The sequence below is a fragment of the Ohtaekwangia koreensis genome (genome assembly GCF_900167975.1).
Taxonomy (GTDB): Bacteria; Bacteroidota; Bacteroidia; order Cytophagales; family Cyclobacteriaceae; genus Ohtaekwangia; species Ohtaekwangia koreensis.
Genome location: NZ_FUZU01000001.1, coordinates 468580 through 583922, shown reverse-complemented (window position 1 = coordinate 583922; position 115343 = coordinate 468580). Strand labels below are relative to the sequence as shown.

88 protein-coding genes, 1 tRNA gene and 1 pseudogene (1 of these 90 running past the window's edge) are annotated in these 115343 nt (G+C 42.1%); 48 read left to right on the top strand and 42 right to left on the bottom strand.

Annotated elements, in window-relative coordinates; genetic code table 11:
* From B5Y40_RS02510 to B5Y40_RS02490, 5 genes are all read left to right on the top strand, one after another.
* Positions 1 to 60 carry the final stretch of a glycosyltransferase family 2 protein gene (locus B5Y40_RS02510; RefSeq protein ID WP_079685127.1) on the top strand. It extends 861 nt beyond the left edge of the window, so 60 of the gene's 921 nt are visible here — the last part of the coding sequence; its start codon lies off the left edge, out of view; the stop codon is at positions 58 to 60.
* Positions 61 to 79: 19 nt separating this feature from the next.
* Positions 80 to 937 (top strand): methionyl-tRNA formyltransferase, encoded by an 858-nt coding sequence (locus B5Y40_RS02505; RefSeq protein WP_159453584.1) that lies wholly within the window; start codon positions 80 to 82, stop codon positions 935 to 937.
* Positions 934 to 2070, top strand: a complete 1137-nt coding sequence (gene rffA, locus B5Y40_RS02500; RefSeq protein WP_079685125.1) for a dTDP-4-amino-4,6-dideoxygalactose transaminase — start codon at positions 934 to 936, stop codon at positions 2068 to 2070. The genes B5Y40_RS02505 and rffA overlap by 4 nt, the downstream gene beginning before the upstream one ends.
* A 58-nt stretch (positions 2071 to 2128) precedes the next feature.
* A complete protein-coding gene (locus tag B5Y40_RS02495) occupies positions 2129 to 3589 on the top strand; it encodes a hypothetical protein (protein WP_079685124.1) in 1461 nt (486 codons plus the stop codon).
* Between the two features lie 98 nt (positions 3590 to 3687).
* Positions 3688 to 5031 carry a voltage-gated chloride channel family protein gene (locus B5Y40_RS02490; RefSeq protein WP_079687058.1) on the top strand — a complete coding sequence of 448 codons (1344 nt, stop codon included), beginning with the start codon at positions 3688 to 3690 and terminating at the stop codon, positions 5029 to 5031.
* A 57-nt stretch (positions 5032 to 5088) separates the two neighbouring features.
* On the opposite strand, the gene B5Y40_RS02485 is transcribed toward B5Y40_RS02490, so the two are convergent.
* Positions 5089 to 5736: a DUF3575 domain-containing protein gene (locus tag B5Y40_RS02485; protein ID WP_079685123.1), complete on the bottom strand. Its 648-nt coding sequence runs from the start codon at positions 5734 to 5736 to the stop codon at positions 5089 to 5091.
* A gap of 347 nt (positions 5737 to 6083) precedes the next feature.
* Here B5Y40_RS02485 and B5Y40_RS02480 point away from each other — a divergent pair, with 347 nt between their 5' ends.
* The 10 genes from B5Y40_RS02480 to B5Y40_RS02435 all read left to right on the top strand — a co-directional run bounded on the left by B5Y40_RS02480 (position 6084) and on the right by B5Y40_RS02435 (position 17257).
* Positions 6084 to 6935: a universal stress protein gene (locus B5Y40_RS02480; RefSeq protein ID WP_079685122.1), complete on the top strand. Its 852-nt coding sequence runs from the start codon at positions 6084 to 6086 to the stop codon at positions 6933 to 6935.
* A gap of 2 nt (positions 6936 to 6937) precedes the next feature.
* Positions 6938 to 9331: a heavy metal translocating P-type ATPase gene (locus B5Y40_RS02475; RefSeq protein ID WP_079685121.1), complete on the top strand. Its 2394-nt coding sequence runs from the start codon at positions 6938 to 6940 to the stop codon at positions 9329 to 9331.
* A gap of 4 nt (positions 9332 to 9335) precedes the next feature.
* On the top strand, positions 9336 to 9539 hold the full coding sequence (gene ccoS / locus B5Y40_RS02470; RefSeq protein WP_079685120.1) for a cbb3-type cytochrome oxidase assembly protein CcoS: 204 nt from the start codon (positions 9336 to 9338) through the stop codon (positions 9537 to 9539).
* 44 nt (positions 9540 to 9583) lie between these two features.
* Positions 9584 to 10957: an oxygen-independent coproporphyrinogen III oxidase gene (hemN, locus tag B5Y40_RS02465; RefSeq protein ID WP_079685119.1), complete on the top strand. Its 1374-nt coding sequence runs from the start codon at positions 9584 to 9586 to the stop codon at positions 10955 to 10957.
* 241 nt (positions 10958 to 11198) lie between these two features.
* Positions 11199 to 13334 carry a cytochrome-c oxidase, cbb3-type subunit I gene (gene ccoN, locus B5Y40_RS02460; protein ID WP_079685118.1) on the top strand — a complete coding sequence of 712 codons (2136 nt, stop codon included), beginning with the start codon at positions 11199 to 11201 and terminating at the stop codon, positions 13332 to 13334.
* A gap of 92 nt (positions 13335 to 13426) precedes the next feature.
* A complete protein-coding gene (locus B5Y40_RS02455; RefSeq protein ID WP_079685117.1) occupies positions 13427 to 13621 on the top strand; it encodes a cytochrome C oxidase Cbb3 in 195 nt (64 codons plus the stop codon).
* Between the two features lie 4 nt (positions 13622 to 13625).
* The gene (locus tag B5Y40_RS02450; RefSeq protein ID WP_079685116.1) at positions 13626 to 14579 is read left to right on the top strand and encodes a cbb3-type cytochrome c oxidase N-terminal domain-containing protein; all 954 of its coding nucleotides are present in this window, start codon (positions 13626 to 13628) and stop codon (positions 14577 to 14579) included.
* 69 nt (positions 14580 to 14648) lie between these two features.
* On the top strand, positions 14649 to 16136 hold the full coding sequence (ccoG, locus tag B5Y40_RS02445; RefSeq protein ID WP_245840459.1) for a cytochrome c oxidase accessory protein CcoG: 1488 nt from the start codon (positions 14649 to 14651) through the stop codon (positions 16134 to 16136).
* A gap of 4 nt (positions 16137 to 16140) precedes the next feature.
* Positions 16141 to 16569 carry a FixH family protein gene (locus B5Y40_RS02440; protein ID WP_079685115.1) on the top strand — a complete coding sequence of 143 codons (429 nt, stop codon included), beginning with the start codon at positions 16141 to 16143 and terminating at the stop codon, positions 16567 to 16569.
* A gap of 1 nt (position 16570) precedes the next feature.
* A complete protein-coding gene (locus B5Y40_RS02435; protein WP_079685114.1) occupies positions 16571 to 17257 on the top strand; it encodes a sulfite exporter TauE/SafE family protein in 687 nt (228 codons plus the stop codon).
* 33 nt (positions 17258 to 17290) lie between these two features.
* On the opposite strand, the gene B5Y40_RS02430 is transcribed toward B5Y40_RS02435, so the two are convergent.
* The gene (locus tag B5Y40_RS02430; protein WP_079685113.1) at positions 17291 to 18352 is read right to left on the bottom strand and encodes a response regulator; all 1062 of its coding nucleotides are present in this window, start codon (positions 18350 to 18352) and stop codon (positions 17291 to 17293) included.
* Positions 18353 to 18370: 18 nt separating this feature from the next.
* Positions 18371 to 19621 carry a PAS domain-containing sensor histidine kinase gene (locus B5Y40_RS02425; RefSeq protein ID WP_079687056.1) on the bottom strand — a complete coding sequence of 417 codons (1251 nt, stop codon included), beginning with the start codon at positions 19619 to 19621 and terminating at the stop codon, positions 18371 to 18373.
* Between the two features lie 95 nt (positions 19622 to 19716).
* Here B5Y40_RS02425 and B5Y40_RS02420 point away from each other — a divergent pair, with 95 nt between their 5' ends.
* Positions 19717 to 20148: a universal stress protein gene (locus B5Y40_RS02420; protein ID WP_079685112.1), complete on the top strand. Its 432-nt coding sequence runs from the start codon at positions 19717 to 19719 to the stop codon at positions 20146 to 20148.
* 107 nt (positions 20149 to 20255) lie between these two features.
* Here B5Y40_RS02420 and B5Y40_RS02415 read toward each other — a convergent pair whose 3' ends face one another.
* The 7 genes from B5Y40_RS02415 to B5Y40_RS02385 form a co-directional block, all read right to left on the bottom strand.
* Entirely contained in the window at positions 20256 to 21773 is a 1518-nt protein-coding gene (locus tag B5Y40_RS02415) for a PAS domain-containing protein (RefSeq protein WP_079685111.1), read from the bottom strand.
* A gap of 246 nt (positions 21774 to 22019) precedes the next feature.
* Complete coding sequence (locus tag B5Y40_RS02410; protein WP_079685110.1) at positions 22020 to 24179, bottom strand: outer membrane protein assembly factor BamB family protein; 2160 nt, start codon at positions 24177 to 24179, stop codon at positions 22020 to 22022.
* A 163-nt stretch (positions 24180 to 24342) separates the two neighbouring features.
* Complete coding sequence (locus B5Y40_RS02405; RefSeq protein WP_079687055.1) at positions 24343 to 24996, bottom strand: DsbA family protein; 654 nt, start codon at positions 24994 to 24996, stop codon at positions 24343 to 24345.
* A 4-nt stretch (positions 24997 to 25000) separates the two neighbouring features.
* Complete coding sequence (locus B5Y40_RS02400; protein WP_079685109.1) at positions 25001 to 26002, bottom strand: manganese catalase family protein; 1002 nt, start codon at positions 26000 to 26002, stop codon at positions 25001 to 25003.
* Positions 26003 to 26086: 84 nt separating this feature from the next.
* Positions 26087 to 27259 (bottom strand): zinc-dependent alcohol dehydrogenase, encoded by a 1173-nt coding sequence (locus tag B5Y40_RS02395; RefSeq protein WP_079685108.1) that lies wholly within the window; start codon positions 27257 to 27259, stop codon positions 26087 to 26089.
* Positions 27231 to 28052: an SRPBCC family protein gene (locus B5Y40_RS02390; RefSeq protein ID WP_079685107.1), complete on the bottom strand. Its 822-nt coding sequence runs from the start codon at positions 28050 to 28052 to the stop codon at positions 27231 to 27233. The genes B5Y40_RS02395 and B5Y40_RS02390 overlap by 29 nt, the downstream gene beginning before the upstream one ends.
* A gap of 30 nt (positions 28053 to 28082) precedes the next feature.
* Positions 28083 to 28382 carry a DUF4142 domain-containing protein gene (locus B5Y40_RS02385; RefSeq protein ID WP_159453583.1) on the bottom strand — a complete coding sequence of 100 codons (300 nt, stop codon included), beginning with the start codon at positions 28380 to 28382 and terminating at the stop codon, positions 28083 to 28085.
* A gap of 639 nt (positions 28383 to 29021) precedes the next feature.
* Here B5Y40_RS02385 and B5Y40_RS02375 point away from each other — a divergent pair.
* Complete coding sequence (locus B5Y40_RS02375; protein ID WP_079685104.1) at positions 29022 to 29429, top strand: response regulator; 408 nt, start codon at positions 29022 to 29024, stop codon at positions 29427 to 29429.
* Positions 29430 to 29505: 76 nt separating this feature from the next.
* Here the strand turns inward: B5Y40_RS02375 and B5Y40_RS02370 are convergent, their stop codons facing one another.
* Positions 29506 to 29784, bottom strand: coding sequence for a hypothetical protein (locus B5Y40_RS02370; RefSeq protein WP_079685103.1), 279 nt, complete (start codon positions 29782 to 29784; stop codon positions 29506 to 29508).
* A 473-nt stretch (positions 29785 to 30257) separates the two neighbouring features.
* On the bottom strand, positions 30258 to 30545 hold the full coding sequence (locus tag B5Y40_RS02365; RefSeq protein WP_079685102.1) for a hypothetical protein: 288 nt from the start codon (positions 30543 to 30545) through the stop codon (positions 30258 to 30260).
* Between the two features lie 833 nt (positions 30546 to 31378).
* Here B5Y40_RS02365 and B5Y40_RS02360 point away from each other — a divergent pair.
* The 5 genes from B5Y40_RS02360 to B5Y40_RS02340 all read left to right on the top strand — a co-directional run bounded on the left by B5Y40_RS02360 (position 31379) and on the right by B5Y40_RS02340 (position 38859).
* Positions 31379 to 34456 (top strand): SusC/RagA family TonB-linked outer membrane protein, encoded by a 3078-nt coding sequence (locus B5Y40_RS02360; RefSeq protein WP_079685101.1) that lies wholly within the window; start codon positions 31379 to 31381, stop codon positions 34454 to 34456.
* Positions 34457 to 34479: 23 nt separating this feature from the next.
* Positions 34480 to 35880: a RagB/SusD family nutrient uptake outer membrane protein gene (locus tag B5Y40_RS02355; RefSeq protein WP_079685100.1), complete on the top strand. Its 1401-nt coding sequence runs from the start codon at positions 34480 to 34482 to the stop codon at positions 35878 to 35880.
* Between the two features lie 9 nt (positions 35881 to 35889).
* On the top strand, positions 35890 to 37071 hold the full coding sequence (locus B5Y40_RS02350; protein ID WP_079685099.1) for a glycoside hydrolase family 88 protein: 1182 nt from the start codon (positions 35890 to 35892) through the stop codon (positions 37069 to 37071).
* A gap of 330 nt (positions 37072 to 37401) precedes the next feature.
* Positions 37402 to 38250, top strand: coding sequence for a universal stress protein (locus B5Y40_RS02345; protein WP_079685098.1), 849 nt, complete (start codon positions 37402 to 37404; stop codon positions 38248 to 38250).
* 156 nt (positions 38251 to 38406) lie between these two features.
* Positions 38407 to 38859 carry an RrF2 family transcriptional regulator gene (locus tag B5Y40_RS02340; protein ID WP_079685097.1) on the top strand — a complete coding sequence of 151 codons (453 nt, stop codon included), beginning with the start codon at positions 38407 to 38409 and terminating at the stop codon, positions 38857 to 38859.
* Between the two features lie 74 nt (positions 38860 to 38933).
* On the opposite strand, the gene B5Y40_RS02335 is transcribed toward B5Y40_RS02340, so the two are convergent.
* Positions 38934 to 39383 (bottom strand): DUF2716 domain-containing protein, encoded by a 450-nt coding sequence (locus tag B5Y40_RS02335; RefSeq protein WP_079685096.1) that lies wholly within the window; start codon positions 39381 to 39383, stop codon positions 38934 to 38936.
* 396 nt (positions 39384 to 39779) lie between these two features.
* On the opposite strand from B5Y40_RS02335, the gene B5Y40_RS02330 reads away from it, so the two are divergent.
* Positions 39780 to 40208 carry an SRPBCC family protein gene (locus tag B5Y40_RS02330; RefSeq protein ID WP_079685095.1) on the top strand — a complete coding sequence of 143 codons (429 nt, stop codon included), beginning with the start codon at positions 39780 to 39782 and terminating at the stop codon, positions 40206 to 40208.
* Between the two features lie 20 nt (positions 40209 to 40228).
* Here the strand turns inward: B5Y40_RS02330 and B5Y40_RS02325 are convergent, their stop codons facing one another.
* Positions 40229 to 40648, bottom strand: coding sequence for a response regulator (locus tag B5Y40_RS02325; RefSeq protein ID WP_221408859.1), 420 nt, complete (start codon positions 40646 to 40648; stop codon positions 40229 to 40231).
* Positions 40645 to 42129 carry a sensor histidine kinase gene (locus B5Y40_RS02320; protein ID WP_079685094.1) on the bottom strand — a complete coding sequence of 495 codons (1485 nt, stop codon included), beginning with the start codon at positions 42127 to 42129 and terminating at the stop codon, positions 40645 to 40647. Before B5Y40_RS02320 ends, B5Y40_RS02325 begins: the two co-directional genes overlap by 4 nt.
* A 354-nt stretch (positions 42130 to 42483) precedes the next feature.
* Here B5Y40_RS02320 and B5Y40_RS02310 point away from each other — a divergent pair, with 354 nt between their 5' ends.
* From B5Y40_RS02310 to B5Y40_RS02265, 8 genes and pseudogenes are all read left to right on the top strand, one after another.
* Positions 42484 to 44694, top strand: a complete 2211-nt coding sequence (locus B5Y40_RS02310; protein WP_079685092.1) for a bifunctional alpha,alpha-trehalose-phosphate synthase (UDP-forming)/trehalose-phosphatase — start codon at positions 42484 to 42486, stop codon at positions 44692 to 44694.
* 232 nt (positions 44695 to 44926) lie between these two features.
* Positions 44927 to 45328 (top strand): HYC_CC_PP family protein, encoded by a 402-nt coding sequence (locus B5Y40_RS29280; protein ID WP_143785573.1) that lies wholly within the window; start codon positions 44927 to 44929, stop codon positions 45326 to 45328.
* A gap of 104 nt (positions 45329 to 45432) precedes the next feature.
* A pseudogene (locus tag B5Y40_RS29865) lies at positions 45433 to 48657 on the top strand (efflux RND transporter permease subunit).
* Positions 48641 to 50065 (top strand): TolC family protein, encoded by a 1425-nt coding sequence (locus B5Y40_RS02285; protein ID WP_159453582.1) that lies wholly within the window; start codon positions 48641 to 48643, stop codon positions 50063 to 50065. Before B5Y40_RS29865 ends, B5Y40_RS02285 begins: the two are co-directional and overlap by 17 nt.
* On the top strand, positions 50043 to 51359 hold the full coding sequence (locus B5Y40_RS02280; RefSeq protein ID WP_079685086.1) for a heavy metal-binding domain-containing protein: 1317 nt from the start codon (positions 50043 to 50045) through the stop codon (positions 51357 to 51359). The genes B5Y40_RS02285 and B5Y40_RS02280 overlap by 23 nt, the downstream gene beginning before the upstream one ends.
* A 1-nt stretch (position 51360) precedes the next feature.
* A complete protein-coding gene (locus tag B5Y40_RS02275) occupies positions 51361 to 52590 on the top strand; it encodes an efflux RND transporter periplasmic adaptor subunit (protein WP_079685085.1) in 1230 nt (409 codons plus the stop codon).
* Between the two features lie 67 nt (positions 52591 to 52657).
* A complete protein-coding gene (locus B5Y40_RS02270) occupies positions 52658 to 53284 on the top strand; it encodes a DUF3347 domain-containing protein (RefSeq protein WP_079685084.1) in 627 nt (208 codons plus the stop codon).
* 59 nt (positions 53285 to 53343) lie between these two features.
* Complete coding sequence (locus B5Y40_RS02265; RefSeq protein WP_079685083.1) at positions 53344 to 53847, top strand: DUF3347 domain-containing protein; 504 nt, start codon at positions 53344 to 53346, stop codon at positions 53845 to 53847.
* Between the two features lie 60 nt (positions 53848 to 53907).
* Here B5Y40_RS02265 and B5Y40_RS02260 read toward each other — a convergent pair whose 3' ends face one another.
* The 3 genes from B5Y40_RS02260 to B5Y40_RS02250 all read right to left on the bottom strand — a co-directional run bounded on the left by B5Y40_RS02260 (position 53908) and on the right by B5Y40_RS02250 (position 56134).
* Positions 53908 to 54348: a hypothetical protein gene (locus B5Y40_RS02260; protein WP_079685082.1), complete on the bottom strand. Its 441-nt coding sequence runs from the start codon at positions 54346 to 54348 to the stop codon at positions 53908 to 53910.
* A gap of 148 nt (positions 54349 to 54496) precedes the next feature.
* On the bottom strand, positions 54497 to 55573 hold the full coding sequence (locus B5Y40_RS02255) for a winged helix DNA-binding domain-containing protein (protein ID WP_079685081.1): 1077 nt from the start codon (positions 55571 to 55573) through the stop codon (positions 54497 to 54499).
* Positions 55574 to 55603: 30 nt separating this feature from the next.
* A complete protein-coding gene (locus tag B5Y40_RS02250; RefSeq protein ID WP_079685080.1) occupies positions 55604 to 56134 on the bottom strand; it encodes a DinB family protein in 531 nt (176 codons plus the stop codon).
* A gap of 257 nt (positions 56135 to 56391) precedes the next feature.
* On the opposite strand from B5Y40_RS02250, the gene B5Y40_RS02245 reads away from it, so the two are divergent.
* Positions 56392 to 57141: a copper homeostasis protein CutC gene (locus tag B5Y40_RS02245; RefSeq protein WP_079685079.1), complete on the top strand. Its 750-nt coding sequence runs from the start codon at positions 56392 to 56394 to the stop codon at positions 57139 to 57141.
* A 194-nt stretch (positions 57142 to 57335) separates the two neighbouring features.
* Here B5Y40_RS02245 and B5Y40_RS02240 read toward each other — a convergent pair whose 3' ends face one another.
* Complete coding sequence (locus B5Y40_RS02240) at positions 57336 to 60314, bottom strand: TonB-dependent receptor (RefSeq protein ID WP_079685078.1); 2979 nt, start codon at positions 60312 to 60314, stop codon at positions 57336 to 57338.
* A 279-nt stretch (positions 60315 to 60593) separates the two neighbouring features.
* Here B5Y40_RS02240 and B5Y40_RS02235 point away from each other — a divergent pair, with 279 nt between their 5' ends.
* From B5Y40_RS02235 to B5Y40_RS02210, 6 genes are all read left to right on the top strand, one after another.
* The gene (locus B5Y40_RS02235) at positions 60594 to 61634 is read left to right on the top strand and encodes a sensor histidine kinase (RefSeq protein WP_079685077.1); all 1041 of its coding nucleotides are present in this window, start codon (positions 60594 to 60596) and stop codon (positions 61632 to 61634) included.
* Positions 61631 to 62365 (top strand): LytR/AlgR family response regulator transcription factor, encoded by a 735-nt coding sequence (locus B5Y40_RS02230; protein ID WP_079685076.1) that lies wholly within the window; start codon positions 61631 to 61633, stop codon positions 62363 to 62365. Before B5Y40_RS02235 ends, B5Y40_RS02230 begins: the two co-directional genes overlap by 4 nt.
* A 32-nt stretch (positions 62366 to 62397) precedes the next feature.
* On the top strand, positions 62398 to 62979 hold the full coding sequence (locus B5Y40_RS02225) for a zinc-ribbon domain containing protein (protein WP_079685075.1): 582 nt from the start codon (positions 62398 to 62400) through the stop codon (positions 62977 to 62979).
* 221 nt (positions 62980 to 63200) lie between these two features.
* On the top strand, positions 63201 to 66626 hold the full coding sequence (locus tag B5Y40_RS02220; protein WP_079685074.1) for a transglutaminase family protein: 3426 nt from the start codon (positions 63201 to 63203) through the stop codon (positions 66624 to 66626).
* Between the two features lie 14 nt (positions 66627 to 66640).
* Complete coding sequence (locus B5Y40_RS02215; protein ID WP_079685073.1) at positions 66641 to 69178, top strand: circularly permuted type 2 ATP-grasp protein; 2538 nt, start codon at positions 66641 to 66643, stop codon at positions 69176 to 69178.
* A gap of 50 nt (positions 69179 to 69228) precedes the next feature.
* Positions 69229 to 70104 (top strand): transglutaminase family protein, encoded by an 876-nt coding sequence (locus tag B5Y40_RS02210; RefSeq protein WP_079685072.1) that lies wholly within the window; start codon positions 69229 to 69231, stop codon positions 70102 to 70104.
* A gap of 143 nt (positions 70105 to 70247) precedes the next feature.
* On the opposite strand, the gene recN is transcribed toward B5Y40_RS02210, so the two are convergent.
* The 8 genes from recN to B5Y40_RS02170 form a co-directional block, all read right to left on the bottom strand.
* Positions 70248 to 71900, bottom strand: coding sequence for a DNA repair protein RecN (recN, locus tag B5Y40_RS02205; protein ID WP_079685071.1), 1653 nt, complete (start codon positions 71898 to 71900; stop codon positions 70248 to 70250).
* Complete coding sequence (locus B5Y40_RS02200; protein WP_079685070.1) at positions 71900 to 72124, bottom strand: hypothetical protein; 225 nt, start codon at positions 72122 to 72124, stop codon at positions 71900 to 71902. The genes recN and B5Y40_RS02200 overlap by 1 nt, the downstream gene beginning before the upstream one ends.
* Positions 72125 to 72219: 95 nt before the next feature.
* Positions 72220 to 73119: a type IX secretion system protein PorD gene (porD, locus tag B5Y40_RS02195; protein WP_079685069.1), complete on the bottom strand. Its 900-nt coding sequence runs from the start codon at positions 73117 to 73119 to the stop codon at positions 72220 to 72222.
* On the bottom strand, positions 73112 to 74314 hold the full coding sequence (gene coaBC, locus B5Y40_RS02190) for a bifunctional phosphopantothenoylcysteine decarboxylase/phosphopantothenate--cysteine ligase CoaBC (RefSeq protein WP_079685068.1): 1203 nt from the start codon (positions 74312 to 74314) through the stop codon (positions 73112 to 73114). The genes porD and coaBC overlap by 8 nt, the downstream gene beginning before the upstream one ends.
* A gap of 81 nt (positions 74315 to 74395) precedes the next feature.
* Entirely contained in the window at positions 74396 to 74707 is a 312-nt protein-coding gene (locus tag B5Y40_RS02185; protein WP_079685067.1) for a DNA-directed RNA polymerase subunit omega, read from the bottom strand.
* 4 nt (positions 74708 to 74711) lie between these two features.
* Positions 74712 to 75524 carry an outer membrane protein assembly factor BamD gene (locus B5Y40_RS02180; RefSeq protein ID WP_079685066.1) on the bottom strand — a complete coding sequence of 271 codons (813 nt, stop codon included), beginning with the start codon at positions 75522 to 75524 and terminating at the stop codon, positions 74712 to 74714.
* Positions 75525 to 75666: 142 nt separating this feature from the next.
* Positions 75667 to 76371, bottom strand: coding sequence for a T9SS type A sorting domain-containing protein (locus B5Y40_RS02175; protein ID WP_079685065.1), 705 nt, complete (start codon positions 76369 to 76371; stop codon positions 75667 to 75669).
* 90 nt (positions 76372 to 76461) lie between these two features.
* Complete coding sequence (locus tag B5Y40_RS02170; RefSeq protein WP_079685064.1) at positions 76462 to 78102, bottom strand: OstA-like protein; 1641 nt, start codon at positions 78100 to 78102, stop codon at positions 76462 to 76464.
* A 57-nt stretch (positions 78103 to 78159) separates the two neighbouring features.
* Between B5Y40_RS02170 and tilS the strand changes: the two genes are divergently transcribed.
* Together tilS and mdh are read left to right on the top strand one after the other, a co-directional pair.
* Positions 78160 to 79485, top strand: coding sequence for a tRNA lysidine(34) synthetase TilS (gene tilS / locus B5Y40_RS02165; RefSeq protein WP_079685063.1), 1326 nt, complete (start codon positions 78160 to 78162; stop codon positions 79483 to 79485).
* Between the two features lie 167 nt (positions 79486 to 79652).
* Positions 79653 to 80582: a malate dehydrogenase gene (gene mdh, locus B5Y40_RS02160; RefSeq protein ID WP_079685062.1), complete on the top strand. Its 930-nt coding sequence runs from the start codon at positions 79653 to 79655 to the stop codon at positions 80580 to 80582.
* 83 nt (positions 80583 to 80665) lie between these two features.
* Here mdh and B5Y40_RS02155 read toward each other — a convergent pair whose 3' ends face one another.
* Positions 80666 to 83107: a YfhO family protein gene (locus tag B5Y40_RS02155; protein ID WP_079685061.1), complete on the bottom strand. Its 2442-nt coding sequence runs from the start codon at positions 83105 to 83107 to the stop codon at positions 80666 to 80668.
* 155 nt (positions 83108 to 83262) lie between these two features.
* Here B5Y40_RS02155 and B5Y40_RS02150 point away from each other — a divergent pair, with 155 nt between their 5' ends.
* The gene (locus tag B5Y40_RS02150) at positions 83263 to 83616 is read left to right on the top strand and encodes a hypothetical protein (RefSeq protein ID WP_079685060.1); all 354 of its coding nucleotides are present in this window, start codon (positions 83263 to 83265) and stop codon (positions 83614 to 83616) included.
* Here the strand turns inward: B5Y40_RS02150 and B5Y40_RS02145 are convergent.
* From B5Y40_RS02145 to moaA, 3 genes are read right to left on the bottom strand one after another with little or no spacing between them, the layout of a single operon-like run.
* Entirely contained in the window at positions 83585 to 84346 is a 762-nt protein-coding gene (locus tag B5Y40_RS02145) for a sulfite exporter TauE/SafE family protein (protein WP_079685059.1), read from the bottom strand. The genes B5Y40_RS02150 and B5Y40_RS02145 overlap by 32 nt on opposite strands.
* Before the next feature lie 5 nt (positions 84347 to 84351).
* Positions 84352 to 84867, bottom strand: a complete 516-nt coding sequence (locus tag B5Y40_RS02140; RefSeq protein ID WP_079685058.1) for a molybdopterin-binding protein — start codon at positions 84865 to 84867, stop codon at positions 84352 to 84354.
* A 45-nt stretch (positions 84868 to 84912) separates the two neighbouring features.
* The gene (gene moaA, locus B5Y40_RS02135; protein WP_394333184.1) at positions 84913 to 85899 is read right to left on the bottom strand and encodes a GTP 3',8-cyclase MoaA; all 987 of its coding nucleotides are present in this window, start codon (positions 85897 to 85899) and stop codon (positions 84913 to 84915) included.
* 170 nt (positions 85900 to 86069) lie between these two features.
* On the opposite strand from moaA, the gene B5Y40_RS02125 reads away from it, so the two are divergent.
* Positions 86070 to 86312 carry a MoaD/ThiS family protein gene (locus B5Y40_RS02125; RefSeq protein WP_079685055.1) on the top strand — a complete coding sequence of 81 codons (243 nt, stop codon included), beginning with the start codon at positions 86070 to 86072 and terminating at the stop codon, positions 86310 to 86312.
* A gap of 89 nt (positions 86313 to 86401) precedes the next feature.
* Positions 86402 to 86830, top strand: a complete 429-nt coding sequence (locus B5Y40_RS02120) for a molybdenum cofactor biosynthesis protein MoaE (protein ID WP_079687053.1) — start codon at positions 86402 to 86404, stop codon at positions 86828 to 86830.
* A gap of 706 nt (positions 86831 to 87536) precedes the next feature.
* Here the strand turns inward: B5Y40_RS02120 and mobA are convergent.
* From mobA to moaC, 3 genes are read right to left on the bottom strand one after another with little or no spacing between them, the layout of a single operon-like run.
* On the bottom strand, positions 87537 to 88115 hold the full coding sequence (gene mobA / locus B5Y40_RS02115; RefSeq protein WP_079685054.1) for a molybdenum cofactor guanylyltransferase: 579 nt from the start codon (positions 88113 to 88115) through the stop codon (positions 87537 to 87539).
* The gene (locus B5Y40_RS02110) at positions 88108 to 88899 is read right to left on the bottom strand and encodes an ion transporter (RefSeq protein WP_079685053.1); all 792 of its coding nucleotides are present in this window, start codon (positions 88897 to 88899) and stop codon (positions 88108 to 88110) included. The genes mobA and B5Y40_RS02110 overlap by 8 nt, the downstream gene beginning before the upstream one ends.
* Positions 88900 to 88902: 3 nt before the next feature.
* Positions 88903 to 89382, bottom strand: a complete 480-nt coding sequence (gene moaC, locus B5Y40_RS02105; RefSeq protein WP_079685052.1) for a cyclic pyranopterin monophosphate synthase MoaC — start codon at positions 89380 to 89382, stop codon at positions 88903 to 88905.
* 37 nt (positions 89383 to 89419) lie between these two features.
* Here moaC and B5Y40_RS02100 point away from each other — a divergent pair, with 37 nt between their 5' ends.
* From B5Y40_RS02100 to ffh, 3 genes are all read left to right on the top strand, one after another.
* On the top strand, positions 89420 to 90613 hold the full coding sequence (locus B5Y40_RS02100; RefSeq protein WP_079685051.1) for a molybdopterin molybdotransferase MoeA: 1194 nt from the start codon (positions 89420 to 89422) through the stop codon (positions 90611 to 90613).
* A 73-nt stretch (positions 90614 to 90686) separates the two neighbouring features.
* Positions 90687 to 91814: a glycerate kinase gene (locus tag B5Y40_RS02095; protein WP_079685050.1), complete on the top strand. Its 1128-nt coding sequence runs from the start codon at positions 90687 to 90689 to the stop codon at positions 91812 to 91814.
* A 180-nt stretch (positions 91815 to 91994) separates the two neighbouring features.
* The gene (gene ffh / locus B5Y40_RS02090; RefSeq protein ID WP_079685049.1) at positions 91995 to 93326 is read left to right on the top strand and encodes a signal recognition particle protein; all 1332 of its coding nucleotides are present in this window, start codon (positions 91995 to 91997) and stop codon (positions 93324 to 93326) included.
* 1219 nt (positions 93327 to 94545) lie between these two features.
* Here ffh and B5Y40_RS02080 read toward each other — a convergent pair.
* From B5Y40_RS02080 to B5Y40_RS02040, 8 genes are all read right to left on the bottom strand, one after another.
* A complete protein-coding gene (locus B5Y40_RS02080; protein WP_159453581.1) occupies positions 94546 to 97305 on the bottom strand; it encodes a T9SS type A sorting domain-containing protein in 2760 nt (919 codons plus the stop codon).
* 166 nt (positions 97306 to 97471) lie between these two features.
* On the bottom strand, positions 97472 to 99895 hold the full coding sequence (galB, locus tag B5Y40_RS02075; RefSeq protein WP_079685047.1) for a beta-galactosidase GalB: 2424 nt from the start codon (positions 99893 to 99895) through the stop codon (positions 97472 to 97474).
* A gap of 173 nt (positions 99896 to 100068) precedes the next feature.
* Positions 100069 to 100866 (bottom strand): hypothetical protein, encoded by a 798-nt coding sequence (locus B5Y40_RS02070; RefSeq protein ID WP_079685046.1) that lies wholly within the window; start codon positions 100864 to 100866, stop codon positions 100069 to 100071.
* Positions 100867 to 100894: 28 nt separating this feature from the next.
* Entirely contained in the window at positions 100895 to 102502 is a 1608-nt protein-coding gene (locus tag B5Y40_RS02065; protein WP_079685045.1) for a RagB/SusD family nutrient uptake outer membrane protein, read from the bottom strand.
* 11 nt (positions 102503 to 102513) lie between these two features.
* The gene (locus tag B5Y40_RS02060; protein WP_079685044.1) at positions 102514 to 105573 is read right to left on the bottom strand and encodes a SusC/RagA family TonB-linked outer membrane protein; all 3060 of its coding nucleotides are present in this window, start codon (positions 105571 to 105573) and stop codon (positions 102514 to 102516) included.
* A gap of 61 nt (positions 105574 to 105634) precedes the next feature.
* On the bottom strand, positions 105635 to 108469 hold the full coding sequence (locus B5Y40_RS02055) for a TIM-barrel domain-containing protein (protein ID WP_079685043.1): 2835 nt from the start codon (positions 108467 to 108469) through the stop codon (positions 105635 to 105637).
* A gap of 593 nt (positions 108470 to 109062) precedes the next feature.
* Positions 109063 to 113202, bottom strand: a complete 4140-nt coding sequence (locus B5Y40_RS02045) for a hybrid sensor histidine kinase/response regulator transcription factor (RefSeq protein ID WP_079685041.1) — start codon at positions 113200 to 113202, stop codon at positions 109063 to 109065.
* Between the two features lie 103 nt (positions 113203 to 113305).
* Positions 113306 to 114106 carry an RMD1 family protein gene (locus B5Y40_RS02040; protein WP_079685040.1) on the bottom strand — a complete coding sequence of 267 codons (801 nt, stop codon included), beginning with the start codon at positions 114104 to 114106 and terminating at the stop codon, positions 113306 to 113308.
* 237 nt (positions 114107 to 114343) lie between these two features.
* Between B5Y40_RS02040 and B5Y40_RS02035 the strand changes: the two genes are divergently transcribed.
* A complete protein-coding gene (locus tag B5Y40_RS02035) occupies positions 114344 to 115108 on the top strand; it encodes a S1/P1 nuclease (protein ID WP_079685039.1) in 765 nt (254 codons plus the stop codon).
* Between the two features lie 124 nt (positions 115109 to 115232).
* Positions 115233 to 115306 (top strand) — tRNA-Asn (locus B5Y40_RS02030).
* Positions 115307 to 115343 lie beyond the last annotated feature (37 nt).

Sequence of the window (115343 nt, the reverse complement as noted above, 5' to 3'; positions counted from 1 at the left end):
GCATTTGAAAAGGTGAAGGACAGGCCTATATTTATCGTTAAAGACACGATCAACATTTAAAATGGTTACGCTACTGCTCATGTCGTATAAGGGGTTTGCCGTATTGAAACATCTTATCGAAAAACGTCAAAGTGCTATCATTGATTCGGTCATTATAGGTGAAGACAAAGCCGTGCAGAACGATTACTCCGATGCCATCGCGAAGCTTTGCACAGACAACAATCTCAAATTTTTCAACAGAAAAGATATATATACCATTACCAGTCCATACTGCTTTGTGATTTCCTGGCGATGGATGATACAAGCAGATCATGCAGAAATAATAGTACTTCACGATTCGCTTCTTCCAAAATACAGAGGCTTTGCCCCGCTTGTGAATCAACTGATTCAGGGAGAAAAAGAAATCGGTGTTACAGCCATTCAGGCATCTGATGAATACGATAAAGGACCCATGCTGCTGCAAAAATCAGCGCCTGTGCAGTATCCATTAAAAATAAAAGAAGCAATCGAAATTGCATCTGGTTTATATATACAGATTGCCGAAGATTTTTTTCAGATGCTCCTGGACAATACGAAATTTACCTATACGGATCAAAATGAAGCGCAGGCAACCTATAGCTTATGGCGAGATGATGAAGATTACAAAATCGACTGGAGTCAGGATGCAGCAAGTATAGTCCGGTTTATTGATGCAGTCGGATATCCATACATGGGCGCATCCGCTTTTCTGGGTCACGAGAAAATCCGCATAGAAGACGCTGAAGAATATCGTGATGTAACCATTGTAAACAGAGATGCGGGAAAGATTATTTTTATGGAAGATGGTAAACCTATAGTTGTTTGCGGCTCTGGGCTTATCAAATTAAAAGAGGCGCGATACGACAATAGCCAAATCAGTATCTTTCCACTTCAGAAATTCAGGATCAGGTTCAAATGAAGATTCCCTTTAACAAACCAGCTTTCGTTGGCAACGAACTTGAATATATTCAGGAGGCTATACGAATCGGACAAATATCAGGGAACGGTTTCTTTACCAAGAAATGTCAGCAGTTCTTTGAAGAAAAATTCTCAAGAAAATGTCTCCTTACTACATCTTGTACGGATGCCCTTGAGATGTGCGCCATTCTTCTCGATATACAGCCCGGTGACGAAGTAATTATTCCTTCCTATACATTTGTTTCAACGGCGAATGCTTTTGTATTGCGCGGAGCACGAATCATATTTGCAGACAGCCAGGCAAACCATCCCAACCTGGATGCTGAATCCATTGAATGTCTTATTACGGCCCGGACACGTGCCATTGTTGTTGTACACTATGCGGGCATTGCCTGTGATATGGACAAGATCATGAGCCTCGCACAACGCTATAATTTATTTGTAGTAGAAGATGCTGCGCAAGCGATAGATAGTTATTATAAGGGAAAACATTTAGGCACTATAGGGCACCTTGCGGCATTTTCATTTCATGAAACCAAAAATATAATTTCAGGTGAAGGAGGACTACTCGTGATCAACGATGAACGCTTTCAAAAAAGAGCTGAAATTATTTGGGAAAAGGGTACAAACCGCACTGCGTTTTTTAAAGGTGAAGTAAACAAATATGGCTGGGTAGATATTGGCAGTTCTTTTTTACCGTCCGATTTGATTGCAGCTTTTTTATATGCCCAACTAGAAAAACTAGAAGTAATCCAGTCTAAGCGAAAATCTATCTGGAATATTTATAACGAAGGATTAATACCGCTGCAACGCAAAGGATATTTTGAACTACCGTTTATCCCCGATTTTGCAACAAACAATGCACATATGTTTTTTCTGGTTTGTCGTGATGGAGAAACGCGTGACAAGCTGATAGCACATCTAAAAAAATCAGATATCCTTTCGGTTTTTCATTACCAGTCACTTCATCAATCTCCATACTATAGCAATCTTCATGATGGAAGACCTTTACCCTGGAGTGACTATTTCAGCAGTCGCTTACTTCGACTGCCTTTTTATTATGAGCTATCGATGGAAACGCAAAAATGGATCATCGATCTGATCCATGCTTTCTTTATACCGGAAAAAGAATAGATATATACAAACCATATACCCACAGTATTGCGCTTAGTAGTCCATTTTAAGAATCAGTATGAACCTCAAGTTGCATCTTCCGGATATTAAAAAGTATAGACTTCATCTATTCGTCTTTATTCTGGTGATCAAGCTATTTCAAACGGGCTATTTCATTTACCTCACCAAGTGCAGCAATCCTGAAATAGAAATTGGAGATATAACCTTTGCTTCCGGTGACACCTTTTCATACACGGGAGCAATGGAGAATTACAACCAAACAGGGTCCTATTATTTTTACAATGGCAAAGAAAATGTATATGCAGGGCGCCTCCCGCATTACTCAATTCCCTATTTGTTGTTCCGGCAATTTGCAAGCCAGCCGTTGGCGTATGATTTACTGGCAATCTTCCAGCTTCTGATTGAATGCATCGCAACCTATTACCTGATCAGACTATTTTTGAATATCACCAACAGCAATATCTTTTCATATATACTTCTAGGTATTTGTCTGTTGGCATCCAACGCCACCGTTTTTTCAATCTATGCATCTCCGGAAAGCTTAAGTTGTTCATTGCTGATTTTCACTCTGTATCACTACCATAAATTCCTTAAAGAGCCAACAAACACAAATTTGTTCATAACAGGAATATTTATTGGACTCCTCGTAACATTAAAGGCATACTTCGTAATTCTTTTCATTCCAATTGGTATTCAATTCTTACAGGAAATAAAAGATATACAATGGATTACTCTGCGCAGGATTATAGCAAAAACACTTATAATTTCGACTCCGCTCATTATACTCCTTAGCCCCTGGACAATCCGAAACTATACCCTCTATAAAAGATTGATTCCGCTGCAAATTAATTCAACCGCAGGGTATAATTACACGAATGCAGAGCTGGCCTTCCGAAGGTTTGTAACAGCCTGGGGAGGCGATTTCATTCACTGGGAAAAGACCAGTGCAGGATGTTACTTCATTCCGAATCCGGAGATACCTTGCGAATTCAAGATGCCCGCATACGCATATACAAGCAAATACAGTCAGACAGATATTGACTCACTCCGCGCTAAATTTATACGCTTACAAAAACACTATACAGAACCGCTAGACAAAGAAGTGACTGCAACCTTTGATCGATTTACACGGGAGTATAAAAATGAAAAACCGTTTCAATCCCATATCATTGCACCAAACAGACTTATCTCTGAATTTCTCGTCCATAGTGGATCTTATTACCTGCCCATTCATTCTGCAAATCCTTGCTTTCATCCATTACAGCTTTCAATCAAATTAAGTCAAAGTCTCCTCTACTGGATGAGTTTAATAATCGGTATTCCCGGAATAATTCTATTATCCGCCAGAAACAAAAACTATCTTTTTGCCTTCACACCCATATCCCTGATCATACTATTTCCCATCATTTTTCACTTTACAGAAGCACGATATTTCCGAACTGTAGAACCTGTTCTATATACAGGAGCATCTTATCTTTTGCTTGAAGTTTACAAGCGCTTTTTTAAAGTGACTGCATGACCAAATGGCTACTGTATCAGTATATTTGTTACTTTAACATAGCAATGGATGTTTCCTGGAAAGGCAAATTACATTATCATATATACTTGATTAGTAGAATGCGAAAAGCAATAAATTCTGTAGAGCAGTTCCTCATCGCTAAACACTTACTTTACTGGACGGTAATCATTGTGCCGGTATCCGTAATTATTGGGTTGCTGGTGGCGTTGTTTCTCTGGCTTTTGGAGTTGGCTACTGAAACACGTTGGGCAAATATGTGGCTTATCTTTCTGCTTCCACTCGCGGGTATACTGATCACTTTCCTTTATAAAGCTCTCGGAAAAAATTCAGACGCAGGTAACAATCTTGTTATGGACGAAATTCACAAGCCCGGTGGCGGCATCCCGGCACGCATGACTCCACTGATACTTTTCACAACGGTGATCACGCATCTTTTTGGAGGATCAGCCGGACGCGAAGGAACCGCAGTACAGATGGGCGGGAGTATATCTTCTTTATTCGCAAAATCGTATAAATTAAAACAAGAAGACAGGCGCATATTACTCATGGGCGGTATGGCCGCAGGCTTTGGTGCCGTATTCGGAACACCAGTCACCGGTGCTATATTTGCGTTAGAAGTTTTAGCGATTGGCAGAATAAAATACGATGCGCTCATCCCGTGTCTGATTGCCAGTGTTGTTGCAGATGTTACTTGCTCAGCATGCGGTATATTACATACGCAGTATAGTATCAATTTTATTAGTTCAAATGAGCATCTTATACCCTTCATCCCGATAGACGTTCTACTCCTTCTAAAAGTAATTATAGCCGGGGTTTTATTTGGCTTTACAGGATTTCTGTTTGCTGAACTTACGCGCTTTATCAAAGATAAAAGCAATTTATACTTTACACGTAAATGGCTAATCCCGGTAACAGGCGCTATATTGGTGGTAGGCATCAGTTACCTGATTGGATCGTTCGATTATCTCGGACTTGGCGTTACCAATCCACACAAAGATGGCGTAAGTATAGTCTCTGCATTTTCACCGGGAGGCGCAATGTATTTCAGTTGGTTCTTTAAATTGGTACTTACGGCTATTACACTGGGCATGGGGTTTAAAGGTGGTGAAGTCACTCCTTTATTTTTTATTGGCGCGACTCTAGGCAATACGTTGGCTGTGCTTACAGGCTCACCTGTTGATTTGTTTGCAGGGCTAGGTTTCATAGCGGTATTCGCTGCTGCTACCAATACTCCACTGGCTTGCACCATGATGGGTATAGAATTATTCGGAACGGAACATACGCTATACTTTGCCATCGCGTGCTTCACCGCATATTACTTCAGCGGAAATTCAGGAATCTATGGATCACAACGTGTCGCTGTAAATAAATTCCATATCACCAACAATGAAGAATTAACGATTAAACAAACAAAGGAAAAAAGAAAGCAGCAAGATTCCTGAATCAAAACGCACATACCGAACGATATCGGAATATAGTATATAGCATGATCTATAGTTCTAAAATCTGAATCCGGCATTTACTCCGGTTACAACCTGAAACGAACGGATAGCATCCTGATTCAGGTATCCTTTTATAGACGTCTCTACATATACACCACCCAGAAAAACATCAATGGTAATTCTCTCGGCTATTACCCATTGGATGCCTCCATGTATACCACCACCAAGCTGATTGATGCGGGCACCATACCCCTGGCTATTATCGTATACTTTATAGTCAGAATATATCATAAAAAGCTCCGCATAGTATCCTGCAGGTGGCTCGCGTTTTTTTGTCAGATAGTATCGCAAGGCGGGTTGAATGGATGTACCCTTGAAATCAAACTCCTCGTAAGAGAAAACAGCATACTCTGCAGTAACAACCAAGCTTCGCGGTGCGACTCGTGCAAGCCTTTCGAACGTGACATTATAATACCCTACTAAAACCCCAAGCACATCACTCTTTATTACATTTCGTCTACGGTTCAGGAGCAGGCTATCCGCGCGCAAGCGCTCTTTATACTTATCATACCGGTCATCTCTGTCCTGGGCATAAACTGGGGTTGAATAACATCCGGCAAACAGCAGCACTGCAAAGCATGTTGTGCGCAATACTATAGCAACGGTATGCCTTTTAAAAACAGGTACAGTGAGGCGGGTAGTCATGATGCAATATAGCGGTTAATTTATACATGACTAAACCGTGAGATGAAGAGTTTAATTGACGAGACAACGGCTTCTAAAAATGGCTCCGTTTTACAGAAAAGAGGAGCCATAAACTCAATCTTTAGACATTTTTTAAAGCGATAATCCCGATATGCTACGCTAATAAGATTCCAGGAAGCAAAAAATCGGAAGTCTGACAAAAATCATGTTTTCAGGTGACCTATCTCAAAAGATAAGGCTGTTAATAAAAATACATTTGATCTATCATTCTAACAATAAGGTTCGGCATTGCTGATATACTATATACCGATCCCTGACAAATTAACGCACCCTAAAAAGATACCTATATGAAAAAGATTCTTGTTCCATGCGACTTCTCAGTGACAGCTGTTAATGCATTTCGCTTTGCGCTCGATACTGCTGCCCGATCAAAAGGCAGTGTTTACTTACTTCACGTCATAGAACTCCCGGTACTGCATGATAGTCTCATTATGCCGGTACTAAATTTCGAACAACAACTACTGACTGAACTGAAAGAGAAGGCAGAAGCAAGACTCGAAAAAGTAATCACAAAATATAATAAAGAAGGTCTGGATGTTGTCACCAAAATAGAGTTCGGAGTGCCCTCAAAGGTCATTCAAAATTATGTACGTGAGCAGTCTATCGACATCATCATTATGGGCTCGCATGGAGCGAGTGGTATAAAAGAATTTTTTATTGGGTCAAACGCAGAAAAAGTAGTTCGTCATGCAACCGTACCCGTTCTGGTTTTAAAAGACTACTTCAAAGGACCGATCACCAACATCGTATTCCCGCATACGCTGGATCTTGAAAATCAGGATGACCTCGTTACAAAAGTAAAAGCCTTACAAAGCTTCTTCAAAGCGAAGCTTCATGTAGTATGGATAAATACTCCGCTAAACTTTGCACCGGATTCATTGAATATGGATCGCCTGATCACATTCGCGAAAACGTATACTCTAAAAGACTATACACTGAACATCTATAATCATACAAACCTGGAGCAAGGGATTATCGAGTTCAGTAATACGGTAAAGGGAAATCTGATTGCCATGGGTACACATGGACGTACCGGTATAGATCATCTGATACTTGGAAGTTTAACAGAGACGGTGGTAAACCATACAAAGAAACTGGTGTGGTCATATGTAATGAACGAAGAACTTGTTGAAGCATAATAATGGTTGCCGAAGTAAACCGTGAAGTAAGTATAGACGTTACCTGTTTTCACTGTGGGCAGACATGTGAAGAAACACTATATCTTGACGAAAAAGCATTTTGCTGCTATGGATGCAAAACGGTATATGAAATTCTAAACAGCAACAATCTATGCCAGTATTATGACCTGGACAAAAATCCGGGTGTACAACTTAATAATAAAAGTGATGAAACGTATGGCTTTCTTAACGAGAAAGACATCCGGAAAAAATTACTGGATTTTGATTCTGATACTTTCGCCAAGGTAACTTTTTTTGTTCCGGCCATACACTGCGTCTCGTGTATCTGGCTATTGGAAAACTTACATAAAATCAATGCTGGTATACTTCGATCAGAAGTTCATTTCACAAAAAAAACAGTTACAGCAGAATTCAACCCGCAGCTGGTTACTCTCGGAACTATAGCTCAGCTGCTTGCATCCATTGGTTATATACCCAAGATCACGCTTGAAGATCACGCCGATGCAAAGCCCAAGAATGATCGGTCATTGGTACTCAAGCTATCCATTGCCGGTTTTTGTTTTGGGAACGTCATGCTCTTCAGTTTTCCTGAATACCTCGGCATCAACCATTCTGAAAAAGAGCTTATGAGAATTTTCTCATGGCTTAATCTCGCTTTGGCTATACCCGTATTTTTCTATAGCGGCTTTGATTATCTACGTTCTGCATTTAAAAGTTTTCAGCAGAAACAAATCAATATAGATGTACCGATCGCGGCCGGACTAATTGCCCTGTTCGTAAGAAGTAGCTACGATATAATTACAGCAACCGGGGCTGGCTATCTTGATTCTTTTACAGGCCTTGTTTTCTTTTTACTGATCGGCCGGTGGTTTCAAAACAAAACGTATGAAAGCCTCGCGTTCGATCGCGACTTCACCGCTTACTTTCCCTTGGCAGTAAACCGAATGGAAAATGGTGAATGGAAACCTGTTGTGATCTATAAATTAAGAAGAGGAGATCAGATCAAAATCCGGAATATGGAAATTATACCGGCAGATAGTATACTGTTGGAAGAATCAGCCTATATAGATTATAGCTTTGTAACGGGTGAATCGCGGCCGGTAAAAGCTACACAAGGCGAACTGGTATATGCCGGCGGACGTTTGATCGGAACACCGGTTACGCTTATAGTCGAAAAGCAAACATCACAAAGCCACCTCACCAGCTTGTGGAATCACGATGCCTTTAAAAAGACAGAAGAAAGTAAATATCAAAAAATCATTGATCGTGCTGCACGCAAGTTCACATGGATCGTTTTAGGTATTGCACTTCTCACCGCTATATATTGGCAAATTACAAATCCATCGGCTATGTGGCTTGTGCTGACTTCCGTGTTGATGGTGGCATGTCCTTGCGCATTGGCATTGGCCGCTCCTTTTACACTGGGCAGCATGTTGCGGGTACTTGGAAGGAAACAACTCTACTTAAAAAACGCAGACGTCATTGAACGTATGGCAACCATCGATGCTGTTGTGTTTGACAAAACAGGAACCGTAACGCATGGTAATGATCCGGATGTTTCCTTCATGGGAGAATTACCGCAAGAAGATTTCAGCAGGATAAAATTACTGACCAGTTATTCCACACACCCGCTGAGCATAATTATCACAAAGTATATAAAAGGTATATCAAACGAGTCGGTTGAAAATTTTAAAGAGATTCCAGGAAAAGGTATTCAAGGCACTATAGCTGGGCGCGAATTCAGAATCGGGTCAGCGCTCTTTACAGGATTTCACTATACAGTCGAGCAGGAGGCATCGCATGTTGTTGTTTCCATAGATGACGAAGTAAAGGGATACTTCACACTAAAAACATCCGTGCGAAAAAACATGAAGGGCATGCTGCAGCGCCTGGGGCGCAAGTGTGTAGCCGTTTTATCGGGTGATCATGACACTGACAAAAACCAGATGAGACAATTGTTCCCGCCATCAACACAACTTCTTTTTAATCAAAGTCCACAAGACAAACTAAACTATATACTTGATCTTCAGCGGCAGGGTAAAAAGGTAATGATGATTGGCGATGGTTTGAATGATGCCGGTGCACTAAAGCAAAGTGACGTTGGTATAGCGGTTACCGATGACACCGGAGTATTTACTCCTGCCTGCGATGGAATTCTATACGGAGATCAAATTATGCTCCTGACAAGGATCCTGCGTTTCGCGAAGTCATCTTCTGCTATATTGAAAAGCGGATTTGCTATATCATTTTTTTACAACGCCATCGCACTCACGTTTGCTGTTACCGGACATTTAACTCCGCTTGTTGCCGCGATCATTATGCCGATCAGCAGCATCAGTGTGGTAGGATTCAGTACACTCGCCGTAAAGTTCACTGCGGCGCGTATTAAACTTTAAAGCTATGGGCATCATCACACTTTTAATTACCATCAGCGTTACCATCGCGATATTATTTCTTGGTGTTTTTTATTGGAATATGAAAAGCGGCCAATATGATGACACGTATACCCCTTCCGTGAGAATGCTGTTCGATGACAAGCCGGGATCAGCCGAGACTAAAAAATCAGAATCAAAAAAGTCTGACAAAAATCAGGTTTCGGTTTGATGGCGATCATACCAGATGCTTTCCGGTTTCTGGTACTTTGAAACATGACTTCGCAACCATCACAAGCAGCACTACTAAGAAAGTATGACGTTCCTACGCCGCGCTATACCAGCTATCCTACCGTTCCATATTGGAATATTGACAGTTTTACGAACGAGAAATGGATCAGAGCGGTTAGGAAAACGTTCGAAGAAACGAATGACACCAACGGAATAAGTATATATATACATTTGCCGTTCTGCGAAAGCTTATGCACGTATTGTGCGTGTTCTACACGAATCACAAAAAATCACAACATCGAAGTTCCCTATATACAGGCCTTATTAAAGGAATGGAGTTTTTATAGAAATATTTTCGGGAAGCGTCCCCTCGTACGTGAATTACATTTAGGGGGTGGTACACCTACTTTTTTTAGCCCACAAAATTTACGCTGGCTCATTACCTATATACTGGAAGAGGTGGAGCTGCATCATGATTTCGAATTAAGTTTTGAAGGTCATCCCAACAACACTACACGGGAGCATCTTCAGACGTTGTTTGATCTGGGGGCTACGCGTGTAAGCTTTGGCGTACAAGACCTCGATGAAAAAGTACAGCAAACTATACATCGGATTCAGCCTTTTGAAAATTTGCAGCAAGTAACGATGCAGGCAAGAGAAATAGGATATGAATCCGTTAGCTTTGATTTGATCTATGGCCTCCCCTTTCAAACACCGTTTACAGTTTCCGATACAATTGAAAAAGTACTCACGCTGAAACCCGATCGCGTTTCATTCTATAGCTATGCGCATGTACCATGGCTCAAACCAGGACAGCGTGGTTATGAAACCGCAGACTTGCCTTCGAGTTCACTCAAACGACATCTCTATGAAATCGGGAGACACTTACTTCGAAAAGCGAATTATGCAGATATAGGTATGGATCATTTTGCACTCCGTCATGATGCTTTATTTAAAGCACATGTAGCTGGAAAACTGCATCGTAACTTTATGGGATATACTGTAACCAACACCGACTTGTTGATTGGTCTGGGTGCTTCCGCGATCAGTGATGCAAAATACGCTTACGCACAAAACGAGAAAAAAGCTGAAGAGTATCTCGGTGCGATTCATCATAGCGGCTCCGCGATTCTCAAAGGACATATTCATTCAGACGAAGATCTACTGCTAAAGCAATGCATCCTTCAAATCAGTTGCCAGGGCGAGCTTAGTCCGGAACTTCTTATGCAAGTGATCAATGCCCGCATGCTGGATGCACTTATGGAAATGGAGAAAGAAGGTATACTATATTTATACGAAGCGGGAGGTCTGAAAGTAACAACCGCTGGCGAACCATTCATCCGGAATATCTGCAGAGTGTTCGATTCCTATATGCACGAAACCCAAAGTGACCGCGAGATTTTTAGCAAAGCTATATAGGATAACAATTACAACTCATCTCTAAAAGATAAATCACAAAGAAGGTCTTCACCATGTGAAGACCTTTTCCCTTTTTTCACCTGGTAAAAAAGTTTGCGTAGCCATTACGTTGTTTGCTCTTATTTACAACGAATCCATCCTGACAAAAATCAGGTTATGCAATAACAACCGTCATCAGCACGATGATCTTCTCCCTCTACTTTTATTGCCAGAATATTTGTGATAAAACTCTGAGCAACGTATGGAAGTAGAAAAATTCAGTTACGATAACAAGATCGTAAAAGCCTTCATGATCGCTACGGTCGTGTTCGGATTAGTAGGGATGCTGGTTGGTCTTACTGCGGCCATTCAGTTGGTATATCCAATTTTTAATTTTGATACGCAGTATACTACCTTCGGACGAATTCGTCCGCTGCATACCAACGCCATCATATTTGCCTTCGTAGGCAACGCGATGTTTGCAGGTATATATTATTCACTACAACGTCTGCTCAAGTCGCGGATGTTCAGTGACAAGCTTAGCTGGATTCATTTCTGGGGCTGGCAACTTATCATTCTTGCTGCTGCGATTACATTACCGTTAGGGTTTACTACTTCCAAAGAATATGCAGAGCTTGAATGGCCAATTGATATAGCCATCACCATTATCTGGGTTGTATTCGGCTGGAATATGATCGGTACCATTATCAAGCGAAGAGAGCGACACATGTATGTAGCCATCTGGTTTTACATCGCCACATTCGTAACGGTAGCCGTACTGCACGTTGTCAACTCATTCGAAATGCCGGTAACATTTTTCAAAAGCTATTCCTGGTATGCCGGAGTGCAGGATGCCCTTGTACAATGGTGGTATGGTCATAATGCAGTTGCATTCTTTTTGACAACACCATTTCTGGGTTTGATGTACTACTTTCTACCAAAGGCTGCTAACCGCCCGGTATATTCCTATCGCTTGTCGATCATTCACTTTTGGTCGTTGATCTTTATCTATATATGGGCAGGGCCACACCATTTACTATATACATCGCTTCCGGATTGGGCACAGTCGCTGGGTACTGTTTTCTCGATCATGCTGATCGCTCCATCCTGGGGTGGTATGCTAAATGGTTTGATGACGCTTCGTGGTGCTTGGGACCGCGTTCGTGAAGATGCTGTGTTGAAATTCATGGTTGTAGCCGTTACTGCATACGGTATGGCTACATTGGAAGGCCCGCTGCTTTCTCTCAAGAATGTAAATGCTATAGCCCACTTCACAGATTGGATTGTAGCGCACGTTCACGTGGGCGGCCTTGGATGGAACGGTTTCATGACGTTTGCTATCCTATACTGGATCACACCACGCATGTGGAACACAAAGCTATATTCCGCCAAGCTTGCCAACCTTCACTTCTGGCTTGGAACGTTGGGCATTATATTCTATGCGTTGCCCATGTATGTATCCGGTGTTGTTCAAAGCTTAATGTGGAAAGAATTCAATGCGGAAGGATTCCTGGTATATAAAAACTTCCTGGAGACAACAGTCCAGATCTTACCGTTGCATGCCCTGCGTGCTGTAGGCGGTGGCCTATACCTGATTGGCGCGATCATCATGACGTATAACCTGATCAAAACTGCATATGCCGGAAGCTTCATCGCGAATGAAGAAGCAGAAGCTGCACCGCTTGCAAAGGTATATATTCAAAAAACTGGAGGTTGGCATCATCGCGTATTGGAACACAAACCCGTTCTATTTACAATACTTACAGTAATAGCAATTCTACTCGGTGGTGTTATCGAAATGGTACCAACGTTCCTGATCAAATCAAATATACCTACCATCAGCAGCGTGAAACCCTATAGTCCGTTGGAGTTACACGGCCGTGATATATATATCCGTGAAGGATGTGTAAACTGCCACACACAAATGGTTCGTCCTTTCCGTTCGGAGACAGAACGCTATGGCGAATACTCCAAGGCTGGTGAATTCGTATACGACCATCCATTCCTCTGGGGATCAAAACGTACTGGTCCGGATCTTCACCGCATTAGCGGTAAATATTCCAACAGCTGGCACTACAATCACATGCTTGCTCCTGATGCTGTATCAACGGGTTCGATCATGCCAGCATACCCGTGGCTGTTTGAGCAGACGATTGACAAAGGTGAAACACGTGGCAAAATAAATGCGCTCAGAAAAATCGGAGTTCCCTATGAAGAAGGATATGAGCAAGAAGCGAACACCGATCTTGAGAAGCAGGCTGGAGAAATAACCGCCACATTAAAAGCTGACGGTATAGAAGTGGCAGACGATGCTGAGATCATTGCCCTTATCGCATACTTGCAGCGACTCGGAAAAGATATTAAAGCAGAGAAAACTGCACAGACTGAAAATCAGTAAGATGTATACCTATTAGTGAAGACGTAGTATCACCTAGATGCTACATCATTCCACGAAAGTATGTATCCAACAAAATAATAAACCTTAATGCCATGTATAAAAACGTTCTTCAAAGTATAGAGAACATCGCGATCTGGCCGATAATCTCTTTCGTTATATTCTTCGTATTCTTTCTCTGCCTGCTGCTCTGGGTATTTACTACTGATAAGAAATTTATTGATAAGATGAAGTCTATGCCCATGGATGATTCCTCCCTGAAAGAAGAAAATTTAAATATTAAACTGTAAGACCATGAGAAGAGCTGCATTATTAATTCTATCCATGATCTATACCTTGGGTGCTTTCGCGCAGGACACAGCGCAAGCGCAAGCAACTTTTTGGGATGATCCTGTAAATCATCCTATGCTTCCAGTATATCTGCTTGTTTTCTTCATCCTGGTGGTAATCACTTTGGTGGGCATCGTGGCGCTATACCTGGTACAGGTTATCAACATGCTTGTCGTTGAGGCGGATAAAGCAAGGGCTTTAAGACTTGGAGTTCCCTATATACCGAAGCCAACCCTGTGGAGCAAGCTGGTGCAACAGCTAAACGCGTCCGTACCGGTAGAAGAAGAAAAAGACATAGAACTCGACCACAACTATGATGGCATAAAAGAATTGGACAATCATTTACCACCGTGGTGGAAATGGCTTTTCTATGGCACGATTGCATACGCCATTGTATATATTGTGGTGTTCCACTTTTCGGATACGCTTCCGCTTCAAGAGAAAGAGTATCAACAAGAACTCGCGCTTGCTGAGGAGCAAGCCCGGAAATTGAAAGCATCTCAACCACAGGAAGAAATAGATGAAAGTACATTAGTCTTCAGCAATGACCAGGCGCTTATCGAAAAAGGGAAAGCGGTTTTCAATGGCAACAACTGTGGCGCTTGTCACAGGAATGATGGCGGTGGAAATACTATAGGACCAAACCTCACCGATCTATACTGGCTGCATGGTGGCGATGTGAAACAAGTCTTTCATACCATTAGAAACGGAGTGGTTGAAAAAGGAATGCCAGCGTGGGGTAAATCCATGAGTCCACAGGATGTACGCAACGTCACCTTCTTCGTAATGAGCCTGCAAGGCACTAACCCTGCAAATGGGAAAGGTCCGCAGGGAGATCTTTTCAAACCGGCAACTGTAGAATTGGACAGTACAACTACTATTGTAGCAGACAGCGTAAAAGCTCAGGCTTCGTTATGAAATAACGTAACGCTGAAAGCGAAAGTTAAAAGCCGACAATACATATATAGGAAAGTATAATGGAAGACAATGGAAGGCGAGATTAGAATGAATATCCGGGAAGAGCGGTTAGCTAACAGCGCTGCCGCATCGCTTCCTTCCGAAACGGAAGAAGAATTCCGGGACAGCATTGCAACGGTGGATGATAAGGGAAAAAGAATATGGATATATCCTAAGAAGCCTTCCGGGTCATATCACAACTGGCGTATAGCCGTTACCGTTGTGCTCTTGTCAATTTTGTTTGGCGGACCATTTTTAAAAATCAATGGACAGCCTTTTCTCCTGATGAATGTCTTCGAGCGGAAATTTGTTATTCTTGGACAAGCATTCTGGCCGCAGGATTTCTTCTTACTGGCCATTGTACTCATAACTTTCTTTGTCTTTATCATTCTGTTCACCGTTGTATTCGGTCGTGTGTGGTGCGGATGGATGTGTCCCCAAACGTTATTCATGGAAATGGTTTTCCGAAAAATTGAATACTTCATTGAAGGCGATGCCACTGCGCAGCGAAGGTTAGCGAAGGAACCCTGGAGCGCGGGCAAAATCTTCAAAAAGACCGCAAAGCATAGTATATTTCTTGCTATATCGTTATTGATAGCACATACCCTTATGGCTTACCTGATCGGGGCTGATAATACAATTAGCATTGTAAGTCACGCCCCTTCCGAAAATATAGCAGGGTTTATAGGGTTAATTGCCTTCACCGGGGTTTTCTATGGTATATATGCAAAGTTTCGCGAGCAGGCGTGCATTGCAGTTTGTCCTTACGGCAGATTACAGGGAGTTCTCCTGACAAAGGAATCCATCGTTGTTGCCTACGACTGGTTGCGAGGCGAACCACGCAGTCGCATAAAAAAGAATACGGAAGCAAAAGCAAACACGGGTGATTGCATCGATTGTAAACTTTGTGTTCATGTGTGTCCTACCGGTATAGATATACGCAACGGTACACAACTGGAATGTGTCAACTGTACAGCCTGTATAGATGCATGCGATGATGTTATGATTAAAATAGGAAAACCGAAAGGGCTTATCCGCTATGCTTCTTATAATTCCATTAAAGATGGTATATCCAAAATCATCACCGCAAGAGTTATCGGCTACTCCGGTGTACTGATGGCTTTGATGACCATTCTGAGCTTCGCCCTGATCACACGCTCGAATGTAGAGACCACCGTACTGAAAGTTCCCGGCACACTATACCAACGTGAACCGGGTTATATCACGAACCTGTACAATGTCGAGTTTGTGAATAAAACATTCAATGAAATGTCGCTCGAAATTAAAATTGAATCTCCTGCTACAGCACAAATCCACAAAGTGGATGGTAAAGCGATCATCATTCCGGCAGAAGGTTTTGTTAAAAGTATATACTTTGTGCGGATCCCCGAAAAGAATGTAACCAATGCTCGCACGGTTATAAGACTGGGTATTTATCACGATGGAAAAAAAATAGAAACGGTGAAGGCTAAATTTATAGGGCCCGTCAGTAAAGCATCAGACGCTAAAAGAAATTAATATTATGAACTTCGGGAAATGGATTGTAGTGGCTTTCGTATTGTTTGCGGCATTTATAGCAACGCTGGTTACCGTGTGTGTCCGCCAGGACATCAGTCTTGTATCGAAAGATTACTACGCTGAAGAACTCGATTACCAGGATCAAATCCAACGGCTCAACAACACAGCACAACTACAGGAGAGGCCAGTCATTAAAGTAGTAAACCATACGTTGCACATTGAATTCAATCAGTTCGACAAAATGGAAAATGGCAAGTTGAAATTATTCTGTCCATCGAATGCAAAAATGGATCGCGATTTTAAAGTATCATCTTCCCACCCGCAGGTACAGTCATTCAATCTCGATGCGCTACAAAAGGGAATGTATCGCGCCAAGCTATCGTGGGAAATGAACGGCAAAGAATTTTACCAGGAAGAAGTAATCTATATCTGACATGTTCATAACTGCTTTGGTCATGGGGTTTGCCGGAAGCCTGCACTGTGTAGGGATGTGTAGTCCATTGGCCATGGCTGTTAGTAATCTAAATCCTGCTGCAACGCTGAACCGTCTGGTATATAACCTCGGAAGAATATTAACCTATAGCATCTTGGGATTGCTCATAGGAAGCGCTGGCTGGGCATTACCGTTAACTGAATTCCAGAATCCACTTTCTATAGTACTGGGAGTATGCCTGCTTCTTTTTTCAGTGATGGGCGTGACCAATATACATATACCGGTCCTCACAAAAATCATTCAAAACTTAACGACTATCTTAAAAACTATCTTCGCGAGATTTCTACAATACAAAAATCACTTCTCCATTTTTATACTCGGAACACTAAATGGTCTCCTCCCCTGTGGATTAACTTTTCTTGCCCTCACGTATTGCTTAACATTGGGAAGCCCTATAACAAGTGTTTACTTTATGCTGCTCTTTGGTGTGGGTACATTACCTGCGATGCTTGGCCTTACAGCCTTGTTCCAATATTTCGTAAAGCGTTTCAATCTAAGCTTTAGAAAAGTAACAACAGCGATGCTTTTTCTCTCCGGATGTTTGTTGATCGCACGGGTTCTCTTTGTTCACGAAGGACACACAGTGCAACCCGCGCAACACGCAACCGAGATCACGATCTGTCGTTAATATAGCAGCCTTATTCAGCATGCTATATATACATTAACGCGCTACGTTCCAGCGAACAACTTTCTCCAGCTTGGTGGGATGTATAATTTTGATCTTGCCACTTTCAATTTCAATAATACCTTCTTCTTTAAAATCGGATAGCACACGGATTACAGATTCAGAAGCGGTGCCTACCATTTTAGCGAGATCTTCACGGGATATAGCGATAACCGACTTGGCATCTTGCAGCGAAGTGGATTTCAGCAAAGCTTCAGCAGTGCGTTGCCGTACAGAATTATAGGCGAGGTTCAGAAGTTGTCTTTCGCGCTCTGCAACTTTCTTGCAGAGTAAATTTATAAAGCTTGCTGAGACATCCGGGTGACTTTGCATCATGAGTATAAAATCATGTCGCGGTATAGCAACGAGTTCCGAATCAAGCAGTGCCACTGCAGATTCTTTATAGTTATCATTTTCGAGCACCGGCTCAAATCCGAAAAAGTCGTTTGCTTCATACAGGTTGGTAATAAATTCCTTTCCGTCAGGATGTGACTTAAACGTTTTAACATTACCCGATTTAATGAAATATACCTGCAGCGGCATATCGCCTTCCGAAAATATTTCAGCCTTCTTTTTAAAAAGCTTTACTTTTCTATCTTTACCAAGGTCCTTTATGTTAAGAACTTTTTGTGCGTCTTTAATAAAGTTATCTAATCCTTCAGGCGTTGCTTCATAATGCTTCTGTTGCATGGCGCTCTTGCGCAGCCTGGTTTCAATGGCGTTGAGAAGATCTGTATCGTCAAACGGTTTTGTGAGATAATCATCTGCGCCCAGGTTCATCCCTTTGCGGATGTCAGTCTTCTCCGTTTTCGCAGTGAGAAATATAAAAGGTATACTCGCTGTATCTTCCTTCTTGCTTAATATATGAAGAACACCGTAGCCATCCAGCTCCGGCATCATAATATCACAAATGATAAGATCAGGCTTTTCATGTTGTGCTAGCTCCACTCCAATTTTTCCATTCTCAGCTGTAACCACATCATAATTAGCAAGCGCTAATATTTCACTGGTGTTTTCCCTGATCTCAGGATTGTCCTCAATTAAAAGAATCTTCTTCATAAGTAATTTCTTAAAATATTAAATTGGAATCGTTACTGTAAATATACTTCCCTTACCATGTTCGCTGGCGAAAGATATAGTACCTTCCAGTAACTCTATATATCGTCTTACGATGTTTAGTCCAAGACCAGTGCCCTGCACGTTCCCGGCATTGCTTGCGCGGAAAAACCGATCGAACAAATGCTTCTGATCCTCTTCCGGAATTCCTATACCTCTATCGTGAATACTGAAAACAAAATTATTGTCAACATTCTCGAACTTCAATACGATTTCCTTACCTGCATCTGAATATTTACTCGCATTGGAGATCAGGTTAAAAAGTATATTTCGCAAAATGCGCGGATCAGAATAAATTTCATTCAAAGAAGTCTCATAGGCAATATCCAGTGTCTGACCGGGCTTTAACACCGGACTTAATTCTTCGTGAACACCGTCCACAAACTCCTTCAAGTGTATAGATTCTTTGTTTATATCAATGACACCTTCCTCGAGCTTACCCAATGATAAAAAGTCATTCAGAATAGAAGTAAGATGATTCACCGAAGACTTTATTCGCTGCACATGCTTATCAACTTTTTCTTTTTCACCACGATCGTTGTATTGATTAATCAAAGAAGCAGAACTCAACACGGTACTCAGGGGTGTCCGAAATTCATGCGATGCTATGGAGACGAACTTGGTTTTTAATTCATTCAGTTCCCGCTCTTTCTCCAGAGATTTACGTGCCTCTTCTTCCGCTTTCTTGCGCTCTGTTACTTCGTTCTCAAGTTCCTGTATAGTTTTGTGCAGGGCTTCTGTCCGCGACTGCACTTTCTTTTCGAGTTCCGCAGCATATACTATCAATTGTTCTTCACTTCGTTTGAGTGCGTCTTCAGCTTTCTTCCGTTGTGATATATCACTGATAAAAGCCATTACCAAAATCTTGCCCTGAACTTTGGTATAGCTCAAGCTGATTTCGATAGGCACTTCCAGTCCGTCTTTCTTCAAGCCGGTAAGATCTCTGCCAAAGCCCATTCTTCTGGGTTCGGGATGGGCGTTGAATCCTTTCCGAAAATTAATGTGTCTGCCACGGTATCGCTCAGGCAAAAGCTCTTCGAGCATCACATCCGTCAGTTCATTTTTGTCGTAGCCGAAAATAAGTTCAGCAACCGGATTGGCAATTACAATTTTCCCTCCTTCGTCCACCATCAAAATCCCTTCCGACATACTCTGGAAGATCTCCCGGAAGGCATCATTCGTCACAAGCGATATAGGTACATTCACGTCCATAAGTAGCAAATTTACTTCCTTAAATATCCTGATAAAAATCATACTTCCGATTGATCAAAATTCCGATTTTGCCTTTTAAATACATTTACGTTTGTATGGTGAAAGAGACTTCAAAGCCCAATGCAATGGCCAATACCATCTTATGTACCATCAATTTACCTGAATCTTCGAAGGAAGCGGTTCAGTGGGCAGTGACCATGGCGCAACAGCTCAAGGTTCACCTTACGATCTTATATACTTACCGGTTGATTCAATCACAATCCGGAGAAGTAGTGCAATTGAAAAAAAGAATTGAAGAAGATGCCTACAAACAATTTCTCGACATTGAGAAAGAGCTATTGATCGGTAGAGGGATCTCGTATGATTTCAGAACAGAGGTTGGTTTTATAGCCGATCGTATTGAAGACCATGCAAAGAAAAATAATCTTAACTTCCTGGTCATCGACAAAAATGTCAGTAGTCGCAGCAAAGAAACCTTCGAAGAATTAATGGAACATATACAGGTTCCAACACTCGTTGTACCGTAAGTTTTCGATATCAGTTACTGGTCTAACATATACTTCATAAGGGAAACACAGTATAGATCAGAAAATTCATACTTCCAATCCATACTATACCTGATCTCGTAAGGCGCTTATACTTCTGCAGGAACAAGTAATCCCAGCACTTCCATTTGACGATGGTATAGCTTCTCTGCAAAAGCATCATCTTTGATATGGTAGCGGGCGCCTATATATTTTGTAATCTTTCCATTATCGATCACCGGTACAATGGTTGCATCCACCCAATAATGTGTGCCATCCTTCTTTTTGTTTTTAACAATACCGCGAAACGTTTGTCCTTTTTTAAGTACAGTCCACATGCGATGAAAGATCTCTTTGGGCATATCCGGATGACGAACGAAGTTATGCGGTTTACCCATCAGTTCTTCGGCACTATATTGTGATACCTCACAGAATTTAGAATTCACAAACGTAATGGTCCCATGCAAGTCAGACTCGGAAAGTATCGTAGTGAGTCCAAGTACTTTTTCGCGGGTCTCCAACTGGCCCTTTATCATTGCATTTTCCTGTAGTTGTCGCGCCATCTGCTCTTGCACCGACTGGAGCTCTTCGAAATTCTGACGCAACTCTTCTTCCTGCGACCGGAGTTCTTCCATGTGTTGCTGTGATTCATGCAACAGCTGTTTTACATTTTGATTGGTTCGTGCAGATTGGACAACGGCTCCAAATGCCTCTGCGGATTTTTCGAGAAACTTAATTTGATGTTCCTCCAGCCTGCTAAAGGAAGCTACTTCAATAACACCACTCACAACGTTATTATACTTCATGGGAACAATCACAATGCAGGTAGGATTTGCATTTCCCAAACCAGATGTAATACGAATATAGTCTTGCGGAACATCGTACAGTATCATCGTTTCTTTTTCCAGAAAACATTGTCCCGTAAGGCCTTGCCCGATACCGATTGAATGTGAAACAAATTTCTTTCGATCGAATGCATACAATGCTTTCAGGTTCAACGTCTCTTCGTCAGCTTCACTCAATATATATACCGACCCCTGGTTGCATCCCAGGTATTTCACGAGATACCGAAGCACTTCATCTGATACCTGATCTACATTATTCACAGTACGGAGTAAATCTCCGAATGCCGCCAATCCCTGATTTTCCCAGGCCCTCTTTTCTTCTGTATTCTTCCCTGTGAAAAGCTTATCACGAAAATGTTCGAGCTGTCCGGCTACCGCTTTATTCTCAAAAGCTTCCGACACTGACGTTTCAAAATTTTCATTTTCAAGTTCATTGATAAATTTCTCCAGAAATGTAAACTGATCCTTTTCACGCTGTAGCTGATCTTCAATTTTCAGCTCGCGTTCGCCTATCATTCTCCCCATACTATAAAAGAGTGCAGTCAGGAAAAAAGGTGACGTAAGAATGATCCAATGTGTAGGATTTGAATTATACAGAAGTTGAATACTGGCAGGTGTAAAATTGAGATCTTTGGCCAGTATATCTGTAACAATAGCAATGACAATGAGCGCTATACCAAGAAAAAACCCAAGGTACGCCATTCTATATTTAAAGGTGTGACTATTCAGCGCAAAAAGGTTATAGGTATAACCCGCGTTAGACGCATTTGTATAGGATTGCATAATACTTTAAAATGTAATGAGTATTGATATATAGTTTCAATTGCAGATCAAAAGAACCAAGTAACCTGGTTGCGCTTCACAGTATCCTTCCCTATACCTATGGCTCGTGAGGGATTCGGCCATAACGGGAGCAATTTTTACTTTTTGGATTTAAGAAAACATGATAAAAATCAGAGAATGTGAATTTCCCTGATGACTTTCACCATGACTATTACGATAGAATGCATGAAACGATGTTTAGCCAGTCTAATCCGGTAAAGCAAAAGCGATATAGGAGTCGCCTGACTTTGTTTTCAGTTTTCCACCGCCACACGCTATCACGATATATTGTTTTCCGCCCATCGCGTATATCGATGGCGTTGCGTAGCCTGGCGCTGGTAATGTCGTTTCCCATAGTAAGGCTCCGGTTCGTTTACTGAACGCTCTGAACTTACCATCCTGCGTGGCTGCTATAAATAGAAGCCCGCTTGCAGTTACAACAGGTCCGCCATAATTTTCAGTACCGGTCATTGGTTTTACATTCTTGAAAGCCGGGTGCTCGCCTAAAGGAATACGCCATACAATTTCTCCGGAGTTAAGATCCACTGCATTCAGTGTCCCCCACGGTGGTTTTATGGCAGGATAGCCTTCTTTGCTTACAAATTTATTATAGCCTGTAATCCTGTATGGAATCTCAGTGGGATCTTTTGCAGCGGCAGAATCTGTTGCTATAAATGATTTATCCTTTAATGATTTTATATTCAGTACAAAAGCAGCAATAGCCGTACGCTGCTCTTCCGATAAATGTTGAAAGGAAGGCATCATTCTTCTGCCTGCTGCTACGAAGCGTATAAATGTATCAGGAGTATATTTACTATCAAGGTTTGCTAATGCCGGGTAGTTGCCACCACCTTCGCGGTTCACACCATGACAACTGCTACAATTATTTAGATATAGTCTCTCGCCTGCAAGGGCATACGATTCTTTACCCGTCTCATTTGCCTTTACATCGGTGAGCGTAATTACCCACGGCACTTCATTTGCATTTATATACATGATACCCGTGGCTGGATCAAAGGCAGGGCCACCCCATTCGGCACCACCGTCAAGTCCCGGGAAAAATATACTTCCTTCCCGGGAAGGCGGAGTAAACATATGACCTTTCTGATAGCTGTCAAATTGTTTCTTCAGATCGTTATACGATTCTTCGGGTACCAGGTCATTTAAATCTTCAGCTGTAAAAGTCTGTCGCATAAATGGAGCCGGCTTTACCGGCAGGGGCTGCGTTGGAGATATCTTTTCACCGGCTATAGCACCGGCAGGCACGGGCACTTCATCGATATCGAACAAAGGTTTACCCGTCTGGCGATCGAACATATATATAAATCCGGTCTTCGTTGGCTGTGCCACGGCATCCACCATTTTCCCTTCATGCTGAACGGTTACGAGTGCAGGCGGTGTAGGTATATCACGATCCCATATGTCATGATGTAAATATTGAAAGTGCCAGATTCGCTTACCTGTGGCAGCATCGAGCGCCAGTATACAATTTGCAAACAAGTTATTTCCTTTGCGATTACCTCCATAAAAGTCGAATGCAGCAGAACCCGTAGGGGCAAAGAGTATACCCCGCTGCTCATCCAACGTAAAACCCGGCCATGAGTTAGCGCCTCCTATAAATTTCCATGCATCCGGATTTTCCCAGGTATCATAACCATATTCACCAGGATGCGGAATGGTATGGAAGATCCATCGCAATGTTCCTGTTTTCGCATCATATGCACGAATGTGACCAGGCGCTGCATCTATACCTTCCGATACGCGTGTGCCTATAATAATCAGATCTTTATAAATTATACCGGGCGATGTAGCAGTAACGAACAAGTCTTTCACATCACGACCGAGTCCTTCATGCAGATCAACTCTCCCGTGTATACCAAAATCTTTTTGTAATATACCTGTCGCGGCATCAACAGCATACAAATGCGAGCCCGCTACATAGAAAATGCGTTTATCCGTACCGTTGGTCCAGTAGGTGACACCACGATTGTTATTCAGTATAAAATCAAGTTCTTTATTTGCAGCAGTACGCTGTCGCGGATCGAACACCCATTTCTCTTCTCCGGTCGCAGCATTCAATGCAATGAGTTTCAGTTGTGGAGATGTTGCATATAGTATATCATCTACTATAACAGGATTACACTGGATCTGCGAGTGATTCACTGTGTCCGCGTCTTTCGTATGATACGTCCATGCAACTTTCAACTGATGGACATTTGAAGAATCAATTTGTGTAAGCGATGAATATCGGATACCTTCCTTTGTTCCGCCTGCAACTTTCCAGCCGGTATATGTATCATCACGCGTGGAACAAGCAACCAATAGAAAGATAATGAACACCACGATAGAACGGCTGAGCGGGTACATATATACAGATTAGAGTTTAGCGCAAATTCCTAATGTAGTAAATCCCGTTGAAGAATGTATCCTGCCAACTTCCCGACATTCAGACTTTCCGACTTCCGGACTTTCCGACTTCCCGACTTTCCGTCTTCTTTAAATTATCAAAATGTATACGAACGGTTTAACCCTATAAATCAAACTGCCCTACTGCCTCCATGAGTACATTGTAAGGCCGATAGCCCACCATCATAATAGCCTTGCCATGCGGATCAGCCATTGTCAAAGTCGGGTAGCGTCCAATTTTGTGAAAGGATGCTTGCTTGAGATCTTCACGGAAAGCGTTCTTTCCTTTCCCTGCTTTGAGGTCGAGCTCAAATTGTATGGCATCAAAATGATCCGGCTTTTCTGTTGCCAGTTCGCGCGCCAGCGTCAACAACACTTCTTCCTTTGCTATATTCATTTCGCGCACCATTACAGCTTCTCTTACTTTGAAGAGATATAGTCTTTCAGCTTTCGCAGATTGGAGAGCAGCACATTTTACTGCGATGCACGATGGATAGGACGATGCAGGTGGATCTTTGTGCCAGACGCTATAATTCATTTCCGTACCACTCACCTGACTGGCGTGCATCCATACAGGTCCCATTTGCAACGGTCGGGATACACTATTGATCGGATCGTTATACGTTTTCCAATCCGGAAGCATACCACACATTATATAGCGCACATCGATCTTCGAACTATATTCTTCCAGGAACCGGCTCCATTGTTTTTCAAATGCCCAGCTCCAGCAACAAAGCGGATCGGTATAATAGTGAACTATTAACCGATCCGTATGCATAGCCTTACTTGGATTTTTTTGCTCTGGATGTTTTTGTTTTTGCTGATATAGGTTCATCTTCACCGTCTCCGCTTAATACATATTGACTCCACTGATTTTCGCCTTCCGTAGTGGCTGCCTTTATTTCTTCACTGCGTTCTCTACTCAGATCTTTGTTAATCTTTTGGATCAATGCATCCGTACGATTAGTGCCTTCTATATTCTGGTCTATCAAACCGTTGGTTGACTCCACATGAGCAATGGGATCTTCTATATAGCGCCAGGTTTCTCCTAACTGTGGACTTGTTCCTTCATTCCATGGTCCGCGTGCTTCCTGTCCACTCGACATGTTAAAGTATGTATTGCTATGACGTGGGTCAGCCTGCAGAATTCCAGGAGGAAAATTAGGCTGAATTGTCTCAAGCGCGGCCTGGAACATTTGGAAGTGTGCCACTTCACGGGTCATCAAAAATGTAAGTGTATCTTTTACGTACGGATCATCCGTAAATTTCATCAGGTACTCATATACAATTTTTGCGCGCGACTCGGCTGCTATATTTGAACGAAGGTCTACAGTAAGATCTCCATTCGCATTTACATAGGTACCATTCCAAGGTATACCATGACTATCAGTAAGCACAGGACCACCTGCACTCTCTACCAGGAAATGCGGATTAACCATGGCTTCATGAATCACATTTTCTTTTGCAGCCTTACCTCGCAACAGTTCCATGATCTCTGCTTCATCGGCTGCATCTTTCAGTTTTCCGTTTACTCCGGAGAGCAACATCTGAATCGTTGCACCTACAATTTCCAAATGACTGAACTCTTCGGTGGCTATATCCATCAACAAATCATATTTATCCGGATACGGCTCTTTGGCAGAAAACGCCTGAACAAAATATTGCATCGCTGCCTTGAGTTCTCCGTTCGGGCCACCAAATTGCTGTAGTAATAAATTCGCGAAGCGAGGGTCTGGACCTGATACCCGCGCATTAAATTGCAAGTCTTTTACGTGATAAAACATAAGTCTCTCTTTTAGGTGATTAAAGAAATTACAAGTGATTACTATATCCTATGGTATACAGTATATCTAGTGATCAAATTTTATTTAATTGGGTGTAAACACTACCCGCAAGCATTTGTCTTTTTTCTTCTTGAACATATCATATCCTTCAGGGCCTCTGCTAAGTGGCCACAGGTGCGTCAACAGAAAAGAAGGATCAAGTTCATTTTGCGCCAAGTGCGCCAATAGTCTCGGTATATATTTCTGCGCATGCATCTGCCCCGTACGAATGGTAAGTGCCTTGTTCATTACCGCTCCCATCGGGAATTTGTCAATGAATCCGCCATATACTCCTACAACTGAAAGTGTGCCACCCTTACGGCAGGCAACGGCTGCTTCGCGCAGTACATTCGGCCGATCATTCTCCAGTCGCAGCGTCTGCTTCACGCGGTCATACATATAGTCTATACCCGGACTATGCGCCTCCATGCCTACAGCATCAATGCACCGGTCGGGGCCTCGGCCTCCGGTCATTTCTTTGAGTGCTTCCTGTATATCTACCTGTTCATAGTTTAATACTTCGGCATGTGCTATTTCATTTGCCATGCGTAACCTTTCCGGAATTCGGTCGATCGCGATAACACGCTCCGCTCCGAGTAGATATGCGCATTGTATGGCCATCAGCCCAACACCACCACAACCCCATACCGCTACTATATCTCCGGATTGTATACCGGCCATATCAGCCCCCATATACCCGGTTGGTAAAGCATCAGACGCAAACACTACTTTTTCATTTGCAAGTCCTTCCGGAATTTTGAAAGCACCCTTGTCAGCGAACGGTACACGAATCAAATCAGCATGGCTTCCTGCGTATCCGCCAAAAGCATGGGAATATCCAAATATACCGGCCGATGTGGCTCCGTATACTTTCTCGAGCAGCGCAGCATTCGGATTGGAGTTATCGCACAGCGACCATGCACCACTGCTGCAGTACGAACATTCACCGCAGCCGATGATAGACCCTACTACAACACGATCACCTTTCGCCAGTTTCTTTACTTCTTTCCCTATATCTACTACTTCACCTATAAATTCATGACCGATGATATCCCCGGCTTTCATTGTAGGTATATATCCACCTAACAAATGCAGATCAGAGCCACACACCGATGACATGATCACGCGTATGATCGCGTCATGCGGATTCAGTATTACTGGATCAGGGACTGTTTCGACCCGCAGGTCGTTAATGCCGTTCCAACATAGGGCCTTCATAATTATGGTGTTGATATGACTGTTTGAATTTCTTTAGTTTCGATCTCACTTTATCCTGCAAACGGCCTGAAGGTCCTTCTGCAGTCGGAATCTCTCCTGTCTCCACTATATTTTTAAATCTCCGCAGGTCCTCCTGGATCAGCAATTCCACCACGGGATTAATCAGCTTTGCTGCCAAGGCACCAACATCGCCTGCGGGTAGCCTGTACGATATAATTGCATGTACTTCAGTACCCCACTGACCGGGTGCATCTTTGAAGGTAACTTCACCTGCATTGTCGATTGTAGATCCGGGCAGTGATTCCCAGAATATATACTCATCAGGTCGGTCCTCCACAATTTCTGCTTCCCATGAAACGGATCCAAGTCCACGCGGGATCGCGGCTGTCCAATGAGAATGTGTAGCATCCGTCTCTTTCACTTCCGATAAGTGCTTCATGAAACGCGGAAGATTTTCAAGCTTGCGCCAATAAGCATATACTTCTGCACGCGGCTTGTTGATGGTAAAGGCGCGCGACACTTGTATAGCCGATGCGTTCTTGCTAACCGTGTTCCTTTGGAGCGCACGGTTCACAGCACAGTATCCTACAAGTCCACGCGTAAGTAAATAACCACCGCCCAGCAGCAATGCTATACCTTTTCCGTTCTTCATATTCCGTACGCCAAGTGATGCCAGCGCGAGCCCACCCAGTACAGACGCTATACGTTCCCCTGTGCCTATATTAATTATACTCGAGCCTGTTGCAGGCGGAATATGTATGGCACTTGAATTACCCGATCTATTTTCCAGCATATAGATATATATTATTCATACAGATATATATTAATCACCTTGCAATGCATCCAATACTGTAGCTACACAATCTGCTTTTTTGCAAATGCGTGCAAATATGTGGTAAAGATTATTCGCATAATTGATCAAGCGCTGTTCCTTTCCATTGCTTGCTTCTGTCTCAAACAACGTTTCTGTTTTCTCATGGTCCTTTATCTGGCTATGGATATAGGCTGTATCAAAGGAATATCCCGACAGCGCCGCGAGCATCTGCTTTTTCTGTTGGTGCTCTGCATCCAGTCCTTCCGGAATGGTTGCCAGCAGTGCTACACTTGCTAGTCTTGCCCACATAAGCATTCACTTTTTGATTGCTATAGTGTAAAAACTGTTCCGCTCAAGAATTGCTATATTCTGATTTACTGATGGGTAACCGCTTCCCTACAGGGCACCACAAGTATCAGCTCCATTCCACATTACGTCTTCATTGTTCATCACAACGGGGATATAGGATACGAGACGAAGTCCTTTTTAGAATGATGCATTGCATGCGACACAATACCGTAGAAGCTCAACAAGATGAGTGCTCTGTTAGAATAGAATAGAATAGAAAGTAGGAGGAGGAATAATACAGAAGATGTAGCAGCCTGGAGCAACCCGTCTATGTTATAACATTTTCATTCTGCCCGTAATATAATCGTGAAGGCTGCGAGGGATCCAAATGCTGGATATATACATAGGCCATCCCGGTTTTTGAAGAGAGATTTTAAAGAGTTCGCGCACGCCTCTACGCCTCCCACCAATCGCTGCGATAGGGAAAGATTTGCTTTTTTCTTTGTTGTTATTGTTTCGCTGGCTTTAGCCTTTCCCATTATACAGATGATTATCTAAAATTATGCCGGGTGGTTATTTGGGAATTATTTTTGGAAATTATAAACCGCAAAACTAGCAAGTGTTACCTAAAGCTCATAATTTTAAAATAATTAGCAAGCTATGCATCTACTTATACTCATAGTCGATGACGATCAGGACGATATTGAGATACTCCGTGACGGTGTCCGGGAAGTAGAAACCAATGCTCAATGTATTTATGCTCACAACGGAGAAGACGCTCTGCACCTGCTCCACTCGATCGTTCATGGAATGCCCGATGTAATTTTTCTGGATCTGAATATGCCACGTATGGATGGCAAGAAATTTCTGGAAGCTATTAAGAAAGATGAGAAGCTTTCACATATCCCTGTTGTAATCTATACAACCTCGAAACTTGAAAAGGACAAGGAGGAAACAAAAGCATTGGGTGCCGCACATTTCATTAGTAAACCCACTACCATCTCAGAGTTGAATAAGGCATTGGCCAAAGCGTTTGCTGTATGTTTTAAGAATGAAATCAAAAGGTAATTATTTTAACGACAGGCTATAGCAATAATAGCATGCTATATTTCAAAGGCTCGCACTCGCTATACATACACTAAAATTAAAGCAGTATTTTTTGATAAGCTCCTAATCTGGATTCAAACTTTGCATTCAGATCTTTGTTTTTCAAACACCTGTCCACAACATTAACTTTCATGTCTTCAAATAAATTACCCCGCTCCTGAACATAGAAGCGAATGGACTTTTGTTGAGAGTCCACATGATTATCTACCCTGGTATACGAAGTGCCCAGCGCATCTAACGTCAGTTCCACCAATGCTGCCTCCTCAGCAGTAAATGCCTCGTAAAAATCTTTTTCTGAAAATGCGCTTATGTTCATATAGTGTTTATATAGATTTCAAAAATTATTAATCCAGGATCTATTGTTACGAAATTTTCGAACTGCAGAAATACACCAATGCTATACTTTTGAAAGTACATACACTATATATCATTTAATGGAGCGCCTGCAAAAGCGAAGTCGGCATTCACGATTTAAATTATATTCAAAATTTGTACCCGACTGTATATCACTTCAAAAAGCTAACAGATATAGATACTTAAACTATTCTGAGGCGAACGTACTGAAGCCGATGTTACAGCCTTAGAAATGTGACACTCGTTAGAATGGGACACTCGTTACATAAAAAAAACTGGTCAACTCTACTTGATAAGAGCTTGACCAGTTTTTCGATAGTAATAACTACCTACAATAATATTATATATGACTGCCTCAAAGTACCCGGAGAAATACGCTTACTATATCTCCTAAGGATTCGTTTAAACCAATGAAGTCAGTCGACTGCCTTTACTTCAGGCGTATATATGTGGTGTTGGAACGTGAATATCCGGAGTTGACAACCGTGATCTCTGACTTCCGAACGGAAAATATTGTGAGCTATATTTCAATGCTGTATAGCGTTCTGTTTCCTCTATAGTTGCAGGACGGCAGAATTTAAGGTTATATGTTCTGTTTACGTTCGCGCCTGTTTTCAGGTAAACTTCGTTGCACCCTGGTTTTGCTTCTACCATTAACGACATGGTATTGTAGTTCGGCTCAAATACTTCTGTGTGGCCCTGTTCTGGTTCAAATGTAAGCATGGTTGTATTGTTTAGAATAAAGTATATCTGTAAATTATTATGCCAACAAAAGGCAATAGCCATTTTGTTGAAAGTTGTTCTCTCGTTTTAAGCAAAAGCGGAAAAAAAGAATGTATTGATTCCTGATCAGGGGTTTTTGTATTTAATCAGGCTAATTTCTGTATCAACCAAACTGCATAGGGGTTACAGATTGTTGAAACTATCCGCGTTCGTAAGTATAAACGTAGAAAGCCACTATATCGTGCATTATATATCAGATTATTCTGAAGTTATTCTCAGAATTTCTCCGAAAGACACGTTGAGCTAACCCGGTTTACCTTTCAAAAGACGTTTCGGCCGTTCATTTATTTTAGTTGAATGAAAATAGTTTAAAGGTTTTTTCAGATAAAAATAGATGAGGTGTACCTGCATCAGTCACTACGATTCCTCTATATGAATATTGGAATGTCTCATTTAAAAATCGCATACACCATTTTATAGAAGTCGGTCACCTCGCATTATCCCGTGAAGTATAGTATATACATTGCATAATTGAAGCACCTACGAAGTTTGCTCATCGAACATCAGCTATATCTTAGAACCTCCATGATTTTCTGACGAGCTCTGTCAACTTAAGTCAAAAATCCGAAAACAGTTTCTTGTTACACCATCTATCATACATAGAGTCCACTCTATTATTTATATATAACTACATTTTTTTCAGAGGGCGAGTCGGGGAGCAAACGTGTGAATTACGTCTTGTAAGTACTGTCGAGACATCTCCACAGAGTTGCTCTAATATCTACTCTTATTAGGCAACCGATTAATTAATTAACCCAAACTCAATTATTACTATGACTAAATTTTTACGGTACTGCCGAAGATTGTGGCTACTCGGACTCACAATCTTTGCAATGATGGTGCCTGTGCACATGCACGCACAAGACGTTCAGATAACAGGGACGGTTACTTCTGGTGACAATGCTCCTTTACCCGGTGTAAATGTATTGGTAAAGGGAACCACGATGGGTACCGTTACAGATGTAGAAGGTAAATATGCACTCAGCGCTCCCGGGTCGGGGACTTTGATATTTACATTCATTGGTATGAAGACGATGGAAGTAGATATAGCAAACCGCGCAGCGATCGATATAGTAATGGACGCAGACATTTCTCAACTCGATGAAGTAGTGGTGGTAGGATATGGAACACAAAAGAAAAGTGACCTTACGGGATCTGTATCTTCGATATCTTCTAAAGATATAAAGACTGTTCCGGTGGCCTCATTGTCACAAGCCTTGCAAGGACGCGCGGCAGGGGTGCAGGTAACGCAGGTGTCTAACGCGCCCGGAGGCGGAGTGTCCATTCGTATACGGGGTGGTAACTCTATACAAGGAGGTAACGAGCCGCTATATGTAGTAGATGGTTATCCATTGACAAATGAAAATGGTCCGACCATCAGTCCGAATGATATTGAATCGATGGAGATTCTGAAAGATGCATCGGCTACTGCTATATATGGATCACGTGGTGCGAACGGTGTGGTGATCATTACAACCAAACGCGGCAAAGCTGGCAAGCCAAGCATCTTGTTTGAAAGTTATTATGGCATGCAGGAGGTGCGGAAAAAACTCGACATGCTCGATGCCACACAACTCGCACAACTGATCAATGAAGGTATAGCGAATGTCAATGCAGACAATGTTGGCAAACCTGGTTTTCCAAAAGCACTCACGTATACCGATGAGCAAATTGCTGCCTTGGGAAAAGGAACGAACTGGCAGGATGAAATTTTCAGAGAGGCTCCTGTTCAAAATTACCAGCTTACTATATCTGGTGGAAATGATAAAACGCAATACTCGGTTTCCGGAAATCTATACGACCAGGATGGTATCATCATCAACTCGGGCTATAAGCGAACTTCCTTCCGGCTTAACCTCGACACAAAAGTTACCGACAAATTAAAGATCAGCAACAGCCTGACTGTATCGAACGCAAGAACAAACACGATCAGCAGTGATACCGATGGCGGTGGAAGTGCAGGGGTGGTATATGCCGCATTGAATTTCTCACCTACGGTTCCCGTATACAATGCTGACGGTTCCTATACTATTGACAATCGCCTCGGAGGGATCAAGATCAGTAACCCGGTGGCGCTTGCCAATGAAACCAAGAATCGGACCACGATTACGCGGATGCTTGGAAATGTATCGGGAGAATATCTGCTCGCAAAAGGACTAACTCTGAAAGTTTTATTGGGCGCCAACCTGGCCTATAATAAAACAAGTTACTATCAACCCCGCACAGTATATGCTTCTGTGGGTACAAACGGATCGGCCTATATCAACTCCTCACAAACTGTTGACTGGTTAAATGAAAACACACTGAACTATCAGACTACGCTCAATGACCGTCATAAGTTTAATATTCTGTTGGGATATACATTGCAAGCTGTGGATTTTGAAGAGTATAGAGCAAGTGGTCAAAACTTTGCAAATGATATTCTTGAAAACAACAACCTTGGTTCTGCACAACAAACCAATACCAGCACATCGAACGTAACGCACTCGGCATTGCGCTCTTATATAGGTCGTATCAATTACGATCTCGATGGTAAATATTTGGTTACGCTGACCACACGGATTGACGGATCATCCAGGTTCGGAAAAGGTAATAAGAATTCATTGTTCCCTTCCGGATCTTTTGCCTGGAGAATTGCCAATGAGCCGTTCATGGCAGATATACGACAAGTGAGTGATCTGAAAATTCGCGCGAGTTATGGAATAACCGGTAACCAGGAAATCGGTAACTACCAATCGTTGAGTTCACTCACCACGCAGAACTATAATTTCGGTGGTACATTTATCGTAGGCTATTCTCCGAACCGGATCGCCAATCCTGATTTGAAATGGGAAACTACTGCGCAGTTTGATGTAGGACTTGATTTCGGTTTGTTCAATGATCGGATTTCCATTACTGCCGACTGGTATTTAAAGAAAACACGCGACCTCCTATATAGTGTATCATTACCAATTACATCGGGCTTTAATACATCGTTACAAAACATTGGTAAAGTTCAAAACAAAGGTATAGAGTTCAGTATATCTTCTGTGAATGTTGACAAAGCTCTACGCTGGACAACCAACTTCAACATTTCTGCAAACCGAAATAAGATACTTGACCTTGGCAATGTGAAAGGAGATATACCTGCCGGAAGTGCGAGTGGTCACCTTCAACTTGCTAACTCCGGAATTTTGCGTGTAGGGGAACCGATCGGTGTGTTCTATGGTTTGGAAACCGATGGCATTTTTCAAAATCAGGCTGAGATTGATGCTTCTGCTCAAAAGACTGCCAAGCCCGGAGACAGAAGGTATAAAGATCTGACTCCTGATGGTGCCATCAACTCAAGTGATCGTACGATACTGGGGTATGCACAACCCAAATATATCTTCGGATTTACCAACAGTTTTAGCTATAAAGGCTTTAACTTGAGTATATTCTTTGTCGGCTCCCAAGGCAACAGTGTATATAATATAAACCGGTACGAGCTTGAATCGCTCACGGGTATCAGCAATCAATCTGCTGTAGCATTAAATCGCTGGACACCTGAAAATCCGAGCAATGAAATTCCGCGTGCTACTTCTACCGGAAATCCATACCAGGTTACCAGCCGGCAGGTTGAAGATGGATCCTATATCCGTATGCGGAATATCCAGCTCGGGTATACATTTCCATCAGAATGGATGGAGCGCCTGCGCCTGGCCAGTGCCAGAATATATATCAGTGGACAGAATTTATTAACGATTACCGATTACTCAGGGTATGATCCTGAAGTGAGCCGCTTTGGGCAGGATAACCTTAGCCAGGGTATAGACTATGGAAGTTACCCTACAGCGAAAATGTACCTCGTTGGACTTAACATAGGATTTTAACGAATACTAAAATCGATTACTGTATGAAGACAACAAACTATATATGTATACTCACAGCCATACTTGTATTATCGGCTTGTGATTTTCTGGAGGAAAAACCAGAATCATTTATATCCGCAGAGAATTTCTACAAGACAAAGAGTGATGCCATTGCTGCCGTTACCGCTGCGTATGCTCCCAACAAAACAAATGGCGACACAAATCGTAACTTCAACATCCTGGGCGATATTACTACGGATGATGTAAGCCCGCTGTTGAATAACAACGACCGCGTACAACTTGACCAGTATACGCATACGCCCCAAAATACAATTCTCCGCGAAACATGGCAGAATTTCTATTTGGGCATTAACCGGTGCAATGTTGTGATCGGCCGCGTTCCATTGATTCAAATGGAAGAACCGCTTCGCGACAGATTGGTAGCAGAAGCTAAATTCCTTCGCGGGTTCTATTACTTTCACCTGGTACGTTTATTCGGAAAAGTTCCGTTGGTGATAGACGAGACAACATCGTTAACCGAACTCACGTATCCACAACGTGAAGAGGCGGATGTTATCTATCAGCAGATCATCAAAGATTTTCAGGACGCAGAAGCTGTGCTCCCTATATCGTATACCGGTGCAGATCGTGGTCGTGCAACAAAGGGTGCAGCAAAATCATACCTGGCGCTGGTATATCTTACCCTAAAACAATATCAGCTTGCCGCAGACAAAGCACTGGAAGTTATGCAGCCGGAATTCGGGTATGGCCTCTGGGACAAGTATAGCGATGTGTTTGCCATCAGCAATGAGTTTGGTAAAGAAGCGATCTTTGATGCACAATTTATCAGTGGTCCTTCCGGACAAGGAAGTAACCTGATTGCATTCTGGGCGCAGGAAAACAATTCCATAGCGGGGCGTGGTTTCGGATCCTTCCAACCAACCGAGGATATATATAAAGCCTTTGATCCTTCAGATCTTCGCCTCCCTGTATTTTTTGTAAAAGGTACTGATGGTAAATATTACTGCAACAAGTGGATTGATGCCGATGCCGTAACAGCGAACCAGTCTGACAACAATTTTCCGCATATACGTTTTGCAGAAGTTGTATTGATCTTTGCTGAAGCCTCCAATGAAGTTACAGCCGAACCTTCAACAGAAGCTTATGCCGCCATCAACTCTATTCGTAAAAGAGCGGGGCTGCCTGATCTTGAAGGTCTCACAAAAGATGAATTCAGAGAAGCTGTATTAAATGAAAGGCGCCTGGAGTTATGTTTCGAAGGACATCGCTGGTATGACCTGGTGCGCACGGACCGGTTGGTTTCAACACTTCAGGCCAAAGGCATCACCAATGTTCAGGAGTATCACAAAGTATTTCCGGTACCTCAACTGGAGATTGATTTGAATCAAATTCTGAAACCTCAAAACGATGGTTATCCTCAATAGTAAAATGGCATGAGAAAAAGTATCATAATATATAGTAGTATAGCGATCGTGTTGCTGTCTGGTTTTATAGTGAAAATAAAGCTGGACGCGAAAAGCAATCTTGAAAAAGTAAAAGTACAACTCAGCCAAAGTCTGGAGGTATATAAAGACCCGCTTTCATTTCCGCGCGGTGCCAAACCGGATGGAAATTTCAGAGGCACCACTTCTACCGAGTGGACCAGCGGATTTTATCCGGGAAGTCTCTGGTATATGTATGAATATACCCATGATAAAAAATGGGAGACTGCTGCACGGCAGTGGACTGCGGGACTAGAAAAAGAAAAGCTCAACACCCGTACACACGATCTTGGCTTTATGCTATACTGCTCTTTTGGAAACGGGTATCGTCTCACAAATGATCCTGCCTATAAAGAGATCTTGTTACAGGGAGCGAAATCACTTTCTACACGCTTCAATGAAAAGACCGGATGTATACGCTCATGGGATCATGGCAAATGGCAGTTCCCGGTAATCATTGACAACATGATGAACCTTGAATTTCTTTTTTGGGCAACACGTGTTTCAGGCGATTCAAGTTTCTACAAGATTGCCGTGACGCATGCGAATACCACAATGAAGAATCACTTTCGTCCGGATAACAGTAGCTACCACGTTGTGGACTACGATACGCTTACTGGAAATGTAGCGAGGCGTGCCACCGCACAGGGATATGCTGATGAATCTGCCTGGGCGCGCGGCCAAGCCTGGGGATTGTATGGCTACACGGTGATGTATCGCGAGACGAAAGACAAGAAGTACCTGGATCAGGCTGTAAAGATTGCGGACTTCTATTTAGGACATCCCAATCTTCCGGAAGACAAAGTTCCCTATTGGGATTTCAATGCTCCGGGTATACCGAATGAAGAACGTGATGCTTCAGCAGCAGCCATCGCTGCTTCCGGTCTGCTGGAATTGAGTCAGTATGTGAAGAATGGGAAAAAGTATTTCACAGCCGCGGAGCAAATGCTGGCAAGCCTCAGCTCACCGGTATATATGGCGAAGCCGGGCAGCAATAATCATTTTGTTCTCATGCACAGTGTCGGCCACAAGCCTGCGAAATCAGAAATAGATATACCCTTGGTATACGCTGACTACTACTATATCGAAGGTCTACTCCGATATGACAAAATGAAAGGAACTAAGAAGAAGTAATTTTTGGGTTAATAATTGGTTATACGGCTGGTCTTCTGATCAGCCGTTTTTTGCTCATGAGTTTTCACCTTACATCCATTTCATCCTCACGGGTATAGTCCTGCACTATATTCCTTAATTCTGTAAATATGTTACCTGAGAAATCAGTGATGGCGGTGAACAACAATCTATAAAAATTTGTTCTTACTCCACAGTACCGCGGGTACCTGTATAGCAACGCACAAGTCGGATTGGTAGCATGATCTTCGTTGAGACATACAATCGATCAAACATTTGCCCTGATGAGGCAACTCTGATTGCACTGAAATCTTAACAGCAAAATTCAAAATCATGAAAAGGATTCTTGTTCCCTGTGATTTCTCTCCCACAGCCGTACAGGCGTTTGAGTTGGCAGCAGAGATTGCTACCATCAGTCGTGGTGAGGTCTTAGTTTTACACGCTATCGAATTTGTTGCGGCTTACGAAACATCTTTTGTAGCACAGCCCTATACATTCAATGCCACCGTCATTGAAGAACTCGAAAAAGATGCACAGAAAAATTTCGATGAAATGATGCGCAGCCATCGTACCGATCCTATACCTGTGCATTTTTATACAGATCACGGACCGATCATCGACACCATTCAACAATTTATCACCGACAATGAAATAGACCTGGTGGTAATGGGTACCCATGGGGCGAGTGGTATGAAAGAACTTTTCGTAGGCTCAAACGCTGAAAAAATTGTTCGACTCTCTCCGGTGCCTGTATTCTCTATAAAATCGCCTGCAAGTCTTTCTTCCATCCACAAAATAGTATTCCCTACGCTTCCGGATTTACACCAGTCGCACTTTGTGAATAAAATCAAAGAGCTTCAGAAATTTCTGGATGCCCATCTATACCTGCTATATGTAAATACGCTCGCGAATTCCATGGAAGAGCGAACCATAACCGCTTCACTAAATGACTATATCCGACACTACGGATTTAATAATTATACGCTCAATATTATAAACGATACAAATGAAGAAAATGGCATCATACGTTTTTCAGAAGAAATCAATGCCGATATGATTGCCATGGCAACACACGGCCGCAAGGGCCTGGCGCATTTTATCTCTGGCAGCATTGCCGAAGACGTGGTGAACCATGTGCAGTGCCCGGTCTGGACGTATACTCTTAAACATCATGACTCCTGAAACAATCTTTACTTCAAAACAAAAGGCTTTCACCGAAGCCTTTTGTTTTACACCTCCATCTGGGGTTATAGTTGTAAATCCATACCTTTGTAAAATCATTGCTTGTCAACAGCTTGCATAAGCTGGTAAAGGACCCGGCAAATTCTGTGAACCTATATGCTTTCGAAAAAATGCCAGTACGCGTTGCACGCGTTGCTTTATTTAGCTGAAACGGACAAAGAGGCCTCCGTTACCATCAGTGAAATTGCTCTGACCAAACGAATTCCCAAGAAATTTCTGGAAGTAATTCTCCTGGATCTCAAAAATGCAGGTGTGCTCGGAAGTAAAAAAGGTAAGGGAGGCGGATACTATTTAAAACGCAGTGCGGATAAAATCTGGATCATCGAAATTATCCGGATCATTGATGGTGCCGTGGCCATGCTTCCGTGTGTGTCGTTGAATTTTTATGAGTCGTGTGGAATGTGTACCAACGAGCATGAGTGCTCAATCAACAGGCTCTTTGGCCAGGTGCGCGATGAAACACTGAAGATCCTTGCCGGGAATTCTCTTTCTGATTTAGCTAAACAACCCGCCATCCTCAAGAATCCCGTGAATGATTCTATTGGCTAATGTATATATGGTTTGGCCGTACAGTTCGTATCGATAGCCAGGATCAATGTATACTATATGCTATTCGAAAGAACTTATTCCTTAAACGCCTCTGGCAAATTATTAAACGTAGCAGCCATCAACTTCTCTCCTATCACGGTAATGGTTTCCTCCCACGGATGTCCGAACCACACGTTTTCAAAATCCTCTGTAAGGTATATATAGTAATCACCGTCTGGTATAAAAGGAATATGAAATATATTCTCTGCCTTTGGATTTTCCTTGTGGTGCCGAAGGTCAACACGGTAACAGGTGTGCTCCCAGTCGAGCGCCAATACTTTTTCACCGGGTGCAGTAATGGAGATTAAAATATCCAGTGCCTTCCGTTCAAGATCATGTATATAGTTTTCATCACCCCATATATGGCGAATTGAAAATTTATGAAGAGGCTTGTCTGTGTGGATCCTTGGAAAACTGAAGTGCTGATGAAGCTTCTCCCAGACTTCATTGCATTCCGATTCTGTTAATGCCGTCCAGATTTTCATAATATATACTATCTCCTGAATAAGCTCTGCTGTGTGATGGTAACTTTCTAAAGGGAAGAGAATTTTGCTGAAACAAAAAAAGCAGGTTATATCCGTCTGATATCACCTGCTTTTAACCTAACCTACCTGTGTCTCAGGTAAGAGATACAAAGGTATCAATTTGTATAAAATATTCCCCATAAAGTCGATTAATATCTTTAATCAATGGTGAATGACTTAAATGAGTCGACACAGCGTAGAATAGATATGTGTACTCGAAGTATAAACTCTCAAAATAAAGAAGTTGCGAATGAAATAGTTTATAGCAGCTCTGAACGTTATAACCCGGTGTACTTTGGAAGACCGCTATAATTTTAATATTTTTCAATCAACGTTATTTTAAACCCTCTATGTATCATGCCTGAAATCAGACACTTACTTGGCATCATTGATCCTTCGGGACAAAAAGTCTTTGAAGCACTTACGGCTAATCAGGATCTAGTTGCCTGGCTCACGCCTACAGTTCAAGGGCAGCCTTTCTTAAATCAAATGTTTAAACTCGAATTCGGACAAGAAACTGTTGACTTAAAAGTTACCAAGCACGACAATAGTTCTTGGGTACAATGGTCTTGCACCGGCGGAGAATTTGAATGGCTAAACACCAAAGTAAATTTTATACTGGAAGTCAACCCACAGGTAACAATCGTTGAATTTATACACAGCGATTGGCAAGACAGCTCTCGTAAATTCAGTGAATGGAGTTTTAACTGGGCATTGTATTTACGAAGCCTCAAAAAATATTGTGAGTCGGGCACAGGCAGTGCATATCCGAATCAAATGACATAACACCATCATCACGGATGCTTTTAGTTCTGCATGTTCATCAGGTCGATCATCAGGTTAAAAGCATCCAGTGAACCTCTGTTGTTAAACTTCAGCGGCTTCACTATATATCCGGATATACCATATTGTTTAGCAGCTTGTTTGTCTTCATTCTCCTCCGATGTGGTAAGTATAAATATCTTAATATCCTTCCAGTCCTCGCTGCTGCGAAGTATCTGTAAAAGTTCAAGACCGTTCATCTTTGGCATGTTCAGGTCCAGAATAATAAAATCAGGCTTTACAGTAAATGAATCACGCTTATCGTGAAGTAAACGAATCGCTTCCTCACCATTCTTCGCTACCTTCATATTATAAACGATCGCCATCTTATCGAGTGTGCGCTTTACATCGATAACATCCAGGTTATCATCTTCCACCAGGAGTATATTTATTACCCGCATCATACTATTTCATTTAAAGGCCAAGTAAAAATAAAAGTAGAACCTGTTCCAGGCTCTGAGTTTAATCGTATCGTTAACTTTCGGTCATCGAGTATCTTTTTCACAATCGCTAATCCTACACCTGTACTCTCGAAAGAATCGCGATTCTCAAGCGTCTGAAAAATCATAAATATTTTCTTGTGATATTCCTTAGATATACCCGGACCATCATCCTCTACATAAAATTCATAGTAGTGATCATTCTTCGTATGATATACCTGTACACTTCCGTTCGCTTTGGTGTGATACTTATAAGCGTTCACGATCAGATTCATAAACACTTGCATCAATGGAAGTTTTTCAGTGAACAACTTCGGCATATTCTTTTCAATGTGAAGTGTAATACCAGGTTTCTCCGGCAGATAACCTTGTATTTCTTCCAGCAACTCATTTACGTCTACAACCTCGTTGGGTTGCAACTCGCGCCCTACACGCGAATATGACAATATACCATTGAGAAGATTTTCTGCACGTATAATTCTTCCTTTAATCAATTCAAGATACTCCACTACTTTCGGCGAAAGCTCGTGCATGTGATCCTCCTGAATCCAGGTTACTACATTGTCAATTCCGCGCAACGGAGCTTTCAAGTCGTGCGAGACTATATATGCAAACTGATTAAGCTCTTCATTTTTCCGTTGCAGCAACGAAATATTTTCAGAGAGTATACCGGCCATATTATTCAAGGATCGACCTAACTTACCGAGTTCATCTTTACCCTCGGCCTTCATTGAAACTGTATACTCGCCCTTTGAAATACTGTCGGCCATGTGTACCATTTTCACAATTCCGGATGATATATGCGTAGCAATAAAAATAGCAATGGCCATACCGGCTATAAAAGAGAACAGTGTCAATGAAAAAGATATATCCTTCGTTCGCTGAATGAAAGATGAAAGAGCAAGTTTTTGCTGTTCGCGCACAGCATATTCATGGTTACTGAACTCCTTGAATTTCTGCTGGAGACTTCGGTTAATTTCCTTCTCCATTCCCGTTACTAATTTCGCCCGGTAAAGTTTATTGAACGCATTCATGCTGCTGTCGGAAACTGTGGCATTTTTACGCGCTTCTATCAATGGTAACGCAAATTCATTGATCCAATACTTATTCAATTCCAGAATACCATCCAACAGATTTTTTTGTTGAACACTATCTTTGATCAGCACAGAAAGCTCATCCAATATCTCATCATTCTCCAGCATGGCGGAATCGTACGATTGAATAAAGAATACTTCGTTGGTGAGAAGGTATCCTCGCAAACCACTCACCATGTTCAGTATATTTCGTTGAAAGCGATTGCTCTGTTTCAGAATGATCGATGATCGCGCTAACAACTCATGGTTCTCATTAATCTTTTCAGATTGTTTAAAGTTGATGTATGTGGTTGCTGCAAAAAGTAACAATATCATCAGGAAGCTGAACAAGATTACATATGATATTTTCATTATGTTTTATTTTTCAGACAGAGTATAATCAAAAGAAAACCTGTAACAGGTATACAATTCGTGCGCACAGAAAACGCAAAGTTTAAACGCTTCTTTGTAAAATACCAAACATATTCATGACGAATGTAGCATGTTCTGTTCGAGAGGCAGAATCATGGTATAAATCGTTTATCCGATACTTACATCACTGGCTTTCTTTTTTGTTGCGCATGCTATATTTCATGTTATCATCTTCCGAATTTGCTCAGTTGCGATCTTTTCTTTGGGGGGCTGGCATGATTTTCATATCCATTACACAGCACTATCTTCAGTTGCGTTTCAAAACTGAAGATCATCGTTAAATATTATTTACGAATGGAAAAATCTGACAAAAGCCTGATACTGGTCTCCAACCGTTTGCCTTTTCAATTGTTGGAGCAGGATGATCAGTTGACAATGAAGCAGAGTGATGGAGGACTGGTCACTGCACTTATAAGTTATTTCAATGCCGAGTCCAACCGCGATGTATTTCAACAAAAAAAATGGTTCGGATCCGCAGACTTTCCCGAAAAAAGATGGAAGAAATTTAAAAAGCAATCTGACGTTCAAACGGACTTTACAATAGAACCGGTATTTATAGATAAGAAAGTTTACAACAAATACTACAATGGTTTTTGCAACGCAACGCTATGGCCACTGTTTCATTACTTCCCTTCATATGTAGTATATGATCAGGAGTTCTTCGAGAACTACGAAGAAGTGAATAAAATCTTTGCGGAGAGACTATTGAAAGTTATTAAACCCGGTGACACCATCTGGATACACGACTATCAATTGTTTTTGTTACCGCAACTCATTCGTGACAAGATGCCGGATGCAACGATCGGTTTCTTTCTGCATATACCCTTTCCGTCCTATGAAATTTTCCGTCTTCTGCATAGTCCGTGGAAAGAAAAAATTGTACGTGGACTTTTAGGCGCCGACCTCATTGGATTTCATACACATGAATATGTACAGCATTTTTTAAAGACTGTACGGATGGTATTGGGATACGATCATCATTATCGCACCATTACCATGCAGGATCGTTTGGTTAAAGCAGATATGTTTCCATTGGGTATTGATTACGAAAAATTCAGTACCGCGTCACGCAAACCTGAAGTCGTACAAAAGATGGAAGCCATCACCAAAAACTTTCCGGACAAAAAAATCATATTCTCGGTAGACAGGCTTGATTATACTAAAGGTGTAACGCACCGGCTATTGGGCTTTGAGCGATTGTTGGAGAAGCATCCCGAATGGATTGAGAAAGTTGTGTTCGTAATGGTAATCGTTCCGTCACGACAAATTATTTCGAAGTATAATGAACGAAGAATTCTGATAGAAGAAAATGTTGGACGTCTTAACGGCAAGTATTCTACGTTGTCGTGGCAACCTGTTATATACCGGTATAACAATTTAGATTTTGAAGAGCTCTGTGCGCTATACCATGTCGCTGATGCAGCACTGATTACTCCGTTGCGCGATGGCATGAACCTGGTGGCGAAAGAATATATAGCATGTTGCTCCGAGCAGCAAGGTGTATTGATACTCAGTGAACTTGCAGGTGCAGCCAGTGAGTTGGGTGAAGCACTTCTCGTTAATCCATTGGACACCGAAGAGATGTCTGAAGCTATACAACAAGCGCTTACCATGCAGCCCGAAGAGCAACGAAGAAAAATCTCGCAGATGCAAAAGCGTCTTATAGATTATGATGTACACAGCTGGGTGAATGATTTTTTGTTTCAGTTAACGGAAATCAAACAGCAACAAAAAACAGAACAACAGAAATACGTTACTCCGTCTATACGCAAAGAAATCATTCATTCTTTTCAGGAAGCACAAACCCGAAATCTTTTGCTTGATTATGATGGAACTCTCGTTGCCTTCGCGCGACATCCGCGTGAAGCTGTACCTGACCGAAATCTTTTACAACTTCTCGCACAGTTGGGCAACGACCCTAAAACAAATCTGACCATCATCAGTGGCCGCGATTCGGTTGTACTGGAAGACTGGTTCAAAGATATACCGGCTACGCTGGTAGCAGAGCATGGTGCTGCGATTCGAAAAACAGATCATACGTGGAGTCAAAAAGAAATTGATCAGAGTTGGAAATCAGTGATACGGCCTACGTTGGAAATGTTTGCCAAGCGGTGTCCCGGTTCTTTTATAGAAGAGAAGAATCATACCCTGGCGTGGCATTATCGGAATGTTGATCCCGACTTTGGTTTTATGCGTTCGCGCGAATTACTCGATACACTTTTCCACCTGGTGCGCAACGGGCAGCTGCAGGTAATGGATGGCAACAAAGTGATTGAAGTACGACAAACCGGAGTAGACAAAGGCGTTGCTGCGCGCAACCTCGTAGAAGAAACCAATCCGGATTTTGTGCTTGCTATAGGTGACGACAAAACGGATGAGGACATGTTCCGCATATTGGCCGATCGTGCAATCACCATCAAGGTTGGTCCTGGTCATTCGGCAGCACAGTATTCTATTGCCAGCCAGCGAGATGTAATCCGGTTGCTGAACGAACTCATTTCATAAGCTTGCGGGCCTTACCTCCAGTATTTTTGCATATACCATCTCTATAGTATACATGGCTTTCAGGAAATCCTGAAAGCCCAAACATCTGTCATCTGCACCAAAATCGATCCCTGAAATGGGCTATAGATGCTTGAATTCCATGATTTTGGCAGATCCGCGGAAATTATACAAATCAATCTTCTTAAAATGTAAACCCTTATGTCGCCAAAATCCGTACATTTGAAGTGTATACATGAAGACATTCAGGCCCATAGTATCCATCACGCTCGCCTTGCTGACCTTATTTTCAGCGAGCAGCTTTACTATCGGCATTCATTTATGCCAGGGCAAAGTTCAGAACTATGCTTTTTTCACAAAAGCAAAGAGCTGTGAACGCGAAATGAAAATGCCTCCCTGCCACAAAGCAAAACCTTGCTGTGAAGATGAAACCATTGTACACGAAGGCCAGGGATTTAAAGCACCTGCATCTGACATCACCATCGCACCGGCACAAGCTATAGATATAGAGTTTTCACAGGTATTGATTTCCGAGATCATACCAACCTCTATACTATCACAAACCAAATACTATAATTACGATCCACCATTACGATCCGAAGATCGCATTGTCTCCCATCGTATTTTCCTGATCTGATTTTATTTCTTCCAAGAGCCAATTCCCCGGCTCCTGCAATCGCCCTATATCTATAGGCGAGCTTCTCTATAATCATTCATTTTTATTCTTCACGGTTTATTGCCATGATTGAAAATATAATTTCCCTGTCGTTGCGGAACAGGTTCCTGGTATTGCTGGTAGCAGCAGGATTATTTGCCTGGGGCATTTACTCCGTACGCATCAACAAGATCGATGCTATACCTGATCTTTCTGAAAACCAAGTGATCGTATTCACCGAATGGATGGGGCGCAGCCCGCAGATCATTGAAGACCAGGTGACCTATCCGCTCGTTACCAACCTGCAGGGGTTGCCACAGGTAAAATATGTACGCGGCACTTCCATGTTTGGCATGAGCTTCGTGTACGTTATCTTTCAGGATGCAACAGATATATATTGGGCCCGCGAACGTGTACTCGAACGACTCAACTATGCTTCACGCCTGCTTCCCGAAGGTGTAGCACCAACGCTTGGGCCAGACGGCACCGGTGTCGGCCATATACTCTGGTATACGCTGGATGCACCCGGCATGGATCTGGGCGAACAACGGGCTATACAAGACTGGTATGTAAAATTTGCTTTGCAGAATGTACAAGGTGTAAGCGAGATCGCATCCTTTGGTGGCTTTCAGAAACAATACCAGGTAACCGTCAATCCGAATCGCCTTACGTACTACGGACTTTCTACACAAGAAGTAATTCAATCGATACGCGCCAACAACAACGAGGCGGGTGGACGCAAGTTCGAGATGAGCGATATAGGGTATATCATCAAAACCAACGGCTATCTCAAATCCATTGAAGAGATCGAAAATATACCGGTAAAAACAATCAATACTATACCGGTAAAAATCCGGGATATAGCCACTGTACAAATGACAGGTGAAACACGATTGGGTATTTTCGATTTGAATGGAGAAGGTGAAGTAGCAGGGGGAATTGTGGTAATGCGCTATGGTGAAAATGCAGATGAAGTTATCCGTAACGTTAAAAAGAAAATGGAGGAAGTCGCGAAAGGATTTCCGCAAGGAATGAAATTCAATATAGTATATGACCGGAGCACGCTCATTGAAGAATCCATATCTTCTATCAAAACAACACTCATCGAAGAAATGATCGTGGTGTCGCTGGTCGTTATTATTTTTCTTCTTCACTGGCGAAGCGCCATCAGCATCATTATCCAGATTCCCATAACACTGGCAACAAGCTTCATTTTACTGAATGCATTCGGAATATCATCCAACATCATGTCGCTTACCGGTATAGCATTGGCCATTGGTGTTATTGTAGACAATGGAATCATTATGTCGGAGAACGCTTATAAGAATTTATCGCACCGCTATAGCGAGCTAAACCCGGAAACTGAAAAGTAAAAGACCATGATCAAAAAGCTATTTTCGCGAAAGCCCTATATAAAAATTGAGGAAGCTGAACGGCTTGCCATCATCGAGCGATCATCAAAACAAGTTTCGCGCGGTGTGTTCTATTCTACCATTATCATCATCACATCTTTCCTGCCGGTATTCATGCTCACCGGTCAGGAGGGCAAGCTATTTCATCCACTGGCCTATACCAAAACCTTTATTTTACTGGTAGATGCTATATTGGTGGTAACGCTTGCTCCCGTTATTATTTCCTTCTTCATGAAAGGAAAATTCCGAGATGAAAAGCATAACCCCATCAATCATTTTCTCGAACGAATCTATACACCTGTTATTCGTGCCTGTCTCCGATGGCGTAAAACAACCATCGGTATAAATATACTGGCACTAGCCATCAGTATACCATTGCTGTTCAGCCTGGGCAGCGAGTTTATGCCTCCGCTAGATGAACAATCTATACTCTTCATGCCCGTAACACTTCCTGATGTTTCCAATGAAGAAGCGAAGCGTATTTTGCAAGTACAAGACAAAATCATTCGATCTGTACCCGAAGTAGACAAAGTATTGGGTAAAGCAGGGCGCGCAAGTACAGCCACCGATAATTCACCGATCAGCATGATCGAGACCATCATCATGCTCAAACCAAAATCAACGTGGCGCGCAGGCATCACCAAAAAAGATATCATCAACGAGCTGGATGCAAAAATGCAAATCCCCGGTGTAGTCAACGGCTGGACACAACCCATCATTAACCGCATCAACATGCTCGCAACCGGTATACGTACCGATGTAGGCGTTAAAGTATATGGACAAAATCTGGACAGCATACAGGCTATATCGGAGCGCGTAAAGAATACACTCGCGGCTGTACCCGGAGTAAAGGATCTATATGTTGATCCGATCACCGGAGGGAAATATTTAACGATCAACATTAACCGTGAAGCAATAGGTCGATATGGTCTGAGTATAAACGATGTTAATTTGATTGTTGAGTCTGCGATTGGCGGAACACCCATCGGACAAACCATTGAAGGACGTCAACGTTTTACCATCAGCGTGAGACTCGCGCAAGATTATCGCAATAGCCTCTCACAACTAAAACGCATCCCGGTCAAAACACCAGCACTCGGAACCGTGCCACTTTCCTCTATAGCAGACATCCGTTTTGAAGATGGCCCCCCCATGATCATCTCTGAAAATGCATTACTCCGCGGTGCTGTACTGTTCAACGTACGCGATCGCGACTTGGGCAGTACTGTTGAGGAAGCCATGAAAACCCTGAACAACGGCATGGGTACACTACCCAATGGCTACTACTTCGAATGGAGCGGGCAATATGAAAACCTCATTCGCAGCAAGCAAACACTAACCGTAATTCTGCCGGTAGTATTCCTCATCATTTTTATATCCCTATATCTCGCGTTCAAATCCATTCGTGAGGCCTTTCTGAGTTTGATCACTATTCCCTTCGCACTCATCGGAGGCGCCTATATGGTATACTTCTATGGAGTAAATCTATCGGTGGCGGTAGCCGTTGGCTTTATCGCGTTGTTTGGAATAGCGGTAGAAACCGGTGTGGTTATGGTTATATACCTCAACGATGCCATGCAACAGTTGATCAAACTTCGCGGCAATTCACGCGACACAATCACCTTCGAAGAGTTAAAAGAATTTGTTATAGCAGGAGCAGCCAAGCGGCTTCGTCCAAAAATCATGACCGTATCCGTAGCATTATTCGGCCTCATCCCCGTCCTCTGGTCAACCGGTGTCGGCAGTGACGTTATGCAACCGATCGTCCTCCCAATGATCGGAGGCGTACTCACATCATCAACACACATTCTACTGGTAACACCGCTCATCTTCCTGATGACAAAAGAATATGAATTACGAAAGTTTGGAAAACTTGAAGTATATGAAGGCAAGCATTGATTTTAATATTCACCTGCAAGGCGAAAATATAAAGCTCGAAGCTATAGATGATAGCGGCAGCTCCCTCGTGCCTCGGGCCGGGCTATTCGCTGCAAGTCCTCGCCCATGGCGTGTAAATTTTTTACAACGTTTAGCAACCGGGCTCCGGGCTTTCCGCTGCTATCCCTGCTGCAGTGTCGCTTTTATTTTCGTGTTGGGTATATATATAACGATACCCGTACACGCTCAGGTTGTCAGCCTGGATACAGTGCTATACCGCATAGATAAGCAAAACCCGATGCTGCAGGAGTACGATCAAAAAGTAAAAGCACTCAACGCCTATACCGCTGGCGCCAAAAGCTGGATGGCTCCCATGGTCGGTGCCGGAACGTTTATGACTCCGTATCCCGGACAAACGCTTATGGACGAACGTGATAAAGGTTCGATCATGTTTTCCATTGAACAGGAAATTCCAAATCCATCCAAGCTTAACGCTAACAAAAACTACCTGCAATCTAAAGCGAGTGTAGAACAACAAGCACGTGCTTACCAATACAACGCCTTGCGCGCAGAAGCAAAAGCACTATACTATCAATGGCTTGTAGAGGAGAAGAAAGTAAAGATCCTGCGTGAAAATGAGCGCATCACCACCTTGATGCTCAAGCTCGCCAGAATCAGATATCCCTATAACCAAGGAAGTCTCGGAAATATATACAAGGTGGAAGGGCGCCTGAGTGAAGTGCAAAATATGTTACTGATGACGCAGGCTTCTATCGAGGAAAAAAGCTACCGCCTGAAAACTTTGATGAACATGCCTGCTATGGATTCCATCGCTATAGATACGGCAACGGTTGTAAACTTCACACCCGATAATATAGTGTACGACACAACGGCACTGAGCGCAAATCGCAGCGATATTAAACAGATCAACCAGACCATAGAAGTCATGCGTCTTAATCAACAAGTGCAGCAATATCAGTCGCGTCCTGATTTCAAGATCCGGTTCGATCACATGCAGCCCATCGGCGATATGCCTTCACAGTTTACAGCCATGGCCATGGTATCCATTCCCATTGCACCGTGGTCGTCTAAAATGTATAAAGCCGAAGTGAAGGGTATGCAGTATGATATAGCAGCAATGCAAAAAAATCGGGAGGCTATATTACTGGAAGCGCGCGGCATGCTGGCCGGCATGACGAAGCAGCTCCTCCGGATGAAACAGCAGTTGAGCAATTACGAGCAGAGAATTATACCAGCGCTTCGTAAGAATTATGAAACCACCATGCTCGCATACGAAGAGAACCGTGAACAACTTCCCAATGTAATCGATGGATGGGAGGCTATGAACATGGCTCAAATGGAATACCTGGAAAAGGTTGAAGAATATTATACGATGATCGTTCGCTATGAAAAAGAGCTTGAAAAATAAAATGAAACCCTATACTTCAACTATAGCATGGGTGCTCTTCAGTATTCTACTGCTGACTGTATCTGCGTGCTCCACAAAAGAAGCTGCACACCATGATACCTATACCTGCCCGATGCACCCTACGGTGGTATCAGATAAACCCGGTACATGTCCCGTATGCGGAATGGACCTCGTGCGCAAAGCGCGGGAAGGCGAAGAGGTAAAGATGACTGAAGACCTGGCAAAGGGAATAAAATCCCCTAACGAATCGATACTCGCTTCCGTGAAGATCATCAAAGGCGAACACAAAAAAGTATCGGTATCATTACCAGTACAAGGCATCGTTACCTACGACACGCGCTACACGTATAGTATACCTGTTCGCATCAGCGGCCGTCTTGAAAAAGTATATATTAAATATGCTTATCAACCAGTACACAAAGGACAAAAGATAGCAGAGATATACAGTCCAGATATGCTCATGGCGCAACGCGAATTCCTGTATATACTCCAGCAAGAGCGCGATACTGCGCTGATTGAATCTGCGAAACGCAAGCTACATTTGCTCGGTGCCTCCGCCAAACAAGTAGATCAACTTATCAAGCGCAAAGAGCCGTTACAAACCTTTACTGTCTTTAGTGCTTACGATGGCTATATTATAAATGAAACTAATGCTGCTCCCACATTATCGAACATTTCATCATCTACGAGTACATCAGTAGACGCTGGTATGAACGGTGGTATGGGAAGTACTAGTGCTTCTGCAGGCAATACTACATCCCCCTCCAATGCAACATCGTCTTCATTGATACGGGAAGGGAGTTACGTTTCTACGGGTCAGACTTTATTTAAAGTAATAAATCCTTCTGCGTTTCGCATTGAATTAAATCTTTCCCTTCTGGATGCAGATATAGTGAAAGCCGGAGATGCACTTGAGCTTGACCTTGGTAATGGCAATAAACAAAAAGCAACGATCGACTTTGTCCAGCCATTTTTTAACCAGGAAGAAGCCTTCGTCAAAGTAAGAGTATACATGAAGAACACGAAGGAATTTCAAATCGGTCAATTGATAAACGCTACAATTCTAATCCCGGAAGTCGAAGCGTTCTGGCTTCCAAAGCAAGCCGTACTCGATCTCGGATTAGAAAAGATTGTTTTCATTAAAGAGCGCGGAGCGTTTAAACCAAAAAAGATCAGAACCGGTATATATAGTGGCGACCTTGTTGCTGTACAAGGAATCGCTTCTTCGGATGAGATCGCCAGCAATGCGCAATACCTGGTAGACAGTGAAAGTTTCATTAAACCTAAGAACTGACATGAGAGTTTTATTCTATATATACATCTTTCTTTTGTTTGCCTGCAAGCAGGAACAAACCGGGAATGAACATGCAGAACATAATCATGTACAAAAAGACACTGCGGCTGCAAAATATACCTGCCCCATGCACCCGCAGGTAATTAAAGATGCTCCAGGTACTTGTCCTGTGTGCGGTATGGAGCTTGTACCTGTAACTCATTCAAACGCCACAGAAAGTCATATCATGTTAAGCAACAGTCAGTTTAAGCTTGCTAACATTACAACTCAAAAAGTATCCATGCGTGCTGTTGGCGAGACTGCCATCATAAACGCACGATTATCACTGGATGAAGAACGCACGAACGTTATCAGCAGTCGCACTGCCGGAAGAATTGAAAAATTGTTTGTAAAAGAAACCGGACGAACTGTAAAGCAGGGCGAGCCGCTCTATGAAATATATAGTGAAAATCTGCTCACACTACAACGTGAATATTTGTTGGCGAAAGAACAATTCGAAGCCTTGGGCAAACAGGAAACACGTTACGGATCATTTTTCAAGGCAGCAGAACGAAAACTATTGCTCTATGGATTGACTTCTGAGCAAATCGCAAGGTTAACGAATGTGAAATCATTGCAACCGCGCATTACATTTCTCGCACCTGCTTCCGGTATTGTTACAGAGATCAACGTTTCAGAAGGCCAGTATATAGCGGAAGGATCTATACTTTACCGCATTGAAAATATCGACAATCTTTGGGTAGAAGCTGATCTATATCCACACGAAACAGCGCTTGTAAAAACGGGCGATAAGATCCGTCTTCGTATAAGCGGTTTTGAAGCGGAACCTGCCGAGGCCACCATAACGTTTTTAAGTCCGGAATACAAGGGGAATACGCAAGTAACGGTTGTACGTGCGGCATTGAAAAATGCAGACCATAAATATACTCCGGGTATGCAAGCACAAGTAATGCTGAGTCATTCTTCACGACAATCGCTTGCTATACCTATAGATGCGGTGATTCGAACAGGAAAAGGAACGCATGTATATGTGCAGCATGGCAATAATACTTTCAAACCACAGATGGTTAAGACCGGGCTCGAAGATTTTGACCAGGTAGAGATTACAGAAGGACTACACGAGGGCGACACTGTAGCCGTCTCCGGAGCGTACTTGCTATACTCAGAGATGATCTTGAAGAATGGAACGGATCCTATGGCAGGACATTCAGGACATGGAGTTCAGAAGTGAAAAGCATAGAATATAACAGTGTAGTGTTCAATTGAAAAAATAATACTTTAAAAACCAAATATATCTTATGAAAAACAAGTTCATCATTTACACATTGTTTATAGCGGCCGTTGCGTTTGCCCTAAGCAATTGTTCAGGCAAAAAAGAATCCGCACACGAAGGTCATGATCATGCTGCGCATAAAGGGGAAGCGTCATCATCAGACTCAACTACTGCTACGGAAGTGAGCAAGCCTCAGTTCGAAGTCGATAAAACTTTTCAGCTACAATTGTCAGATATATTTACGTCTTACCTTTCGTTGAAGGAAGCATTCGTTGCATCCGATGCTGATAAGGTAAGAACAGAAGCTGCTGTTGTTCAGCAAAAAGTTACTCAGGCTGACATGAAATTACTTTCAGGCGCAGCGCACAATGATTGGATGAGCTACCTTAGTGGTCTCGAGTCATCGTTACGCGAAATCCAGACTTCAAAAGATATTGAAGTTCAACGCAGAGCTTTCAGTACGCTTTCTGATAATTTATATAAAAGTGCAAAAGCATTTGGACTGGGTGGCACGAAGGCTTACTATGAATTTTGCCCGATGGCATTTAATGATGAAGGTGCATATTGGCTAAGCGACCAGGAGAAGATCCGCAACCCATACTTTGGCGACCAGATGTTAACGTGTGGTGTTATTAAAGAGAAACTGCAATAATATCTTATTTAAGAAATATAGTATATCAACCGATCAACAACAAATTAACATATATAGTTATGAAAACAACAATAATAATCGGGATACTCGCGCTGGTAAGCTGCGGTGTACAGGCACAACATGATCATGCACAACACAGTGCTGCTACCCAGGAAGCTGCTCCTACATTCAAAGATGCCAAGCTCAGCACCGCCTATGGTGATTACCTGAAATTAAAAGATGCGCTCGTAGCTTCAAAAGCAGATGCTGCAAAAGATGCGGCTGCAGCTTTACAGAAATCATTGACGGCTGTACCAAACAGTAAGAAGACCATTGAGCACGCAACAAAAATAGCAGCCACGTCTGATCTGAGTGAACAACGTAAAACGTTTTCTCAATTGAGTAATGAAATGAAAACGCTGGTTACCGGAAGCTTATCAGCAGGAGCTTTATACCTTGAATATTGTCCTATGGCCAATAACAACCAGGGAGCTTACTGGCTGTCCAATGAGAAGCAAATCAAAAATCCATACTTTGGAGATATGATGTTACGGTGCGGTTCTGTGAAAGAAACCATTCAATAAAAAATACCTGTACCAGTGAATGTCGTTCACTGGTACAGGTATAGTATATTTCAATAACTCTTACTTACGGCTTTTCGCTCCGGATTTACGCACATATAGATACTTGAAACTTGCAGCCTGTGGTGATCCTCTTCCTGCAAGCGTCAACATATTATCTTTCAAAGATATAGACCATTCTGTTGGAGGTGCATCCTTATTCTCTGCGCTTTCCAGATACAGTATCTTATGGTTTTCATTGACTCGAAACAATCCTGAATCAATTTTGTGCTGGTTCGTACGCGATATAAATTTCGCCTCACGGGTAAATTCCATAGTTTGTATCGTGGTGTCCGCATCACTCTTCAATTCTTTTTTCCCTTCATAAACTTTGCTGACCTGCCATGTACCAACCATAAGATCGATGATTTTTTGCCCCGAAGGTGAGGCTTGCTGGGCAAATGAGCTTGTTAAAAACATCGATAAAAACAAGCTCAGTATCAAAGTGTTGATTTTAAACTTCATATTATTAATAGTTAGTAACCTAGAAGTTAAAAAACCATACCGTTGTGTATTTTATGCCGCAATTGATTTCAGGGCTTTTCGTGAATCGCAAAATTTATAATTCCTGTGGAGGCAGATAACAAACAACGGACTAACAATGATATGTTGACTATATAATTTTCACATCGAGATCCAGGAATTTACTATACTTTTTAGCCGCGGCTGCTACGGCATTCTTTTGCGTTTTGTTAAAAGTATCAAATGCTTGAGCCTCTACAATAGCCGTATCTTTCTGGATAGTGCGCTTCCACATACCTACTATCTGACTGTTGATAACAATGGTAGAACTCAGCAGACCATTACCATTTCCTGCAATTTGTTTATAGCGGGTAGTATCTATAGCAGGTGTCCTATTCGTATAGCCGAGCAGATATTCATCAAACCCGGGAAGCAAATATACCCCGGGCGACTTTGTCTTTACAACGGAGTTGCTACTGGCCGTCCAATAGGTAATGCCTTGAATGGTCTCCTCGGTTAGTTGAGACTTTACAGCTTCATGAGCAGCCTTGGCCTCCGTAGTTGATAACCCTGTCCACCATGCAAAGTCTTGTACCGTAGCAGGACCATGGCTTGCAAAGTAACGCAAGGTAAAGGCGGCCATCGCTTCCTCGGCAACAGGCATTTTCGTAGCGGGAATCCATTCGTCCAGTAGGGTAAACGTTGGCTGCTTCCCTTTGCGCGCGCCAAAACAAATCAGTCCCTGCATGGCCAGATGCCCAAGTATATGTAAGCCACGCGTGTTACCTGCTGCCACCTTACCACGTTCCAGCACTTCATATACTTCTTTGCGCGTGAGTTGTTTGCCCCCTTCCAATGCAGCTGTTAAGAGCTTGGCACTTTTGGTAAACGTTTTTTTATCAAGTCCCTCCTGCTTATATATACCTGCGCACCGTGTTATTACGCGAGGTGTAAACGTCTTCAACATCCACCGTGCATCGGCAGGAGCAACGAAATGTAGCGTGCCCCGCATGGGCCACGTACGAATAATGGTTCTATTGGTAAGTGCCTTTTCAACGTCAGCTTCCGTTGCATTCTTCGTTCTCAATCCAATGGCCCACAATGAACCCAGGTAATCCTGCGCTTGCATAGCGCCCATCCACGAAACTACCTCTTCGGGCTTCTCAAATTCCGTTTGAGAGATCCGTTGATGATGTAGTCGTTGATGAGCGATGGACGATAGTGGCATATACTATATGTATTAATAGTCAATACTGCATTAACTTCTGCCGTAAAGCAAATAGAAATTATAATCGGTCATGGGAGCATCCGTCAGCCCTACATTTCTTCCGATGGTGACAACTTGTCCACGATGATATGTACTGTGATTCAATACCTGGAGAAGATATTCAAATCTCGGTTCATTGCCTTCCGCCCATGGACTATAAAAAGCTACTCGCTCCTGAACCTCTTCGTCAGAAAGTGAATGTATATACGTTTCTAACTGCTCCGAATGTTTCACAATTCCTTCATATACTTCTTCCAGAGATCCATCAAAACCAACCATTCTAAACGATGGTGGTGCGGGTTCACGCTTCAATACCGATAGCCAGAATCGTTCTGTGTCCCAGATATGAATCAACGTCAAACAGATGCTGGGAAAACTGGATGCAACTTCTTTATCCATTAACTCAGCAGGTTTCTGCTTCAACCAATTTACAAGCGTTGTATTCGCCCATCTGTTATAGGATGCAAAACTTTTCACCAGCCCTTCCAGTGCCGATGTTTCTTTCACTGTTGTTTGTGTCATATAGGGATTATGTTTGTTGTTGATTCAAAATAACAAACTCCATGTGACAGCCTTATGTCAGCACGGAAATACAGGTTTGTTTTTTTTATAATCTTTTTTTACACTTCGATTGAACCGTAATAATGGCGCCTCGTTCACATATTAACGCATAATTTCAAAAGCACGCAAACACATCCATAATAATCCTTTGAAAGTATAAACATATTATATTTTTTACCTGGAATTTATAAGATATTTGGCGTTATAACATATACTATATGACTGTTGAAATTGTGGTTTATAATATTGAGTCAGCACGCAAGGCACAGGAAGGTGGAGCAGACCGTATTGAACTTTGTGACAATCCTGGTGAAGGCGGAACAACACCATCTTTCGGAACGATTGAATCCGTTCGTCAGCATGTGAGTCTGGATATATTTGTGATGATCCGTCCACGGGGCGGTGACTTTCATTATGACAGCTATGAATTTCACGCAATGAAGCGTGATATATCAACGTGTCAAAAATTAAGTGTTGATGGCGTTGTATTCGGTATTGTGAATGCTGATGGAACGATCGATAAGAAACGTTGCAAGGAACTGATTGATAAAGCGCGTCCATTGAAAGTAACATGTCACCGTGCTTTTGATATGACCAAAGATCCGTTCCAGGCTTTGGAAGATTGCATTGAAGCGGGCTTCGACCGCATTCTTACTTCAGGCCGGCATATACATGCAGTGCAAGGTGTTGACTTGATTAAAGAGTTGATCAAACGTGCCGATGGAAGAATTGCTATTATGCCGGGCTCAGGTGTAAATGAAAATACTGTAGAGGAGATCGTATCGAAGACTGGAGCGAAAGAGATTCATTTCTCGGCTACTGCTTTCCGCGAAAGCGCTATGGTATATCGCAACGAACAGATCTCCGGTATGGGGTCAGATGAAGGTTCTGAATTTAAACTTCGCACGGTTGATCCGGAGCGGGTGAAGAAGATCAGAAGCCTGGCAGAGAATGCTGCTGCATTGTAAAGTGAATACGCAAGGAATCTAAGAAACACAAGTTTCATAAAGGAAAATGCAAATGACAGGTATATGTATATCTGTCATTTTTTTGATATAGTGTACTTGCAAGGCATAAAGATCACAAAAAAGGAAGAAGAACTTTCGTCCTTCTTCCTTAACTAACTAACCTCTTATCTTAAAATACTGTATTATATATATACTTACTGTGCACGCTTGGCATTAATCGGGAAAGTACCGAATTGTCCAACCGTCATGTTACCTGCTAAAGCATCTCCGGTGATGATGGCTTTTACAGCGATCATCATTTGGTTACCACCGAAGTTTACTTCATAGTTGAAGGATAATTCATTTCCGTTAACCGTAACATTGGAAAGTGCATTCTCGCTGTTGAAGCGATTGTTTTTGATCGTACCACTATATACTTCGCCCTCCTTCGTGATTGTCAATGTTCCTTCTCCGCCTTGTGGCGATTCTATAGTATAGTTCCAAGTACCGGCTGCGTTCACTACGGCTGCAGGATCAGCAGGAGGTGTAATCGCGGGTTTTGTCGCCGCTGCGTTTTGTGCTGCCGCACCCTGGCGCATACCTCCGCCTCCACCAGCAGATTGTCCGCCAGCGTCAGTGCCACCGCCATCACCACCATCTTTCAAGTCATCGTTGCTGATGGATTTTCTACGCTTCGGCTTTGCGTCCATACTCATCTTACCAATACGGTAGCTGAAGTTAACTCGGAAGCTCATATTATGAAGCTCAGTCAATGTGCTCCGTTGCACGAGAGGTGAATTAAGTTCTCCTTTGATTTTAAAGGCTGTTGTAAAGAAGTTCTCTGCACCAAAGCCAACGCTTCCACGCTTCTTGTTGATGTCTTTCTTTAAACCAAGACTATATATACCGAAGCCACCTTGTGTTCCCTGGAGTTGCACCGTGCGGCCACGGTAAAATCCGAAGAACTGAAAACCCCAGCCTTTGCTCAGGTTATAGTTACCAAACATTCTATAGCTCGCTACCCAACCTTCATTGCTGGCACGATACTGACGGTTTGGATCATCCGGGGTATTAGCATCTACAGGTATATTATTATTCAACATGGAATAATACAGATCGGTACCACCATTCAATGAAAGTTTACCGATGCTTACATTGGCAAATATATTTACACCCACAGCGTCTTCCTGTCCAATGTTTTTATAGGTGGTTTCTACACGTTGAACACCGCCCTCGGTCTTAACCGTGCGCACGTCTTGTATAGCGTTGTTTGTATTTCTCCAGAAGCCAGAGAAATTCAGGGACGTTCCTTTTATAAATGTACTATACGATACCTCGTAGTTGTTGGTATATTCAGGATCAAGGGATGGATTACCAATGGTAACATCGTATGGGTTTTGTGCCTGAACGTTCGGATTCAGGTAGCGAATGGAAGGACGCTGAATTCTTCTGTTATAGGCAGCCTTAATCGTTTTACCATTGGAAAGTTTTTTAGAGATATTCAAGCTTGGCACCAAAGCACCATAAGATGGTATCTCGATATTTGCTTCCGTTTGTGTATAGGCATCAATTGTAGTATACTCGTAACGCGTACCTGCCTTGATGCTATAGTTTGTCTTGGTGGTATAGGTATAGGATAGATATCCACCGACAACATTCTGATCGTAGTTCAGGTTATTGGACAATGAAGAATTGGTAGAAGGCTCATAATTTCCATCGCCATCTTCATCAGTAAAGTATGTAAACTCACTGAACACTTTACGCATGATATCTTTCGCACCGAACTCTACCATTTGATTGGTACCAATCGGTGTCTGATAATCTACCTGGAACGTCATCTCCTGGTTATAGCTATCGTTATCATTGCGGATACCGCTTAATGCATTTACACCGTTTTGCTGAAGGATCAGGTTCTCAAAATTATTCTGACGATCATTTCTGCTATAGCTTCCCATGATGCTCAGTTCGCGCTGCGGCTTTTCATAAAGATGAGTAAAGCTCAAATTCACATCTACGTTATTGGAAAGATCTTCTGATAATGTATTACGCAGCGTACTTTGCGTTGCATTGTTGGGATCGTTGATCAACGTATCGATCAAGGTATACAGATCGTCCTGGTGGTTCTTACCGTTACGTGCTCCGAAGCGAACGGAAGCCGCCATATAGTTCTTTTCATTTATATCGTAATCCCAACCGAGGTTATAGTTACCAAACAGGCCGCTGTTACGTGTATCCGCACGTTGCATGTTATAGGTTGGCTCGGTGTCTTCAAGTGATGATCGGGTATATTGATCGCTGGAGAACTTGCCACTTATATTGTAGTTCGCACGACCCCATCCGCCCAATGAGAAACCCATTTTACCTTTACGATAGTTACCGTTCAGGCCGAGGTTAGAACCACGTAAGCCCAAGCCTGCATCTATATTCAGCGTTAGCCCTTCCAATGTATTTTTCTTGGTAACGATATTGATGATACCGGCAGAACCTTCTGCATCATATTTAGCAGAGGGCGATGTAATTACTTCTACAGATTTAATCTGATCGGCCGGAATTTGTTTCAAGGCATCTGCTATACTTGACGCCATAATTGTAGATGGCTTGTTATTGATCAACACCAATACATTTGCGCTACCACGCATCGATACATTTCCATCAAGATCAACGGAAAGCATCGGCACTCTTTTCAATACATCAGTAGCATCACCACCGCGTGCGGTCTGATCATTCTCAGCATTATATACTGTGCGATCAACGCGCTCTTCAATCAACGCCTTCTGTCCTTCTACTACAACCTCGTTCAGGACTTTCGCCCCTGTACTCAATTTGATCACGCCTACATTTACTTCATCTTTTTTATCAGGAACAGCAACATTTTTTATAGTCTGTGTTTCATACCCAATGAAAGAGATCACCAGGTTATAGGTTCCTTCTGCTACTTTCGTGATTGTAAATTTTCCTTTGTCATCACACACTGTGCCATCCAGTGGTTTTTCAGAATCAACAGGTGTAAGTGCTACGGTTGCAAATTCTACTGGCTTTTGGGTTTCAGCATCCAACACTACACCGGTTATCTTGCTGTTCGCCGCTCCTTTCACCGCAGGAGAACTCGCCCCTGCATTCCCGCCACCCTGCCCTTGTGCAAAAAGGGAGGCGCTGCCCGTAACAAAAACCAAAAGAGATAATAGTTTTCTCATATATAATTAAAAGAGTAATAAGTTTTCTGATTTCATGGCCACACAGTCTTCGGGTATTTTTAGAGTCAACGGCAAAGAAAATTGATTGTTGACAGCTGCAGGCGTTTTTTATACAATCGGGCGTTTACATTCGACATTCCGGCCACATATTCGACCGTGCCGAAAGGTACGCACAACCCTATGATTCGGTCGATAAAATTCCGCTAACGGTAGAAAATCAGTAAGAATAGCCGTGTACTTAAGCACTAAGAATTAATTTTACTTGTATTGTTTTTTGTCATGCAGAAATTTATTCAACGTAACCGCGTCTTCCTTTTACACCTTTCATTCTGGTGCGTTTATCTGTCGTTCTTCGTGTACCAGATTACGTCATACCGTAAAAGAGAAATCGACATCACCGAAGTCATTACACATGCTGCGGCCAATGTTATCTTCAATATGATTGTCGCGTATCTCAACTATTTTATTTTCCTGCCACGCTTTCTGGAGAAGAAAAAATTAGGGCGGTATATGCTTGAATTTTTTATACCCTTTACCATCCTCATGTTTTTCCGCGTGCATCTGCAGCGCTATCTCGTTGATGATTATACTCACCAGGTACATTTCTTCTATACCACTACTTTTATTATACAGGCCGGTGCTACGAGTTTATTCATTGTGATCTTTGTAGCGATGCTACGGTTCGCCAAAGAATGGTTTGAATTTGAATCGAAGAAAAAAGAAGTAGAAAATGAAAAGCTGCAGGCAGAGTTAAATTTTCTGAAGGCACAAATCAATCCGCATTTTTTATTCAATACATTGAATAATTTATACTACCTGGCCTACTCACAATCGCCCAACACTACCGAAGTAATCGCCAAGCTTTCGCAGATGATGCGGTATATGATATACGATACCAATCACCCGAAAGTATTGCTTAGCAAGGAGATTGAGTATATGCAGAACTATATAAGTCTGGAGCGCTTGCGCCTGAACAACCAGATTCCGATTGACTTTACTATACAAGGCAACATTCATGATACGCGCATTACACCGCTGATCTTTATTACGTTTCTCGAGAACGCTTTCAAGCACGGCATCAGCAACAACAGTACGCATGCATGGGTGAAGGCGAGTATAGTAATGGATGGGAATACATGTACCTATAAAGTAGAGAACAGTAAATATACCAATACAAAAACGGAGGCGGGCGAAAAATCAGGCATTGGATTACAGAATGTTCAGCGTAGATTAGCTTTAAGTTATCCGGAGCAGCACGTATTAAAAGTGGAAGACTATCCGGAACGCTATTCAATAGAACTGAAACTTACTTTATCGTGAGCATCTCGTGTTTAATTGTTGATGATGAACCACTGGCCCGTAGTCTTATTACAGACTATGTGAAGAAAGTGCCGTATCTGAATTTACTGGAAGCGACTTCAAGTCCGTTAACGGCTATAGAAATCTTGAGAAAGTCACCGGTAGATTTACTCTTCCTGGATATACAGATGCCTGAGATCACCGGTATATCTTTATTGAAAGCACTTCAGAAAAAGCCGCTGGTAATTTTAACTACTGCATATTCAGAATATGCGCTGGAAGGTTATGAGCTCGATGTGATCGACTACTTGTTAAAGCCCATAACGTTCGAAAGATTTCTTCGTGCCGTAGAAAAAGCAAATCAGCGATTAGCAAATTCATCAACATCACCAACCACTTCTCCAATAGAAAGAACGCTGCAAGATGCAGCACAGCCTTTTGTATTTGTAAAAGATGGAACAAAGCTGGTGAAGGTTCGTTGGGATGATATTCTTTTCGTAGAAGGATTAAAAGATTACGTGACCATTCACACGCGACAACAAAAGATCGTTACGTTACAACGACTAAAATCACTGGAAGAACAATTACCTGCTGAAAAATTCATTCGCATACACCACTCCTATATAGTTGCCGTAGATGCTATAGATGTAATCCAGAAGGGCGAAGTACAAATAGGCTCAGTAACGATTCCCATCAGCGACACATACCGAAAATCTTTCAAAGATTTTACGGATAAGAATCAGATGTTGTAAGTATATATCGCTCGCAATATACTTTATAGAGCATGGCAAAATCCAAAACAAAATATTCTAAATGTTCGTCTTGCTTAACTGACAAGTACAAAACAGAGATGACTATATCGTTGTCTGTGATGGGTAAAATTGCAAAGAAAGAATTCAAGCACTATAAAGAACTAAACATTGATATATACTCCGCTTTCATGAACTCTGATTTTGAATGGGCTTGCGACACTTGCCTGACAACAAAAAAAGCAGTGCTGGCAAATACTGGATTACAAACACCCTCGATGAATCCGCACCTTGCTTACTTCGATAAAAATCTAATCTGTAAAAGTTGTGGCGAAGAATTTCTATTTACCAAAGAAGAGAAACGCTTCTGGTTTGAAGTACTAAAATTCTGGATCGACTCTGAACCCGTTAGTTGCTTAAAGTGCAGAAGAGAGATACGGGTTTTAAAATCTGAAAATAAAATTCTCTCCGAAATTCTAAAAAAGGAGTTAGCGCAAATCTCCATTGAGGAACTGGGAAAAGTTATTGAAGTCTACCGCAAATGGGACAAGAACGACCGCGTTGCTTTTTATGAAGCTCAATTAAAAAAACGAAGAAAGGCAGCGACATCATCATAATCTTCTCACGAAGGAATATCAACATCCATATTTTTTCAATTTTATTACCCGCTGCCAGACTAAAACAATCGTTTGAAGATACGGGGCTAAAATTATTTTCCGTTGTAAGCAAAGTCTATTGCCAAGGCATATGATTCTCTCCTTAAAAAAAGGTATTATTAGCTAGAGGTTTTGATTTCTGTTTAAGGAACACAATTCCGTCACCCTATAAACCATACCTAATGTCCATCAAAGTTGCTATCCGTCACAAGACTTCTTATGAATATGACCGTGCTATAAATCTATCACCTCACATCTTTCGTCTGCGGCCAGCACCACATTGTCGTACGCCAATCCTGTCCTATTCACTGAACATCAAACCTGAAAATCATTTCATCAACTGGCAACAAGATCCATTTGGTAATTATCAGGCACGTGCAGTCTTTCCGGAACAAACCCGTCATTTCTCCTTCGATGTAGAAGTAATCGCGGAGATCGTTATCATCAACCCTTTCGATTTTTTTATTGAAAGCTATGCTGAAGAATTTCCTTTTCAGTATACTCATCAGCTTCGTAAAGAGCTATCACCTTACTTCGAGCTTTCAGAAAACGGAGGACTGCTCCAGAGTTTTTTACGGACCATTAATCTTTCAAAAAAAATAACAACCATTAATTTCCTGGTGGAGCTTAACCAGAAAGTATGGCAATATATACAGTATACGGTGCGCTTCGAACCGGGTGTGCAAACCTGTGAACAGACGCTTTCTTTGAAAAGCGGATCGTGTCGTGATTCGGCATGGTTGCTCGTTCAACTCTTCCGGCATCTGGGTCTCGCCTCTCGATTTGTATCCGGGTATCTCGTGCAGTTAAAAGCAGATCAAAAAGCTATTGATGGACCTTCCGGACCGGAAGCAGATTTCACTGATCTACATGCGTGGGCAGAAGTATATATACCGGGTGCTGGTTGGGTCGGTCTCGATCCAACGTCAGGGCTATTTGCCGGTGAGGGGCATATACCACTGAGTTGTACACCGGATCCTGTTGGCGCAGCACCTGTTACAGGCATGACGGATGTCTGTGAATCTACACTGCACTATTCAAATGAAGTATTCCGCATACAAGAAGACCCGCGTGTAACAAAGCCCTACACGGAAGATCAATGGACATCTATAGTATCATTGGGGAACACCATTGACGAAGAGCTTGAAGCAGGCGATATGCGCCTGACGATGGGCGGTGAGCCCACCTTTGTTTCCATTGATGATATGGAGGCAAAAGAATGGAATACGGTAGCGGATGGTCCGCAGAAACGTGTACTGGGTGCAGAGCTAATCCGAAAACTAAAAGCGTCTTTTGGGCCTGGTGGTTTGATTCATACCGGGCAAGGTAAATGGTATCCGGGGGAGCCTTTACCACGCTGGCAATATTCTGCTATATGGCGTAAGGACGGACAACCTATGTGGAAGAATGATACACTGTTAGATCTTGATGATACTACTTCTTCCTATACTATAGAAGATGCGAAGAAACTCGCCCATACCCTTACGAGATTTATTAATATACCGGAAGAACATATACATCCCGCAGTGGAAGATGCATTCTTCTTTTTGTGGGAAGAAAGTAAAGTGCCCGCAAACCTCGATCCGTACAAAGCAAACCTTGATGATTCGCTCGAGCGGAAAAAACTTGCTGAAATTCTTGCTAACGGGCTCGGCACTGCGGTTGGTTTTGTTATACCGCTGGAATGGAATTTCAAAAGCAACCGATGGTTGTCGTGCCAATGGCCCTTCCGCAACGACAGGCTTATACTGATTCCTGGTAATTCTTCGATGGGCTATAGATTACCGTTGAAGGCTTTACCGCATATGGATCCGAAGAAAGTTCAACGACCCGTAGAGCGAAGTACATTTGAGGAACTGCCGGAGTTTATAGACTTTCATAAAAAAATAAAAGCACAGTTCGATCAACCTATAACTATACAGGAGCTTCCGGAAGAATTTACAAACCCGGCATCTATAGCAATAGAAGAGGAAGAAACTAAGGCCAGGAAAGATAAACCGGTTGATCAGGAGCCAACACCGACTTTTGAGACATATATTATAAAGACTGCACTTTCAATTGAAGTGCGCAAAGGAAAGCTATATATCTCCATGCCACCTCTGCAGTATGCGGAACACTATCTTGATTTGCTTGCAGCGATTGAAGAATCTGCTGCTCTATTGAATTTAAAAGTAGTGATTGAAGGTTATGGAATTCCACACGACAACCGATTGACAAAACTTTCTCTCGCGCCAGATCCAGGTGTGTTGGAAGTAAATATACATCCCGCTAAAAACTGGAAAGAGATTCTTCATACGTATGATACAATATTCGAGCAGGCACGACTAACCCGGCTTGGCACAGAGAAGTTTATGCTCGACGGTAAACATACAGGAACCGGTGGCGGCAATCACATTACAATTGGCGGAGCTATACCGTCGGATAGTCCGCTGTTAAGAAGACCCGATCTTCTTCGAAGTCTGATCACCTATTGGCAACATCATCCAGGCTTGTCCTATTTATTCTCTACGCAATTTATTGGTCCCACCAGCCAGGCGCCACGCGTAGATGAAGGTCGCCAGGAAACACTATACGAATTAGAGATTGCCTTCAACCAAATACCGGAGAACGAAGAAGTACCATTCTGGCTAACGGATCGCTTGTTCAGAAATTTACTTATTGATATAACGGGCAATACACATCGTGCCGAGTTCTGCATCGACAAACTATATTCACCGGATAGTTCAACGGGGCGCCTGGGTATATTAGAGTTCAGAGGTTTCGATATGCCACCCAACAAGCAAATGTGTATTGTACAATTGCTGTTGATCCGTTCATTACTTGCACGCTTTTGGAAAAAGCCCTATACCGGTAAACTTACGCGCTGGGGCACCGAGCTATATGATAAGTATATGCTACCGCATTATGTACAACAAGATCTGCAGGAAGTTGTGAATGATTTGAACGAAGCCGGTTATCCATTTCAACTTGCCTGGCTCGAGCCTTTCTTTGAATTCCGTTTTCCATTGTATGGAAAAATTAAAGTTCAGGACATGGAGCTACAGCTCCGCTTTGGTATAGAACCGTGGCACGTATTAGGAGAAGAAGTAGTCAACGGTGGAACCGCGCGCTTCGTTGATTCATCGGTAGAGCGCATTGAAATAAAAGTAAAGAACTTCAACAACGACCGGTATATGATTACCTGCCATGGTATACCTATACCATTAAGTGAGACCGTGACCAAAGGTGAATATGTAGGAGGCGTACGATACAGAGCATGGAGTCCGCCATCCGCGCTGCATCCTACACTGGGCACAGATGTACCTTTGGTGTTTGATGTATATGATACGTGGAATAAGAAATCAATTGGTGGTTGTGTGTATCACGTTGCTCATCCGGGTGGAAGGAATTATGATGCATTTCCGGTTAATTCATTTGAAGCCGAAGGACGAAGGATAAGCCGTTTCTGGAATCATGGACATACCCCTGGCACGATTATACCTAAGGTTTCGGGGAACCACGTTGAGCGACATTTGGAAAAGACTCAAAATCCCAGCAATTTTAGTCAGCCCTTGTCGGTGAAAAGAAACCCTGAATACCCACGTACACTAGACTTACGACATTATTGACCGCCATAACCTGAATGGATAGTACTAACTTAAACGCATTGAAGGGCTCGCTCTCACAGGATTATTTTTCGAACCAGATTTTCCAGGACGAATGCTTCGCCTTGAATGGTGATGTGAAAGAACATTGGAAACGTCTGCTTACCAACGTTGAACACCTTACATCAGAAGAATTAAAAAATCGTCAGCAGGAATTATTAAAGCTGCTGGAAGAAAACGGTGTTACCTATAATGTATACGGTGACCCGGATGGATTGAATCGCCCTTGGTTGCTTGATACTTTACCGTTACTGATAGCAGGAGCCGAATGGAAAATATTAGAGAGAGGAATGAAGCAACGGGTAACGGTGCTAAACATGTTGCTCGAGGATTTATACGGCGAGAAGCGATTGTTGAAAGAAGGTATAATTCCTCCTGAACTGATATACTCTCATTCCGGATTTCTCCGCGCATGCGATAACATTAAGCTTCCTGGTAAAAATCAACTCATACTTTATGCAGCTGATCTTTCACGTGGCCCCAATGATAAAGTATGGGTGTTGCGCGATCGCACACAAGCTCCTTCGGGTATGGGCTATGCACTTGAAAACCGGAGTGCACTAAACCGTGTGATTCCTGAACTATTCAAAGATCACAACGTAAATAAACTCGGAGGATTCTTTAACTCCATGATGCAGGCATTTTTAAAAATTGCTCCGCATGGGAAAGAACAGCCGCGCATTGTTGTACTCACGCCAGGCCCGCACAACGAAACCTATTTCGAACATGCTATACTTGCATCATACCTCGGCTTTACATTAGCGCAAGGTGATGACTTGATTGTGCGTAATGGTTTCGTGTGGATTAAAACAGTAGAGGGTCTTGAGAAAGTTGATATCATTTTGCGCAGAGTTGATGACAGTTTTTGCGATCCACTCGAGTTGCGTGAAGATTCTCAATTGGGAATTCCAGGGCTGCTGGAAGTGATCCGAAAAGGAAATGTAGCAGTAGCCAATCCATTGGGAAGTAGTATACTTGAGAACACGGGACTGTTGGCCTTCATGCACAACGTCTTTCAATACTTCCTGAAAGAAGATCCTATATTTCCAATGGTTGCTACCTGGTGGTGCGGACAGAAAAAGGAAATGGATTATGTTATCGACAACATCGATTCACTCGTAATAAAAAAGATTGATCGCATGACAGGTTCTGATACCTGGATTGGACATCAACTTTCAAAAGGAAAAAAAGAAGAATTGATTCGAAAGATAAAGTTTCAGCCTTCTCTCTATGCAGGCCAGGAAGCTGTTAATCTTTCTACATCTCCTGTATTTACAAAAGGGAAACTTGAACCACGCTATACCGTGATGCGTACTTTCCTGGTGGCATCTGAAGGAAGCTATGAGATGATGCCCGGTGGATTAACACGTTGCTCTCCTGAAAAAGGAAGTCTCATTGTTTCAAATCAGGAAGGTGGTATATCTAAAGACACATGGATTGAAGTTCATGCAAAGAACACAGATCTTACACTTCTCCGAAATCCTGATTTCAGAAGAAAGGCCGTGCTTCCAAGTCGCGCAGCCGAAAATCTTTTTTGGGTTGGACGATATTCACAACGGGTAATCCGTACGTCACGATTCATTCGTATAGTACTCCGAAATCTAAGTCAGACAAACGATCAGGATTCGGATGCCATGAAGGCATTACTAAAAACCGTAGCGCACATCACCGGCACGCAGGATCTGCTCGATAAGGAAAATACTGAAGACAGTCTCTTCGAACAACTTCACGATGTGATCTGCCACCCGGCAACCAATGGAAGTATATTATCTACTGTAAACAGTTTGCTTCGGGCTATGTATGCAGTGCGTGATAAGTGGACAGTTGATAACTGGCGCATCATTGATGACATTGAAAATGTTAAGCGAAGACTGGCTTTACTGGAGCCCGAAAATATTCGTCATGTGTTCCCTTTGCTGGACCAGCTGAATCTCGGATTGCTTTCTTTCCTGGAGATGAATCGCCAGAGTATGTATCGCGATGAAGGATGGAGCATGAACCGTATCGGGCAATTGCTGGAAGAGATCTCGCTTGAAGTACTGCAATACAAGACGTTGCTTACGCCTCGTTTTGACGAGAGTTCAGAGTCACAGATATTGGAAGCGTTGCTGGTAAGCAACCTGGGGCTATCAAACTATAGATCGACCTATCGTACTTATTTTGATACAGCGCCTGCTTTGGACTTGTTGTTCATCAACAAACAAAATCCAATCTCTATACTTTCACAGCTTGAGCAACTCATGAAATATATAGATCAGCTGCCTAAACGCGATAACGTCAGCCGCAGCAGCGAGATCGCTACGCTTGCTTTTGAATGCTATAGTAAAGTCAGGCTTATTAATGTAGACAAACTGATTGAAGCGGATAAAAACTCAGGGATGCGTGAAGAGCTATATACTTTGTGCGATCAATTGAGTAATCAGATTGCTACGCTCTCATTAAAATTGAGCGCTACTTATTTCAGCCACTCAGTATACTATAAACAGGGTGTGGATGAATCACCTTTTGAAGTTTGACAAAGCTTACGACTTAGAGCAGAACGTTAGAACAAAATTGATACAGGAAAATGAAGTATAGGATACGGCATTATACGGAGTACACTTATGAGGAGACGGTAAGCACCTGTTTTAACAGGCTTTGCCTTACGCCTCTTTCGATACCACAGCATCAGTGTATCATGAATGATATTAATATCGTTCCGGCTCCTGATGAAATGTCGCAGCGTACAGATTTTTTTGGTAATACGCTTACGTTTATATCCATCTACAAAGAGCATAAACGCTTAAAGATAAATTCAACGAGCGTTGTTGATATTGAGAATCGTATCAACGCAGAACTTGCTTTTAGCTCTACCGTGTTGTGGAAGGATGTACATTCTTTATTGTCTGGTGTGAACGATGCTTATGAAATTATACAATACACACTTCCCTCGCATCACGTTCCGGTCAGCGATATAATCCGTAAATATGCTGCCGATTGTTTTACAGAAGATGCCACACTCTGGAGTGTCTGCAATACGCTCATGCAAAAGATATATACTACTATTGAATTCAAACCTGGTTTCACTACGGTGAACACTCCGGTAGAAACGGTAGTAAAATTACGCAAGGGTGTTTGTCAGGACTTTGCGCACTTGATGATTGCCTGCTTGCGGAATATGGGACTGCCTGCGCGGTATGTCAGCGGGTATATAGAAACATTGCCTCCTCCGGGTAAAGAACGCATGGTGGGAGCTGACGCTTCGCATGCATGGGTGTCGGTATATTTCCCTTCGATAGGGTGGGTGGAGTTTGATCCTACAAATTGTTTGTTGCCAACCTATAAACATATCACGACTGCCTTTGGTCGCGATTACCAGGATGTTGCGCCTATCAAGGGTATCGTTTTCAGCTCCGGGCAACAAAAACTTTCTGTGAAGGTGGATGTGGAGCGAATTAAATAGTATGCATACTTGGAGACCTGCTCTAAGTATATGGTAATGTAATCGATTTTATTCCAGCAGACTTACGCAGATTGACGCAGATTTTAAATGCTTGATATTTCTCTTTGAGAAATATATTACTGGGGAAGCTTTCACAGTATATATTATGTTGTGAGTAACTCCTGTGCATTTTGAAGCGCGATCTTGGACGGTTTTTCGCCTCCAATCATTTTAGCAATTTCTTCTACGCGTTCTTCTTTTTTCAATTCACGGATGCTGCTGATGGTTTTTGCTGCTGAGTTATCTTTGTATACAAAGTAATGCGCATCGCCTTTAGCGGCCACTTGTGGTAAATGACTGATGGCAATCAGCTGATGTGTCTTCGACATGGTTTTCATCAGGTTGCCAAGCTTGATGGCTACTTCACCGGATACACCGCTATCGATCTCATCTAAAATCAACGTCGGCATCGCTGTCTTTTCGGCCATTACATATTTGATGCAAAACATCAGGCGCGAAAATTCACCGCCGGATGCCACCTGCGCAAGCGGACGCGGTGCTATACCTTTATTGGCACTAAAGAGTATATCTATTTTATCTATACCTGTATGCGATGGTTCCGTATTCTGAACATCAATCTGCAAGGTGGCATTGGGTATACCTACTTCCTGCAAAAGTTTTACAAGCTGACTACTTAGTGGCTTCAGCGTTTTCTTTCGGGTATCGCTGATCTTCGTAGCAAGTATGCGCACCTTTTTATCAGCAGCACCATATATATCTTTCGCCTTAGCCAATGCTTCGTCTACATTGGAGGTAATGTTATCTTTTTCACGCAGGTTTTCCTGGATCACCAATAATTCCGTTAAGTCTGCAGCACGATGTTTTTTCAGTAAGCGATATAGCACGCTCAAGCGTTCTTTCACAAACTCAGATCGTTCGGGATCAAACTCTATTCCTTCCTCCTCATTTTCAATCTCACTTAACAAATCATCCATCTCAATGACCAGACTTTCAATGCGCTGAAAGAGGCTGGTATATTTATCCGCATAAGAAGATATACTTTGCAAATGACCACGCGCTTCGCTGAGACTGCTTCGCGATGCATATTCGGATCGGGACAATAAATCCAGCACACTTTGGAAACGACTTTTTATTTCTTCCGCGTGCTCCATGATTTTTAACTCTGATTCGAGCGCTTCCTGTTCATGGGCTTCAAAGTTTGCCTTTGTGAGTTCATCCAGTTGAAAGCGAATATAGTCTCCTTCCTGTCGCAATGTTTCTGCTTCGGACGTCAGCGTCTCGTAGCTTTTTTTCGCTTTTAGATATTCGCTCCAGTGTTCTGCATATTGTTCGAGTAGTGATTGATTCTCGGCATACGCATCAATCAACTTTAGCTGGAATGTTTGATTGCCCAGCAATAGCGTTTCATGTTGAGAGTGAATATCCATCAGCAAACTACCGACACGTTTCATCACCTCGAGTGTAACTGGTGTATCATTGATGAATGCACGCGACTTTCCACCGGGACTGATCTCTCTTCGAATCACTGTATTGTCATCGTAGTCGAGATCTTCCGATTTGAAAAATGATTTTAGTTTATAGTCCTTAATATTGAAAATTCCTTCTGTTACACATTTCTCATTTTCATCCCACAAAACTTTTGTTTCGGCGCGGTTGCCCATTAGCAATCCGATAGCTCCGAGCATAATAGATTTACCGGCTCCGGTTTCACCGGTGATCACGTTGAGATGAGCAGAGGGCTCCAGCTCCAGGTGGCGGATCAATGCATAGTTCTTAATGGTAAGATGCTTCAACATCAGGCGTTCGTATCAAAATAAACTTCAGCAATTTTATCAAATGTGTATGAAACATTCTTCATCCTCATGTTCTTTAAAACAATTTTTGATTCATCTGCTTTTTCCAGCACTCCAAACATCGCGGTATTGTCGGTTAACACAATGCTGATGGTTTTACCTACAAATTCCTGAATTCGTTTTCGTATCTGAACAGAATCGTTAAGACGAAGTTGCCTTGTACCCATGGGGCTAAGATAGTAATGAAATTTTAAGTTCGACTTGACTTCTCTGCGAATGAAAATGAATATACTTCTAAAGGCTAACCGGTTTTGACCGAACGTTAATTTTGAATTATTTTTTCGTAGTTCGCCCGGTTCGAGGATGGATCTATAGCTTTGATTATATCATACGCCTCTCGCCTGACCTGTATACTTCCGGATGAAAAAATATTGGCAAGCTCTTTTCCTTTGGCGTCAAAGAAGCTGACAATGATCACTGCTGTGGGATTAATATCGCGGACTTTTTTAATATCCTTCAATCCTTTCAAAATTACTTCACGGCTTTTATCTGCGTCTTTGTCAAATGTATCGAGACCTTGGCGGTGATATGCATAGAAAGCTTTTCTCAAGTCTGTCATTTGTGGATTATTGAAGTTCTCTACGATCCAATAACGACTGCGATTATTTTGCATGGATTGCCATCCCGGACGATTAGATTGTTGTGCATTGTTTACAACCTGCAATGCCCTTTGGAAATATGGTGTGCCTCCAAGCTCCGTGAACGAATCATAATCCACACCTATAATCATGTAGGCATATAGTGCCAGCATCGAAGTGAGGTTTGTGGTATAGGTGTTGTCATTATACTCCAACGGCAATGATTCGGTATACTCGAATTCCCAATCACGATCGGCAAAATTAAATACCAGTGTAGAGTAGTTCGTGTTATATACTGGTCGCGCGGATTGAATCTGAACGGATGCAGCAAAACTACCCACCGAAGGCATCCGCGTGATGGTGATGAGCATGTTGCAATTGATCTTCTCGTAGTTCTTGTATGAATCGTTCGTCCACTTGCGTGAATTCATAAACTGCTCGATCGCAGTTTTCATATCCCGAAAAATTGTGCGCTCTGTAGTTTGGATCTGCGTAGCATTGATCGACACAGTACAATTGAGTTCCTGCGCCCTTGATGCAAGGGAGATAAAAACGAAACCAACAAAAAGGATTCTTTTAATCATGCAGTTTTTCAATAATGGCTTTTACGATATCGCGTGCTACTTCTTTTTTATTCTTCAATTCAAATGACCTTACGTTTTGAGATCGGTCCATGATCGTGATTTTATTCGTGTCATGTCCGAAGCCGGCACCTTTATCGTTCAACGAATTTAAGACTATCAGATCAAAATTCTTCTTCTCAAGCTTCGTGAGTGCATTGGTCTGTTCATTTTCTGTTTCCAATGCAAAGCCGACAATCACCTGACCATTGTGTTTCATCTTTCCGAGGGATGCCGCTATATCATGAGTCTTGGTAAGCTCGATGGTAAGATTTGTATCCTTCTTTTTTATTTTCTGATCAGCAACTTCTACAGGACGATAGTCTGCTACTGCTGCTGCCAGCACTGTAATATCAGTTGTCGGGAATAGTGAAGCACAAGATGTATACATTTCCTCTGCGGATGTTACGTGTATAACGTTCACCTGCGGATGATTTATATATTGTTGTGTAGGACCTGTTACTAAACTTACGCTGGCTCCCTGGTCTGCCAACTCCTCTGCAAGAGAAAAACCCATTTTGCCGCTGGAGTGATTTCCAATAAAACGAACCGGATCAATAGCTTCGTAAGTGGGCCCCGCTGTTACGAGTACTTTTTTGCCTTGCAGCGCTTTTTCAGCATCGAAATGCTTTTCAAGTACTGAAACAATTTCCTCCGGCTCAGCCATTCTTCCATTGCCGGTAAGGCCGCTGGCTAATTCACCATACCCCGCATCGATAAGTATATTACCGAAGCTTTTAAGTTTTTGAAAATTTGCTTTCGTTGCCGGATGTTGAAGCATATCAAGATCCATTGCAGGAGCAAAATATACCGGGCAGCGTGTGGAGAGATAAACGGCTATTAAAAGATTATCACATAAGCCATTCGCCATTTTTGCAACGGTGTTGGCACTGGCCGGAGCGATGATCATGACATCAGCCCATAACCCCAGGTCAACATGATTGTTCCATTGACCGGTCTCATCTTTTACAAAATCGGTAAGAACCGGATTTTTGGAAAGTGTTGAGAGCGTGAGAGGAGTAATAAAGTCTGCTGCCGAAGAAGTCATAACCACTTTTACAGTGGCGCCAGCTTTTACAAGAAGTCGTGTAAGCACAGCCGATTTATAGGCGGCAATGCTTCCGGTTACACCCAGTAAAATCTTTTTATCTCGGAGCATACCTGGTGCTATTTCGTTACTTGTTATCCGTTAATCGCAACAAGAAAATTGATAACGATTAACGAATAACAGATAACGCTACTAAGCGATTTCTTCGTTGCGCATACGGAAATTCAGTTCGCCATCCTGAAACTCTTCAATCGCAGTGTTTGTAGGTTTTGGCATCCGCTCATAGAACTTTGATATCTCGATCTGTTCGCGGTTTTCAAAAACTTCTTCCAGGTTATCTACCGTAGTAGCAAACTCTGCTAATTTATTATTGAGTTCTTCTTTCAGGTTCACTGCAATCTGGCGTGCACGCCTGGAGATTACCACCACTGATTCATATAGATTTCCAGTCTGTGATGCTATCTTATCAACATCGCGGGTAATTATAGATGATTGAGCTGCCATATACTTATGTATTAGTGTTTTTTACTTTGTTTAACTTCTCCATACTTTCCGCATACATTTTTTCTGCGTCCTTCAAGAATTTGCTCTGCGGATATTGGTCTACAAATTCCTTATAGTGTTCTACTACCGCCTTATAGCGATCTATTTGTTTCGAGTAGATGCTTTGCTGCGCCAGCTTGTACTCGGCTGATACTACCAGGTAGGCAGCCTCTTCAATATACTTCGAGTCAGGAAAGTTATTCTTAAAATTATTCAACGCTACAATGGCGGCTTTATAGCTACGCATCTTATAGTATTGATAAGCGTTATCGAATCCCTTCTTTTCAAGTTTTGCCTGTGTGGTAAAGATCACTTCTATAGCTTGCTCTCTGAACTTGCTATTTGGATAGCGGTTCAAAAATTCCTGCATCGCAGCCATGGCATTGATGCTGTTGGTTTGATCGAGATTTGGTTTAGGAGACGATGCATACTGCGAATATGCAAACATGTATCGTGCTTCTTCCGCCAGCGTGCTTCGTCCGTAGGTTTCATAAAAGGTTTTGAATTGCTCGGAAGCCAATAGATAAAGCTTATCGTAGAACTGGCAATACGCAAGGTAAAACTGAACCTTCTCACCTTCAGGCAAGCCGCGGACAATCGGTAAAATCTGTTCGAACAATACGGAAGCCTTGTAATAATCCTTCTTATTATAATAATTCAGCGCTCCTTCGTACTTCACACGCCAATCCTGGCTTTTTTCAATCCTTCTGAATTTACTGCACGATGCACCTGCAAGCAGGATTAAAATTAAAAAGAATGAAACTGATTGATTCCGCATAAGCCCGCAAATATAATATAAGAGTTTAGAACTGAAAAACGCTGTTTTTACGGAAATAGGATGTGGGCAATGAATAAAAAGTTCTTTTTAAATGAGAATGTGAACTCCCAGGCAAAAAGTGCCTGTTTAAGCACCTTAATGATTATTTTTTTACGATGAGTTTGCGGGTCATAACACCTTCGTTGTCGAGATAGAGGGTGTAAAAATAAATACCGGCATTGAGATCTTCCACGCGGATACGAACGCGGCTTTCAGAAGATGGGAGCGGATAATCGCCAACGGAATTTCCCAAAAGGTTGTGCATGATGATCTTCGCCTTCACCTGCTCATTCAGGATCTTGTATTCAACAAAAGCGTAATCTGTTACAGGGTTCGGGTATACATCGTGAAGATTAATAAATCTGGAAGAGTAAAGACTTTGCTTTTCAGGTTTTTCGGTCACCGTAAAGTTTACGGTAAACTCCATCGCCTGGGTTGGATTCGATTTGCTATAAACAACATACCGAACGTTACTTTCACCTGAAACCAAACCTGCTTCCAACGCCACTTGAAAACTGCTGATGGTTTGTCCGGCATCAACTTTTAATATATAGTCTTCTGTCTTTTGATCAAGGCAGTTGTTGTCGAGACAAAAAAAGTTCTTCTGGGTGCTTCCGATCTGGCCGTCAACTTTACGAATGATGAGCGTGACGGTTTTATCTGATGTATTTTTAAAACGAACAGGAGCTTTGATAGTCTCCCCGATCAGTCCATGATGCGTCTCCTGCAAGCCGATAATCTCAAAACCCTGACCGAAAGATACCCGGCACAGGGTTGTGACAATCACCAACAACAAAAGTTTTCTCATAGAGACAGCATATTCTACAAAAGTTAAACTTTTTCATGGATTGTCATAATAGAACGAAATGTTTTTCGTTCAGCGAGCCAATAATTTATATCACAAACGTTTACGATCGGATGAAGGGCCAGGGTTGCTGATCACCGGAGACTTTACAACATCCTCTCGTTTAGGTTTTTCTTTTCCACGCCATACAAACCCTTTCAGTTTTGTGTCTTCTACCTTAAGCTCGTGTGGCGGAATAAAACTGGCTTCCGGTTTAACATAGAAACTCATGTTGTTAACCTTTCCTTCTTTAAACCGAATAGTGATGTTACTACAGATAATTTTATTCATCCCCATCGCCTTGTTTGTCTTTTCGTCCAGGGCGAAGTATACACTCTCACCGTTCCCCTCTACCACTACGTGATCTATTTTTTTGTTTCTGAAGAACGTGGTCATCTTTCTTCCTTTCACCTGGTTAAAGTTGATGAGTGTATCTTGTGATACCACGAAAGAATTAGCTACCATAAATATGCGGTCGATGGTGTTATTCTTGATCAACATCCGAATCGAGTCTGCAGTCATTTGATTGTCTTGCGACCAAAGTATAGGATCTTTATAGAAATATATAGTCGAATCCATTGAACGATACTCCAGAGAGTCTGCCAACCCCTGCATATCTTTTTTATAAATCTTTACATTGTTATAGGCGAGCAACCGCTTTTTACTAGGGTCAGGACTATCAATAGAAACCAGCGTATCGGCTGATATAAAAAGCGTATCGTTATTCTCTGTTACTTTCGCTATATAAGCATTGTCGTATACTTTCGCGATTCCCTGACTCTTAAAGTAATCCGCTGATTGTCCATAGATGATCAGGTTTTCTTTTTTATAGGTCATTACTACATTCCTCCGGAAAAGGTATTTCTTCCGAATGTCATCAAGCTTATAGTCTTCTGCATCGAGTTTATAGTCTTGCGTCTCCGCTGATCCCAGCTTTAAATCAGATTGCTTGGAGGTTGTTTGATAGAACCCGTTCTCGTATACAAATATACTGCTGTCTTTATCGACAACCGTTGTAGGCGTTACGAAGTAGATGATCTTCGATCGTGAATTATACTGAAGACTATCAGCCGTCATTGTATAGTCTGGATTTTTCACATGCACATTTCGCTTGAACGAAGCCAGGTTTGAGTTTACATTATAGTATCCTTTGTTACTGGTAAGTACATTTATGCTATCGACAAGCCTTCCGTTATTAAAATAGTTAGCAATGTTTGTATTGCGATCGAAGTCAAGGAAGTCAGTGTATAGGGTAGCCGTTGCAAGCTTGGTAAATACTACATTTGATCGGAGCTTAGCCTTTTTCGTATTGCCATCGTATTCCAGTTTACGGCCGGTAATGGTTACGGAATCTCCCTCCAATATTTTCACACGACCATAAGCCTCCACATAATTTCGCTTCTTAAAGAAGTAAGCAGAATCGCAGTAAATAGTAGTTTGATTTTGCGTAAGGATCACATTCCCGATCAATCGATCAAAGCGTTCCTCTCCCTGTCTTCCACCTCTTAATTGATCAGCCTGTTTCAGCTTGACCTTCTTTTGAGCAACAGCCGGTATAGCTCCTGCCGTTAAAATTATCATCAGCAAAAAAAACAACAACGAATAACCATTGCCCACGATCTTCCCTCCTGCTCCAAGCTTTCCGCTTTCTGCTTTTTGCTTTCCGGCTTTTATATTAAATCGTATACTATCCATAATTCAGGTGCAAGCTACAAATCGTAAATCTAAAATCGTAAATCGATACATTTGGGCGTGATAGAGCAATTTCTGAACCATATTGAACAGCATAAGCTTTGCAAACCAACTGACCGGGTACTGCTGGCGGTAAGCGGTGGCATAGACTCTATGATAATGGTACATTTATTTCACCGTGCTGGCTTCTCCATCGCGATAGCACATTGTAATTTTCAGCTGCGAGGTGCCGATTCTGATGGTGACGAAGATTTTGTGAAAGCAACTGCACGTCAGTTAAATATACCTTGCTTCGTCAACCGGTTTGAAACAGCACAGTATGCGGAAGTGAGCAAGCTTTCTACACAAATGGCTGCACGCGAACTGCGCTATACCTGGTTTGAAAAACTTCTTGCTGAACATGCATTTGATTTCCTCGCAACAGCACATCATCTGAATGATTCACTTGAAACAGTTCTGTTGAACTGGGTGCACGGTGCGTCTCTCGAAGGATTCACGGGTATACCTGTACAGCATGGTAAAATTATCCGGCCGATGTTGTTTGCCACGCGTGATACTATAGAACAATATGCACAGCAGAATACAATTGCCTGGCGTGAAGATATCAGTAATCAAACTGATGACTACCAACGCAACTTCATTCGTCATCGTATTATTCCTGCCTTGAAAGAAATTAATCCTTCGCTGGAAAGCACCGTACAACGTGGCTTCTCAAAAGCACAGGGTGAAATCTTTTTGATCAATGATGCATTTGATACATGGAGAGAGAAGTATACCCATACATCTGAAAGAAGAATAACGATACAAAAAAATTACTTTTCAGGATTGCCACATGAAGCATCTATACTCTGGAAATTCTTAAAGACGTATGGATTTAATCATGATGTATGTACTGATATTATTGAATCGTTACCCGGCCAATCCGGCAAACGGTTTTTATCTTCTTCGTATCAGCTTGTTATCGATCGCGAACTTCTCATCGTGACACCGTCTGTTGATTTCGTGAATGATGTCTATATAGAGAAAGACCAACATCAGGCTCAACTCGATTCGTGGCAGATGGATATCTATACACCTGCTACGATATTAAAATCAACAGACCCGCTCGAGGCCACGCTGGATGCAGATAGTATTGAATTCCCTTTAGTGTGGAGAAAATGGAAAGCAGGTGATGCATTCTTTCCGCTTGGAATGAGTCATCGTAAAAAGGTTAGTGATTTTTTAATCGACCAGAAAATCTCTGTAGCCGATAAAGATTCAGTAACGGTATTGGAGTCGCAGGGAGAAATTATCTGGATTGTCGGGTACAGAATTGATAACCGGTTTAAACTAACTGACACGACCAGCCGAACATTAACGTTCAAGGTATCTTCACATTTTCGGTAATATCTTTTTTTTTGACAGGTAGTATCCTAAATTGGTGCCTGGCAGCGTTTGAACTATATTCCTGCTGAAAACAAAAAGGTGCAGATTTTAAAGTTTATACCATCTTGCTCAAGTTTATCCAGTGGGTCCACTGAGATTAATATACAAACCCATAAATCATTATTCTTATGAAAGTAACAGTAGTTGGCGCTGGTAATGTAGGCGCCACATGTGCCGATGTATTGGCCTATCGCGAGGTGGCCAACGAAATCGTGCTCGTTGATATTAAAGAAGGTCTTGCTGAAGGAAAGGCTTTGGACATTTGGCAGAAAGCTCCGATCGACTTGTACGACAGCCGTACAATTGGTGCTACCAATGATTATTCAAAGTCTGCAAACTCGGATGTTGTCGTAATTACTTCGGGTCTTCCGCGTAAACCTGGTATGAGCCGTGATGATCTTATCGGAACCAACGCTGGCATTGTGAAGTCAGTTACTGAGAATGTTATCAAGTATTCACCTGAAGCGATCATTATAGTAGTATCCAACCCGTTGGATGTAATGACATACCAGGCACATTTAACTTCGAAGCTTCCACGCACGAAAGTATTTGGTATGGCCGGTATACTGGATACTGCACGTTACCGCGCATTTCTTGCGGAAGCATTAAATATATCTCCGAAAGATATACAGGCTATGTTACTCGGTGGCCATGGCGATACGATGGTGCCACTTCCACGCTATACAACCGTTGCTGGTATACCTGTAACAGAGTTGATCGATAAAGACAAATTGAACGCTATCCTTGAAAGAACAAAAGTAGGAGGTGGTGAATTGGTGAAGCTGATGGGAACTTCTGCATGGTATGCACCGGGGTCTGCTGCTGCACAAATGGTAGAAGCTATTGTGAAAGATCAGCGCAGAGTATTCCCGGTATGTATCCGTTTGGATGGTGAGTACGGTATCAAAGATTGCTACCTCGGAGTACCGGTAGTACTTGGGAAAAATGGTATCGAAAAAGTTATTGAACTTGACCTCAATCCGGAAGAAAGAATACTCCTTGAATCAAGCCGCAAGGCGGTGAGAGAGGTGATGGACGTACTTGAGAATCTTGCCTGATCAACAGTCAAACTATTGATAAATAAAAAATGCCAGGTATACCTGGCATTTTTTATGCAATATCATCAGATATATAGCTGAATCTATTCGCCTTCTTTTTTCACACTCCATACTACTGCCCCAACAAGCGTTACGAGCATCAGCCAGGAAGAGATCATCGTGATTTTGTTTCCGGTATAATAAGCCGCAGGTTCAAATTTAAATTCAATGGTATGTTTACCTGCCGGCACTTGCAGTGCACGCAATATATAGTCCGCGCAAATGATCGATGTTTCTTTTCCATCAATAAAAGCTTTCCAGCCTTTCGGATAATATAGTTCTGAAAATATAGCCAGACCGTTTTCGGCTGACTGGCTTTCATACTTTTTATAGTTTGGATTATAATCCGTAAGCTGGATAGTGGCGGCAGTGTCGCCTTTTACTGGTTCCACTTTAAACTTCGAAGCATCTACAACAGCCGTGGTACGCGTATTCACACCACAAGTCTTCTGGATTTCTTCAGTCGGTGAGTTTACAGTGACTACTTCATTCACAAACCATGCGTTGCCATTAGCAGAAGGATTCGGAATGATATTCGTACGATCCGGGCCGAACACTATATATTTCACATTCAGCATGTTCATAACGCTGTACTGCGTGAAATCAGCTTTACCGGCTTGCACATCACGTATAAAGGCATTGGTCTCGCGGAAAAGACATGTATCATACATATCCTGGTATCTGCGCATTTTCACTCCGTGATATCCACCAATCGAATTATGGAAATATGAAGTGCGTGCTTCTTCAAATGTACCCTGGAGATTATATACCCTGTAGTAGGATTTATCTTTGAGAATCTCCTGATCAGCGGCAGTCATGGCAAAGAGTGTACTCTCACGCTTACGCTGAAACTTCTCTTTCGGGAAGAACCGTTTATCAACAATTGAAAGATCAAGTGTGATCATCAGGATCAGGAATGCATAGAATGCTATCGGTGTTAACTTCTTCCACACCTCAAAGTATATCACAACAAACGCTGCTATAATAAAACCTAGTGCGCGAAACACATCGCTGCGAAATAAACCCTTTCGATCATCCGCCAGCGCACCCGTAAACCATGACGGCAACTGGCTTTCATCAGGCGTCATAAAGCTCATCATGCTACCAAACAATAATAGCACTACGCACAGCCCTCCCGTTGCGCCAAACACGATCAGCAATTTCTTTTTCGCTGCTTTGTCCACTCCGGTTTCGAAAAGTTTTTCAAGACCCAACATTCCCAACAAGGGCAATGCGAACAGCGGCATAATCATCATAAAAGTTACCGACCTGAATTTGTTATAGGCAGGCAGGTAATCAAACAGAAAATAATTGAATGACTTAAAGCTATCACCCCAGCTGGTCACAATTCCGAAGATGACTACAGGGATTAACCACCAAACATATTTTTTATCCGCGAAAGCGATTCCCAATACAAACAGAAAAAATATAATGGCACCTCCATAGTAAGGAGCGTTGAGCGGATTAATGCCCCAGTACGCCGATGTAAATTGAGCAAGCTGATTGGCTGTCTGCTGATCACCTGAGCGTGACAATGCATTATAGACTTCACTCTTGGGATCTTGCACCAGGTAGTTTGAGCTGCTGCCTCCATAGAAATTAGGAATGAGCAACGTCATCGGCTCAAGTATACCATAGCTATAGCGGAAAGCATACTCTTTATCGAGACCGCTATCGCCTTCTTTCTTCACACTGGTAGTTAATTGTGCTTTACCACGAATGGAGTACTCGCTATATTCAGTCACCGCCCACATCGGGCCTACAAAAGAACCTACAGCAATAACCGCTGCTGCTACGAGTATACCAATCGTTTTAAAAAAGTCGACTGTTCTCTTCTCTTTTACAAACTCGATGAGACGAACGAGTCCATACACCAGTACGATGAACAGCAAATAGTATGTAATCTGTAAGTGATTTTCTTTCAATTGAAGCGCTAGCCCTGCCGTTGTAACTCCGAATCCCAGGATCTTTTTACCAGAGAAAGCCAGGTGAATACCAGCCATCACCAACGGCATAAAAGCGATTGCTCCTATGCGGGCATTATGACCTGCGCCCAGGCCGATGAGCATATAGGATGAAAGCCCAAACGCAATGGCACCACCAATGGCGAGGTACGGTCGCACACGAAAGGCCAGCAACATAATATAGTAACAGATAAACGCGAGGAAAATATTCGATATCGGGTGAGGCAATGAAAGTGACAAGGCACGTTTCAAAAAGCTCACAGGTCCGTTGCTCCAATGTGTATTGATCAGGTATGCCGGCATACCGCTGAACATAGCATCTGCCCATAATCCTTCTTCGCCTGTCTTGTCGCGATAGTCACGAAGTGCTTTGGATGAACCCTCCCACTGCTGAATATCGTATTGGCTGATGGTTTTACTATCGAAGAACACCGGGCTGAAAAAGAAAACGGTTACAACCAGGAAGACGCCAACAGCTACAAGATGCGGAAGTACCTGTGTGGTGAAATTGATTTTTTTCATGCGTTGAATTTGAGACGTTACGTTGTGAGGTTCAGACATTCAATTACATCGCGCCAGTCTTCCGCTCACTTCTTACTTTAGTCGTGCAAAATAGGAAGGATTGTGGATACTCCCGAATGAATCTTTACTTTGCAGGATCATCAAATTATTTCTCTATGGATTTACAGAGCACCATTCTCGAAGTGTTACAGAAGATTGTAAGCGTTATACCAAGCTTGGCCGTACTCGCTGCCACCCTATATTATATTTCAAAACGCTCTGCGGCAGAAGGATACCTGATGGCCATTGGCGCACTCATTGGTTTGTTGACGCATTTATTTTACGTTGTAGGGATTCCGCTGCTTACCCGGGATGGTGTGGACTCGTATGCTGCATATCAGCCCTATCTTATCCCCATAGCAATTCTCAGCACGCTTGGAGCAATGGCCTTTGCGATAGGTTTATTTATGTTGATTCATAAAGTGGTAACCACGTCTGTTACCAATACCAATGGTCCTTCAGGATATTGATGGCGGCTATCAACATTAACACTGCCGTGATGCGTTTGATATAGATGGGATTGAACTTACTCGCCCCGAGTCGTGAGCCGATCTGACCGCCTAGAAAAACGGCCGCGAGCAGTGGAAGTATATATTGCCACGACAACGCGGGAAGTCCGCGTTGAAATTGTCCGGCAAGACCACTGATTGAGTTCACAAGTATAAACAAGCTTGCGAGTGCTGATATTTTTTTAGCATCCGACCAGCGGAGAAAATGAAGTACGGGGGAAAGAAAGATACCGCCTCCTATACCTACCAATCCTGACAGAAAACCGATGCCTCCACCCAGCGCTATATTTGTTGGCGTTGTGTTATACTTTCCGGAGGAAGCATTTATTTTTTCGGGCTGGATCCAGAGAAGAATAGAGGCCATAAGTAAAGCAACTCCCAACAGGATAAAGAACACGTTGTCTTCCAGCTTCCAGAAACCACCGAGGTATGCCGCAGGCACACTTGCTACCAGGAATGGCCATACTTCTTTCCAGACAATTTTTTCTTCGCGATAAAAGATAATCGTACCGCTGGTAACAACGATGATATTACAAAGGAGCGCAGTAGGACGAATTACTTCCGGAAGCAGCATGAACATGGGCTGCGCGAGCAGTGCGAGATAGCTTGAGCCTCCACCAAAACCAACAGAAGCATAGATAAGCGCAATCAGAAAAAAACTTGCAATGAGAATGATCTGTATTGAATCCATGTGCACTACTCTGCTCTGCGTACGATGATGGATTGAAGATTTTTAACATAGCGCCTGCCCGTGCGAATATCTTGCGTGGCAATCATTACTATATTTTCATCCAGTTTCTCCAGGGGTTGATTATCCTTTGAGGTAAGGATATATACTGAATTCCCGATAGACGTATTAAACAGTTCATTCCAGGAGTATATAACTTTATATCCATCGGATGCTATACATGTAAAATAGTATTCACTCAGCACTTTGGGATTCTCTGCATCCAGTTCAACACCCTGCAGAAAATCTTTTAGTAAAACGCCAGTCAGGTCTTTGGCTGTTCCCTTTACATCGCCTTTGTGATTGGTGATCACAACATCACCCAGGTTATATAGTTTAAACTTCTTGAGTTCTTCGAATGACACAGTCTTCGGTGATTTTACACGTCCGCTTATACTGATAGATGAAGTTGGCTTCAGAACCTCTTGCGCAACCGCAGAAGCAAGCACTACACTCAGAAAAACCGTGAGCCAAATACGGAACATAAGCAATTATAGTTTCGATTATCTTGAATGATGGCAAGATATATATTATCCTCCTATAGTAGACATAGACTCGTGAACGGGAAGATGATCGCTTCGTTTTTTCTCTGCCTCAAAACCATCTTTGACACGATGACGAAACGCGTGAAGCAATTTCTCTTTTATAGCTTCATCTTCCAGGCTTGATCTCAACAGCGTTTTTATATCCAGCACGCCATCATCATATAGACAAGTCTTCAATACGCCCTGCGCGGTTACACGGATGCGGTTACAGGTTCCACAAAATGTACGGCTAAATGCCGCAATTACTCCTATACTTCCCTGATAACCAGGTATACTATAATTATAGGATGTTGAATAATCAGGATCAGGAATTTTATGCAGTGCCGGATAATGTTCCTGTATATATGAAATGATTTTTTTATAGGTCCACGTGAGTGAAGTGTAATGATTTCCTTCACCGTTAAAAGGCATCTCTTCAATAAAACGAACGTCCACTTTATTATTCCGTGTAAGCTCAATCAACGGTATAATATCATCGATATTCTTTCCATCCATTACTACAGCGTTGATCTTTACCGGGATTTCATTTTCCAACAACAGATTCAACGTCTTCATCACCGGCTCGAATTCATCACGTCTTGTAATCGCTTTGAAGCGCTGCTTGTCCACAGTATCCAGACTAAGGTTTACCGATGCTATACCAATCTTTTTTAGCTCCGGTATAAACGTTGACGTTAGCACACCGTTGGTGGTAAGATGCAGGTCTTTAATTCCGGGAATCTCAACGATAGAGCGAATAAGCTTCATCAGGTCTGTCCGAACAAATGGCTCGCCACCCGTTAATCGCACTTTGGAAATCCCCATCGTAGCAAGCATGGAGACAAGCCTATAGATCTCTTCGAAGGTGAGTAATTCTTTCTTGGGCAGATAATGTATACCTTCTTCAGGCATACAATAAAAACAACGCAGGTTACAGCGATCCGTGACTGCAAGACGAAGGTAATTGATGGGCCTGTTATGGTTATCGAACAAATTCAAGTCTCAGATCGTTACGTAGTTTTAGTTGAAGCAGATCACAAAATACAAACAAAATACAAACTCTGTCGGCTAAAAATTCACGCTTCCGTGGAAAGACTTTAAATTTGTGTTTTGCATTCGAAATTTGCTGCATATTTATCTTATCAATTTGAAAACTAAAACGCATGAATACGTTCAGGGTTAAAGCATTCGGTGTTACGAAAGACATCCTTGGTGGGAAGGAAACCGTAGTTGAGGCATCGGGAAAAACAGTAGCCGATTTACGCTCTGCACTTACAGAAAAATATCCGAAGCTTGTAGGATTGCGTTCGTTGTTTATAGCGGTTAATAACAGCTATGCAGACGACACCGCTTTGTTACAGGAAAGTGATGAGATCGCATTGATCCCACCCGTGAGTGGTGGTTGAGCGATCCAAGCTTTGTATTTGATATTCTTGCTATAATTGGCTACCTTAATTACTCCTTCACAATAATGTTCAACCAACCTTTAGAGAACATGATTAAAATCACCGAGAAACCAATTGACGTTCAAAAAGTCATCGAGACAGCTTCGAGCTTGAATGCCGGAGCTGTTAATGTTTTTGTAGGTACGGTGCGTAACAATGCACATGGAAAAAATGTAGTCTGGTTGGAGTATGAAGCATACGAAACCATGGCGGTTGGCGAGATCAGAAAAATTATAGACGATGCCTCGCATCGATGGCCCTTGTTAGGATGGGCCGTAAGCCATCGCATTGGTACATTAAAACCTGGTGAAGTGGCAGTAGCTGTAGCCGTATCAACACCACACCGCAGAGAATCTTTTGATGCCTGCGAGTATATTATGGATACTCTGAAAGAGAAAGTACCGATCTGGAAAAAAGAAGTATTTGAAGATGGAGAAGAGTGGATCTCTGCCCGACCGGAAGTAGCGGTAAATTCATAAGCTAAATCTGAAATAAAAAAACAAAGGAGGCCAACGTGTTGGTCTCCTTTTATTTTTATCCGATTAACATCACAGCAGCTGAAACTAAAAGTATAGCTGCCACCAGGCTTGCGATTAACACAATAATCAAATCACGATGTATACGATTAGTGTGCGGTTTAGCGATTGGTTTCATTTACCAATAAGATTTGGTATAAAACTAAAGCGCATTACGGATTAAAAATTTGGGAAAGATGTGTTTATGGGAACATGTAATAAATCTGTATAGAAATTTTTCTTTTAACACGTGCAGCGCGCTAAAATCCCACGATTAGGTGATAGCAGCCCAATTGCAGATTTACACAATGCTTTCGGTTGTTAAAAAATAAAATATACCGGAAAAATACGGTATAGATGTATAATTATTTTGAAATCGGTGGTTGATTCTGAGGCTTTTAGAAGTATATCGAAAGAACACCTCATTTGTATATTTCAATGGTTACGCTCTCCGAAAATCGTACAGATATAGTTTCAATCAACTTTCTGAAAGTATTATGAGTACCCCTAAAGTGCGTAAGATTCTATTCAGACCGTTACTTTTCGCCACAGCGTTATACGAATTTCATCAAATGAATGTAACAATGCTGCACAAGGCAACAGTCCTCCTTATAGAATCCACTAAAGTTTCAAGGCTTTTACCTTCGTTTTGCTTGTACTTTTTTGCTTTTCATTTCCTGTCATTTCTATTTTGAAAAGCGCGAAGGTCTTCCGGAGTATTGATGTTTTTATGAATGCGTTCGTCTGGAGATTTCAATAGGAGAATGTCGTTTTGCTTTAAGAAATTACGACAACTTATACCTCCGTTCTTATAGTATTCGAGCAGGTGTGGAGATGCTTTTGATTCCCATACTGCTAGCAACGGCTCAGGGTTTTCTCCATCGGAATCATAAAAACAAACAGCATCTTTTGTTATATCACGATGGGCTATCAGGTATTCAATGGTAGCTTCATCAACATACGGCATGTCTACGGGCACTGTAATCCAGGCAACGCTGTCATTCATTGCAAACGCAGATAGAATTCCATTCATAGGCCCCTCTAATTCAAACCGATCCTCCAATGGATTAAGATCAACTGGTATAGCGCTGTTCTTTTTACACGAAATATATACTTCATCACAAAACTTCTTCAGCAAGCCTGCTATATATTCACGTTGTGGCTTGCCGTTGAAATCAATAAGCCCTTTGTCTTGTCCCATCCGCGAACTTTTTCCGCCCGCCAATACCAGTCCATATATACTACTCATGAATTTCCTTTCCGCAATGCGGACATTTTTTTACTTCTTTCGATTTATCAACATGAAGCAGCTCAAAAAAACCAGACGACAAAATACCTGCGGGAAGCGCAAGTAGTCCAACACCTGCTATAGCGAATAATCCGCCGAGAAACTTTCCAAGCGCTGTTATGGGCACCATGTCTCCATAACCCACGGTTGTAATAGTTGCTATACCCCACCACATCGTGGCTGGTATACTACTGAATTTATCGGGTTGCGCATCATGCTCCGCATAAAACATAATGAACGAAATGATAGTCAACACAAAAAGTATAAACAGGAAACTAAGTACGAGTTGTTCTTTACGATCGGTCAAAACCCGTTTGAATATTTTCAATGCATGCAAGTAGCGCGCAATCTTGAAAAGCCTGAAGAGCGACATCAATCTGAATATCCGCAGGAATCGCAAGTCTATAAATACAAAATAGAAAGGGAGGAACGCCAGCAAGTCTATAATTGCCATCGGCTGACGCATGTATTTCAATCGCCCTTTTACAGGCTCACTATATTCAGGATTTTCAACGATGGAATATATACGTGCTATATATTCCAGGGTAAAAAATATAATGGTAAAGAATTCAAACTTAACAAACAGAGCATCATGCTTGCTGCGAAGCTCTGCCACCGAATCGAGGATAACAGCAAATATGTTCAGGATGATAATGCTGATCAGGAAGAATTCAAAGATGCGCTCCAAAACACCACCTTTCTCGGTCGGCTCCAGCGTTAGGTAAAGTCTTCTGCGAATGGTCATGCGTTACTTGCGTTTGAAATCCTTCTTGCCACCCGTCTTCTCCATCAACTTTATTTCTTCAATTACTATAGTATGCGACAGTGCTTTACACATATCGTAGATGGTGAGAGCAGCAATAGACGCGGCCGTAAGCGCTTCCATTTCAACACCGGTCTTACTGGTAATAACGGCTTCGGTATCGACAATAATTTTCTTGTTGACAACCCGTATATGCACCTGGCAATCTTCCAATCCCAACGGGTGACAGAACGGTATGAGATCTGAAGTTTTCTTGGCACCCATCACTCCGGCAATGATTGCCGTTTGAAAGACAGGGCCCTTCTTCGTTATCAGTTCATTGTGTTGTATAAGATTGAGGATTTCATCGCCTACGTTAATAGTAGCCTGAGCTTTCGCAGTGCGCTTTGTGACCTTTTTTTCGGATACGTTCACCATCTGCGGAAGACCACTTGGCGAAACGTGTGTAAATTTCTTTTTACTCATGTATCTTCGGACAAAACAAAGTTAATAATTATTACACATGGTAGATGTAAAGGAAGCCACCGATATAGTGCTGTCGAATCTCTTTAAACCTTCGGTTACACGGGTTGATCTGAACGATGCTTACGGAAGAATACTAGGTGAAGCCATCAAAGCTGACCGTGACTTCCCTCCCTTCAATCGTGTAGCGATGGATGGCATTGCAATCTGGTATGATGAATGGAAAAGCGGAAGAAGGGAATTTTATGTTGAAGAAACACAGAGTGCAGGCCAGCCACAAAAAAGCTTGAGAGATGTGCAGAACTGCATGGAGGTAATGACAGGCGCTATTCTACCGGAAGGTACCGATACTGTGATCCGGTATGAGGATATCTCTATACAGGGCAACAACGCTACTATATTAATTGATAAGATTGAAGAGGGACAACATATACATACGCAGGGGCAAGATGCGAAACGTAATGATGTGCTTCTGACTCCAGGTATAATTTTATCACCGGCCGAGATTGCACTGCTGGCTTCAGTTGGTGTGAGTGATGTTCCGGTTTTTGCTTTTCCTCGTGCCGCTATAATTTCCAGTGGCGATGAACTGGTAGAGATAACAGAGATTCCGGAGTCACACCAGATCCGGAAATCCAACACCTATGCCATTGATGCGGCTATGAAAGCGATCGGTTGGGAAGGAACCGAGTATCATATTTATGATCAAAAGGATTTTGTAATTGAATCATTGAAAGTTATAGCAGAGAATCATGATGTACTGATTGTATCGGGCGGAGTATCAAAAGGTAAATTTGATTTTATACCGGAGGCACTGGAGAGTATACAGGTAAAAAAATTATTTCACCATGTAAGTCAACGACCTGGTAAACCTTTCTGGTTTGGCGTATCTAAAAAAGGGAAAGTTGTCTTTGCCTTGCCGGGAAATCCAGTATCAACCTATATGTGCTTTTATCGCTATGTGATGCCGTGGGTTTTAAAAAGTCTGCACGTTGAGTATCAGCAGCAACATGCGATTCTCGCTAAAGATTTCAAGTTCGATCCGAAGTTAACTTACTTTTTACAAGTAACGGTAAAGAATGAAAACGGAAAATTAATGGCGTACCCGGATGCCGGTGGTGGCTCGGGAGATTTTGCCAACCTGAAAAAAGTAACGGGCTTCCTGGAGTTATCCCTTGACAAGAATCAGTTCGAGGCTGGCGAAGTATATCCTTACTTTCCGTTCAGGAATTAAAATGACGATAGTGGTATATATGTATCATAGTTACCATGTGTATACTTCAAGGATTGCGTCCGCATAACGAGTCATGACCATTCTTATTGCACCTGACAAATTCAAAGGTTCGTTAACAGCACAACAAGTTTGTGACGAGATCAAACGTGCCTTACTCGAATGGAACGGTGCGCTGAATATCGTAACGCTACCCATGGCCGATGGTGGTGAAGGTTCGTGCGAGCTACTGACATCCTCTAGTAATGGCAAGTATATAACAGCCTCGGTGCACGACCCGTTGTTTCGAAATATAGATGCGCGCTATGGTATATCGAAAGATAACAGAACCGCATTCCTGGAAATGGCTACTGCCTCTGGATTGCAGCTATTAAAGAAGCATGAACGAAACCCGATGCAAACCACAACGCTCGGGATAGGCGAACTCATTGCACATGCACTCGATCTGGGAGTAAAGGAAATTATTTTAGGTATAGGAGGAAGTGCCACGAATGATGCCGGCATGGGCATGGCTGAAGCACTCGGTGTACAATTTTTATCTACTGAAGGTGAACGATTGAAACCAGTAGGAGAAAACCTAAGATATATACATACACTTGACCTCACGAATGTGCATACTAAATTATCAACTACTGCCTTTACTATATTCTGCGATGTAGACAATCCACTTTATGGTCCGCGTGGTGCTGCACATGTTTTCGCGCCACAGAAAGGTGCCAATGAAGAAATGATACAGATTCTCGATGAAGGCCTCATGCATTATTCATCGTTGCTTGAAAAAACATTTGGCCGCACGGTAAATTTTCCAGGAGCAGGTGCTGGCGGTGGATTGCCTGCATCGCTTAAAGTACTTACAAATCTTAAAGTAGTCCCCGGCATGGATTTCATTATAAAATTTCTGAAGCTGGACGAACATGTTCGCCATGCAGACATAGTCATTACCGGAGAAGGCAAAGTTGATGAGCAAACCCTTTCGGGGAAAGTGGTAAGTGGTATAGCACGGCTTGCAAAAAAATATGACAAAGCTCTTTTTGTGGTGGCCGGAACTTGTGAACTTCCCGAACACCGGCTTGAGCAACTCAACATTCGAAAATTAATCACCCTTACCAATCCAAATGTTCCGGAAGACTATTCCATGAAAAATGCCGCCATTCTTTTAAACCAGCGGATAAAAGAAGAACTGGTACAACATTTAACAGATTAAAAAAGCAATTTGCTTCCCTATCCGGGGCAGGTTAACTTTGCAACCCTTGCATGATTTTTCTTCTTTGAAGTTTTTGCTGGTGAACGAAAGGCGTTCCTGAAGTTTCTGCGAAAATCTGCGAAATCTGCGGGAAAATATAGATCGTGTAGAGTATAAGAACCATAGACATTTTCAAACATCATGTTCGATAATTTAAGTTTAAAACTGGAAAAAGCTTTTCAAACCCTGAAAGGCCAAGGCAGCATCTCCGAAATCAACGTTGCCTCTACTGTAAAAGAGATCCGTAAAGCATTGATCGATGCTGACGTAAACTATAAGGTTGCCAAAGAGGTAACGGACGAGATCAAGGAAAAGGCAATGGGCCAGGATGTATTGACGTCCATCTCTCCCAGCCAGTTACTGATCAAGATAACAAACGATGAACTTACTGCCCTGATGGGTGGTGAGAGTGAAGATATTAAAATTGATGGCAGTCCTGCGATAATCCTGATCGCTGGTTTACAAGGTTCCGGTAAGACAACGTTCTCTGGTAAACTTGCCAACTATCTGAAGCGTCAGGGCCGTTCGGTTTTATTAACGGCATGTGATATATATCGTCCTGCTGCGATCGACCAGTTAAAAGTTTTAGGTGAGCAGGTTGGTGTTGAAGTATATGCAGAGCCCGAAAATAAAGATGCTGTTAAAATAGCAAAGGCAGCCATTGAACATGCCAAGAAGAATAATCACCGTATCGTTATTGTCGATACCGCTGGTCGTCTTGCTGTAGATGAAGAGATGATGGATGAGATCGCTCGTTTGAAAGCTGCGCTTAATCCTTCCGAAACTTTATTTGTAGTTGACTCCATGACGGGTCAGGACGCTGTGAACACCGCGAAGGCTTTCAACGAACGTTTAAATTTCAATGGTGTTGTTCTTACCAAGTTAGATGGCGATACGCGTGGCGGTGCTGCCCTTTCTATTCGTAGAGTTGTTGATAAGCCTATCAAGTATGTGAGCACGGGTGAGAAGATGGAAGCTATAGATCGCTTCTATCCGGAGCGGATGGCGAGCCGTATCTTAGGTATGGGTGACGTTGTGACGCTCGTTGAAAAAGCTCAACAGGCATTCGACCAGGAAGAAGCCGCGCGCCTCAATAAAAAAATACGCAAGAATCAATTCGACTTCAACGACTTCCTCTCGCAACTTGAGCAAGTGAAGAAGATGGGTAACATGAAAGATCTTTTAGGCATGATCCCGGGCATGGGCAAAGCTTTGAAAGATGTAGATGTAGATGATAATTCTTTTAAGCCTGTTGAAGCCATCATCCGCTCGATGACTATGCAGGAGCGTGAGAATCCTGACTTGATCAATGGCAGTCGTAAAGATAGAATTGCAAAAGGAAGTGGTACTTCTATACAACAAGTAAATCAACTCCTGAAGCAGTTCAGCGACATGCGTAAAATGATGAAGACGATGAACAAGATGGGTGGTGGGAAGCGTGCGCTTTCTGCTTTGAATCCGTTTGGGAAGTAATTGTCTCCCGTCCCGATAGCTATCGGGACAGATTTTCGCAGATAAAAAACCGCTGCTATTCATACTGAGTAGCAGCGGTTTTTGTTTATACTTTACACAGAGTGTGAATGACTGTGCAAGTTATTCACAGCCTTCCCAAGGAAATAAATTTTTCATCATAACTACTGATGCTTTAATTCATCATACTCCACTCGTTGTTGGTGAACCTTATGCTCTGCCTTCACACAACGCCAACAACAGCGTTAGTTACATTGCTGTTTTTAAGACGATACGCTAGTCTCTGAGATATATACCAGAACGAATAAAATCCAGCAGCAAAAAAATAGTTCAAGCTCTTGGCTTTAAAAGTGATAGGCCCTTTACGATATATACCAACCAATAATTGTCCATGAGAAAATTATTATCAAAAAACCAAGCAAAAGTTCATGCTTTGATAATAACCCTCTGTAATATGGAATAGAAAAGTATAAAATAACATGCAGCAAACAAAAAACACAATAGAGTATCCATTGTTCTCGCTCGTACTTATCGCTCGAAGCTAATCCAAGCAAAAAAACAGTAAGGACAGCAGCAAATTGGAGCACTAAAAACAGAACTATACTCGAAAAGAAAAATAGTATGTACTTTCTCATTTAGCTTTTACTTCAATACCATATTCATTTTTCATCCGATTGATGAAAGATCGGATTAGCTTCTTGCTATCCTCCCTCCGATCTCCTTAAAAGACCTCAAAAAGCCACCAGCATTGGCTTTAGTCATGCTATGTTATGCATTGACCAACTCAAACACCTCACTTACCACAAAGAGAATCCAAATTATAAACAACCCAATCCTTGAAAGAAGAATACTCTCAGAACACTATAATTTAACACTTGTTTCACTAGTCTAAGTACCACTAAATATATAGCGATCGCAATCAATGACAGAATGAATGTCACCACTATACCTACGAGTATTTTACCTATCAAAAAGAACCCGAGGTCATCCTGAAAATCCAAAAGTTCGCTCTCAGAAGTTGTCGTGCCTAAATGTTTTAAGATAACTGCAATGAATATGGTCACTATTTCAACAATGATCAAAAATATGCAAAGCAAGAAGCCTTTTCATTTTCTTATATAGTATTTGTACAGTTTTTTGCTTCGACCTTCTAATAAAAAAAATGCTGCAATTTTCAGCTTATAGAAACTGATAATTGCAGCATTTTCTCAATTAAATTTCATTAATACTTCACCATTCTCTTAAGGTATTTTTCATTGCTCTTATCTGTCAGTTGTATGATATATATTCCAGGAGGAAGGTTATCAACTGGGATAGTCATTGCACTCTGATCATTTGAACTTGTTTTTATTACCCGTCCTCGCATATCCGTAAACGTTACTTGCTTAACCGTGCTCGCATTTTTTATTATAACATTTGCGGAGAATGGATTTGGATATATACCAAAACGATCATCTATATCTTCCTCATTTCCTGTAACTGGTCCATCCGTTACTGTTATTGAAAAAGTTTGTGCTGCACTCTCACATCCATCAGCATTTACATAGGTAGCGGTATAAATACCAGCTTGTGATGTCTGAATATTGGACAATGTAATCTCACGACTTGCTGAAGTAAAACTGTTCGGTCCAGTCCAGCTCCACGATCCGCCTGTAGTGGGATCCGGACTCAGTAAAACTGTAGATCCTGTAAACACAGACACTATAGGTGTCTGTACAGAGGCTTGTGAACCAACTTTAACATGAGGAACAACATTAGCAGGAGTACATGTCAGGTTGGATTCACCATATACTAAACCTCGCCCAGCGGTGCTCATATAATATCGTCCATATACATTCATGTCTCCCATTATAAAATTTCCATTGGCAAGACCGCCATATTCATGTGCATCATCATTCACACGTGTCCAACTGGCACCTTCATCAACCGATCGAAATGCGCCACGCACATTGTTTACCGTTCCCCATATATATATAGCAGGATAAGATTGACCAGAAGCTTCTTTACCAAAGCCGACTGCAGAACAATTCGTTACTCCGTTTACTTTGGAGAAGGTTTGTCCGGAATCTTTTGAACGGCTCAAACCACCACCATACAATGACACCCACACATCACCTTCACGATATGGTGCTACCCTTATGATTCCAGATCCACCCGTTCCGGCAGATCCTGAAGATGAAAAAGATACGCCACCATTTGTACTTACTAACAAGGCCCCCGTGCTGCTGTTATACGCATAAAACTTTGCAGCATTGAGCGGATCTGCTACGGGACGTGCTCCACTAATACTAAGGCCAGTAACGGCTGTCCAAGTGGCACCTTTATTAATTGATCTATAGGTTGTACTTGATCCTTCCGGGCAATGTAAAAAAGTACTTCCATCAGCAGATATAGCCACCTTTCCTTTATATCCTTTGGTTGTAGCACATTCTGTCCAGGATATACCCATGTCATCGGAGTAATACAATGAACCTACTTGTACATCGTTAACTTTCTTTGCTCCTGCACGAAGCAAAATATTGGGATTGAGTGCGGCATATGCTACTCCTGTAGTAGTTCCCATTCTCGGTGTGTGAATAGGAGCATATTGCGTTACATCGGTATGTCTAAAGCCATCGTAATCTCCAATAACACTTACAAATGGTCCATTGGGTATACTTACAGCATCCAGTGCCACCGTTTCCTCCAAACCTTTTACCTGAAACTTCCACACATTTGTAGTTGCATCGATATTATCAGTTTGATATATACCATTACCAGAGATTACCCAAGCCTTTTTTGTATCAAAGGGATCGAACTCAATGGACCCTGCCCAATGTATAGACTGACCATTTATCCAGGATACCCCATTAGCATCCAAACTATAACCCCGATTTATTACATCTGTCCAGGAAGATCCTCCATTAGTACTTAGAAATATTCTGTCGCCCCAAGCATTAGTTCCTTGCGGATCATATCTATTAATAGATGAGGCAACTATCCTGTTTGAATTATTCGGATCGACACTTATTCCACCAAAGGACGCAGGATAAGAAGGCGTTATATTTGTCCATGCTCCGCTTTGCAAATTATACTTCCATATCTGACCGCTTCCCTGAACATTCCATGGCCCCAACTCAGTGGCGTAAGTAATATATAGGTTACGATCACTTGTCAATACCGCTCTGTGCGGCATTAGCGATGTTGGTGCGGATGCAATGGCCGTAAATGTAGCACCACCATTGTCACTGCGATAAAGATTATTATCACCCGTGCGACTTACACCTGCGATGATAGTTTGCGTAGGAGAACCCGATGAACCTGTGGAAGGATCAAGAACAACGAAACTGATTCCGTTGGCATCACTGGCATTATTTGTTGGCGAAGGGGTTGTTGTTATATCCAATCCGGGTAATATTGTCCATGTAGCACCGGAATCTGTGCTTTTAAACAAACCGTTATAGCGTGTACCACATAAGAGTATATTATTACTATTCGGATCAACCACAAGCTTCTCCCCGGTTTGCCTCCCCATGCCATTCCCGTGTGCTTTGAATTGCGAAGTAACTTCTGTTATGGAAAATGTATTGCCATAATCAGATGAGCGGAGTATAGCAGTTTTTCCGTTGTTGAAGTATGTCGTACCAACCAACATATATACCTTGTTCGGTTCTTTCGGATCGGTTGCCACGGATTCCACACCTTGATAACCAACTTGATCTTCAGACGCCCAATCCAATAATGGAATCCATTTACTATTTGCGGCATCCCAACGATACGCGCCACCAACATCAGTACGGGCGTATATCAACCCTTGCTGGGTTTTGTTGGTAATAATACCTGACACAAAACCGCCACCACCTATCGCTACATTTTTTGAGGTATAGGTTTCCGTCTGGCCTTTAACCGCTATAGATGTACTTCCTAAAATAAGCAGACCCCATACTAATGATCGGAGTAACATCATGCCGTTGTTCTTTACATGTAAAAATTTCTCGTTCATAAATTCGTCTTTATGTTTATTCGTTACGCTCTTCAACCTCTCCCTATTAACTCTTATTCTATATACTTATTCAGGTTTGATAGTGACTCTCTTATACAAGATGATTAACCTTTTTCGGATTTAACATCTAACTATATACACACTATCATTCAAGAATTACAATACCTCACTCTACGTTAATTGTTATTGAATTCTCTTTCAAACCCTGGCCTGTTGCCGTCAGATTAATCTTGCCTTTATTTTTTGCACCCTGAAGAACAACCAATGCTAATCCATGAAAAGCCTTACGCTCATTGGATTTAAATGACGCATGACTTACCGGATCACCATTATCAACACCTGCTATATATCCATCGCCTTTTACCTGAAACTTCACCAGATTGTCTGCATCCGGAACAATATTTCCTTGATCATCTACAATCTTCACCGTTATAAACGATAAGTCTTTTCCGGTAGCAAGTATATTCGTGCGGTCTGCTTCCAATACTATTCTTGAGGCCTTTGAAGCTGTACGAATTTCTTTATGAAGCACCTCCGCTCCGTTTTTCCGGGATATAGCTTTGAGTACTCCTGGCTCGAATGGAACTCGCCATTGTACATGAAGGTCATCGCCAGTTTTTCGCTTTACTCCAAGGGACTTATCGTTTAAAAACAATTCAACTTCGTCTGCATGGTTATAGTATACCCATATATCTACAACCTTACCAGTTGTCCAATTCCAATGAGGAAATACATGCAGTACAGACTTGTCGGTCCACTCGCTTTGATACATATAGTATACATCCTTTGGGAAACCTGCCAGATCAACTATACCAAAGTAGGAACTCCGTGATGGCCAGACATACGGTGTAGGCTCTCCTATATAGTCGAAGCCTGTCCAGACGAACATACCTGAAAGAAAATCATGCTTCTTTACAATTTTCCACGTCTCCTCGTGTGTCGATCCCCAGGGAGCACGCACATTATCGTAAGCAGAAACGGAATTATCAGGATTACCATCCGTAAAAATTTTATCCCAGGCAATAGGCCATACTCGTATACTATCCGATGGCATATCGTAGTGGCCGCGTGTAGCCAATGCGGATGTTGTCTCGGTCGCTATAAATTTCTTACCAGGATAATCTTCCGGAAATTTCCCGAACATGCCATGATTATAATTATACCCAATGAGATCGAGCGCTCCGGATTTGATAATGCTATTTATAGGATGTGCCTCGTTGTTGGCGGTAGTGATCGGACGCGTTGTATCAAACGTATGAACTATATCGACAAGTTCGTTGGCAATGACAGTCCCCGTGCTGTCCCACTGCTCGCCAATTTCGTTGCCAACGCTCCAGACCATCACGCTTGGATGATTCCTGTCACGCTTTATAAAATCTTCGAGATCACGTTTATGCCATTCGTTCCAATATATACTATAATCAAATTCTGTTTTCTTTTTCTTCCACATATCGAACATCTCATCCATCACAATGAAGCCCATGCGATCGCATAGGTCGAGGAACTGAGGTGCCGGAGGATTGTGAGAGGTGCGAATTGCATTGACTCCCATTGATTTCATAATCTCTAGCTGACGTTCGGCTGCACGCACATTGAACGCTGCCCCAAGACAACCCAAATCGTGATGCAAGCAGACACCTTTAATTTTTAAATACTCTCCATTCAAAGAGAATCCTTTCTTACTATCAAACTCAAAATTTCTTATACCAAAGACGGTCTCATAATCATCGACAACGTTGCCATCGATAACAACCTTCGTTATAGCTTTGTATAGTTTAGGTGAATGCACTGACCATCGTTCCGGTTGCTGAACATTCAACGATTGATCAACATCAATCGCTTCATTGGCTTTTACAGGGTGGGAAGACTCTACTTCCTTAACAAGTTTTCCTTGTGGATCATAAATCTCAGTTACAAACTCTATAGTTTTATCTTCTTGCAGATCATTCTTTACCGTTGCCGTTATTTGAACAGAAGCAGTTGCAGGCGTAACAGCTGGTGTACGAATAAATATACCATTATACCCAACATAAACTTTTGATGTTTTCACGAGGCGAACATCGCGATATATACCTGACCCCGAATACCACCTGGAGTTAGGCTGCTTTGAATTATCAACTTTTACAGCAATAGTATTTGGCTTACCATCAAAATTAACAAAAGGAGTTATATCATACTCGAAAGATATATATCCATTAGGTCGTTTACCTACAGATTGTCCATTGACCCAGACTTCACTATTCAGATATATACCATCGAACTGTATCGCGATTCGTTTGGTACTATCAAGAGCGTCAAGGGTAAATATTTTTCTATACCAGCCAACGCCACCCGGCAACGGACCACCACCAAACCCTGCCGGATTTTTTTCATTGAACTCACCTTCTATACTCCAGTCGTGTGGAAGATTGACAACACGCCATGAAGAATCAATCCGCGAGATTTCTTCCACAGAAGAGAGATTGTTCAAACTGAAATTCCAATTTGCATTAAAGTCAATATATCGCAGAGAATTCGTTTGGTGAGTACAGGAAATAACGACTATACTGACTACGCAAACAAAACTCAAGCAAAGTAATCGTTGAATCATAATTTTATATTCTTACTAATGTCATAAAAAAAGAGAGGGATCATCAGAACCCTCTCTTTGAAAATTTATTATCTCAAATAAATGAACACCATGTACCTAGGTCCGTAACTTCATATACTTTGGTATTGTCATCTTCGGCTAAAGTACCATAGGCTTTAGCGGATTATTCAAAGTTACGGTTTAGGAATATACTTAAAACGTACACGCCCTCCATCAGAAGCAACGAATCCTAAATACAGAACGTCCTCTGAAACTTCAAATACATACGCTTGATTCCAGTTTACACTGTTTGCTGAAGAAAGCATCGGAACACCTATGAAAGACAACGTTTTACTAGCGATATTAAAACCGAAATTACCTTTTTTAGTAGTATACGTATCACCGGTCGGTGACTTTTGTTTTACGGTAAGATTGTATCTTCCATTTAAATCAAAAGTCACTTCTCCCCAGTCTGTTCCGCAGGGAAAGCCTGACCAGCTTGGGCAAGTTCCAGGGTCATATAGCCATTCGTCACCGCTTCCTCCTGGACCGCCTGTATACTTCGGACCATAATAACTAATAGGATTCGTTGGGTCAAATATCCACGTCTTTCCTGCAGCACCATTCGTGAGGAGGTTCCACTGCGGATCGGCAAAGAATGTCAGGTCATTTTCAGCAATGGATATTTTAGTTGAATCGGTAACTATGCCTGCTCTTCCTAAGCCACTGTATTTAAACCAAAAGTCGCCACCGAACGGAATGTATAGAGTATCAATAGCCAGATTTGTTATCCCCAGACCATAATCCCAAAATGGAATTACACCATCTGTTTCGCTTGAAAGAAATATCCTATGATCGTTAGCAGGATCCTGTGTAACAGTATATTTCAGATCAGATGGGCTAAGTAGTCCCTCAAGCTCAGGATCGTCAGGAGTACACGAAAAGGCGATTGCCGTGCACCCAATAAGCAATAAATATTTTATGTTTTTCATATTCTTAGTTGGTTATTATTTATCAACTCTACCAGCCTGTATTTTGCTTCAATACACCACTAGACAGACTTATCTGTGCATTTGGTATTTGCTGCAGTCCTTTTGTTTCCAAAATTTTTGCTGCCGTTATCTGCTTGGTTGTTGAAACGCCACCATTCAAAACTTGCGTAGTTTCTGCGATTGCATCAGCGGCAACACCAATTCCCTGACGAAGTAAATCCCAGTAACGTATGCCTTCCAGTGCAAACTCAAGTCTGCGTTCTTCCATAAGGCTTTCCTGAGTGACAGGGATCTGGGAAAAACTAGTTCCATAGGCGCGTTGTCTTACCTGATCAAAATATGCCTGAGCATTTCCACTCCCTAATTCAGCAGCCATTAATAGAACATCTGCATAGCGGATAACTACATAATCCTGAAACTGGCTGATTTGGAAATCAGTGTTAAGTCCAAGGGCCGCGGCTTCCTCAGCAGATACACTTTTACCATCCTTATTGATCATGGGAGTATACTTCTTAACATAATAGCCAGTATATTCTCTTTGTGCTTCAATTTTATTAAAGTCTATTTCTTCATTATCAATTGAAATTATTGACGCTACTTTTCGTGTATCAGTATCGTCATAAGCATTCCAAAGTTTAGAATTGACAGTAGCTCCGCCCCAACCATTTCCATAGGGATAAGAAGAAAACTCGCGCAAGCCAAACATAACAAGCCATTTGTTACCATCATCATTTCCACTAGTGTAATCACTGGTGTAGCTATATTTAATAGCAAAGATTGTTTCCTGATTATCCTCACCAGCGTAGTTCTCTACGGAAGCTGCGGGCCACAGGTTGGCAAAATCTGAGACAAGACCATGACCACTATTTGAAATAACATCTTCAAGATACGCAAGCGCTTGTGCCTTCGTAACTACACCTGCAAGGTCTGCCTTTTGATAATAACCGGTATAGTATAAATATACTCTTCCGATCAACGCTTCAGCAGCCCACTTTGTAACACGTCCGTGAGTAGCTACCGGTTGGTTAGCATACGTAATCGCTTGCAGATTTTCGCTTGCAAATTTCAAATCTTCAGCAATTTGCGCATACACTGCTTCCGGATCAGCTTGCGGGATATTCTCAGCTGAAGCCTCTGTTAGAAGAGGTATATTTCCCCACAAACGCACCATATCAAAATACATAAAGGCACGCAAAAATCTTGCTTCGGCCTCATAGGTTGTCTTCAACGTTTCATCAGTTCCCCAAGTAACCTGATCCAGCTTCGCTAAAAGTATATTGCAGCGGTAAATCGCTTTGTAATAATTTGTCCAATTGGCACCGAATACACTTAGATCCGATGGAGATCTGCTTTTATCAAACTCGTCCAACATCTGATATCCAAATCCATCACCATTTCCTGTTCCTCCGAACGCGTTATCGGAGAATATTTCGGAAGCAACTGGAAAGGACACGCCACCAGACCATAATGCCTGTACGCCATCATAACAACCTGCAAGTGCTGCGTAAGCTTCTGCTGGAGTCTTATAGTAATTCTCCACAGTTGATGTTGACAGCGATTCCGTTTCTAGAAAATCACCACATCCGCTCAGTACCAGCAGACTAATAACTACTGTATATATATTAAGCTTTCTCATATTTTTTATTTTTAGAATTTCACGTTCAATCCAACCATATAGGTTCTTGGACGTGGATAGTATCCTACATCAACTCCTGAGGTAAATGCATCTGGACCGTAACCAATCTCCGGATCCATGCCATTGTATTTTGTAAATGTGAACAGGTTCAATGCAGATACATATAGTCTGCATTGCGTCAGGTAATTCTGCTTAATGATCTTTGTTAAATCATATCCCAACGTAACATTATTTATTCTTAGGTAATCTCCGTCATGAACATAAAGATCAGAGAAGTTAGCCCAGTTTTCTCCGGTCTCCGTTACACGCGGTATTCTATTAGAAGTACCGGCTCCATGCCAGCGGTCCAGCATCTCCGTTGTATAGTTAGCATACTTGTTGGAAGGCGAACGATACGATTGTACAATTTGGTTACCCGTAACACCACTTGCTTGTATCGATAGATCAAAGCCTTTATAGTCTGCGCCTACAGAGAAACCAAAAGTAAATTTAGGATTAGGGTTACCGATCATAGTCTTATCTGACTCATCAATTACTCCATCACCAGTAACATCTACATATCGTACATCACCAGGTTTAGCGGAAGGTTGCAAAAGTGTGCCTTCATTTGATGTATAGGATTCTACGTCCGCTTCGGTTTGGAACAATCCATTTGTTTTATAACCCCAGAAATATCCAACCGGGTATCCATTTGATGCTCTGTTGAATTCTGATGAGTTATCATATATCTGAAATTGCTGACCGTGTATAATCCCATCAGCGTTCGGTATTTTACTAACCTTGTTTTTGTTATACGCTCCATTAACACTTACACGATAGTTCAGATCACCAAGGCTGTTGTTATAAGCCAGCGCCAATTCTATACCTTTGTTTGTTACACCGCCACCGTTGATATAGGGAGCTTCAGCACCTGCAGTAGCGAGAATAGGAGGATTGATGAGCCAATTCCTGTTAGTTTTAATATACCAATCGAGATTTACATTAAACTTACCATTGAGGAATGAAGCATCGAAGCCAATATCAGTTTGCTCTGATGTTTCCCATTTCAAATTTGGATTAGATAATCTACTAGGATATGAGCCGGGAGTGAGAGTACCTTCAGCATTACCAAAAATATAGTATGTATTTGTGAATCTTATGGGAGATTGGTATTGGAATGCTGGAGTGCTCTGACTACCCACTTGTCCCCAGCTCGCTCGCAGTTTAAGTGAATTCAACCAATTGCTGGTATTATCCATAAACGATTCATTGGTCATTACCCAGCCTGCTGATACTGACGGGAAGTATCCCCATTGATTACCTTTCGCAAACTTTGAAGAACCATCTGCGCGGAATGTTGCGTTGAACAAATAAGTTTCTTCGAAATTATAATTAAGTCTTCCGAAGAAAGACAATCTGTGATCAGGGTCGTTCGCTGCACCAGTAGCCGTAGCGGTATTGCTAGTTCCATTGCTTACCCATGCATGTTCTACATCATTGAAAACAGAGCCAGTCTTAGAAGCATTTAAAAAGCTTCCACTATACTTGTATACTGACGTACCCGCCATTACATCGAATCTATGTTTCGCTGCAAGTGTAAATCCATAGCTTAGCAAGTTGTCCCAGAGAATCGTCTGATTTTTGCTCATGGATTGACTTACCTGTGGATTATTGTTGAAAGAGTATACAGACAATTTAAATACTGGCCTATACGCTTGCCCATCAGATGAAGAATAGTCAATACCAAGGCTTGATCTGAATTTCAGGTTTTTAATAGGCTCAACCTGGAAGTATACATTTCCAATAATACGTTGTGTCTTATTCCTACTTTGGTTATTGTATACCATCTGGTTGTACGGGTTGGCCTGGTTGAACATCCCTACTGTATCAGATTTATCGTCTTTCAGTAAGGGTGTAGTTTGAAATGCACCACGTAAGGAATTGTTATACTGATTACCCACCCCAATACCATGGTTATCCACGAAGGCAAAATTCATATTTTCACCTACGGTTACCACATCTTTAAATAATTTGTGTTCGGAGTTAAAGCGAAAGTTATAGCGCTTATAATTAGACAAGTCCTTACCGCCAACAATACCTGCTTGCGATAAATAAGAAAGTGACGATGAATAAACAGAGGTTTCATTACCTCCTGACACACCGATAGAATAGTTTTGTGTAACCGCATCTTTTACAAACATCTTATCCATCCAGTTTGTACCAGCCGAACCCAGTGAATCGATTACATGCTGGTTATAGATAGGTGAATTACCTGAATTTACAGCTGCCTCATTCGCAATGATTGCATATTCTTTTGCATTGAGCAGATCTGCCTTACGTGCTACATTTTGTATACCATAGTAAGAATCGAATGTTACCTGTGCGCGCCCTGATTTACCCTTCTTAGTAGTAATCAACACTACACCGTTCGAAGCCTGTGAACCGTAGATAGCTGCAGAAGCAGCATCTTTCAACACAGTCAGTGATGCTATATCTCCGTTGTTAAGGTATGTGATATCACTTACAATCACACCATCTACAACGTACAGTGGATTGTTTCCAATATTGGAACCGACACCACGAATTGTCACTTTCATAGCTTCACCTGGCTGACCAGATGTAGAAGTGATTTGCACGCCAGGTGCTTGTCCTTGCAACGCTTGTAATGCGTTCGTTGAACTCTGCTTCAAAAGATCTTCGCCTTTCACTTGCAGGTTCGCACCTGTGTTCAACGCCTTCTTCTGTTCACCATATCCAACGACCACAACTTCTTGCAGTGTAGATATATCTTCTTCCATTGTAACATCAAGTTGCGTCTGATTTCCGACTACTACTTCTTTAGATTTATAACCAATAAAGGTTAATACCAATACGTCATCAGGTGACGCCTGGAGAGAATAATTACCATCAACATCTGCTGATGTTCCAAAGGTAGTTCCCTTCACCAATATACTTACTCCTGGCAATGCTGCTCCGGTAGCATCCGTAATTTTCCCGGACACAACTTGCCTCTGTGCCTGCGCAGAAGCGAGTCCTACCAGGAAGAAACATACGGAAGCGAGCCATATGCTTCTGTAGACTTTTTTAATCATAGGTTAATTTTTGGTTTAGCTGTTTTTGTTTATCTCCAGTTCCCTCACGGAATTTGAATTCTTATTTATTCTCTACGGTTAGAGTTTTACCGTCATACTTGACCATCTGGTCAGGATGAGCATTGAAGCTCACCCCGACAGCATGATCTTTTTTAACCCAAACTATATTTACCGAACGACTTTCAAGCATACCGTTGTAAGCACCTTGGCGTTCGCCTATAGTTAAGGTTTTAGTAGCTTCATTATAGGTAAATGGTATTGTACTATATTTACCTTGTTCGTAGTTGTAGTTTACGTTCTCATCTTCATAGAGTGTGAAGCTTGCGTCTTTGCCTGTATATACATATAGTGTTAATGGATCAGCTGGTTTCTCAGTGGTATATTGTATCTCAGGACCAGCAGGAACGATAGAACCTTCTTTTACATATACTGGCATTTTATCCAGCGGAGCGGTCGCATGTATTGTCTGACCGCCAGTAAAGTACTCTCCTGTGTAGAGATCATACCAACCTGTAGTTGCAGGCAGGTATACATCGCGTGTTCTTGCCTTATCAACATATACCGGATTGATCAACAAGCTAGGACCGAACATATACTGGTCGCCAATAGAGTATACTTTATCATCAGCCTGAAAATCCATTATCAAACCACGCATAATGGTATAGTCGTTGAAATAGCTTTGGCCAGCTAATGAATACACATACGGCATCAAATGATATCTCAATTTATCATAGTATACCATGCTGCTATACTCCGGTGTACCCTCAGGGGCAATGTTAAATATTTCACGGAATGGGAATTGACCATGCGATCTGAACAGCGGGCAAAAAGCTCCGTATTGAAACCAACGTGTATTAAGTTCTCTCCACTCTCTCAATGTCTCGCCTGTCTGATTGTAAAATCTTTTCTCAACTGCGAAGCCACCTATATCCATAGTCCAATATGGAATACCGGATAATGAGAAGTTTATACCCGTTGCAATCTGATCTTTAAAATCGCTCCAGCGTGATACTATGTCTCCACTCCAGGTAGCTGCACCATAACGTTGTTGTCCTGCGAATGCAGAGCGTGTCAAAATAAATACGCGCTTATCAGGACTGGATTGGCGCTGGCCTTCATATACACCTTTCGCGTTCATGAGTGAGTATGCATTGAAGTACTTCACACCAGGCCCCATCGCTGTAGGACTCATATTTATTTTACGCTCCTCTACAGAAATATTAGAATGTATATCCGGCTCAGTAGCATCAAGCCACCATGCATCTATACCTTTGGAGTTAAGGTTTTTATCGATCTGCTTCCAGAAAAGTTTACCGGCTTCCAAATTGAATGGGTCATAGAATGTCGACTCATATCCTATACCTACCCAGTCTTTTCTTTTCTTTTCAATGTTATGCGTGAACAAGAATCCCTGCTTGTTCATTTCATCGTAATTGCTGGTGCCTTTATTGAATTTCGGCCACACAGAAATCATCAGGTTAGCGTGAAGTTTTTCATGCAACTCCTTTACCATTCCTTCCGGATCGGGGAAGCGCTTGAGATCGAATTCATGTGATCCCCATTTAGGATCTTCCCAATATTGCCAGTCTAGTACAATGTTATCGAGTGGTATATTTCGCTTACGATATTCCTTTACTACATCGAGCATATCTTTAGCATTGCCGTAGCGCTCACGACTCTGCCAGAATCCCATCGCCCACTTGGGTACAATTGGGGCTTTGCCAGTAATTGTTCTGTAGCCGCTGATCACCTCGTCAGCATTCTTTCCTTTGATGAAGTAATAGTTTATTTCATCACCTACATCACTGGCAAGTGAAAGCTGTTCTTGATTTTCAGTGTATGGGTCAAGGTGTTTAACTGCCAGGTATCCGCTATCATCTGGTTTCCATTCTATTTTAATCGTATGCTTCTCACCAGATTTAATATCAACGTTAAATTTATTTGTCCAAGGATTCCAGTTCTGGCGCCACTTGTCAATTATCAGCGTATTATCGATCCATACTTTAGTATAGCCTGAAGAATATACCAGGAATTTATGTATACCTGCTTTGTCAGAAGTGAAAGAACCTTCCCACACCACTTTACCTTTGCTTGATACATCTTTCGGGAAATTATCAACCTGTGGTGTTTCAAGAAATTCGTACTCGATCTTGTCTTCTGTTTTGGACTCTTTAATTTTATCCTCTACATAATAGTCAGCCGTAAGGCCACCTTCTTTTCCATCTTTAGTATAAAGCTTTACCGTATTGAGTGGCTGATACTCTCTTGGATCACCAAACTTGCTGATTGAATAATTATCCCAAAGCAAACCGTAATTTTTACTTGAATAGAGGAAAGGTATAACATCAACAATGTTGTGTTGTACCAAGTCTACATCCTGACCTTTATAGTTCATCTGCCCATTTTGATGACCACCTAAACCATAAAAAGCTTCATCAGCAGGAGATTCAAAAACCTGGCGGATAGCATAAGATTTTAATTTATCAATCGCGATTGGTGTAAACGACTTGCCACCTCCCTGGCGTTCCTGTAAAATCACCTGACCTGTTGTGTCAGTAAAAGAAACTTCTCCAGTGGCGAGTAATATTTTTGCCCGAAGTGACTTTGTTACCAGTGTGAGGGCATCCGATGACTCCTCTAGTTTCCATGAGGTTGATCCTGTCACTTCAGGAAGCACCACAAGGCTTTGAGCCTTCGAAAAGGTGTCAACCGGAGCAGCTGAGACATGAATAATGTCATCAGAAATTACCTGAAGCCTTACGCGTTTTGCACCGCCCTCTTTAGCGTCAAGTGTTACGATAACGCCATCCGTTAATTTTTCAAACTTTGAAGAGGTAGAGCACGCTCCGAGGAAGAGCGCGAGTGAAATGATGGTTAGTAGTATACGTTTTTTCATTCTTTAAGTGTTCTTTCATGCAACCGGTTTCCAAGGCAAAATTCTCGTAATCGATTGCAGTAAAGGTAGGCGTATAACAGGCTTTGATTGGGTATCAAATTGTCTGATCGTGGAGGCTCAAACGTTTTCTGAGGGTATCAATTTGTTGCAAAAGACTGGACGAAATCGCTTCGATGATTGGATTTGTGATTTTCGAGGCGGCAGGCAACAAAAAATAAAAGATGGGGCGATAAGTATTTCCGGGAAGAAAAATTAGCTGCTCATGAGGACAAACAAATCAAAAGTCAATGATGACTTTCAGGCTTTAAGTCATGAAAACGCCTTTGTGAATAGTAAAATTCAGAACTAGCAGAATTGATTCAATTCCTAGCTCCTTATTAATCAGATCAATAGAAAACAATGAAAGACAACGAAGCTGCAATGGCAATGTATATTGCAATTTCAATAGCGAGCATAATTCTACTCAGACGTTTGAGTTTCTCGTGTGACATTCCTTTTTTTGAATAAGATCAAAACTACTAACTGAATTGTCAGACAAGGGTTACAGAATCGCTTTGATGTAGGATTGAATTGTCTCTTTTTGGGGGATAAAATTACAAAGTACCTTTTCTCTTACCTGCCGCATAGGCGGAGGGTAGTATACTATACTGTTCTTTAAAATAACGTGCAAAGTATTTGGGATTGTTAAAGCCCACCTGGTAGGCAATCTCTGCTACCGTTAACTGACTTTTCTCCAAAAGTTGAGCAGCTTGCTGCAGTCTGATGGTACGGATAAACTCTAATGGTGATTTTCCCGTCAACGCTAAAATCTTCTTGTATAAATGTGCACGACTAATGCCTAACTCACGACTCATGTCTTCAACGGAGAAATCTGTTTTGGAAACATTTTCCTCTACACACTTAATAGCATTCCGAATAAACTTTTCATCCAAAGGAGTGATGTTCAGTTCGCTTGCCTTTACGTCCAGTTGCTTTGGAAAATTCTTATGAAGTTTCTCGCGTTGCACGATGAGGTTTTGAATCCGCGATGCGAGTATCTCAAAATTAAAGGGCTTCGTGATATAGTCGTCTGCTCCGGCTTGGAAGCCTTCTACTTTTTGTTCCTCAGCAGCACGTGCTGTGAGAAGTATAACCGGGATGTGTGACACGCGCTGATCTGACTTGATTTTTTTACACAACTCTATACCATTCATTTCCGGCATCATGATATCACTCACAATCAAATCAGGTAGTTGCTCTTGCGTTTTCTTCCAGCCGTCTTTTCCATTGGAAGCTTCTACTATCTGGTAATCTGATTTAAGATTATCTTTCAAATAAAATCTAAAATCTTCATTGTCCTCAACCAATAAAACCAGAGGTTTCTTCGCAGTAAAAGAATCACCACTACCATCAACGAGCCCCCCGGTCGCTAACACAGGGTCTACAAATTCAGCAGGTATACTCTCTGTGTAACTACCAACTTCGCGTAGCGGAATCTTTATTGTAAAGCAACTGCCGTTGCCCGGCTCGCTCTCTACTGAAATAGTTCCTCCGTGGATCTTCACAAATTCCTTGGTGATCGATAAACCTATACCACTTCCCTGGTTTACCATGCTTTTGGGCAACTCATTCTGGAAGAACCGATCGAAAATCTTTTCCTGTTTATCTGCTGGTATACCTATACCGGTATCTTTCACGCGAATCGACAACCACTGCTCTTCTCCTTCCGATATTTGCTCTACCCCTACCGTTACAGCGCCATGTTCCGGAGTAAATTTAAATGCATTCGATAGTAAGTTGAACAGGATTTTCTCAAGTTTATCCTGATCAAATATAGTTTCAAGTGAAGTTAACGAAGATTGAAATTGTAGTTGAATATCTTTCTTCTCCGATAGGTCCGAGAACGAGTATACTGCTTCTTTTATAAATTGAATGATATCGCCTTCTGATGGATTGAATTTTATTTCCTGCACTTCAAGCTTTCTGAAATCCAGCAATTGGTTCACCAGGTTCAACAAACGTTTTGCATTTCGCTGAATAAGCCGAAACTGGTTTAGCTGGTCGGGCTCTTTCGTTTGCTTCAATATCTTTTCAATCGGTGTGAGTATAAGTGTTAGCGGTGTGCGGAATTCGTGACTCACGTTTGTAAAGAACTTGATCTTCATCATATCGAGTTCATGCATGCGCGTAGCCTCCTGGCGTTCTTGCTGCATCGCGAATTTCATTTTCTCCCGTTGCTGAACGAGCCTTCTTGTAATCAATAATCCTATAATGATAAACGTGAAGTATAACGTAAGCGCAGCACGGGTTTTCCAAAAAGGCGGCAACACCGATATTTTCAGATGCGCTCCTTCGTTGTTCCATATACCATCATTATTGGCGGCCTTTACTCTAAATATATACTCACCGGGATCAAGGTTGGTAAATGTTACTCTCCTTGATTTACTATCTGCAGATAACCAATCAGTATCAAAGCCTTCCAGTTTATATTTATACTGATTTTTTTCGGGATGAATATAGTTCAGTGCAGCAAACTCAATCGAGAATACATTTTTACCAGGGGGCAACGTAATTTCACTTGTCTCGGAAATATCTTTTGACAACAATACCTGCCCGTCAATACGTTCTTCTGCGTGTACACTCTTGTTAAAAAGTTGAAAATCCGTAAATACTACTTTGGGTAAATACTTATTCAATCCAAGTTGTGTCGGTTTAAATATATTGAAGCCATTGGCGCCACCAAATATCAGTTCGCCACGGGAAGTTTTGTAGGCAGCGTTTTCATTAAACTGTTTTCCTTGAAGTCCTTCGGCTTCACTGTAGTTTTTAAATTTATACTGCGTTTTGCCGTTCGGTTCATTTGTAATTATCAATTGAGACAATCCGTTTGGTGTGCTCAGCCAAAGATCCCCGGAATCATCCTGCAGTATCGTTAATATAGTATTGTGAGGAAGGCCATCCTCCTTTGTAAAAACTGTAAATGTATTCGTCTTTCCATCGAACAAGTTTAGTCCGCCGGAAGTACCTATCCATACCCTTCCTTTGTTATCTTCCCGAATATCCAAAATACTATTGTTGCTCAGGCTTCGCGGATTATTACTTTCACTTTCATAGTGAATAAACCTTCCACGTGCGCGACTGAGAACATCTATGCCCAGCGTTGTACCAAACCACAAGTTACCGGCTTTGTCTTCCGTTATGGCGGCTATATAGTCTGCCCCAATCGAATTGGGATCACTCGCACGATAATGTGAAAACGTTTTTGTCTTGTCGTCAAACAAGTTCAATCCACCATTCAATGTTCCTATCCAAAGCCTATGGCGCGAATCTTCAAATATTTCCCATACACTTTGAGCTGATAAACTTGAAGGATCGGATGGATTATGATTATAGCGAATAAACTTTTTACCGTCATAACAGGTAAGTCCCCCATAATATGTACCGATCCATAATTTCTTTTCATGATCAATGTACAAGCTTACAATTACATCACTGCCAATACTATTTGAATTTGCAGCGCTATACCTATATTGTGTAAACCTGCCGTTAGTGCGATTGAAATATAGCAGACCTCCACCATTGGTACCGATCCATAAGTTTCCCTTATCATCCTCCACAAAACGATTCACATCAGCATACGGCAATCCAAAAGGCATCGCGGGTGAATGTTTATATAGCGGGAAACGGATTATATTCTCATGATAATAGCTGATACCTTTTTTATAGGTGCCTACCCAAATAATTCCTTCTTCGTCTTTATATAGTGTATTGATGCTGTTCTGACCTAAACTTTTTCCGTCTTCATCCTGATGCTGAATATAGCGGACCGAAGAATTACTTTTATCAATAAGATTTATACCTCCATGATCCGTCCCCATCCAGATTAATCCTCTCTCATCTTCTTGCATATCGCGCACAATGTTTGCGCTTAGCCGGGCATCCGGACTGTCCCGATGAAAATGTTTAAAAGCCTTTTTATGGATGCTAAAATAGTATACACCTTGATTATCATTTGCTATAAAAATCCAAAGGTCCCCATCACGATCGCACAAAAACCGATACTGTAATATAGCGCCTTTATTTTGCTGAAACAGATAGTCATTCCGGTATATAACTTCGTGTCTACCGCCCTTCACAACAATCTTTTCAATTATACCATTGGCATGGATAACCCAGTTATTACGCTGATTGTCCTGGGCAAAAAAAGAAATTGTATCCGATGCTATACTTTTAAGATCCCTTACGTTGTGTCTGATCGAGGTGATTTCACCAGTCGATGAAGTATATTTCAGTAACCCTGCAGAGGTATGGATAAACCAGAAGTTACCTTCACCATCTTTGACAATATTTAATAATTCGCCAGGCGGAATGTTATAAGTCTTGTAAAAAGAAGAAAGGTCCTTTTGGAATTTTTCTGTCTGCGGATCGTATAGCGTAAGTCCTGCGTTGGTAAGTATACCCAGGCGACCATCAGGTATTTCAAAAAGATCCTGAATTGAATTATGAATGAGTGACGTTGTATCGCGCGAATCGTGCTGAAAGACTTTCATCGAATAACCGTCATACCGATTCAATCCGGAGACGGTGCCAATCCAAAGAAACCCACGTTTGTCTTTGAGAAAACTCAGCACTTCATTGTGCGACAGTCCATCGTTAACGTTTACGTGCATGAACTGGTAAGGCTCCGGCTGAGCGATCAACAAAACCGGGCATGTAAATAGAAATACAATACCTAAAAGAATCCTCTTATCCATTCAACCTTTCCGCTACACCTGCCTGCAATTTACAGAACGACCGTATAAAAATCACATCTATATGCGCTGTAATAATCCTGATTTATAGACAGATATTCTACAATCAAACGGAGAACTTCATGAATTTCGAGATCAACAGGTCAAATACCTCTACCAGAATCAAAATAATAATAATGTATTCAAGCAGACTGCTTTCACGCTGATGAATAATTTCGCGGAATACAGAGAGGTTGTCTTCAATAATTCGCAAAGTATACTCTACCTCGTTATAGCGTACACGTAGATCGAAATGCTTCATCAATCCCTGGTGAAGTTTATCGAGATACTCATCGTCCCATACCAGCTCTGGTGAATCGAATATGTAAATATTCTCCGCGATTTCGTTTTGTGTATTCAACGCTTTGCCTATGAAGCGCATCATATTTTTTCGGCTGATTTTGAGTTTACCGGTAAGCTCGAGCTGGTTGGCAAAACTTTTTACTTCCGTTAGCAAAGTCTCACTTACACCATGATAATAATCCAACGCTACAGATTGCGCGAGATTAAACATGGCAATGCGAATTACTTTATCATCGAGTCTTCCGATCACTACTTCATCAAAATCAAATGCAATGTTAGAACGTTCTTCAACCCGTATCTCGTGGTCATCGCGAAGCCAATTCAAGGATGGGCTTTTCTGAAAACCTGAGATCGTTTTTATAGCCAACTTCATCTCGTCTTCATTATACCCTGCGAATACCACTACACCATAATTGAAATAATATTGGTATTTGTCACCACTGAAATTATAATATAGTTCTGAAGATGAATCAGCCAATGGCTTAATATCGAGGAAGGCCTTAATGCCTTTTATATCCAACTGGTTAGCAACAAGAAATGCAGAAAGTTTCACCGTTTGATTCATACACTAAAAACTTAGACCTATAAAGTTAAAAGAATAGCGGCAGCATAAAAGTTCTGCCGACAATAACAGAAATCATAATAAACGGGTAATATATCTTTTATATAAAGGGTGTTTGAAAACTGGTTTTAAAATCGAGATTTGCGGCTTAGATACACTTCAATACTTTGATTTAAACCTTCAAAACTAAACGTCTTCCTACCATTGATTACCGACATGCGCACCTATAAATTAATCCAAATGAAAAAAATAGCCGCCTTTCTTCTGTTAACCCTGTTGAGCTACGGACATGCCAACGCCTGGGGACCAACCGGCCACCGGGCTACCGGATGGATTGCTGAAAAATACTTATCCAAGAAAGCAAAAAAAGAAATAGACCGGATTTTAAGTGGTCAGTCGATGGCCATCGCCAGCACTTGGATGGACGAGATACGATCTGATTCTACTTATAACTACGCAGCCGACTGGCATTGGGTGACTATTCAGGATGGGCAGACGTACGACCAGAGTGTGAAGAATCCGAATGGCGATGTTATTCAAGCCATTGAACGCATCGTTACCGAATTAAAATCGAAGAAGTTTACCGGACAAGCAGAAGCGGAGCGGATTAAAATGCTTATCCACTTGATTGGTGATATCCACCAGCCATTGCATGTTGGCGGAGGAAACGACCGCGGTGGTAATGACGTAAAAATCATGTGGTTTCGTGTCGACAGCAACCTGCACCGTGTGTGGGATAGCGACATGATCGATGATACGAAACTGAGCTATAGCGAACTTGCACAGTCATTAGAGAAGCCAACACCTGCCCAACTGGCAAGCTGGCAAAATACTTCGGTTCGCGATTGGGCATACGAAAGCATGGCTTATCGCAAGCAAGTGTATGATTATGGAGCTGGCAAGCTTGGCTATCAGTATGGCTATAAGCATTTTCACGTAGTGCGCTATCGCCTATTACAAGCAGGTGTACGACTGGCTGGCATTCTAAATGAGATCTACGGATAATTCTTAAATTTTGGGAGAGGAATAAAATCTGAAATCTTTTTAAAATATTCTTAAGATTTTTTGAGAAGGTTTTTGAAATTTAAGATGCAAGTCCTTAATATTGCACTCCCAAATTTAAACGAATTCCTCCTTAGCTCAGCTGGTTAGAGCATCTGACTGTTAATCAGAGGGTCCTTGGTTCAAGTCCAAGAGGAGGAGCAAAAAGCCACCACGTCCGGTGGCTTTTTTTATTGTG

Excerpts from the sequence above, each read along its gene's own strand:
- B5Y40_RS02505 (WP_159453584.1), top strand. The coding sequence starts at position 80 with ATGTCGTATAAGGGGTTTGCCGTATTGAAACATCTTATCGAAAAACGT.
- rffA (WP_079685125.1), top strand. The coding sequence starts at position 934 with ATGAAGATTCCCTTTAACAAACCAGCTTTCGTTGGCAACGAACTTGAA.
- B5Y40_RS02495 (WP_079685124.1), top strand. The coding sequence starts at position 2,129 with ATGAACCTCAAGTTGCATCTTCCGGATATTAAAAAGTATAGACTTCAT.
- B5Y40_RS02490 (WP_079687058.1), top strand. The coding sequence starts at position 3,688 with ATGCGAAAAGCAATAAATTCTGTAGAGCAGTTCCTCATCGCTAAACAC.
- B5Y40_RS02485 (WP_079685123.1), bottom strand. The coding sequence starts at position 5,736 with ATGACTACCCGCCTCACTGTACCTGTTTTTAAAAGGCATACCGTTGCT.
- B5Y40_RS02480 (WP_079685122.1), top strand. The coding sequence starts at position 6,084 with ATGAAAAAGATTCTTGTTCCATGCGACTTCTCAGTGACAGCTGTTAAT.
- B5Y40_RS02475 (WP_079685121.1), top strand. The coding sequence starts at position 6,938 with ATGGTTGCCGAAGTAAACCGTGAAGTAAGTATAGACGTTACCTGTTTT.
- ccoS (WP_079685120.1), top strand. The coding sequence starts at position 9,336 with ATGGGCATCATCACACTTTTAATTACCATCAGCGTTACCATCGCGATA.
- hemN (WP_079685119.1), top strand. The coding sequence starts at position 9,584 with ATGACTTCGCAACCATCACAAGCAGCACTACTAAGAAAGTATGACGTT.
- ccoN (WP_079685118.1), top strand. The coding sequence starts at position 11,199 with ATGGAAGTAGAAAAATTCAGTTACGATAACAAGATCGTAAAAGCCTTC.
- B5Y40_RS02455 (WP_079685117.1), top strand. The coding sequence starts at position 13,427 with ATGTATAAAAACGTTCTTCAAAGTATAGAGAACATCGCGATCTGGCCG.
- B5Y40_RS02450 (WP_079685116.1), top strand. The coding sequence starts at position 13,626 with ATGAGAAGAGCTGCATTATTAATTCTATCCATGATCTATACCTTGGGT.
- ccoG (WP_245840459.1), top strand. The coding sequence starts at position 14,649 with ATGGAAGGCGAGATTAGAATGAATATCCGGGAAGAGCGGTTAGCTAAC.
- B5Y40_RS02440 (WP_079685115.1), top strand. The coding sequence starts at position 16,141 with ATGAACTTCGGGAAATGGATTGTAGTGGCTTTCGTATTGTTTGCGGCA.
- B5Y40_RS02435 (WP_079685114.1), top strand. The coding sequence starts at position 16,571 with ATGTTCATAACTGCTTTGGTCATGGGGTTTGCCGGAAGCCTGCACTGT.
- B5Y40_RS02430 (WP_079685113.1), bottom strand. The coding sequence starts at position 18,352 with ATGAAGAAGATTCTTTTAATTGAGGACAATCCTGAGATCAGGGAAAAC.
- B5Y40_RS02425 (WP_079687056.1), bottom strand. The coding sequence starts at position 19,621 with ATGGACGTGAATGTACCTATATCGCTTGTGACGAATGATGCCTTCCGG.
- B5Y40_RS02420 (WP_079685112.1), top strand. The coding sequence starts at position 19,717 with ATGGTGAAAGAGACTTCAAAGCCCAATGCAATGGCCAATACCATCTTA.
- B5Y40_RS02415 (WP_079685111.1), bottom strand. The coding sequence starts at position 21,773 with ATGCAATCCTATACAAATGCGTCTAACGCGGGTTATACCTATAACCTT.
- B5Y40_RS02410 (WP_079685110.1), bottom strand. The coding sequence starts at position 24,179 with ATGTACCCGCTCAGCCGTTCTATCGTGGTGTTCATTATCTTTCTATTG.
- B5Y40_RS02405 (WP_079687055.1), bottom strand. The coding sequence starts at position 24,996 with ATGCATACGGATCGGTTAATAGTTCACTATTATACCGATCCGCTTTGT.
- B5Y40_RS02400 (WP_079685109.1), bottom strand. The coding sequence starts at position 26,002 with ATGTTTTATCACGTAAAAGACTTGCAATTTAATGCGCGGGTATCAGGT.
- B5Y40_RS02395 (WP_079685108.1), bottom strand. The coding sequence starts at position 27,259 with ATGAAGGCCCTATGTTGGAACGGCATTAACGACCTGCGGGTCGAAACA.
- B5Y40_RS02390 (WP_079685107.1), bottom strand. The coding sequence starts at position 28,052 with ATGCTGGAAAATAGATCGGGTAATTCAAGTGCCATACATATTCCGCCT.
- B5Y40_RS02385 (WP_159453583.1), bottom strand. The coding sequence starts at position 28,382 with ATGTGGGCAAGACTAGCAAGTGTAGCACTGCTGGCAACCATTCCGGAA.
- B5Y40_RS02375 (WP_079685104.1), top strand. The coding sequence starts at position 29,022 with ATGCATCTACTTATACTCATAGTCGATGACGATCAGGACGATATTGAG.
- B5Y40_RS02370 (WP_079685103.1), bottom strand. The coding sequence starts at position 29,784 with ATGAACATAAGCGCATTTTCAGAAAAAGATTTTTACGAGGCATTTACT.
- B5Y40_RS02365 (WP_079685102.1), bottom strand. The coding sequence starts at position 30,545 with ATGCTTACATTTGAACCAGAACAGGGCCACACAGAAGTATTTGAGCCG.
- B5Y40_RS02360 (WP_079685101.1), top strand. The coding sequence starts at position 31,379 with ATGACTAAATTTTTACGGTACTGCCGAAGATTGTGGCTACTCGGACTC.
- B5Y40_RS02355 (WP_079685100.1), top strand. The coding sequence starts at position 34,480 with ATGAAGACAACAAACTATATATGTATACTCACAGCCATACTTGTATTA.
- B5Y40_RS02350 (WP_079685099.1), top strand. The coding sequence starts at position 35,890 with ATGAGAAAAAGTATCATAATATATAGTAGTATAGCGATCGTGTTGCTG.
- B5Y40_RS02345 (WP_079685098.1), top strand. The coding sequence starts at position 37,402 with ATGAAAAGGATTCTTGTTCCCTGTGATTTCTCTCCCACAGCCGTACAG.
- B5Y40_RS02340 (WP_079685097.1), top strand. The coding sequence starts at position 38,407 with ATGCTTTCGAAAAAATGCCAGTACGCGTTGCACGCGTTGCTTTATTTA.
- B5Y40_RS02335 (WP_079685096.1), bottom strand. The coding sequence starts at position 39,383 with ATGAAAATCTGGACGGCATTAACAGAATCGGAATGCAATGAAGTCTGG.
- B5Y40_RS02330 (WP_079685095.1), top strand. The coding sequence starts at position 39,780 with ATGCCTGAAATCAGACACTTACTTGGCATCATTGATCCTTCGGGACAA.
- B5Y40_RS02325 (WP_221408859.1), bottom strand. The coding sequence starts at position 40,648 with ATGATGCGGGTAATAAATATACTCCTGGTGGAAGATGATAACCTGGAT.
- B5Y40_RS02320 (WP_079685094.1), bottom strand. The coding sequence starts at position 42,129 with ATGAAAATATCATATGTAATCTTGTTCAGCTTCCTGATGATATTGTTA.
- B5Y40_RS02310 (WP_079685092.1), top strand. The coding sequence starts at position 42,484 with ATGGAAAAATCTGACAAAAGCCTGATACTGGTCTCCAACCGTTTGCCT.
- B5Y40_RS29280 (WP_143785573.1), top strand. The coding sequence starts at position 44,927 with ATGAAGACATTCAGGCCCATAGTATCCATCACGCTCGCCTTGCTGACC.
- B5Y40_RS02285 (WP_159453582.1), top strand. The coding sequence starts at position 48,641 with ATGAAGGCAAGCATTGATTTTAATATTCACCTGCAAGGCGAAAATATA.
- B5Y40_RS02280 (WP_079685086.1), top strand. The coding sequence starts at position 50,043 with ATGAAAAAGAGCTTGAAAAATAAAATGAAACCCTATACTTCAACTATA.
- B5Y40_RS02275 (WP_079685085.1), top strand. The coding sequence starts at position 51,361 with ATGAGAGTTTTATTCTATATATACATCTTTCTTTTGTTTGCCTGCAAG.
- B5Y40_RS02270 (WP_079685084.1), top strand. The coding sequence starts at position 52,658 with ATGAAAAACAAGTTCATCATTTACACATTGTTTATAGCGGCCGTTGCG.
- B5Y40_RS02265 (WP_079685083.1), top strand. The coding sequence starts at position 53,344 with ATGAAAACAACAATAATAATCGGGATACTCGCGCTGGTAAGCTGCGGT.
- B5Y40_RS02260 (WP_079685082.1), bottom strand. The coding sequence starts at position 54,348 with ATGAAGTTTAAAATCAACACTTTGATACTGAGCTTGTTTTTATCGATG.
- B5Y40_RS02255 (WP_079685081.1), bottom strand. The coding sequence starts at position 55,573 with ATGCCACTATCGTCCATCGCTCATCAACGACTACATCATCAACGGATC.
- B5Y40_RS02250 (WP_079685080.1), bottom strand. The coding sequence starts at position 56,134 with ATGACACAAACAACAGTGAAAGAAACATCGGCACTGGAAGGGCTGGTG.
- B5Y40_RS02245 (WP_079685079.1), top strand. The coding sequence starts at position 56,392 with ATGACTGTTGAAATTGTGGTTTATAATATTGAGTCAGCACGCAAGGCA.
- B5Y40_RS02240 (WP_079685078.1), bottom strand. The coding sequence starts at position 60,314 with ATGAGAAAACTATTATCTCTTTTGGTTTTTGTTACGGGCAGCGCCTCC.
- B5Y40_RS02235 (WP_079685077.1), top strand. The coding sequence starts at position 60,594 with ATGCAGAAATTTATTCAACGTAACCGCGTCTTCCTTTTACACCTTTCA.
- B5Y40_RS02225 (WP_079685075.1), top strand. The coding sequence starts at position 62,398 with ATGGCAAAATCCAAAACAAAATATTCTAAATGTTCGTCTTGCTTAACT.
- B5Y40_RS02220 (WP_079685074.1), top strand. The coding sequence starts at position 63,201 with ATGTCCATCAAAGTTGCTATCCGTCACAAGACTTCTTATGAATATGAC.
- B5Y40_RS02215 (WP_079685073.1), top strand. The coding sequence starts at position 66,641 with ATGGATAGTACTAACTTAAACGCATTGAAGGGCTCGCTCTCACAGGAT.
- B5Y40_RS02210 (WP_079685072.1), top strand. The coding sequence starts at position 69,229 with ATGAAGTATAGGATACGGCATTATACGGAGTACACTTATGAGGAGACG.
- recN (WP_079685071.1), bottom strand. The coding sequence starts at position 71,900 with ATGTTGAAGCATCTTACCATTAAGAACTATGCATTGATCCGCCACCTG.
- B5Y40_RS02200 (WP_079685070.1), bottom strand. The coding sequence starts at position 72,124 with ATGGGTACAAGGCAACTTCGTCTTAACGATTCTGTTCAGATACGAAAA.
- porD (WP_079685069.1), bottom strand. The coding sequence starts at position 73,119 with ATGATTAAAAGAATCCTTTTTGTTGGTTTCGTTTTTATCTCCCTTGCA.
- coaBC (WP_079685068.1), bottom strand. The coding sequence starts at position 74,314 with ATGCTCCGAGATAAAAAGATTTTACTGGGTGTAACCGGAAGCATTGCC.
- B5Y40_RS02185 (WP_079685067.1), bottom strand. The coding sequence starts at position 74,707 with ATGGCAGCTCAATCATCTATAATTACCCGCGATGTTGATAAGATAGCA.
- B5Y40_RS02180 (WP_079685066.1), bottom strand. The coding sequence starts at position 75,524 with ATGCGGAATCAATCAGTTTCATTCTTTTTAATTTTAATCCTGCTTGCA.
- B5Y40_RS02175 (WP_079685065.1), bottom strand. The coding sequence starts at position 76,371 with ATGAGAAAACTTTTGTTGTTGGTGATTGTCACAACCCTGTGCCGGGTA.
- B5Y40_RS02170 (WP_079685064.1), bottom strand. The coding sequence starts at position 78,102 with ATGGATAGTATACGATTTAATATAAAAGCCGGAAAGCAAAAAGCAGAA.
- mdh (WP_079685062.1), top strand. The coding sequence starts at position 79,653 with ATGAAAGTAACAGTAGTTGGCGCTGGTAATGTAGGCGCCACATGTGCC.
- B5Y40_RS02155 (WP_079685061.1), bottom strand. The coding sequence starts at position 83,107 with ATGAAAAAAATCAATTTCACCACACAGGTACTTCCGCATCTTGTAGCT.
- B5Y40_RS02150 (WP_079685060.1), top strand. The coding sequence starts at position 83,263 with ATGGATTTACAGAGCACCATTCTCGAAGTGTTACAGAAGATTGTAAGC.
- B5Y40_RS02145 (WP_079685059.1), bottom strand. The coding sequence starts at position 84,346 with ATGGATTCAATACAGATCATTCTCATTGCAAGTTTTTTTCTGATTGCG.
- B5Y40_RS02140 (WP_079685058.1), bottom strand. The coding sequence starts at position 84,867 with ATGTTCCGTATTTGGCTCACGGTTTTTCTGAGTGTAGTGCTTGCTTCT.
- B5Y40_RS02125 (WP_079685055.1), top strand. The coding sequence starts at position 86,070 with ATGAATACGTTCAGGGTTAAAGCATTCGGTGTTACGAAAGACATCCTT.
- B5Y40_RS02120 (WP_079687053.1), top strand. The coding sequence starts at position 86,402 with ATGATTAAAATCACCGAGAAACCAATTGACGTTCAAAAAGTCATCGAG.
- mobA (WP_079685054.1), bottom strand. The coding sequence starts at position 88,115 with ATGAGTAGTATATATGGACTGGTATTGGCGGGCGGAAAAAGTTCGCGG.
- B5Y40_RS02110 (WP_079685053.1), bottom strand. The coding sequence starts at position 88,899 with ATGACCATTCGCAGAAGACTTTACCTAACGCTGGAGCCGACCGAGAAA.
- moaC (WP_079685052.1), bottom strand. The coding sequence starts at position 89,382 with ATGAGTAAAAAGAAATTTACACACGTTTCGCCAAGTGGTCTTCCGCAG.
- B5Y40_RS02100 (WP_079685051.1), top strand. The coding sequence starts at position 89,420 with ATGGTAGATGTAAAGGAAGCCACCGATATAGTGCTGTCGAATCTCTTT.
- B5Y40_RS02095 (WP_079685050.1), top strand. The coding sequence starts at position 90,687 with ATGACCATTCTTATTGCACCTGACAAATTCAAAGGTTCGTTAACAGCA.
- ffh (WP_079685049.1), top strand. The coding sequence starts at position 91,995 with ATGTTCGATAATTTAAGTTTAAAACTGGAAAAAGCTTTTCAAACCCTG.
- B5Y40_RS02080 (WP_159453581.1), bottom strand. The coding sequence starts at position 97,305 with ATGAACGAGAAATTTTTACATGTAAAGAACAACGGCATGATGTTACTC.
- galB (WP_079685047.1), bottom strand. The coding sequence starts at position 99,895 with ATGATTCAACGATTACTTTGCTTGAGTTTTGTTTGCGTAGTCAGTATA.
- B5Y40_RS02070 (WP_079685046.1), bottom strand. The coding sequence starts at position 100,866 with ATGAAAAACATAAAATATTTATTGCTTATTGGGTGCACGGCAATCGCC.
- B5Y40_RS02065 (WP_079685045.1), bottom strand. The coding sequence starts at position 102,502 with ATGAGAAAGCTTAATATATATACAGTAGTTATTAGTCTGCTGGTACTG.
- B5Y40_RS02060 (WP_079685044.1), bottom strand. The coding sequence starts at position 105,573 with ATGATTAAAAAAGTCTACAGAAGCATATGGCTCGCTTCCGTATGTTTC.
- B5Y40_RS02055 (WP_079685043.1), bottom strand. The coding sequence starts at position 108,469 with ATGAAAAAACGTATACTACTAACCATCATTTCACTCGCGCTCTTCCTC.
- B5Y40_RS02045 (WP_079685041.1), bottom strand. The coding sequence starts at position 113,202 with ATGGATAAGAGGATTCTTTTAGGTATTGTATTTCTATTTACATGCCCG.
- B5Y40_RS02040 (WP_079685040.1), bottom strand. The coding sequence starts at position 114,106 with ATGAATCAAACGGTGAAACTTTCTGCATTTCTTGTTGCTAACCAGTTG.
- B5Y40_RS02035 (WP_079685039.1), top strand. The coding sequence starts at position 114,344 with ATGAAAAAAATAGCCGCCTTTCTTCTGTTAACCCTGTTGAGCTACGGA.